At 71.2% G+C, this 115,343-nt stretch carries 101 protein-coding genes, 1 rRNA gene, 1 pseudogene and 1 riboswitch (1 of these 104 running past the window's edge); of the genes and pseudogenes, 84 read left to right on the top strand and 19 right to left on the bottom strand.

Annotated elements, in window-relative coordinates; all coding sequences use genetic code 11:
• The 6 genes from pdxS to ruvB all read left to right on the top strand — a co-directional run.
• On the top strand, nt 1-165 hold the 3' end of the coding sequence (pdxS, locus tag G515_RS0101165) for a pyridoxal 5'-phosphate synthase lyase subunit PdxS (protein ID WP_281168273.1). It extends 822 nt beyond the left edge of the window; 165 of the gene's 987 nt are visible here — the last part of the coding sequence; its start codon lies off the left edge, out of view; its stop codon occupies nt 163-165.
• Nucleotides 162-755 carry a pyridoxal 5'-phosphate synthase glutaminase subunit PdxT gene (gene pdxT, locus G515_RS0101160; protein ID WP_157570950.1) on the top strand — a complete coding sequence of 198 codons (594 nt, stop codon included), beginning with the start codon at nt 162-164 and terminating at the stop codon, nt 753-755. Before pdxS ends, pdxT begins: the two co-directional genes overlap by 4 nt.
• 59 nt (nt 756-814) lie before the next feature.
• Complete coding sequence (locus G515_RS0101155) at nt 815-1,588, top strand: YebC/PmpR family DNA-binding transcriptional regulator (protein WP_028658656.1); 774 nt, start codon at nt 815-817, stop codon at nt 1,586-1,588.
• A gap of 221 nt (nt 1,589-1,809) precedes the next feature.
• Nucleotides 1,810-2,436 (top strand): crossover junction endodeoxyribonuclease RuvC, encoded by a 627-nt coding sequence (gene ruvC, locus G515_RS0101150; protein WP_028658655.1) that lies wholly within the window; start codon nt 1,810-1,812, stop codon nt 2,434-2,436.
• Nucleotides 2,433-3,032: a Holliday junction branch migration protein RuvA gene (gene ruvA, locus G515_RS0101145; protein ID WP_028658654.1), complete on the top strand. Its 600-nt coding sequence runs from the start codon at nt 2,433-2,435 to the stop codon at nt 3,030-3,032. The genes ruvC and ruvA overlap by 4 nt, the downstream gene beginning before the upstream one ends.
• Nucleotides 3,033-3,124: 92 nt before the next feature.
• Complete coding sequence (gene ruvB, locus G515_RS0101140) at nt 3,125-4,162, top strand: Holliday junction branch migration DNA helicase RuvB (RefSeq protein ID WP_169570427.1); 1,038 nt, start codon at nt 3,125-3,127, stop codon at nt 4,160-4,162.
• A 184-nt stretch (nt 4,163-4,346) separates the two neighbouring features.
• On the opposite strand, the gene G515_RS22910 is transcribed toward ruvB, so the two are convergent.
• Nucleotides 4,347-5,555, bottom strand: coding sequence for an MFS transporter (locus G515_RS22910; RefSeq protein ID WP_051217713.1), 1,209 nt, complete (start codon nt 5,553-5,555; stop codon nt 4,347-4,349).
• 208 nt (nt 5,556-5,763) lie between these two features.
• On the opposite strand from G515_RS22910, the gene yajC reads away from it, so the two are divergent.
• From yajC to G515_RS23995, 6 genes and pseudogenes are all read left to right on the top strand, one after another.
• A complete protein-coding gene (gene yajC / locus G515_RS23435) occupies nt 5,764-6,198 on the top strand; it encodes a preprotein translocase subunit YajC (protein ID WP_169570401.1) in 435 nt (144 codons plus the stop codon).
• A gap of 4 nt (nt 6,199-6,202) precedes the next feature.
• The gene (gene secD, locus G515_RS0101125) at nt 6,203-7,999 is read left to right on the top strand and encodes a protein translocase subunit SecD (protein WP_028658652.1); all 1,797 of its coding nucleotides are present in this window, start codon (nt 6,203-6,205) and stop codon (nt 7,997-7,999) included.
• On the top strand, nt 7,999-9,231 hold the full coding sequence (gene secF, locus G515_RS0101120) for a protein translocase subunit SecF (RefSeq protein WP_028658651.1): 1,233 nt from the start codon (nt 7,999-8,001) through the stop codon (nt 9,229-9,231). Before secD ends, secF begins: the two co-directional genes overlap by 1 nt.
• Nucleotides 9,231-9,776, top strand: a complete 546-nt coding sequence (locus G515_RS0101115; protein ID WP_028658650.1) for an adenine phosphoribosyltransferase — start codon at nt 9,231-9,233, stop codon at nt 9,774-9,776. Before secF ends, G515_RS0101115 begins: the two co-directional genes overlap by 1 nt.
• A gap of 78 nt (nt 9,777-9,854) precedes the next feature.
• Complete coding sequence (locus G515_RS0101110) at nt 9,855-12,170, top strand: RelA/SpoT family protein (RefSeq protein WP_084652905.1); 2,316 nt, start codon at nt 9,855-9,857, stop codon at nt 12,168-12,170.
• 170 nt (nt 12,171-12,340) lie between these two features.
• A pseudogene (locus G515_RS23995) lies at nt 12,341-12,469 on the top strand (hypothetical protein); the annotation flags it as partial.
• 352 nt (nt 12,470-12,821) lie between these two features.
• On the opposite strand, the gene G515_RS0101100 reads toward G515_RS23995, so the two are convergent.
• Entirely contained in the window at nt 12,822-14,063 is a 1,242-nt protein-coding gene (locus G515_RS0101100; protein WP_028658648.1) for a DUF349 domain-containing protein, read from the bottom strand.
• Between the two features lie 145 nt (nt 14,064-14,208).
• On the opposite strand from G515_RS0101100, the gene G515_RS0101095 reads away from it, so the two are divergent.
• The 39 genes from G515_RS0101095 (at nt 14,209) to G515_RS18850 (ending at nt 58,990) form a co-directional block, all read left to right on the top strand.
• Nucleotides 14,209-14,946: an MBL fold metallo-hydrolase gene (locus tag G515_RS0101095; RefSeq protein WP_028658647.1), complete on the top strand. Its 738-nt coding sequence runs from the start codon at nt 14,209-14,211 to the stop codon at nt 14,944-14,946.
• Nucleotides 14,947-16,377, top strand: coding sequence for a histidine--tRNA ligase (hisS, locus tag G515_RS18895; protein ID WP_084652903.1), 1,431 nt, complete (start codon nt 14,947-14,949; stop codon nt 16,375-16,377).
• The gene (gene aspS, locus G515_RS0101085; RefSeq protein ID WP_028658646.1) at nt 16,374-18,152 is read left to right on the top strand and encodes an aspartate--tRNA ligase; all 1,779 of its coding nucleotides are present in this window, start codon (nt 16,374-16,376) and stop codon (nt 18,150-18,152) included. Before hisS ends, aspS begins: the two co-directional genes overlap by 4 nt.
• 314 nt (nt 18,153-18,466) lie before the next feature.
• A complete protein-coding gene (locus G515_RS0101080; RefSeq protein WP_028658645.1) occupies nt 18,467-19,474 on the top strand; it encodes an ABC transporter permease in 1,008 nt (335 codons plus the stop codon).
• 107 nt (nt 19,475-19,581) lie between these two features.
• Nucleotides 19,582-21,330, top strand: a complete 1,749-nt coding sequence (locus G515_RS0101075) for an ABC transporter substrate-binding protein (protein ID WP_028658644.1) — start codon at nt 19,582-19,584, stop codon at nt 21,328-21,330.
• Nucleotides 21,331-21,515: 185 nt separating this feature from the next.
• A complete protein-coding gene (locus G515_RS0101070) occupies nt 21,516-22,535 on the top strand; it encodes an ABC transporter permease (RefSeq protein ID WP_028658643.1) in 1,020 nt (339 codons plus the stop codon).
• 12 nt (nt 22,536-22,547) lie between these two features.
• Nucleotides 22,548-23,654 (top strand): ABC transporter ATP-binding protein, encoded by a 1,107-nt coding sequence (locus tag G515_RS18890; protein ID WP_051217711.1) that lies wholly within the window; start codon nt 22,548-22,550, stop codon nt 23,652-23,654.
• 77 nt (nt 23,655-23,731) lie between these two features.
• On the top strand, nt 23,732-24,841 hold the full coding sequence (locus G515_RS0101060; RefSeq protein WP_211220932.1) for an ABC transporter ATP-binding protein: 1,110 nt from the start codon (nt 23,732-23,734) through the stop codon (nt 24,839-24,841).
• Between the two features lie 135 nt (nt 24,842-24,976).
• Nucleotides 24,977-26,419: a replication-associated recombination protein A gene (locus tag G515_RS0101055; protein ID WP_084653049.1), complete on the top strand. Its 1,443-nt coding sequence runs from the start codon at nt 24,977-24,979 to the stop codon at nt 26,417-26,419.
• Nucleotides 26,420-26,530: 111 nt separating this feature from the next.
• A complete protein-coding gene (locus G515_RS0101050) occupies nt 26,531-27,178 on the top strand; it encodes a hypothetical protein (RefSeq protein ID WP_028658640.1) in 648 nt (215 codons plus the stop codon).
• A complete protein-coding gene (locus tag G515_RS23570) occupies nt 27,175-27,510 on the top strand; it encodes a DUF6167 family protein (RefSeq protein ID WP_051217710.1) in 336 nt (111 codons plus the stop codon). The genes G515_RS0101050 and G515_RS23570 overlap by 4 nt, the downstream gene beginning before the upstream one ends.
• Nucleotides 27,510-30,197 (top strand): alanine--tRNA ligase, encoded by a 2,688-nt coding sequence (gene alaS / locus G515_RS0101040; protein ID WP_028658639.1) that lies wholly within the window; start codon nt 27,510-27,512, stop codon nt 30,195-30,197. The genes G515_RS23570 and alaS overlap by 1 nt, the downstream gene beginning before the upstream one ends.
• A 67-nt stretch (nt 30,198-30,264) precedes the next feature.
• The gene (ruvX, locus tag G515_RS0101035) at nt 30,265-30,729 is read left to right on the top strand and encodes a Holliday junction resolvase RuvX (RefSeq protein ID WP_028658638.1); all 465 of its coding nucleotides are present in this window, start codon (nt 30,265-30,267) and stop codon (nt 30,727-30,729) included.
• Nucleotides 30,730-30,733: 4 nt separating this feature from the next.
• Nucleotides 30,734-31,969 (top strand): endolytic transglycosylase MltG, encoded by a 1,236-nt coding sequence (mltG, locus tag G515_RS18880; protein WP_051217709.1) that lies wholly within the window; start codon nt 30,734-30,736, stop codon nt 31,967-31,969.
• Nucleotides 31,963-32,778, top strand: coding sequence for a shikimate dehydrogenase (locus tag G515_RS0101025; RefSeq protein ID WP_245565125.1), 816 nt, complete (start codon nt 31,963-31,965; stop codon nt 32,776-32,778). The genes mltG and G515_RS0101025 overlap by 7 nt, the downstream gene beginning before the upstream one ends.
• A gap of 340 nt (nt 32,779-33,118) precedes the next feature.
• Entirely contained in the window at nt 33,119-33,664 is a 546-nt protein-coding gene (locus tag G515_RS18875) for a prepilin peptidase (RefSeq protein ID WP_051217708.1), read from the top strand.
• A 69-nt stretch (nt 33,665-33,733) separates the two neighbouring features.
• Nucleotides 33,734-34,912: a chorismate synthase gene (gene aroC / locus G515_RS0101015; protein WP_028658636.1), complete on the top strand. Its 1,179-nt coding sequence runs from the start codon at nt 33,734-33,736 to the stop codon at nt 34,910-34,912.
• Nucleotides 34,909-35,439, top strand: coding sequence for a shikimate kinase (locus G515_RS0101010; protein WP_036553728.1), 531 nt, complete (start codon nt 34,909-34,911; stop codon nt 35,437-35,439). Before aroC ends, G515_RS0101010 begins: the two co-directional genes overlap by 4 nt.
• Nucleotides 35,426-36,544, top strand: coding sequence for a 3-dehydroquinate synthase (aroB, locus tag G515_RS0101005; RefSeq protein WP_028658634.1), 1,119 nt, complete (start codon nt 35,426-35,428; stop codon nt 36,542-36,544). The genes G515_RS0101010 and aroB overlap by 14 nt, the downstream gene beginning before the upstream one ends.
• The gene (locus G515_RS0101000) at nt 36,541-36,981 is read left to right on the top strand and encodes a type II 3-dehydroquinate dehydratase (RefSeq protein WP_028658633.1); all 441 of its coding nucleotides are present in this window, start codon (nt 36,541-36,543) and stop codon (nt 36,979-36,981) included. The genes aroB and G515_RS0101000 overlap by 4 nt, the downstream gene beginning before the upstream one ends.
• Nucleotides 36,982-37,171: 190 nt before the next feature.
• Complete coding sequence (efp, locus tag G515_RS0100995) at nt 37,172-37,738, top strand: elongation factor P (protein WP_028658632.1); 567 nt, start codon at nt 37,172-37,174, stop codon at nt 37,736-37,738.
• Between the two features lie 9 nt (nt 37,739-37,747).
• Entirely contained in the window at nt 37,748-38,155 is a 408-nt protein-coding gene (gene nusB, locus G515_RS0100990; protein ID WP_028658631.1) for a transcription antitermination factor NusB, read from the top strand.
• A 162-nt stretch (nt 38,156-38,317) separates the two neighbouring features.
• Complete coding sequence (pyrR, locus tag G515_RS18870) at nt 38,318-38,938, top strand: bifunctional pyr operon transcriptional regulator/uracil phosphoribosyltransferase PyrR (protein ID WP_036553725.1); 621 nt, start codon at nt 38,318-38,320, stop codon at nt 38,936-38,938.
• Entirely contained in the window at nt 38,935-39,894 is a 960-nt protein-coding gene (locus tag G515_RS18865) for an aspartate carbamoyltransferase catalytic subunit (protein WP_036553722.1), read from the top strand. The genes pyrR and G515_RS18865 overlap by 4 nt, the downstream gene beginning before the upstream one ends.
• The gene (locus G515_RS0100975) at nt 39,894-41,183 is read left to right on the top strand and encodes a dihydroorotase (protein WP_028658630.1); all 1,290 of its coding nucleotides are present in this window, start codon (nt 39,894-39,896) and stop codon (nt 41,181-41,183) included. The genes G515_RS18865 and G515_RS0100975 overlap by 1 nt, the downstream gene beginning before the upstream one ends.
• 278 nt (nt 41,184-41,461) lie before the next feature.
• Nucleotides 41,462-43,153 (top strand): ABC-F family ATP-binding cassette domain-containing protein, encoded by a 1,692-nt coding sequence (locus G515_RS0100970; protein ID WP_051217850.1) that lies wholly within the window; start codon nt 41,462-41,464, stop codon nt 43,151-43,153.
• 65 nt (nt 43,154-43,218) lie between these two features.
• Entirely contained in the window at nt 43,219-44,421 is a 1,203-nt protein-coding gene (gene carA, locus G515_RS18860) for a glutamine-hydrolyzing carbamoyl-phosphate synthase small subunit (RefSeq protein ID WP_245565124.1), read from the top strand.
• Nucleotides 44,421-47,738 carry a carbamoyl-phosphate synthase large subunit gene (carB, locus tag G515_RS0100960; protein ID WP_028658628.1) on the top strand — a complete coding sequence of 1,106 codons (3,318 nt, stop codon included), beginning with the start codon at nt 44,421-44,423 and terminating at the stop codon, nt 47,736-47,738. The genes carA and carB overlap by 1 nt, the downstream gene beginning before the upstream one ends.
• Nucleotides 47,738-48,805, top strand: coding sequence for a quinone-dependent dihydroorotate dehydrogenase (locus G515_RS0100955; protein ID WP_028658627.1), 1,068 nt, complete (start codon nt 47,738-47,740; stop codon nt 48,803-48,805). Before carB ends, G515_RS0100955 begins: the two co-directional genes overlap by 1 nt.
• A complete protein-coding gene (gene pyrF / locus G515_RS0100950; protein WP_028658626.1) occupies nt 48,802-49,614 on the top strand; it encodes an orotidine-5'-phosphate decarboxylase in 813 nt (270 codons plus the stop codon). Before G515_RS0100955 ends, pyrF begins: the two co-directional genes overlap by 4 nt.
• Before the next feature lie 181 nt (nt 49,615-49,795).
• Nucleotides 49,796-50,113 (top strand): integration host factor, actinobacterial type, encoded by a 318-nt coding sequence (gene mihF / locus G515_RS0100945; RefSeq protein ID WP_028658625.1) that lies wholly within the window; start codon nt 49,796-49,798, stop codon nt 50,111-50,113.
• Nucleotides 50,110-50,706: a guanylate kinase gene (gene gmk, locus G515_RS18855; RefSeq protein WP_036553718.1), complete on the top strand. Its 597-nt coding sequence runs from the start codon at nt 50,110-50,112 to the stop codon at nt 50,704-50,706. Before mihF ends, gmk begins: the two co-directional genes overlap by 4 nt.
• A gap of 11 nt (nt 50,707-50,717) precedes the next feature.
• Nucleotides 50,718-51,044: a DNA-directed RNA polymerase subunit omega gene (gene rpoZ, locus G515_RS0100935; protein ID WP_028658624.1), complete on the top strand. Its 327-nt coding sequence runs from the start codon at nt 50,718-50,720 to the stop codon at nt 51,042-51,044.
• 22 nt (nt 51,045-51,066) lie between these two features.
• Complete coding sequence (gene coaBC, locus G515_RS0100930) at nt 51,067-52,362, top strand: bifunctional phosphopantothenoylcysteine decarboxylase/phosphopantothenate--cysteine ligase CoaBC (protein WP_245565120.1); 1,296 nt, start codon at nt 51,067-51,069, stop codon at nt 52,360-52,362.
• 157 nt (nt 52,363-52,519) lie between these two features.
• Nucleotides 52,520-53,722 (top strand): methionine adenosyltransferase, encoded by a 1,203-nt coding sequence (metK, locus tag G515_RS0100925; protein WP_028658622.1) that lies wholly within the window; start codon nt 52,520-52,522, stop codon nt 53,720-53,722.
• A gap of 125 nt (nt 53,723-53,847) precedes the next feature.
• Entirely contained in the window at nt 53,848-55,914 is a 2,067-nt protein-coding gene (locus G515_RS0100920) for a primosomal protein N' (RefSeq protein WP_028658621.1), read from the top strand.
• A 117-nt stretch (nt 55,915-56,031) separates the two neighbouring features.
• On the top strand, nt 56,032-56,577 hold the full coding sequence (gene def / locus G515_RS0100915) for a peptide deformylase (protein ID WP_028658620.1): 546 nt from the start codon (nt 56,032-56,034) through the stop codon (nt 56,575-56,577).
• Between the two features lie 6 nt (nt 56,578-56,583).
• Nucleotides 56,584-57,513 (top strand): methionyl-tRNA formyltransferase, encoded by a 930-nt coding sequence (gene fmt, locus G515_RS0100910; protein ID WP_028658619.1) that lies wholly within the window; start codon nt 56,584-56,586, stop codon nt 57,511-57,513.
• Nucleotides 57,514-57,568: 55 nt separating this feature from the next.
• Nucleotides 57,569-58,990 carry an RsmB/NOP family class I SAM-dependent RNA methyltransferase gene (locus G515_RS18850; RefSeq protein WP_051217705.1) on the top strand — a complete coding sequence of 474 codons (1,422 nt, stop codon included), beginning with the start codon at nt 57,569-57,571 and terminating at the stop codon, nt 58,988-58,990.
• A gap of 12 nt (nt 58,991-59,002) precedes the next feature.
• Here G515_RS18850 and G515_RS18845 read toward each other — a convergent pair whose 3' ends face one another.
• Nucleotides 59,003-59,632: a calcium-binding protein gene (locus G515_RS18845; RefSeq protein WP_051217704.1), complete on the bottom strand. Its 630-nt coding sequence runs from the start codon at nt 59,630-59,632 to the stop codon at nt 59,003-59,005.
• A 100-nt stretch (nt 59,633-59,732) separates the two neighbouring features.
• The gene (locus G515_RS0100895; protein WP_028658618.1) at nt 59,733-62,483 is read right to left on the bottom strand and encodes an AfsR/SARP family transcriptional regulator; all 2,751 of its coding nucleotides are present in this window, start codon (nt 62,481-62,483) and stop codon (nt 59,733-59,735) included.
• Between the two features lie 171 nt (nt 62,484-62,654).
• On the opposite strand from G515_RS0100895, the gene G515_RS0100890 reads away from it, so the two are divergent.
• From G515_RS0100890 to ligD, 3 genes are read left to right on the top strand one after another with little or no spacing between them, the layout of a single operon-like run.
• Nucleotides 62,655-63,074 (top strand): YciI family protein, encoded by a 420-nt coding sequence (locus G515_RS0100890; protein ID WP_028658617.1) that lies wholly within the window; start codon nt 62,655-62,657, stop codon nt 63,072-63,074.
• A complete protein-coding gene (locus tag G515_RS18840; RefSeq protein ID WP_084652895.1) occupies nt 63,071-64,363 on the top strand; it encodes an RNA polymerase sigma factor in 1,293 nt (430 codons plus the stop codon). Before G515_RS0100890 ends, G515_RS18840 begins: the two co-directional genes overlap by 4 nt.
• Before the next feature lie 58 nt (nt 64,364-64,421).
• Nucleotides 64,422-65,381 carry a non-homologous end-joining DNA ligase gene (gene ligD, locus G515_RS0100880; protein WP_028658616.1) on the top strand — a complete coding sequence of 320 codons (960 nt, stop codon included), beginning with the start codon at nt 64,422-64,424 and terminating at the stop codon, nt 65,379-65,381.
• An 87-nt stretch (nt 65,382-65,468) separates the two neighbouring features.
• On the opposite strand, the gene G515_RS22395 is transcribed toward ligD, so the two are convergent.
• Nucleotides 65,469-67,712 carry an acyltransferase family protein gene (locus G515_RS22395; protein WP_084652893.1) on the bottom strand — a complete coding sequence of 748 codons (2,244 nt, stop codon included), beginning with the start codon at nt 67,710-67,712 and terminating at the stop codon, nt 65,469-65,471.
• A gap of 238 nt (nt 67,713-67,950) precedes the next feature.
• On the opposite strand from G515_RS22395, the gene G515_RS23210 reads away from it, so the two are divergent.
• Together G515_RS23210 and G515_RS0100865 are read left to right on the top strand one after the other, a co-directional pair.
• Complete coding sequence (locus tag G515_RS23210; RefSeq protein WP_157570948.1) at nt 67,951-68,106, top strand: hypothetical protein; 156 nt, start codon at nt 67,951-67,953, stop codon at nt 68,104-68,106.
• A 92-nt stretch (nt 68,107-68,198) separates the two neighbouring features.
• Nucleotides 68,199-71,168, top strand: a complete 2,970-nt coding sequence (locus G515_RS0100865; protein ID WP_084652891.1) for a helix-turn-helix transcriptional regulator — start codon at nt 68,199-68,201, stop codon at nt 71,166-71,168.
• A 19-nt stretch (nt 71,169-71,187) separates the two neighbouring features.
• Here the strand turns inward: G515_RS0100865 and G515_RS0100860 are convergent, their stop codons facing one another.
• Entirely contained in the window at nt 71,188-71,733 is a 546-nt protein-coding gene (locus G515_RS0100860; protein ID WP_211220914.1) for a GNAT family N-acetyltransferase, read from the bottom strand.
• Between the two features lie 201 nt (nt 71,734-71,934).
• Here G515_RS0100860 and rpe point away from each other — a divergent pair, with 201 nt between their 5' ends.
• The 8 genes from rpe (at nt 71,935) to G515_RS0100820 (ending at nt 78,180) form a co-directional block, all read left to right on the top strand.
• A complete protein-coding gene (gene rpe / locus G515_RS0100855) occupies nt 71,935-72,603 on the top strand; it encodes a ribulose-phosphate 3-epimerase (protein ID WP_211220930.1) in 669 nt (222 codons plus the stop codon).
• 67 nt (nt 72,604-72,670) lie between these two features.
• Nucleotides 72,671-72,801: riboswitch (FMN riboswitch) on the top strand.
• 126 nt (nt 72,802-72,927) lie between these two features.
• Complete coding sequence (gene ribD / locus G515_RS0100850; protein ID WP_028658611.1) at nt 72,928-73,989, top strand: bifunctional diaminohydroxyphosphoribosylaminopyrimidine deaminase/5-amino-6-(5-phosphoribosylamino)uracil reductase RibD; 1,062 nt, start codon at nt 72,928-72,930, stop codon at nt 73,987-73,989.
• 3 nt (nt 73,990-73,992) lie between these two features.
• The gene (locus tag G515_RS18830; RefSeq protein WP_051217702.1) at nt 73,993-74,667 is read left to right on the top strand and encodes a riboflavin synthase; all 675 of its coding nucleotides are present in this window, start codon (nt 73,993-73,995) and stop codon (nt 74,665-74,667) included.
• Entirely contained in the window at nt 74,664-75,956 is a 1,293-nt protein-coding gene (locus G515_RS0100840; protein ID WP_028658610.1) for a bifunctional 3,4-dihydroxy-2-butanone-4-phosphate synthase/GTP cyclohydrolase II, read from the top strand. The genes G515_RS18830 and G515_RS0100840 overlap by 4 nt, the downstream gene beginning before the upstream one ends.
• A 28-nt stretch (nt 75,957-75,984) precedes the next feature.
• The gene (ribH, locus tag G515_RS0100835; RefSeq protein ID WP_028658609.1) at nt 75,985-76,467 is read left to right on the top strand and encodes a 6,7-dimethyl-8-ribityllumazine synthase; all 483 of its coding nucleotides are present in this window, start codon (nt 75,985-75,987) and stop codon (nt 76,465-76,467) included.
• Between the two features lie 103 nt (nt 76,468-76,570).
• Nucleotides 76,571-76,834, top strand: coding sequence for a phosphoribosyl-ATP diphosphatase (locus G515_RS0100830; protein ID WP_028658608.1), 264 nt, complete (start codon nt 76,571-76,573; stop codon nt 76,832-76,834).
• Between the two features lie 7 nt (nt 76,835-76,841).
• The gene (hisG, locus tag G515_RS0100825) at nt 76,842-77,696 is read left to right on the top strand and encodes an ATP phosphoribosyltransferase (protein WP_281168272.1); all 855 of its coding nucleotides are present in this window, start codon (nt 76,842-76,844) and stop codon (nt 77,694-77,696) included.
• Nucleotides 77,680-78,180: a PH domain-containing protein gene (locus G515_RS0100820; protein ID WP_036553711.1), complete on the top strand. Its 501-nt coding sequence runs from the start codon at nt 77,680-77,682 to the stop codon at nt 78,178-78,180. Before hisG ends, G515_RS0100820 begins: the two co-directional genes overlap by 17 nt.
• An 8-nt stretch (nt 78,181-78,188) precedes the next feature.
• Here the strand turns inward: G515_RS0100820 and G515_RS0100815 are convergent, their stop codons facing one another.
• Genes G515_RS0100815 through G515_RS0100800 form a run of 4 tightly spaced genes read right to left on the bottom strand, consistent with a single transcriptional unit; the run spans nt 78,189 to nt 81,260 of the window.
• Nucleotides 78,189-79,655 (bottom strand): DUF6297 family protein, encoded by a 1,467-nt coding sequence (locus G515_RS0100815; RefSeq protein ID WP_028658605.1) that lies wholly within the window; start codon nt 79,653-79,655, stop codon nt 78,189-78,191.
• A complete protein-coding gene (locus tag G515_RS0100810; RefSeq protein WP_028658604.1) occupies nt 79,652-80,290 on the bottom strand; it encodes an ABC transporter ATP-binding protein in 639 nt (212 codons plus the stop codon). Before G515_RS0100810 ends, G515_RS0100815 begins: the two co-directional genes overlap by 4 nt.
• Entirely contained in the window at nt 80,278-80,811 is a 534-nt protein-coding gene (locus tag G515_RS0100805; RefSeq protein WP_245565111.1) for a nucleoside/nucleotide kinase family protein, read from the bottom strand. Before G515_RS0100805 ends, G515_RS0100810 begins: the two co-directional genes overlap by 13 nt.
• Nucleotides 80,808-81,260, bottom strand: a complete 453-nt coding sequence (locus G515_RS0100800) for a hypothetical protein (RefSeq protein WP_028658602.1) — start codon at nt 81,258-81,260, stop codon at nt 80,808-80,810. The genes G515_RS0100805 and G515_RS0100800 overlap by 4 nt, the downstream gene beginning before the upstream one ends.
• 146 nt (nt 81,261-81,406) lie before the next feature.
• Here G515_RS0100800 and G515_RS0100795 point away from each other — a divergent pair, with 146 nt between their 5' ends.
• From G515_RS0100795 to G515_RS0100775, 5 genes are all read left to right on the top strand, one after another.
• Entirely contained in the window at nt 81,407-81,931 is a 525-nt protein-coding gene (locus G515_RS0100795; protein WP_028658601.1) for an SseB family protein, read from the top strand.
• A gap of 287 nt (nt 81,932-82,218) precedes the next feature.
• The gene (gene infC, locus G515_RS18825) at nt 82,219-82,956 is read left to right on the top strand and encodes a translation initiation factor IF-3 (protein WP_342662833.1); all 738 of its coding nucleotides are present in this window, start codon (nt 82,219-82,221) and stop codon (nt 82,954-82,956) included.
• A gap of 81 nt (nt 82,957-83,037) precedes the next feature.
• Nucleotides 83,038-83,232, top strand: a complete 195-nt coding sequence (rpmI, locus tag G515_RS0100785; protein ID WP_028658600.1) for a 50S ribosomal protein L35 — start codon at nt 83,038-83,040, stop codon at nt 83,230-83,232.
• Between the two features lie 73 nt (nt 83,233-83,305).
• Nucleotides 83,306-83,692 (top strand): 50S ribosomal protein L20, encoded by a 387-nt coding sequence (rplT, locus tag G515_RS0100780; RefSeq protein WP_028658599.1) that lies wholly within the window; start codon nt 83,306-83,308, stop codon nt 83,690-83,692.
• Nucleotides 83,693-83,714: 22 nt separating this feature from the next.
• Complete coding sequence (locus G515_RS0100775) at nt 83,715-84,533, top strand: TrmH family RNA methyltransferase (RefSeq protein WP_036553705.1); 819 nt, start codon at nt 83,715-83,717, stop codon at nt 84,531-84,533.
• Nucleotides 84,534-84,790: 257 nt separating this feature from the next.
• On the opposite strand, the gene G515_RS0100770 is transcribed toward G515_RS0100775, so the two are convergent.
• From G515_RS0100770 to G515_RS0100750, 5 genes are read right to left on the bottom strand one after another with little or no spacing between them, the layout of a single operon-like run.
• Nucleotides 84,791-85,981 carry a nitrate/nitrite transporter gene (locus tag G515_RS0100770; protein ID WP_028658597.1) on the bottom strand — a complete coding sequence of 397 codons (1,191 nt, stop codon included), beginning with the start codon at nt 85,979-85,981 and terminating at the stop codon, nt 84,791-84,793.
• Entirely contained in the window at nt 85,978-86,730 is a 753-nt protein-coding gene (narI, locus tag G515_RS0100765; protein ID WP_028658596.1) for a respiratory nitrate reductase subunit gamma, read from the bottom strand. The genes G515_RS0100770 and narI overlap by 4 nt, the downstream gene beginning before the upstream one ends.
• Nucleotides 86,730-87,404, bottom strand: coding sequence for a nitrate reductase molybdenum cofactor assembly chaperone (narJ, locus tag G515_RS18820; protein ID WP_051217701.1), 675 nt, complete (start codon nt 87,402-87,404; stop codon nt 86,730-86,732). The genes narI and narJ overlap by 1 nt, the downstream gene beginning before the upstream one ends.
• Nucleotides 87,401-89,101: a nitrate reductase subunit beta gene (gene narH, locus G515_RS0100755; RefSeq protein WP_028658595.1), complete on the bottom strand. Its 1,701-nt coding sequence runs from the start codon at nt 89,099-89,101 to the stop codon at nt 87,401-87,403. The genes narJ and narH overlap by 4 nt, the downstream gene beginning before the upstream one ends.
• Nucleotides 89,102-89,103: 2 nt before the next feature.
• Entirely contained in the window at nt 89,104-92,829 is a 3,726-nt protein-coding gene (locus tag G515_RS0100750; protein ID WP_028658594.1) for a nitrate reductase subunit alpha, read from the bottom strand.
• A 381-nt stretch (nt 92,830-93,210) separates the two neighbouring features.
• Between G515_RS0100750 and pheS the strand changes: the two genes are divergently transcribed.
• The 3 genes from pheS to G515_RS0100735 are packed head-to-tail and all read left to right on the top strand — an operon-like array spanning nt 93,211 to nt 99,837.
• Nucleotides 93,211-94,323 (top strand): phenylalanine--tRNA ligase subunit alpha, encoded by a 1,113-nt coding sequence (pheS, locus tag G515_RS0100745; protein WP_028658593.1) that lies wholly within the window; start codon nt 93,211-93,213, stop codon nt 94,321-94,323.
• Between the two features lie 49 nt (nt 94,324-94,372).
• A complete protein-coding gene (gene pheT / locus G515_RS0100740) occupies nt 94,373-96,850 on the top strand; it encodes a phenylalanine--tRNA ligase subunit beta (RefSeq protein ID WP_028658592.1) in 2,478 nt (825 codons plus the stop codon).
• Between the two features lie 5 nt (nt 96,851-96,855).
• The gene (locus G515_RS0100735; protein WP_036553702.1) at nt 96,856-99,837 is read left to right on the top strand and encodes an ATP-binding protein; all 2,982 of its coding nucleotides are present in this window, start codon (nt 96,856-96,858) and stop codon (nt 99,835-99,837) included.
• A gap of 2 nt (nt 99,838-99,839) precedes the next feature.
• Here the strand turns inward: G515_RS0100735 and G515_RS0100730 are convergent, their stop codons facing one another.
• Together G515_RS0100730 and G515_RS18815 are read right to left on the bottom strand one after the other, a co-directional pair.
• Nucleotides 99,840-100,670, bottom strand: coding sequence for an ABC transporter permease (locus G515_RS0100730; RefSeq protein WP_028658590.1), 831 nt, complete (start codon nt 100,668-100,670; stop codon nt 99,840-99,842).
• Nucleotides 100,670-101,701 carry an ATP-binding cassette domain-containing protein gene (locus G515_RS18815; RefSeq protein ID WP_051217700.1) on the bottom strand — a complete coding sequence of 344 codons (1,032 nt, stop codon included), beginning with the start codon at nt 101,699-101,701 and terminating at the stop codon, nt 100,670-100,672. Before G515_RS18815 ends, G515_RS0100730 begins: the two co-directional genes overlap by 1 nt.
• 150 nt (nt 101,702-101,851) lie before the next feature.
• On the opposite strand from G515_RS18815, the gene G515_RS18810 reads away from it, so the two are divergent.
• Nucleotides 101,852-102,868 carry an ATP-binding cassette domain-containing protein gene (locus G515_RS18810; protein WP_084653041.1) on the top strand — a complete coding sequence of 339 codons (1,017 nt, stop codon included), beginning with the start codon at nt 101,852-101,854 and terminating at the stop codon, nt 102,866-102,868.
• Nucleotides 102,865-103,701, top strand: coding sequence for an ABC transporter permease (locus tag G515_RS0100715; RefSeq protein ID WP_028658589.1), 837 nt, complete (start codon nt 102,865-102,867; stop codon nt 103,699-103,701). Before G515_RS18810 ends, G515_RS0100715 begins: the two co-directional genes overlap by 4 nt.
• 12 nt (nt 103,702-103,713) lie before the next feature.
• Here G515_RS0100715 and G515_RS0100710 read toward each other — a convergent pair whose 3' ends face one another.
• Together G515_RS0100710 and G515_RS18805 are read right to left on the bottom strand one after the other, a co-directional pair.
• The gene (locus tag G515_RS0100710) at nt 103,714-104,268 is read right to left on the bottom strand and encodes an LOG family protein (protein ID WP_084652882.1); all 555 of its coding nucleotides are present in this window, start codon (nt 104,266-104,268) and stop codon (nt 103,714-103,716) included.
• Between the two features lie 114 nt (nt 104,269-104,382).
• The gene (locus G515_RS18805) at nt 104,383-105,195 is read right to left on the bottom strand and encodes a maleylpyruvate isomerase family mycothiol-dependent enzyme (protein ID WP_036553699.1); all 813 of its coding nucleotides are present in this window, start codon (nt 105,193-105,195) and stop codon (nt 104,383-104,385) included.
• Nucleotides 105,196-105,288: 93 nt separating this feature from the next.
• Between G515_RS18805 and argC the strand changes: the two genes are divergently transcribed.
• From argC to G515_RS0100655, 10 genes are all read left to right on the top strand, one after another.
• Entirely contained in the window at nt 105,289-106,326 is a 1,038-nt protein-coding gene (argC, locus tag G515_RS0100700) for an N-acetyl-gamma-glutamyl-phosphate reductase (RefSeq protein ID WP_157570947.1), read from the top strand.
• 34 nt (nt 106,327-106,360) lie between these two features.
• Complete coding sequence (gene argJ, locus G515_RS0100695; RefSeq protein WP_028658586.1) at nt 106,361-107,512, top strand: bifunctional glutamate N-acetyltransferase/amino-acid acetyltransferase ArgJ; 1,152 nt, start codon at nt 106,361-106,363, stop codon at nt 107,510-107,512.
• Nucleotides 107,509-108,462, top strand: a complete 954-nt coding sequence (argB, locus tag G515_RS0100690; RefSeq protein ID WP_084652881.1) for an acetylglutamate kinase — start codon at nt 107,509-107,511, stop codon at nt 108,460-108,462. The genes argJ and argB overlap by 4 nt, the downstream gene beginning before the upstream one ends.
• Nucleotides 108,459-109,712 (top strand): acetylornithine transaminase, encoded by a 1,254-nt coding sequence (locus tag G515_RS18800; protein WP_051217699.1) that lies wholly within the window; start codon nt 108,459-108,461, stop codon nt 109,710-109,712. Before argB ends, G515_RS18800 begins: the two co-directional genes overlap by 4 nt.
• Nucleotides 109,709-110,689: an ornithine carbamoyltransferase gene (gene argF, locus G515_RS0100680; protein WP_028658584.1), complete on the top strand. Its 981-nt coding sequence runs from the start codon at nt 109,709-109,711 to the stop codon at nt 110,687-110,689. Before G515_RS18800 ends, argF begins: the two co-directional genes overlap by 4 nt.
• Nucleotides 110,686-111,213 (top strand): arginine repressor, encoded by a 528-nt coding sequence (locus tag G515_RS18795; protein ID WP_036553685.1) that lies wholly within the window; start codon nt 110,686-110,688, stop codon nt 111,211-111,213. The genes argF and G515_RS18795 overlap by 4 nt, the downstream gene beginning before the upstream one ends.
• Nucleotides 111,214-111,287: 74 nt before the next feature.
• Complete coding sequence (argG, locus tag G515_RS0100670; RefSeq protein WP_028658583.1) at nt 111,288-112,718, top strand: argininosuccinate synthase; 1,431 nt, start codon at nt 111,288-111,290, stop codon at nt 112,716-112,718.
• Nucleotides 112,718-114,178, top strand: coding sequence for an argininosuccinate lyase (gene argH / locus G515_RS0100665; RefSeq protein ID WP_051217698.1), 1,461 nt, complete (start codon nt 112,718-112,720; stop codon nt 114,176-114,178). The genes argG and argH overlap by 1 nt, the downstream gene beginning before the upstream one ends.
• 55 nt (nt 114,179-114,233) lie before the next feature.
• Nucleotides 114,234-114,851 carry a DNA-3-methyladenine glycosylase gene (locus G515_RS0100660; RefSeq protein ID WP_051217848.1) on the top strand — a complete coding sequence of 206 codons (618 nt, stop codon included), beginning with the start codon at nt 114,234-114,236 and terminating at the stop codon, nt 114,849-114,851.
• A 406-nt stretch (nt 114,852-115,257) separates the two neighbouring features.
• A 16S ribosomal RNA gene (locus tag G515_RS0100655) occupies nt 115,258-115,343 on the top strand; the annotation flags it as partial.

The raw sequence follows: 115,343 nt of genomic DNA, 5'->3' as shown, positions 1-115,343 counted from the left end.
TCCGGCAACCCCGCCGAGCGCGCCGCGGCCATCGTGAAGGCGACCACCTTCTTCGACGACCCCGACACCATCGCCCAGGTCTCCCGCGGCCTCGGCGAGGCGATGGTCGGGATCAACGTCGAGGAGATCCCCCAGCCGCACCGCCTCGCCGAGCGCGGCTGGTGACCGCCCGGCCGACCCGGATCGGTGTGCTCGCGCTCCAGGGCGACGTACGCGAGCACCTGGCGGCGCTCTCCCGTTGGGGCGTGCAGACCACGCCGGTACGCCGTCCCGCCGAGCTGGCCCAGGTCGAGGGCCTGGTGATCCCGGGTGGCGAGTCCACGACGATGGCCAAGCTGCTGCGTGCCTTCGACCTGATCGAGCCGCTCCGCGAGCGGATCGCGGCCGGGCTGCCGGTCTTCGGGACCTGTGCCGGCATGATCCTGCTCGCCGACCGCATCCTCGACGGCACCGCGGACCAGGAGACCGTCGGCGGGCTCGACATCACGGTGCGGCGCAACGCGTTCGGGCGCCAGGTCGACTCCTTCGAGGGTGAGATCGAGGTCGAGGGACTCGAACGCGCCCTGCACGGCATGTTCATCCGGGCCCCCTGGGTGGAGCAGACCGGGCCGGAGGTCGAGGTGCTCGCCCGCGCGCACGGCCACCCCGTCGCCGTACGCCAGGGCGGGTTGTTGGCGACCTCGTTCCACCCCGAGGTGGGCGAGGACGGCCGCCTCCACGGGCACTTCGTCGAGCTGGTCCGGGCACGCACCTGAGCACCCGGCTCGGCCCGGCGGTAGGATTCTGCGCTGTCGAGCGAGTAGAAGAGGGACTGATGTCTGGCCACTCCAAATGGGCGACCACCAAGCACAAGAAGGCAGCGATCGATGCCAAGCGCGGCAAGCTGTTCGCCAAGCTGATCAAGAACATCGAGATCGCGGCCAAGATGGGCGGGCCCGACCCGGCCGGCAACCCCACGCTCTACGACGCCATCCAGAAGGCCAAGAAGCAGTCGGTCCCCAACAAGAACATCGACTCCGCGGTCAAGCGCGGTGGCGGTCTCGACGGCGGCGGCGTCGACTACGAGACGATCATGTACGAGGTCTACGGGCCGCAGGGCGTCGCGGTCCTGGTCGAGTGCCTGACCGACAACAAGAACCGCGCGGCCATGGAGGTCCGCACCGCGGTCACCCGCAACGGCGGCACGATGGCCGACCCGGGGTCGGTCTCGCGGCTGTTCAACCGCAAGGGCGTCGTCGTCGTGACCAAGTCCCAGGAGGGCAAGGACGTCTCCGAGGACGACGTCTTGGAGGCCACCCTCGACGCGGGTGCCGAGGAGGTCAACGAACTCGGCGAGACCTGGCAAGTCATCTCCGAGGCGGGCGACCTGGTCGCGGTCCGCAGCGCGCTGCAGGAGGCCGGTCTGGACTACGACTCGGCCGACGTGGAGTTCGTCGCGACCATGGACATCCCGGTCGGCGACGCCACCGCGGCGGGCAAGGTGCTCAAGCTGATCGACCTGCTGGACGACCTCGACGACGTCCAGAACGTCTTCTCCAACGTCGAGATCCCCGACGAGGTCATGGCTGCCCTCGAGGACGAGGACTGACCACCGCTTCGCCCACGCCACGTCCACGCCCCGCCACCGGCACGCTCCTGGAGTACGCCGACGGCGGGGCGTCGTCGTGTGGGGAGTCGTCGTGGGGCAGTGAGGCCGCAGCGATCCGGTAGGGCGTGTCCTGGCCGACCGGAGCGACGCGTATGGTTACCGTGGGCTAGAACAGACGTTCGACCGAGGATCCGCCTGACCGGGTCCCGAAAGGGGAGCCGATGCGCGTGCTGGGGATCGACCCCGGACTCACCCGGTGCGGTCTCGGTGTCGTCGACGGTTCGCTCGGCAGGTCGTTGAGCCTGGTCGATGTCAGCGTCGTGCGGACCTCCTCACACCTCGGAGTGCCGGAGCGGCTGGTGACCATCGAGCAGGGCGTGGACGCCTGGCTGGAGGAGTATCGACCCGACGTGGTCGCGGTGGAGCGGATCTTCGCCCGGTCCGACGTCAGCACCATCATGGGCACCGCCCAGGCCGCCGGCGTGGCCATGGTCTGCGCCGCCCGTCGGGGCCTACCCGTCGCCCTGCACACCCCCAGCGAGGTCAAGGCGGCTGTGTCCGGCAGCGGCCGCGCACAGAAGGCGCAGGTGGGTGCCATGGTCACCCGCATCCTGCGACTCGAGACCCCGCCCAAGCCGGCCGACGCCGCCGACGCGCTCGCCCTGGCGATCACCCATATCTGGCGCGGCGGCGCCCAGGCCCGACTGGAGTCGGCGCTCGCCCGCACCGCCGCGTCCGGAGGCCGCCCGCAGGGCTCCGCCGCCCGCACGGCGCCCGCCGCCCGCACGGCGCCCGCCGGCGCCCGGCGTACCGACCCAATCTCCGAGAGGAAGACACGACTCCGATGATCGCCTTCGTCAAAGGCCCGGTGGCCGAGGTGACCCTGTCCAGTGCCGTCGTCCAGGTCGGCGGGATCGGCCTGGAGCTGCTCTGCTCGCCCGGCACCCTGTCCACCCTGCGGATCGGTGCGGAGGCCACCCTGCCCACCAGCCTGGTGGTGCGCGAGGACTCCCTCACCCTGTTCGGCTTCGCGGACGAGGATGAGAAGACCCTCTTCGAACTCGTCCAGACCGCCTCCGGGGTGGGCCCGAAACTGGCCCAGGCGATGATCGCCGTCCTCCCGCCGGAGACACTGCGCACCGCGATCGCGACCGAGGACGTCAAGACCCTGACCCGGGTGCCCGGTATCGGCCAGAAGGGCGCCCAGCGGATCATCCTCGAGCTCAAGGACCGCGTCGGCGGACCGATCGGGGGCGGTGCCACCCCCGGCCCGGCCGTGGCGCCGTGGCAGGCCCAGGTCAGTGAGGCCCTGGTCGGTCTGGGCTACAGCAGCAAGGACGCCGACAAGGCGGTCGACGTGGTCGCCGCCGAGGCGAGTGACGACGGCACCGCGGAGGTCGGTCGGTTGCTCAAGGCCGCCCTCCGGGTGCTGGCGAAGGTGTGAGTCCGGTGCCCTTCCACGAGGACGAACTCACCGACCGCGGCTACCTGGCAGACGATTCCGAGGACGCCTTCGGCGCCGCCGAGGAGGAGCACCTGCGTCGGCTGACCGCGGCCGAGGCCGAGGGTGACGAGCGCGCCCTCGAGGCAGCGCTGCGCCCCCGCTCGCTCGACGAGGTGGTGGGGCAGGAGCGGGTCCGCGAGCAACTCGGGCTGGTGCTCGAGGCCGCCCGGCTGCGCGACCGCGCGCCCGATCACGTGCTGCTCTCCGGGCCTCCGGGCCTTGGCAAGACCACCTTGGCGATGATCATCGCGCACGAGATGTCCGCGGCCCTGCGCATCACCAGCGGACCGGCCATCACCCACGCCGGTGACCTGGCCTCGATCCTGTCCGGTCTCAACGAGGGCGATGTGCTGTTCGTCGACGAGATCCACCGGATGTCGCGCCCCGCCGAGGAGATGCTCTACCTCGCGATGGAGGACTTCCGGGTCGACGTGGTGATCGGCAAGGGACCGGGAGCCACCGCGATTCCGCTCGAGATCCCCCCGTTCACCCTGGTCGGGGCCACCACCAGGGCCGGTCTGCTGCCGGGTCCGTTGCGGGACCGGTTCGGGTTCACCGGGCACCTGGAGTTCTACGACCCGGCGGAGCTGGATCTGATCGTCCACCGCTCCGCCGGACTGCTCGACGTCGGGCTCACCGACCAGGGGGCGGCAGAGATCGCCGCACGGTCGCGGGGCACCCCGCGGATCGCCAATCGGCTGTTGCGCCGGGTGCGCGACTTCGCCGAGGTCCGCGCCGACGGGGTGGTCACCATCGAGGTCGCCCAGCGGGCGCTCGAGCTCTTCGAGGTCGATCCGCTCGGCCTGGACCGTCTCGACCGCGGCGTCCTGGACGCCCTCTGCCGCCGCTTCGGTGGCGGGCCGGTCGGCATCTCCACCCTCGCGGTCGCGGTGGGGGAGGAGCGGGAGACCGTGGAGGAGGTGGCCGAGCCGTTCCTGGTGCGCAACGGCTTCCTGGTGCGTACGCCGCGTGGCCGGATGGCCACCCCGGCCGCCTGGGAGCACCTCGGCCTGAGCGCCCCCGCGCCGACGTACACCGCCGATGCTCAGGGCGGGCTCTTCGACGAGTGAGCCTCGTCGTCCGTCCGGCGACCTCGGCCTGACCCCAACCGATCCTGCGCCTGCTGCGCCGCCATCCGGGCGCGCCGGCCGCGTTGATGCTCCTCGATGGGCCCCTGACCGGTCTTCGGCCCTCCGCCTTGCCGGCACACTCGTCCGGTGACGCTCGCGACGGCGACGATCGGGGGCCAGGCTCTCAGCGGCGGTGGTGGGCCGCCGCCTGATCCTCGACGTGGCTCCGCTCGCCGCCCGGGACGCGACGTGGCAACAGCGCCAGGGTCACCGCGGAGATCACGGCGCCCGCGAGCATCACCGTCACCCCGCTGATCCCGCGCTCGGTGAGCAGGACGAACACCGACGGCATCGCGAAACCCAGATAGGACAGGGCGTAGAAGACGGCATTGACCCTGGTCAGGTCCGCCGGCGCGCTGATCGCCTCGAGCCGGCTGAGCCCGCCGACCAGCAGCAGCCCGTAGGCGGCGCCCAGGATCGCGGCGAGCGGGAAGAGCAGCGGTACGAGCTGGCTCCAGAAGGTCAGCGCGCCGAGCAACATCCCGGCCGTCGCGGCGAGCATGCCCCATCGCAGGGTGCGCCCCGGACGGCGTCGCTCGACCCGCTTGGCCAGTGGTTGCAGACCCACACCGGTGATCATGGTGAGCGCCATGATCACCGAGCCGGCCGCCACCGGCAGCGTGTGCACCGGCACCACTCCGGGGGCGATCGCGAACGAGGTCGCCGCCGTACCGAACACCCACGGGGCGGTCGGCGCCACGCTCCGCACGAAGGTGCTGGTGCGCAAGGTGCGCAGGGTGCTCCGCCACGAGTCCGGGCTGGGGGTGCCGTGCCCGACGGGACCCACCGGCGCCGACCACACCAGGGGGACGGCGACCGCGGACAGGGCCAGGTGCAGCAGGTACGGCGACACCGCGGGCACCGGGGCCCACTGCCCGACCAGGCCGGCGAGGGCGGGCCCGCCACCGAAGCCGACGGAGAGTGCGACGGTCGCCCGGCGGGGACCCGCGCCGGGCGTGGCACGGGAGAGTTCCATCAGCCACGCGGTGCCGGGGGCGAGAATCACGCCGGTCGCGGCGCCGGCGACCACGCGCCCCACGGGGATGAGGGACTCGGCCTCCGCGCCGAACATGAGGAGCAGCGTGCCCGCGACGGCCGCCAGCACCCCGACGCGCAGGTAGGTGCGGTGGCTGACCCGGTCGCCCACCGCGGCGACCACGAAGAGGGCGAGCACCAGTCCGGCGGCGTAGACGCCCACCGCGAAGGAGACGAACGACTCCGAGTGCCCCTGCTCCCGGTAGACCGCCAGCAGGGCCGCGAACTGGTTCGCACCCCACCCGACCGCGGTCATGGCGATCGCCACCCGCAGCCACGGAGCCAGGATCCTCCCCATCGTCCTACCTCTCCGAGATGTCTGGGCCCGGCACCGCCGGGGCTCGCTATGCCTCGACATGTGCCCCCCTGTGCCTATCACGGTGGATCGGGGCTCGGGACCGGACGGTGGGGTGAGATCATCGCCGGTGGGGTGCCCCTGGTTAGACTTGCGCGTCGGCCGATCCGACACGGATCGGCGTATGCCCCTCGTCCCTGGAGATTCCTTCGTGCCTGCAGGCCAGTTGCTCATCCTCGTCGCCTTCTTCGCCATCTTCTGGTTCCTCCTGATCCGGCCCCAGCGGAACCGGCAGAAGCAGCTCCAGCAGCTCCAGTCGCAGCTGTCCGCGGGCGACTCCGTCATGCTCACCTCCGGCATCTTCGGCACGGTCACCGGCACGACCGACCAGCACGTGGTGGTCGAGGTCGCCGAGGGCGTGGAGCTCAGGGTGCTCCGTGCCGCGGTGGGCCAGGTCGTGCCCGAGGAGACCGACGCCGAGGAGTCCCACGACGAACTGGAGGAGGCCGACGCGTCGGCCGACTCCAGCGAGACCCGCGAACTCGCCGAGGGTGGGATCGCGGCGGACGATTCGACCACGGACAGCGCCAGTGTCTCCGACGACCAGGCTTCCGGAGGGACCACGTCCCGCCCTGAGGAGAAGTAGACCGATGGCACGCAAGTCCAATCCGGGGCGCACCTTGACGGTGTTCTTCCTCGGGGTGGCGATCCTGTTCGGCCTGGTCGCGCTCGCCGGCGTCTGGAAGCCGACGCTCGGCCTCGACCTGCAGGGCGGCACCCGGATCACGCTGGTCGCCGAGGGCGACCCCACCGCGGAGAACCTCGAGGAGTCCCGCCGCGTCATCGACCAGCGGGTCAACGGCTCCGGCGTCGCCGAGGCCGAGGTAGTCCGCCAGGGCAACCGCTACATCGTCGTGGAGATCCCGGGCGAGAGCCGCCGGGAGCTGGTCGAGGTCGTGATGCGACAGGCCCAGCTCCGGTTCCGGTTGGTGGCCTGCTCCAGCGACACCGGCGGCTGCGGTAGCGGCACCACCTCCTCCGATCTCGGCTCGCAGCAGGGCGACACCGGCACCACCGCGCCGACCGCGCCCTCAACGGCACCCACCACCGCCCCGAACCAGGGCGACCAGGGCGGCCAGCAGCAGCCCAACCAGCAGACCGAGAAGCAGACCCAGAAGCAGCAGTCGGGCGCCAACCGGGCCGCTCCGGGCTTCGCTCGGAGCGGGACCAGCGACGAGGCAGCGGCCAGCCCGTCGGCCGGTGCGTCGCCGTCCGGCGACGCGACCGCGACGACCAGCCCCGAGGGCAGCGCGACCAGTGCTCCCGAGGAGTCGGAGCTGACTCCCAAGCAGAGCTTCGACCGGGCCGTCAGCTTCATGAACGGTCCCGACCAGGCCTCGATCACGGCCTATGACAACTTCACCTGCCCCGCGGACGGCTCGGCGGCCCAGGTCAAGGACGACGCGAGCAAGCCGCTGGTGACCTGTGACCAGGACGGCGTCAAGTTCCTCCTCTCGCCGGCCATCATCGAGGGCACCTCGGTCACCGACGTCGACTACGGCATCCCGCAGAACGACGTCCAGTACGCCGTGACGCTCGACTTCGACGGCGAGGCCCGGTCCATGTTCGCGGACGCCACCGGCCAGATCGCCGGCACCGGCCAGCGGTTCGCCATCGTGCTGGACGGGCAGGTCATCTCCGCGCCGACGGCTGACCAGCGGATCACCAGCGGAGCGCAGATCACCGGTGACTTCACCGAGGAGAGCGCTCAGGATCTCGCCAACAGCCTCAAGTTCGGTGCGCTGCCGATCTCCTTCGACCGGGAGGCCACCTCGGTCGAGAGCATCGGCCCCTCGCTCGCCGGCAACCAGCTCACCGCGGGCATGTGGGCGGGTGCGATCGGCCTGGCCCTCGTGCTGATCTACTGCCTGCTCTACTACCGCGCTCTCGGTGTCGTGGTCCTGGGCTCCTTCGCGGTGGCCGCGGCGCTGACCTATGCGATGGTCCTGCTGCTCAGCGAGACCGCCGGGTTCACCCTGACCCTCCCGGGGATCGCGGGCTTCATCATCGCGGTCGGTGTCACCGCCGACTCGTTCATCATCTTCTTCGAACGCATCCGGGACGAGATGCGCGATGGCAAGTCGATGCGGGTCGCGGTCGAGACCGGCTGGGTCCGAGCCCGCAAGACCCGAGTGGCTGCCAACGTCGTGCAGTTGCTCTCCGCGCTGATCCTCTACATCTTCGCCTCCGGCGCGGTGAAGGGCTTCGGGTTCGCCCTGGGGCTCACCACCCTGATCGACCTGGCGGTGCTGTTCTGGTTCACCAAGCCGCTGGTCTCCACCCTGGCGCGGTACCGATTCTTCAACGGCGGCGGGAAGCTCTCCGGCCTCAGCGTCGAGACCCTGGGTGTCGACGCCGAGCCGGCCCCCGTAGGAGGTAAGGCCTGATGGGCAAGCTCTCGCAGACCGGCCACGACCTCTACACGGGTCGTCGTTCGATCGACTTCGTCGGTCACCGGGCCCTCTGGTACACCATCTCCGGCCTCCTGGTGGTCGCCTGCCTGCTGGTGATCTTCATCAAGGGCCTCAACTTCGGCATCGAGTTCACCGGCGGTACGCAGTACCGGCTCAGCGACCTCACCAGTTCCCAGGCCACCCAGGAGACGGCCGACGAACTGCGCGACGCGGTGGGGGAGAGCGGGATCCCCGGCACGGAGAACCCCAACGTCACCACCACCGGCGACGACGGCCTGATCATCCAGGTCGAGGACCTCACCCTCGCCCAGAGCGCCCAGCTCACCAATGTGGTGACCGACATCGTCCCGGTCGAGCCGGATCAGGTCTCGCAGGACGAGATCGGTGCCAGCTGGGGTCGGGAGGTCGCCGAGCGCGCCCTCATCGGTGTGGCTGTCTTCCTGGTCCTGGTGGCCCTGTTCATCGGGATCTACTTCCGCGAGTGGAAGATGTCGGTAGCCGCTCTGGTGGCGCTGTTCCACGACGTCGTGATCACCATCGGCGTCTACTCGCTCTCCGGCTTCTCGGTCACGCCGGCCGCGGTCACCGGTGTGCTGGCGATCCTCGGCTTCTCGCTCTACGACACCGTCGTGGTCTTCGACAAGATCCGAGAGAACACCGCCGAGATGCGCAAGACCAAGCTCAGCTACGCGCAGTCCGCGAACCTGGCGGTCAACCAGACCCTGGTCCGATCGATCAACACCTCGATCGTGGCGCTGATCCCGCTGGCCGCGATCCTCTACGTCAGCGCGATCATGCTCGGGGCGAGCTCGCTCAAGGACCTCGCCCTGGCACAGTTCGTCGGCATGGCGGCCGGCATCTTCTCCTCGGTGCTGATCGCGCCGAGACTGCTCGTGCACCTGAAGTCCAACGAGACCGAGGTCGTCCAGGCCGAGCGCCGGGCCAAGGCGGCGGCCCGCCGGGCCGTCGACCCGTACGCCGACGTACCCGCAGCGCATGCCGACGACACGCCCGCCACGGCGCGGGCCGACCGCGACGAGGACCTGGCCGTCGAGGTCGAGTACGAGGAGGAACGCTCTCCCCGTACGCCGCCCGCCGCCGGACGGGGGAGGATCGCGCCGCCCGCACACGGCCCGGTCGAGGAGAGCGGAGCGGCCGGTCGGCCGCAGCCGTCGCGCAAGCCGCGTTCGAAGCGGGGCAAGTGATGACCGAGCAGGAGCTCGCCGACCTGCTGGACAGGCTGGTCCTCGACGTCGCGGACTTCCCGAGCCCGGGGGTGCTGTTCAAGGACATCACCCCCGTGCTGGATGACCCGACCGCCTTCGGCGCCGTCGTGCAGGCACTCGCCAACGCCGGCCGCGACGTCGACGGGGCCACCGCCGTCGACGCGGTGCTCGGCATGGAGTCGCGCGGGTTCATCCTGGCGGCGCCGGTGGCCCTCGCCCTGGGTGCGGGGTTCGTACCGGTCCGCAAGGCGGGCAAGCTGCCCCGCTCAACCCACGCGGTGAGCTTCGACCTCGAGTATGGCCAGGCCACCCTGGAGATCCACCGGGACGCCCTCGCCCCGGGAGCCCGGGTGCTTCTGGTCGACGACGTCCTCGCCACGGGCGGCACCGCGGCGGCCACGGCCGAACTGGTCGAGCGCAGCGGCGCCACCGTCGCCGGGATGGCGGTGCTGCTCGAGTTGGCCGGCCTGAAGGGTCGTTCGGCTATCGGGTCGATGCCGTTCACCACCCTGCTCACCTGCTGAGCACACCCGGGTAGCGGAGCCGTCTCGCTCCGGTGCAGCGGTCGACACGGCGTACACGCGGAAACGTAGACTGGCGCAATGGCGGACGAGCGCAGCGTGGCAGCCCCTCGAGAACGCGCGTCCGGCGCCAAACAGGACGCTCCCTCGGGGCGGAGCATGCGCGCCCGGCTGGCCCGGATGGGTGGGCGGGGTCAGGGCGCCAACCCCGTCCTCGAGCCGCTCTTCCGCGCTGTCCGGGCCAACCACCCCAAGGGTGACCTCGCACTGCTCGAGCGCGCCTACACCACCGCCGAGCGGCTGCACGGCACCCAGATGCGCAAGAGCGGCGACCCCTACATCACCCACCCGCTCGCGGTCACGGTGATCCTCGCCGAGCTCGGCATGACCGAGCCGACCCTGGTCGCAGCCCTGCTCCACGACACCGTCGAGGACACGCCGTACACCCTCGACGAGCTGCGCCGCGACTTCGGCGAGGAGGTGGCGCACCTCGTCGACGGCGTCACCAAGCTCGACAAGGTGCAGTACGGCGACTCCGCGCAGTCCGAGACGATCCGCAAGATGATCGTCGCGATGTCGCGCGACATCCGGGTGCTCGTGATCAAGCTGGCCGACCGGCTGCACAACATGCGCACCCTGCGTTACGTGCCGCTGAAGAGCCAGGAGCGCAGCGCTCGCGAGACCCTCGACATCTACGGCCCGCTGGCCCACCGGCTGGGCATGAACACGATCAAGTGGGAGCTGGAGGACCTCGCCTTCGCGACCCTGCACCCCAAGATCTACGACGAGATCGTGCGGTTGGTCGCCGAGCGGGCGCCGTCCCGGGACAAGTTCCTCGCCCAGGTGATCAGCCAGGTCGAGAACGATCTGTCCGAGGCCAAGATCAAGGCGACCGTCACCGGCCGCCCCAAGCACTACTACTCGATCTACCAGAAGATGATCGTCGGCGGGAAGGACTTCTCCGACATCTACGACCTGGTGGGCATCCGCATCCTCGTCGATGAGGACCGCGACTGTTACTCCGTGCTCGGCGTCCTGCACTCCCGGTGGAACCCCGTCCTGGGCCGGTTCAAGGACTACGTGGCGATGCCGAAGTTCAACATGTACCAGTCGCTGCACACCACCGTGATCGGGCCGCAGGGCAAGCCGGTGGAGATGCAGATCCGCACCTTCTCGATGCACCGTCGCGCGGAGTACGGCGTCGCCGCCCACTGGAAGTACAAGGAGGACGGCCGCAACGGCCTCGACACCGACCAGCGGGCCGGCTTCGAGGGCGCCGGCGACATGAACTGGGTCCGCCAGTTGATGGACTGGCAGAGCGAGGTCGACGACCCCGGCGAGTTCCTGGAGTCGCTGCGCTTCGAGATGAGGCGGGCCGAGGTCTACGTGTTCACCCCGCGCGGTGACGTGATCGCGCTGCCGTCCGGGGCGACGCCGGTCGACTTCGCCTACGCCGTACACACCGAGGTCGGCCACCGCACCATCGGCGCACGGGTCAACGGTCGCCTCGTACCGCTGGAGTCCACCCTCGACAACGGCGATGTCGTCGAGGTGTTCACCTCCAAGTCCCAGACGGCCGGGCCCTCCCAGGACTGGCTCAACTTCGTCAAGTCCAACCGCGCCCGCTCCAAGATCCGGCACTGGTTCACCAAGGAGCGTCGCGAGGAGGCGATCGAGAAGGGCCAGGAGCAGATCGCCAAGCTGATGCGCAAGGAGGGGCTCCCGCTCAAGCGGTTGATGTCCCACCAGTCGCTGACCCTGGCGGCCAAGCACTTCAACATCGCGGACGTGTCCGCCCTGTACGCCGCGGTCGGGGAGGGCAATCTCTCCGCCCAGGCGGTCGTCCACCGCGTCATCGAGGAGCATGGCGGCAAGGAGGGTGCCCAGGAGGATCTCGCCGAGGCAGTCACCATCACCGGCCGGCGGCGGGCCACCAAGGTCGTCGGCGGGGACTCCGCGGTCATCGTCAAGGGCGTCGACGACGTCTGGGTGAAGCTGGCCAAGTGCTGCACCCCGGTGCCCGGCGACCAGATCATCGGTTTCGTGACCAAGGGTGGCGGCGTCTCGGTGCACCGCTCCGACTGCACCAACGTCGGCGACCTCCAGCGTCAGCCCGAGCGGCTGGTGGAGGTCGAGTGGGGCTCCGCCGGTGAGGCGACCTTCCTGGTCAACATCCAGGTGGAGGCCCTCGACCGCTCCCGGCTGCTCTCCGACATCACCATGGCGCTGGCCGACACTCACGTCAACATCCTCAGCGCCCAGCTCTCCACCACCCGCGACCGCGTCGCCAAGAGCCGCTTCACCTTCGAGATGGCCGACGCCAAGCACCTCGACAACGTGCTCAAGTCCGTCCGCTCTGTGCCCGGCGTCTTCGACGCCTACCGCGTCACCCAGTAGGTGCGGCGCCGCCGGACGTTTCCCCGGTGAACCGGGGAAAGGTGCGCTACCCGGCCGACTTTTCGGCCAGGTAGCGACACTTTCGGCCGGGTAGGTACGTCGTCGGGTGGAGTTATGCACAGCCCGGGTCGCGCCCGTCTGAAACGCTGCAGGCCGGGAATCAGAACGCCATGGCCATTTCCGACGACTCACCGTGCCTCGTCCCGATCGTCCTCCGCAGGGAACTGCTCGCTGAAGGACATTCGCCGGGCAGACTGGCCCGCGCTCTGCGATCCGGTGAACTCGCGCGTCCCCGCCACGGCGCATACGTGGACGGCGCAGTCTGGCGGTCACTCGCTCGTGAGGAGAGGTTCGCCGTCACCTCTCGGGCGGCGTATCGGCAGGCGCGGACGCCGGTGGTGCTGTCCCACGCGTCGGCGCTGTCTTCGCATCACCTGGGCGGATCTTGCGAATCCCCGGGAGCTCGAACGGCGGATCCGGAACCTGATCGCCTCGGTGGCTGCCGGGCGGGCCAAGCGAGCACACCGGTAGACCAGCAGTCTCTCCTGTCACGTGACCCAGGCAAAAGTGGCGCTACCTGGCCGATTTTTCGGCTGGGTAGCGCCACTTTCCCCGGTGAACCGGTGAAACGTTCAGCCGAGACGACCCCGATCAGGAGAAGTCGGCAGAGGCGCGACGGGCCATCTCGAGGAACTGCTGGCGGGAGGCGAGGTTGTCCTCCAGGGAGGCGATCCGCTTGGGGTCACCGGCCGCGCGGGCCTTGGCCAGGTCGGCCTCGACCTCGGCGATGGCGGCCTCGAGCTTGCTCACCATGTCGTCGGCACGGGCCGACTTCTCCGGGTCGGTGCGGCGCCACTGCTCGTCCTCGAGCGACTTGATCGCCTGCTCGACCTTGCGCATCCGCCCCTCGAGTTCGCGCATCCGGTCGCGGGGGACCTTGCCGGCCTCGTCCCAGCGGTCGGCAAGGTCGCGGAAGGAGGCCTTGATCGCGGTCAGGTCGGCGTCCTCGGCCTCGAGCTGGGGGAGGAGGGCCTCGGCCTCGACCAGGATCCCCTCCTTCACCTCGGCGTTGGCGGCGTACTCGGCGTCGATCTCGGCATTGGCGGCGTCACGAGCGCCGAAGAAGACGTCCTGGGCGCCGCGGAACCGCTTCCAGAGCTTGTCGTCGACCTCCTTGGGGGCCGGCCCGGCGGCCTTCCACTGGCGCATCAGGTCGCGGTACGCCGCAGCGGTGGCGCCCCAGTCGGTGGAGTCGGCCATCCCCTCGGCCTCGACGACCAGGCGCTCCTTGACCGCGCGGGCGCTGTCACGCTTCTCGTTGAGTTCGGCGAAGTGCGCCTTGCGACGGCGGGTGTAGGCGGTGCGGGCGGTGGAGAAGCGTCGCCACAGGGCGTCGTCCGCGCTGCGGTCGATGCGGGGGAGCGACTTCCACTTGTCGAGGAGTTCGCGCAACCGGTTGGCACCGTGTCGCCAGTCGTTGCCGGTGGCCAGACGCTCGGCCTCGGCGACGACCTTCTCCTTCTCCTCGCGTGCCTCCGCGTTGCGGGCCGCGCGTTCGGCCTTGCGGGCTTCGCGCTGGGTGGCGATGAGCGGGGTGAGGGCGTCGAGGCGGGCGGTGAGGGCGGCCAGGTCACCGACCGCGTTGGCATCGACGACCTGCTCGCGCACGGTCTTGACCGAAGTGGCGGCCTCCTCCGGGGTCAGCTTGGCGGCGTGCACCCGCTTCTCCAGCAGTTCGACCTCGAAGGCGAGGGCGTCGTAGCGTTCGGTGAAGAAGTGCAGTGCTTCCTCGGGAGTGCCCTCTGGGTACTGACCGACGGATCGCTCGCCGTCCGCAGTCTTCACGTAGACGGTGCCGTCCTCATCGACCCGGCCCCACTGCTCGCTCGTCACTGGTGTGGTCCTGTCCTCATCGGTGGTGGTCACGCTGCCCCGCGTCATCATTCGCGCGCAGGCGCCTATCGTAGTCAGAGGATCCGGCGAGCGGGCCAGAGGAACCGATGAGACGGATGGGCAGCACCCTCGATAGGCTTCACCGGTGTTGATCGCAGGTTTCCCCGCAGGCCCGTGGGGCACCAACTGCTACGTGGCCGCGACCGGCCCGGGCAGCGAGTGCGTCGTCATCGATCCGGGCAAGGACTCCGCCGACGGGGTGGCCGAGGTGATCCGCGAGCATCGGCTCAAGCCGGTCGCCGTGCTGGTCACCCACGGGCACATCGATCACATGTGGTCGGTGGCCCCGGTCGCGGGCACCTACGACGCGACCGCGTGGATCCACCCACGCGACCGGCATCTGCTGAGCGATCCGATGGCCGGCATGTCGGCCGAGTCGAGCCGGATGCTGCTCGGTGGTGACTACACCTGGGCGGAGCCGGACGACGTCCAGGAGCTCTCCGATGCCCAGCGGCTCGAGATCGCCGGGCTGAGCTTCGTCGTCGATCACACCCCGGGACACACCGAGGGGTCGGTGACCTTCCGTACGCCGTACCCCGACGTACCGGACGTGTCGGAGGTGATGTTCTCCGGAGACTTCCTCTTCGCGGGTTCCATCGGCCGCACCGACCTCCCGGGCGGCGACCATCCGACGATGCTGCGGAGCCTGGCCACCAAGCTGCTGCCGCTGCCCGACGACATCGTGGTCCTCCCCGGCCACGGTGAGCAGACGTCCGTGGGCGCCGAGCGCGCCACCAACCCCTTCCTGCTGTCCCTCGCCGAGGATCTCGCCGCCCTGCCCGACGGCGCGCCGCGGCAACAGCCGAACACCCGAGGTCTGTGAATGAGCAAGCCCACCCGCCTCAGCGGGTTCCCCGAGTTCCTGCCGGCCGAGCGCGTCGTCGAGCAGCAGGTGCTGGCCAGCTTGGCCCGCACGTTCGAACTGCATGGTTTCGCCGGCATCGAGACCCGGGCGGTCGAGCCGCTGGACCAGCTGCTCCGCAAGGGTGAGACCTCCAAGGAGGTCTACCTGCTGCGCCGACTCCAGGAGGAGGACGCCGGCAAGGACAAGGGCATCGGCCTGCACTTCGACCTGACCGTCCCGTTCGCGCGTTACGTCCTGGAGAACGCCGGCAAGCTCGACTTCCCCTTCCGCCGCTACCAGATCCAGAAGGTCTGGCGCGGCGAACGGCCCCAGGAGGGACGCTTCCGGGAGTTCACCCAGGCCGACATCGACATCGTCGGGCGCGACACGCTGCCCTTCCACCACGACGTCGAGGTCACCCGCGTAATGCTCGACGCCCTGTCCCGGCTGGCCGGGCCGGAGCTGCTGGGTCTGCCGGGGATCCGCCTGCAGGTCAACAACCGCAAGCTCATCCAGGGCTTCTACACCGGTCTCGGAGCCCCGGACATCGACGAGGTCATGCGGCTGATCGACAAGCTCGACAAGCTGCCCGAGGCGGAGGTACGCCGCCTGCTGGTCGCCGAGGCCGGCCTGACCGAGGCACAGGCCGACTCCTGTCTGGCGCTGGCCTCGATCAGCACGCCGGACGACTCGTTCGTGGCGAAGGTGCGCGACCTCGGGGTCGAGCACGAGCTGCTCGACGAGGGCCTGGAGGAACTGGCCGCCCTGATCCGCGGGTGCGCCGATCTCACCACCGACCGCACCCGGGTCGAGGCTGACCTCAAGATCGCGCGTGGGCTCGACTACTACACCGGCACGGTCTTCGAGACCCGGCTGGACGGCTACGAGTCGCTCGGCTCGATCTGCTCGGGCGGCCGGTACGACGCGCTCGCCACCGACGGCCGCACGACGTACCCGGGCGTCGGCATCTCTCTGGGGGTGAGCCGGCTGCTGGTGCCGCTGATCGGCAAGGGCGTGCTCACCGCCGACCGGTCGGTGCCCAGTGTCGTCCTGGTGGCCCTCAACGACGAGGAGTCCCGCCCCGAGGCCGAGGCCGTCGCCACGGCCCTGCGCGGCCGCGAGATCCCCTGCGAGGTCGCGCCCAGCCCGGCGAAGTTCGGCAAGCAGATCCGTTACGCCGAGCGACGCGGCATCCCGTACGTCTGGTTCGTGCGCGATGCGGCCCACGAGGTCAAGGACATCCGTTCCGGCGACCAGGCCGCCGCCGATCCGGCCCTGTGGAGCCCCCCGGTCGAGGATCTCCGGCCGCGCATCTCCCATGCCTCGGCCGCCGGGGCCGGCGCCACCTCCGATGACCACAGCCACAGCAACAGCAACAGCCACACCACCTCCAAGGAGCAGCACCCGTGATCCGCACCCATGACGCCGGCGCCCTGCGCGCCGAGCACGTCGGCCAGTCCGTCACCCTCGCCGGGTGGGTGGACCGCCGGCGCGATCACGGCGGGGTCGCCTTCATCGACCTCCGTGAGGCCAGCGGCGTTGTCCAGGTGGTCATCCGCGACGAGGCGATCGCGCACTCGCTGCGCAACGAGTTCTGCATCAAGGTGACCGGCGAGGTGATCGCGCGGACGCCGGAGAACGTCAACCCCAACCTCGCCACCGGCGAGGTCGAGGTGACCGTCACCGAGCTCGAGGTGCTCAACGCTGCTGCACCGCTGCCATTCCCTGTCGACGAGCACGTCGAGGTGGGGGAGGAGGCCCGTCTCAGGCACCGCTACCTCGACCTGCGCCGGCCGGGGCCGGCGGCCGCGATCCGCCTGCGCAGCAAGGTGAACAAGGCCGCCCGCGACGTCTTGGACCGCCATGACTTCGTCGAGATCGAGACCCCGACCCTGACCCGTTCCACGCCCGAGGGCGCCCGCGACTTCGTCGTACCCGCCCGTCTCCACCCGGGCAGCTGGTACGCCCTGCCGCAGAGCCCGCAGCTGTTCAAGCAGCTGCTGATGGTCGGCGGCATGGAGCGCTACTACCAGATCGCCCGCTGCTACCGCGATGAGGACTTCCGGGCCGACCGGCAGCCGGAGTTCACCCAGCTCGACATCGAGATGAGCTTCGTCGACCAGGAGGACGTCATCGCCCTCATGGAGGACGTGCTGGCCCAGATGTGGCAGCTGATCGGTGTCGAGATCCCGCGTCCGATCCCGCGGATGACCTACGCCGACGCGATGCGCCTCTACGGATCCGACAAGCCCGACCTCCGGATGGGTCTGGAGTTGGTCGAGTGCACCGAGTATTTCAAGGACACCCCCTTCCGGGTCTTCCAGGCGCCGTACGTCGGTGCCGTGGTCATGCCGGGTGGAGCTAGCCAGCCCCGCCGGCAGCTCGACGCCTGGCAGGAGTGGGCCAAGCAGCGCGGCGCCCGCGGGCTGGCCTATGTGCTGGTCCAGGAGGGCGGCTCCCTCACCGGCCCGGTCGCGAAGAACATCACCGAGGAGGAGAAGGCCGGCCTGGCCGCACACGTCGGTGCGGCTCCCGGCGACTGCATCTTCTTCGGCGCGGGCAACCCGAAGTCCAGCCGCGCCCTGCTCGGTGCCGCCCGCCTGGAGATCGGCCAGCGCAACGGCCTCATCGACGAGGACGCGTTCGCCTTCACCTGGGTGGTCGACGCCCCGATGTTCGAGCCCGCCGACGAGGCGGTCGCCTCCGGTGACGTCGCCGTCGGCGCCGGTGCCTGGACCGCGGTCCACCACGCCTTCACCGGCCCCAAGCCGGAGTTCGAGGACACCTTCGACACCGACCCCGGCAGCGCCCTGGCCTACGCCTACGACATCGTGTGCAACGGCACCGAGTTGGGCGGCGGCTCGATCCGTATCCACCGTGAGGACATCCAGAAGCGGGTCTTCGAGGTGATGGGGATCAGTCGGGATCAGGCCGAGGAGAAGTTCGGCTTCCTGCTCGAGGCGTTCAAGTACGGCGCGCCGCCGCACGGCGGCATCGCGGTCGGCATGGACCGCATCGTCGCGATGCTGGCTCGCACCGAGTCGATCCGGGATGTGATCGCCTTCCCGAAGTCCGGTGGCGGCTTCGACCCGCTCACCGCGGCCCCCGCACCGATCACCGCGCAGCAGCGCAAGGAGGCCGGTGTCGACGCGGTCCCCGAGGTGAAGGAGCCTGCCGAGGCCTGACACGCCTGACCTGCCGCCTCAGCCGCCCGCCGGCCCGTCGAGTCATCTCGAGCGGCCCGGCGGGCGTTGCTGTGTCGGCAGGCTCGTTGCCGCGTTCGTCCGGTGTTGTCGTTCTGTCATCCTCGGCCGCTGGATACCGGGGAGGTCTCGGTTCGGCCACGATCGTCCACGTGATGAGACCAGATCGTTATTCCGGTGTGACCGCTGTCGGGTTCTCCGTCACTTAAAGTCATCACGGCGTTGAACTCGACGCTCGACCGGCGACGCCCACGAGGCATCACCGAGCCCGTCGAACTGTAGGAACACGAGGTGACATGTCCAGCACGCTGAGCGCCCTGGAAGGGGAGCAGCTGCCTGAGCCGGCCGAGCCGGACGAGGGCGCGGCCCAGAAGGTGGCCGGCAAGTCGCCGATGCGACTGGCCGCCGAGCGGTTCCGCAAGGACAAGCTCTCGATGGTCTCGATGGTGATCGTCGTGATCTATCTGCTCATGGCCATCCTGGCGCCGTTCATGGTCAAGTTCGGGGTGATCGACCCCTACACGCTCAACCAGGACCTGCTGGACGCCAACACCCTGCCCAAGGGCGACTTCGGCGGCATCAGCGCCGACCACCCGCTGGGGATCGTGCCCGGCACGGGCTGGGACCTCATGTCGCGGCTGTGGTACGGCATCACCTTCTCGCTGGCGATCTCGCTGTTGGCCACCATCGTCGCGATGACCCTCGGTGTGGTGCTCGGCATCGTCGCGGGCTTCAGCCGCGGCTGGGTCGACATGCTGATCGGCCGCGCGATCGACCTCACCCTGAGCTTCCCTCAGACCCTGATGCTGCTGGCGCTCTCCTCGCTCGCGGTCGCGTTCCTGACCGATTACCTGCACGTGCCCGAGGGCAACATCGCCCAGGGACTCTACGTCGTCCTCGTGCTCGGGCTCTTCGGCTGGCCCAGCATCGCCCGCATCATCCGCGGGCAGGTCCTCTCCATCCGGGAGCGCGAGTTCGTCGACGCGGCGCAACTGCTGGGGGCCAGCAAGCTCCGGATCTACTTCAAGGAGCTGCTCCCCAACCTGTGGGCGCCGGTGCTGGTCACCTTCACGCTGACCATGCCGGCCTACATCTCCGCCGAGGCCGCCCTGTCCTACCTCGGGGTGAGCATCAAGCCGCCGACACCCACGCTCGGCAACATCCTGCGCGACTCGCTGCTCTACGCGGAGTCCGACTTCGTCTACTTCTTCGCCCCCGCGTTCCTGATCTGCATCATCGTCGTCTCGTTCAACCTCCTCGGGGACGGTCTGAGAGACGCGCTCGACCCCAAGAGTTCGCGCTGACGCGCGGCGTTTCTCGGGCGCCTCGCACACAACCCAACAACCTCGACGGCACGGCGTCGTCGACAGTGCCGCCGGATCCCGGCGCGTCACACACCCAAGGAGAAGCAATGGCCAACTACCGGAAGCGCGCACTGGCGATCAGTGCCGCGGCCGCGCTCACGGTTGCCCTCGCCGCGTGTGGCGGCGGGAGCGATTCCGACGACTCGTCGGGGTCGACCGAGGCGACCGAGGGCGGCACCCTCAACTACCTGATCGACGCCCCGATCGAGCACCTCGACCCGCAGCGCGTCTACGTCGGGCGTGACATCAGCAACCTGAGCCGGACCGTCTACCGCACGCTGGTGACCTTCCCGATCTCGGATGACCCGGACGTGTCCAACACGCCGGTCGCCGACCTGGCCACCGACACCGGCACCGCCAACGAGGACTCCACCGAGTGGTCCTTCACGGTCAAGGACGGCGTCACCTGGCAGGACGGCTCCGAGATCACCTGTGAGGACTTCAAGTACGGCGCCTCCCGGGTGTTCGCGCAGGACGTCATCACCGGCGGCCCGAACTACCTGATCGCCTACCTCGACGTCCCCACCGACCCGAAGACCGGTGCGTCGGTCTACAAGGGCCCCTACAGCGGGGAGGGCCAGGAGTTCTTCGACAAGGCCGTCACCTGCGACGGGCAGACCATCACCTACCACTTCAGCAAGCCGTGGCCGGACTTCCCGCTGGCCATCTCCGCGCTGCACATGATGGACCCGTTCAAGGAGTCGATGGACAAGGGCGACAAGTCCAACTTCCAGATCTTCGCCAGCGGCCCCTACATGCTCGACGGCGAGTGGAACAAGGCGTCCGGTGGCAAGCTGGTCCGCAACCCGGAGTACGACCCCGCCACCGACGACCCGGAGAACATCCGCCGCGCGCTGCCCGACGAGATCGTCTTCAAGCTGGGCAACACCGCCGAGGTCGCCTACGACCAGCTGATCGCCGACTCGGGTGACGCGCAGAACGCCGTCACCGAGCGCCGAGTGCCCCCGGCCTACTACAGCCAGGTCTTCGACAGCGGCAACCCGAGCGTCGAGGACCGCGTGGTCACCGTCGAGTCGCCCTACGTCGACTACCTGGTGCCGAACTTCAAGTCCCCGACGATGCAGAACCCCGACGTCCGCAAGGCCCTGGCCGCGGCGACCAACCAGGACGCCTACATCCAGGCCGGCGGTGGCGAGCACGCCTACATCCCCGCCGACACCATCGTGAACCCCGCGGTGACCGGCTCGCAGCCGAACCCGGCCTTCGAGGGCTCGAGCTCGGGTGACGTCGAGGCGGCCAAGGAGCTGCTCCAGAAGTCGGGTGTCCAGACCCCCGTCGAGATCACCTACGCGTACCAGCAGACCGACACGGCGGACAAGCAGGCCGCAGCGCTGAAGGCGACCTGGGACGAGGCCGGTTTCAAGACCACCCTCAACCCGCTCGGTGACACCTACTACGACATCATCCAGAAGCCGAACACCGACATGGACGTCTACTGGGCCGGCTGGGGTGCTGACTGGCCCTCCGCCATCACCGTGACCCCGCCGCTGTTCTCGAAGGTCAACCTCTCCGCGAGCAGCAACGGCAACAACTACGGCGCCTACAGCAGCGACGCGTTCGAGGAGCAGGTGCACGCTGCCCAGACCGCGACCGAGATCGACGAGCAGACCACGGCGCTGCAGGAGGGCGACAAGATCCTGGGCGAGGACACCGCCTACATCCCGTTGGAGATCTCGATCTTCAACTTCATGTACGGATCCAAGGTCACCGAATTCACCACCACCACGGCGTCCAACGGCTTCCCCGACCTGGGTGCCATCGGCGTCTCCAACTGAACCATCCGATCTGATCGGTGAGGCCTCCGGCCACACCGGCTGATCACCCGACCGGGCGGGCGCACCGCGTCCGCCCGGTCCTGGGTGGGCACCGGCCGAACGCCGTACGACCCACCACACCCGCCCACGGACCGGGAACCCACCCCGCCCCGGTCACCGTTTGATCCCACCGAAGGTGGTTGCACATGCTTGGCTACGTCATCCGCCGATGCTTCATCGGCCTCGTGATGGTGATCGTCATGAGCCTGGTGACGTTCCTGCTCTTCTTCGCCTCGCCGGTCGACCCGGCCCGCTACGCCTGCGGCAAGAGCTGTGACGAGAACACCCGCGAGATGGCCCGCAAGAGCCTCGGGTACGACCAGCCCGTGATGGTCCAGTGGGGCCAGTTCATGAAGGGCCTGGTGGTGGGCCGGGAGTACCCCGTCGACCCCGAGCTCCGCGCCACCATGAACGAGGACCAGATCACCGAGTGCGCAGCGCCCTGCCTGGGCTACTCGGTCTACAACAACAAGACCGTCAACGAGTCGATCAGCGAGGCGTTCCCCGTCTCCGCATCGCTTGCGGTGGCGGCGATCATCATGTGGCTGCTCGGCGGCATCTTGCTCGGAGTGCTCGCCGCGGTCACCAGAGGTTCGCCGCTCGACCGCGGCATCGTCGCCCTGGCGCTGGTCGCCTACGCGTTCCCGTCCTTCTTCATCGGCACCTTCCTGATCCGTTACGTCTCGCTCAAATGGGGGCTGTTCCCCTTCCCCGAATACACCCCGATCGCCGAGGGCGGGGTCGGGGAGTGGGCACTCAACCTCTTCCTGCCCGGGCTCACGCTGGCGCTGCTGTTCATGGCCGGGTACATCCGGATGACGCGCGCCTTCGTCCTGGAGTCGATGAGCGAGGACTACGTACGCACCGCCCGGGCCAAGGGACTGGCCGGCCGCAGAGTGCTGTTCAAGCACTCGCTGCGGGCCTCGCTCACCCCGCTGGTGACCATGGCCGGCCTGGACTTCGCGGCCGTGCTCGGCGGCGCGGTCATCACCGAGACCGTGTTCAACTACAACGGCCTCGGGAAACTCGCGGTGACGGCCAACGCCACCTTCGACCTGCCGGTGCTGATCGGCCTGGTGCTGCTGCTCGGCTCGATCGTCATCATCGCCAACATCATCGTCGACATCCTGTACGCCTTCATCGATCCCCGCGTCCGGGTCGGCTGAGAGAGAGTCCCTGTGTCCAGCTTCTTGTCGGTACGCGACCTCCGCGTCCACTTCCCGACCCAGGATGGCATCGTCAAGGCGACCGACGGCCTCTCCTTCGACCTCGAGCGCGGCCAGACCCTCGGGATCGTCGGCGAGTCCGGTTCGGGCAAGTCCGTGTCCACGTCCACCATCCTCGGACTGCACCGCAAGACCCGGGCGATGGTCAGCGGCGAGATCCTGCTCGAGGACGAGGATCTGCTCAAGATCAGCGACGAGGAGATGCGGCGCAAGCGTGGCCGCGACGTCGCGATGATCTTCCAGGATCCGCTCTCCGCGATGCACCCGTACTACTCGGTCGGCAACCAGATCGTCGAGGCCTACCGGGTCCACAACGATGTCAGCAAGAAGGCCGCCCGCACCCGCGCGATCGAGATGCTCGACCGGGTCGGCATCCCGCAGCCGGACCGCCGCGTCGACGACTACCCGCACCAGTTCTCCGGCGGCATGCGGCAGCGCGCGATGATCGCGATGGGCCTGGTCAACAACCCCAGCCTGCTGATCGCCGACGAACCGACCACGGCGCTCGATGTGACCGTGCAGGCGCAGATCCTGGATCTCCTCCAGGACCTGCAGAAGGAGTTCAACTCCGCGATCATGATCATCACCCACGACCTCGGCGTGGTCGCGGAGATGGCCGACGACGTCCTGGTCATGTACGCCGGCAAGGCAGTCGAGTACGGCCCCTGCCGGGAGATCCTCACCCACCCCGAGATGCCCTACACCTGGGGCCTGCTCTCCAGCGTGCCCGAGGTCACCGGTGATGTGGACGCCAAGCTGGTGCCGATCCCGGGCAGCCCGCCCAGCCTGCTGAGCCCACCGAAGGGGTGTGCGTTCAACCCGCGCTGCGCGCACCGGGACAAGGTGCCCGGCGACCGCTGCCGTACCGAGCTTCCCGAGCTGGTGCCGGGCAGCCGCGGCCCCCACCACCTCAAGCGGTGCCACCTGGCCGACCCCGATCAGATCTACGCGACCGAGATCCTGCCCGAGATCGCGCCGGACCTGGCGGCCCTGGAACAGAACGCGCAGACCCAGACCCCTGCCGAGCAGGGCACCGACACGGGGGTGGAGGACAAGTGAGCACCAAGCTGGCCAACGAGCCGACCGCTGCATCGGCGGCCGAGGACAGGCCGATCCTCGACGTCACCAACCTGAAGATGTACTTCCCGGTGAAGTCCTCCGGGTTGTTCCGGCGCACCGTCGGTCACGTCCAGGCGGTCGACGGGGTCTCCTTCCGGGTCCAGCCGGGCCAGTCCCTCGGCCTGGTCGGCGAGTCGGGGTGCGGGAAGTCCACCACCGGCCGGCTGATCACCCGGCTGCACGAGCCGACCGGCGGGACCATCGACTTCGAGGGCAAGGACATCGCCAAGGTCTCGGCCGGCAAGCTCAAGCCGCTGCGCCGCGACATCCAGATGATCTTCCAGGATCCCTACACCTCGCTGAACCCCAGGCACACCGTCGGCTCGATCATCGGGGCACCCCTGGCGATCCACGGGATCGTGCCGAAGTCCAAGATCCTCCCGCGGGTGCAGGAGCTGCTCGAGATCGTCGGCCTCAATCCGGAGCACTACAACCGCTACCCGCACGAGTTCTCCGGCGGTCAGCGGCAGCGCATCGGCATCGCCCGGGCGCTGACCCTCCAGCCCAAGCTGCTGGTCGCCGACGAGCCGGTCTCCGCGCTGGACGTCTCCATCCAGGCCCAGGTGATCAACCTGCTCCAGGAACTCCAGGACGAGTTCGGCATCGCGTTCCTCTTCATCGCCCACGACCTCGCGGTGGTGCGGCACTTCTGTCCCGAGATCGCGGTGATGTACCTCGGCAAGATCGTGGAGATCGCCGACCGGGACACCCTCTACTCGCGCCCGCACCACCCCTACACCCAGGCGCTGCTCTCCGCCGTACCCGACGTGAAGCAGGCCCAGGTGGGCGGCAGACGGGAGCGGATCCGGTTGCAGGGGGACGTGCCCTCGCCGATCAACCCGCCGTCCGGCTGCCGCTTCCGCACCCGGTGCCCGCTGGCCCAGGAGATCTGTGCCCGGGTCGAGCCGCCGCTGCTCCAGATCGGTCCCAAGCACAAGGTCGCCTGCCACTTCCCCGGCGAGCTCGGCCAGCACCCGAGCAAGCCGGTCACCCCGGGTCTGCTCGGCGTGGACTCGACCGGTCTCCCCGACCCGGCCGCGGGTCCCGCCGCCGAGCTCTCGGTCGGATCCGGATACTCCGACACCTGGTTCGACCTGGCCAACAACACCATGGGCGGCAAGGCCTGATCGCTCCGAGAGCGACGTAGGCGGGTGGCCGGCATCGCCGTGCCACCCGCCTCGTCGTCCCGTGGGGGTGCGCACGCGGGCGGCGGCGTGCGGGTCTCGTAGGCTGCACGGGTGAGTGCCGAGGGCCTGTTCGAGATGAGTACGCCGGGGGAGGGACCGGGCAGGTCCGGGTCGACCGGTTCGCTGGCGGACGCCGGGCACGCCGCGGCGCCGCTCGCGGTCCGGATGCGGCCGCGCACCCTGGACGAACTCTTCGGGCAGGACCAACTCAAGGCGCCCGGGTCCCCGCTGCACCAGTTGATCGAGGGGGACCGGTCGCTGTCCCTGCTGCTGTGGGGGCCGCCGGGCACCGGCAAGACCACCATCGCCTCGATCGTGAGCCGGCAGACCGAGCGGCGCTTCGTCGAGGCCTCGGCGGTGTCGGCAGGTGTGAAGGAGGTCCGGGCTGCGATCGACGAGGCCAGGTCTCGGCTGGTGCGGACCGGCTCGGAGACGGTGCTGTTCGTCGACGAGGTCCACCGGTTCAGCAAGGCCCAACAGGACGCGCTGCTTCCCGGGGTGGAGAACCGCTGGGTCACCCTGGTGGCCGCCACGACCGAGAACCCGTTCTTCTCGGTGATCAGTCCGTTGCTCTCGCGCAGCCTTTTGCTGCGGCTGGAGTCGCTGACCGACGCCGACGTGCGCGCGGTCCTGGAGCGCGCGCTGGCCGACGAGCGCGGGCTGGCCGCGGCCTACGACCTCGAGGAGGAGGCGCTCGAACACCTCGTCCGGTTGGCCGGTGGCGACGCCCGACGGGCGCTCACCTATCTCGAGGCCGCCGCGGGCGCCGCCGAGACGGTGGAGCGGACCGAGGAGGCCGACCCGACTGAGGAGACCGAGGAATCCGAGGAATCCGAGGAGGGTGAGCGGGCCCGCGGTGAGCCGCGCGAGGTGATCACGCTGGCGGCGGCCGAGCGGGCGGTCGATCGGGCGGCCGTGCGTTACGACCGGCAGGGCGACCAGCACTACGACGTGGTCAGCGCCTTCATCAAGTCGGTGCGCGGGTCGGACGCCGACGCCGCCCTGCACTACCTGGCCCGGATGATCGAGGCCGGCGAAGACCCCCGCTTCATCGCTCGGCGGCTGATGATCCTCGCCAGCGAGGACATCGGGCTGGCCGACCCGTCCGCGCTGCAGACCGCGGTCGCGGCCGCACAGACGGTCCAGCTCATCGGGATGCCGGAGGCCCAGCTCACCCTCGCCCACGCCACGGTTGCGCTGGCCGTTGCCCCCAAGTCGAATGCGATCACCACCGCGATCTCCGATGCCCTCGGCGACGTCCGTGCGGGCAGGATCGGGCAGGTCCCGCCGCACCTGCGCGACGCCCACTACTCGGGCGCGAAGAAGCTGGGCCACGGGTCGAGCTACAAGTACGCCCATGACGAGCCGTTCGGCATCGCCGAGCAGCAGTACCTCCCCGACGAGCTCTCGGACGCGGCGTACTACCGGCCCACCAGCCACGGCGCGGAGGCCGGCGTGCAGGAGCGCTGGGAGCGTGTGCGCCGGATCATCCGCGGAGAGGCCCCTCGCCGCGGCTGAAGGCCCGATCGCTCGGTCACCGACAGCCCGGCCGAGCAGTTCGCGGAGGGCGCGTCCGGGGACCCGGGTGCCTGGCGTCGGCCGGGTGGCCAGGCGATAGGCTCGTCCGTCATGAGCGACCCCATCACCTCCCCACTGATCATCGTGGTGGCGCTCGCGGTCGCACTGGTGCTCGGGGTGCTGCTCGGAGCCCTCCCGGCGAGGCGCGCCCGGCGCCGGGACCGCGCTCGCACGGCCCAGCTCGAGGCTCGGCTCGACGACCTGCACCGGCAGCTCGCGGAGCCCCGGGAGGCCCCACCTGCTGCGGCAGACCGGTCCGCGGGCAGGACGACGAGCGGTGACGGGTCCGGGGGCCGGTCACAGCAGCGGTCGCAGCAGCGGTCACATGGCCAGGAGCAGATCAGCGTGATCACCCGGCTCGGTGAGGAGCCGGTCCCTGCCGAGCGGGCCGCAACGGCCCCGGCCCGGCTGAGCGGGCCCGCCTTCGCCGACGTGCTCATGCGCGAGACGCTGGTGCGCTCGGCCTCGGCGGCGCACGGCGTACGCCGGGCGCTGCGGCCCGAGTCGCTGGACCGGGTCCGGCTGGAGATGAGGCGCGAACTGCGCCGCCGCCGCAAGGCACGCAAGGTGGAGGTCAAGGAGGCGCTGCGGGAGTATCGCGCGCGCCACCGCCGCGACGTGGCGCCCGATCAGGAGCCGCCGCCCGCCCGCACCGTCGGCGAGACCCCGGCGCCGTCCACGGCCGGGAGCACGCCATGAGCCGGGCGCTGTGGTTCGCGGCGGGCGCCGGGGCCGGCATCTATGCGATGATCCGCGGGCGACGCGCGGCCGAGTCGGTGAGCCCGAACGGGCTCCGGGACCGGCTGCAGGCGCTCGGGGTGGGCGCCCGGATGCTGCGCGAGGAGATCGCCGTCGGCTCCGCCGAGAAGGAGCACGAGTTGCGCGAGCGGCTCGCGCTGCGACCAGACCCTCGCGTGGACCGGCAGCTCGCCGCCCGCGCGCACCCCGATCACGACACATCCCCGATCACCCCCCTCGCCGGCGACACCAGGTCGACCGGTCACCAGCTGGAACAGGAAGGCACCGACTGATGGACACCGCGGAGATCCGGCGCCGGTTCATCGCCCACTTCGAGCAGAACACCTCGGTGGGCGCACACACCGCCGTACCGTCGGCCTCCCTGCTCCTGGACGACCCCAACCTGCTGTTCGTCAACGCCGGCATGGTGCCGTTCAAGCCCTACCTGCTCGGCCAGGCCACCCCGCCGTTCCCCCGGGCGACCAGCGTGCAGAAGTGCATCCGCACCCCCGACATCGAGGAGGTCGGCAAGACCACTCGACACGGCACCTTCTTCGAGATGTGCGGCAACTTCTCCTTCGGCGACTACTTCAAGCAGGGCGCCATCGAGCTGGCCTGGGAGCTGGTCACCAAGTCCCAGGCCGACGGCGGCTTCGGCCTGGACGAGTCGGTCCTCTACCCCAGCGTGCTGATCGGGGACGAGGAGGCGGTCGCACTGTGGAAGAGGATCACCGGCCTGCCCGACGACCGGATCGTGCGTCTGCCTCCCAAGGAGAACTACTGGTCGATGGGGGTGCCCGGGCCCGGTGGACCCTGCTCGGAGATCCTCATCGACCGCGGTCCCGAGTACGGCGCCGAGCGTGACTGGGACGCCGGTGACCGCTACCTGGAGTTCTGGAACCTGGTGTTCATGCAGGACGAGCTCTCCGCGGTCCGGAGCAAGAGCGACTTCGACATCGCCGGGCAGTTGCCCAGCAAGAACATCGACACCGGCATGGGCCTGGAGCGGGTCGCCTACCTGCTCCAGGGCAAGAACAACATGTACGAGACCGACGTGATGTTCCCGGTGATCGAGCACACCGAGGCCCTCACCGGCAAGAAGTACGGCGCCGACCACGGGGACGACGTCCGCTTCCGGGTGGTGGCCGACCACGTCCGCTCCTCGATGATGCTGATCAGCGACGGTGTCACGCCGGGCAACGAGGGCCGCGGCTACGTGCTGCGCCGGCTGCTGCGCCGCGCGGTGCGCAACGTCCGGCTGCTCGGCTACGAGGACCCCGCACTGCCCGAGCTGTTCCCCGTCTCGCGGGACCGGATGGGTGCGACCTACACCGAACTGCACTCCGACTGGGAGCGGATCTCCCGGGTCGCGCTGGCGGAGGAGGAGGCCTTCCGCAAGACCCTCCAGTCCGGCACCCAGATCTTCGACCTCGCCGCGGGCGACCTCAAGCGGTCCGGGGAGAACCGCCTCTCCGGCGACCAGGCCTTCAAGCTGCACGACACCTACGGCTTCCCGATCGACCTCACCCTGGAGATGGCCGCCGAGGCCGGGCTGAGCGTCGACGAACCCGGCTTCCGGTCGCTGATGGCCGAGCAGCGTGAGCGGGCCAAGGCCGACGCCCGCGCCAAGAAGGGGCAGCACGCCGACCTCTCGGTCTATCGGGGGATCCTCGACACGCACGGTCCCACCGACTGGCTCGCCTACGAGACCCTCGAGACCGAGTCCAGCCCGGTGGCACTGCTGCGCGAGGGTCGGTCGGTCGACTCCCTGGGGTACGACGAGATCGGCGAGCTGATCCTCGACCGTACGCCGTTCTACGCCGAGTCGGGCGGTCAGTCGCCCGACGCCGGGATCATCGAGTTCGAAGGCGGGCGGCTGGAGGTCCTCGACGTCCAACGGCCGGTGAAGGGACTGGTGGTGCACCAGGTCCGGGTCGTCGACGGCGAGTTCACCCCCGCGGCCGCGCACGGACATCAGCTGCACGCCCAGGTCGACCCGGAGTGGCGGATCGGTGCCCGGCAGGCGCACTCGGGCACCCACGTCGTCCACGCGGCGCTGCGCGAGGTGCTCGGCCCCACCGCGCTCCAGTCCGGTTCGTTCAACCGGCCCGGCTACCTGCGGCTCGACTTCGGTTGGACCACCGCGCTCACGCCGGGACAGCTGCGCGAACTGGAGGAGATCTCCAACCGCGCGCTGCGCGAGGACCTCCCGGTCTCCTGGCAGTACATGACGCTCCCGCAGGCCAAGGACTGGGGCGCGATCGCCCTCTTCGGCGAGACCTACGACCAGTCCAAGGTGCGCGTGGTCGAGATCGGCGGCCCGTGGAGCCGTGAGCTGTGCGGCGGCACCCACGTCGAACACGCCAGCCAGATCGGCACCGTGGTCGTGACCGGCGAGTCGTCGGTGGGCTCCGGCAGCCGACGGATCGAGGCGTTCACCGGCGTCGAGGGCTTCGCCTACCTCGCCCGCGAACGCGATGTCGTGGACCAGCTCACCGGTCTGCTCAAGACCCAGCCCGATGACCTGGTCGGCCGGGTGAGCGACCTGGTCGAGAGGCTCCGAGCGGCCGAGAAGGAGGTCGAGCGAGCCCGCACCGCGCAGCTGCTGGCCGCCGCCGGGCGGATCGCCGAGCAGGCCGTCGATGTCGAGGGCGTGGCCGTGGTGGCCCACCGCGCGAGCGGTGCCGCGGGCGGCGACGTCCGCACCCTCGCCACCGACGTCCGCGGCCGCTTCCAGGGCGACCGACCCGCGGTCGTCGTGGTCATCGGCGACGGCGGCGGCAAGGTGTCCCTGGTCACTGCGACCAACGAGGCCGCCCGTGCACGAGGGCTCTCGGCCAACGCCCTGCTGCGCGAACTGGGTCCGGTGCTGGGCGGCAAGGGCGGCGGCAAGGACGACATGGCCCAGGGCGGCGGCTCCGAGGTCGGCCGGATCGACGAGGCTCTCGGGCTGGTGCCCGGCCTGGTCGGTCGCGGCTGACCGCCCCGACCCGCGTCCCACCCGCCAGCGACCCGAGCAGCGACCCGAGCAGCGACAGGAGACCATCGTGCGATCCGGCGTACGTCTCGGCATCGATCCCGGTGATGCCAGGATCGGGGTGGCCAGATCCGACCCCACCGGTTTCCTGGCCACGCCCGTGGAGACGGTGAAGCGGGGACGTGGCGACCTCGCCCGGATCCATCAGATCCTGGGCGAGATCGCCGAGGAGAGCCTGGTCACGGAGGTCGTCGTCGGCCTGCCCCGGTCGCTCAAGGGCGGGGAGAACCCTGCCACGGTCAAGGTCCGGGAGTTCGCCGCCAAGCTCGCCCGCCGGGTCGCCCCGCTGCCGGTGCGACTCGTCGATGAACGCCTGACCACCGTCTCCGCTGAGGCTATGCTGCGCGAGCAAGGACGGAAGGGCGCGCAGCGCCGTGCGGTCGTCGACCAGGCCGCGGCGGTGTTCATCCTGCAGCACGCACTGGACACGGAACGCGCTTCGGGGGATGCGCCTGGAGAGATCGTCGAGGTCTGAGAGTTTGAGCGAGCAGCATCCCGAGTCCACGCCCGGTCCCACCCCCGCGGAGGCCGATGTGGATCACCCCCTCACCGGTGCGCTGGTCAACGGCGGCAACGCACCCGGTCGTCGGCGCGCGGCGCGCAAGCGCCGCCACCTGCCGGGCTGTCTGGCGATCCTGGTCGCGCTCGCCGTCCTGGCCGGCGGCGCCTGGTGGGCCGCAGACAAGGGTGTCGACGCCCTCTCCGGCCTGCTCGGTGACAGCGCCGACGACTACCCCGGCCCGGGCACTGGACAGGTCACCATCGAGGTCGAGCCGGGCGACACCGCCGCGGAGATCGGCCGCACGCTGGCCGACGAGGACGTCGTGGCCTCCGTGGACGCCTTCATCTCCGTCGCGAACGCCAACCCGGAATCGGCCAACATCCAGGTCGGCCTCTACGAGATGCGACACCAGATGGCGGCCGCCGACGCGCTCGACGTACTGACCGATCCGTCCAACCGGATCAGCAACGCCCTCACCATTCCCGAGGGCCTCCGGGTCGACGACGTGGTGTCGCGGTTGGCCAAGGGCACCGACTACACCGAGAAGCAGTTCCGAAAGGCGCTGAAGAACCCGGACATCGGGCTGCCCCGCTACGCGGGCGGTGATCCGGAGGGCTATCTCTTCCCGGCGACCTACGACATCGGGCCCAGGGAGAAGCCGGTGGACATCGTCACCGGGATGGTGGACCGCTGGTGGCAGGCGTCCCAGGAGCACGAGCTCGAGAGTCGGGCCGGACAGGTCTCCGAGGGCTACACGCCGCAGGAGATCATGACCGTCGCCAGCCTGGTGCAGTCGGAGGGGAAGACCCCGGCCGACATGGCCAAGATCGCCCGGGTCATCTACAACCGGATCGAGAACCCCAGCGTCGAGGGCACCGGCGGGCGACTGCAGATCGACGCCACGGTGGACTATGCGCTGGACCGCCCGCTCACCGTCGGCCTCACCCAGGAGGAGCGGGAGACCACCGACTCGCCGTACAACACCTTCCTCTACGCCGGCCTCCCGCCCGGGCCGATCAACTCGCCCGGCGACGCCGCCATCGAGGCCGCGCTCAACCCGACCCAGGGCGACTGGTACTACTACGTGACGGTCGACCTGGCCAGCGGCGAGACCAAGTTCGCCGAGAACGGCGAGGAGTTCGACGACTACGTCGCCGAACTGCGCGACTGGCAGGCCGAGAACTGCACGGGTGACGAGGGGGACGTGTGCTGACCCGCTGCGCCGTGCTGGGCGACCCGATCGCACATTCGCTCTCCCCGGCCCTGCACCGGGCCGGCTACGCCGAGAACCGGCTGGCCTGGGAGTACGACGCTCACCGGGTCGGGGCGGGGGAGTTGACCGGGTTCCTGGCCGCGCACGCCGAGGAGTTCCGGGGGCTCTCGGTCACCATGCCGCTCAAGCGGGAGGCGCTCCAGCTGGCCGACCGGGTGTCGCCGGCCGCCCGGCTCGCCGGCGGGGCCAACACCCTGGTCCGCGAGGACGGGGGCTGGTTCGCGGACAACACCGACCTGCCCGGCGCGGTGGACGCCGTCCGTGAGCGGTACTCCGGTCGTGTCGATCGCGTGAGCGTGATCGGCGCGGGGGCGACGGCCGCCTCCACCGCCCTGGCGATGGTCGAGCTCGGCGCCCGGCGGATCACCGTGCTCGCCCGTGACGCCGAACGGGCGGGGGAGACGGTCGCGACCATCGCGGCCCATCCCGCGGCCCCGCGGGTGGGCCTCGAGCAGCTGGCCTGGGCGGGGGAGACGGATCTGCTGATCTCCACCGTCCCGGCCGCCGCCCAGACCGAGGATCTGGTCGCCCGCTGGACCGGCGTCCCGGCGCTCTTCGAGGTGGTCTACGACCCGTGGCCCACCCCGCTGGTGGCCGCGCTGTCCACGACCGACGACACCGTGATCGTCTCCGGCCTCGACCTGCTCATCCATCAGGCGGTGCGCCAGTTCGAACTCTTCACCGGCACCACCGCCCCGCTCGAGGCGATGCGGGCCGCCGGTCGGCGAGCGTTGTCGGCCCGCGTCTAGCGCCGTGCCGCTCTGGCTGCTCGTGGTGGGCTGCGCCGTCCTCGCGGCGGCGCTCGGAGCCACCGCGCCGGCGGTGATCGGCCGGCTGCCCGAGCCGACTCCAGAGCCGAGCTCAGAACCGACTCCAGAGCCGAGCGCAGGGTCGAGCACCGAGCCGGGCGGGACCGGGGCCGCCGTGGACCCCGTGGACGCAGGGTCGGCCACCTACGCAGGGGGCGCCGGGAGCGCCTCGGGTGAGGGGGGAAACGGGAGTATCGCGGGCACGACGAGAGATGAGGGTCCCGGGCCCCGGGACAGCTACCAGACCCTCGCCGGGCTGCCGTGGCTGAGACCGGTCGTGATGGGCGGATCGGCCGTGCTGGCCGGGGTCCTCGCCTGGCGGCTGGGACGCGATGGCGAGCAGCTCGCGCTGCTGTGGTGGACCCCGCTCGTCCCGCTCGGCCTCGTCCTCGGGATCGTGGACGCGCGCCGGCACCTGTTGCCCAGGCGGCTGATCATCCCGGCCACCCTCGCCCTGGTGCTCACCGGCAGCGTCGCCGCCCTGCTCACCGGCCGGACCGAGGACCTGGTGCGTGCGTTGTTGGGGCTGGCGGCGGCGTTCGCACTCTTCTTCCTGCTCTGGTTCGCCTGGCCCTCCGGACTGGGGTACGGCGATGTCCGGCTCTCGGCGTCGCTGGGCTTCCTGCTCGGCTGGTTCGGGTGGGCAGAGCTGGTGATCGGCCTCTACACCGGCTTCGTGCTGATGGCGGTGGTCGGGTTGGCCGGCGCGTTGACCGTGCGCGGGCGCGGCTCGCTGCGCCGCCACCATGCGTTCGGGCCGCACCTGTTGGCGGGGGCGTGGCTGGCTCTGTTCCTGACGCCCTGGCTCGCCACGCTCATCGGCTGAGTCGGCGGTTCGTCTCGCGGAACCGACCGGCGTACGGCCCGACGAAGGCCGGATGGGAGGATGGTCGACATGCTGCGTTGGCTCACTGCGGGCGAGTCCCATGGTCCCTCCCTGGTCGCGATCCTCGAGGGCCTTCCGGCCCACGTCCGGATCACCACGGCCGACATCGACGAGGCGCTCGCTCGCCGCAGGCTGGGCTACGGCCGCGGCGCGCGGATGAAGTTCGAGCAGGACCAGGTGACCGTCGTTGGCGGCGTTCGCCACGGTGAGACCCAGGGCGGCCCGGTGGCGATCCAGGTCGCCAACACCGAGTGGCCGAAGTGGGAGACCGTGATGGCCGCCGACCCGGTCGACGCGGACGTGCTCGCCGGACAGGCCCGCAATGCCCCGCTCACCCGCCCTCGCCCGGGGCACGCCGACCTGGCCGGCATGCAGAAGTATGACTTCGAGGACGCCCGCCCGATCCTTGAGCGCGCCTCGGCGCGGGAGACCGCGGCCCGCGTCGCCCTCGGCGCGGTGGCGGTGAAGTTCCTCGAGCAGACCGTCGGCGCCCGGGTGGTGTCGCACGTCATCGAGCTCGGCGGCGTGCGCACGACGGGTAAGGAGCTCCCGACCGGTGACGATGTCGCGCGCCTCGACGAGGACCCGGTGCGGTGCCTGGACCCCGAGTCCTCCCAGCGGATGGTGGACCGGATCGACCAGGCGCACAAGGACGGGGACACCCTCGGTGGCGTGGTCGAGGTCGTCGTCCACGGCCTGCCGGTGGGGCTGGGCAGCCACGTGCACTGGGACCGCCGGCTCGACGCCCGGCTCGCCGGCGCGTTGATGGGCATCCAGGCGATCAAGGGTGTCGAGGTGGGCGACGGGTTCGAACTCGCGGCCACGCCGGGCAGCCAGGCGCACGACGAGATCGTGACCACCCCCGACGGCCTGCGGCGGGCGAGCGGACGCTCCGGCGGCACCGAGGGCGGCATGTCCACCGGGGAGGTGCTGCGCGTGCGCGCCGGGATGAAGCCGATCGCGACCGTCCCGCGGGCGCTGCGCACCGTCGACGTCGCGACCGGCGAGGAGACCGCGGCGCACCACCAGCGCTCCGACGTGTGTGCGGTCCCGGCGGCCGGCATCGTCGCAGAAGCGATGGTCGCGCTCGTGCTCGCCGAGGCGGTCGTGGAGAAGTTCGGTGGTGACTCGGTCGCCGAGACCAGGCGCAACGCCGAGAGCTACCTCGCGAACCTGCGATACCAGTGAGCAGCCCCACCGGAGCCCGACCGCGGGCCGTGCTGATCGGTCCGATGGGGGCGGGCAAGACGACCGTCGGACGGATCCTGGCCCAGCGCTGGGGCGTCACCCTGCGCGACACCGACCTAGACATCGAGGCAGCCGCCGGCAAGACGGTCCAGGACATCTTCGTCGAGGAGGGCGAGGCCGCCTTCCGGGAGCGGGAGCGGGACGCCGTCGCGGTGGCGCTCGCGGAGCACGAGGGGGTGCTGTCCCTCGGCGGCGGAGCCGTGCTCGACCCCAGCACGCAGGAACGACTGGTCGGACACGACGTCGTCATGCTGCGCGTCGGCCTGTCCGACGCGGTCAAGCGGGTCGGCCTGGAATCGGGCCGACCGCTGCTGCTGGGCAACGTGCGCGGCCGGATCAAGCAACTGCTCGACGAGCGCGCCCCCATCTACGAGGCCACCGCCACCGTGATCGTCGACACCGACGGTCTCGGACCGGGCGAGGTGGCCGATGCGATCGAGAAGGAGCTTCCCCGTGACGACCACTGAGCCCACCCGACTGCACGTCGGCGGTGCCTCGCCCTACGACGTCCTGATCGGCCGCGACCTCGCCGCGGAACTGCCCGGCCTGCTCGGCGAGGGCGTCCAGCGGGTCGCCCTCCTCTACGCCGGGGAACTGGCCGAGCAGGCGGAGTCCTTGCTCGAGCAGCTGGTGCCGCACTACGACGTGCTCGGGCTGGGACTCCCCGAGGGGGAGGCGGCCAAGACCGCCGAGGTGGCGCACGGCTGCTGGGAGGCTCTGGGGGAGAAGGGGTTCACCCGCTCCGACGCGGTGGTCACCTTCGGCGGTGGGGCCACCACCGACCTCGGCGGTTTCGTCGCGGCGACCTGGCTGCGCGGCGTACGGGTCGTGCACGTGCCGACCACGCTGCTCGCCATGGTCGATGCCGCGGTCGGAGGCAAGACCGGCGTCAACACCGGTGCCGGCAAGAACCTGGTGGGCGCCTTCCACGAACCCGCCGGGGTGCTGTGCGACCTGGCGCGGCTCGACACCCTGCCGCGCGAGGAGCTGGTCGCGGGGCTGGGTGAGGTGGTCAAGTGCGGCTTCATCGCCGACCCGGAGATCCTGCGGCTGATCGAGGAGACCGACCCCGCGACCCTCACCGGCGACTCGCCGGTGCTGGCCGAACTGGTCCGGCGGGCGGTCGCGGTCAAGATCGACGTCGTGGTCGACGACCTGCGCGAGACCGGCGGCCTCGGCGGGCACCCCGGCCGGGAGGCGCTCAACTACGGCCACACCCTCGCCCATGCCATCGAGCGCGACTCCGGGTACGCCGTCCGGCACGGCGAGGCGGTCGCCCTGGGCTGTGTCTACGTCGCCGAGCTGGCCCGGCTCACCGGCCGGATCGACGACGACCTGGCCGATCGGCACCGCGCGGTGCTCGGCCGGGTCGGCCTGCCGACGTCGTTCGAGGGGCCGGAGTTCGGGGCTCTCCTGGAGATCATGAGGGTCGACAAGAAGGCCCGTGGTGACCAGCTACGCTTCGTCGTGCTCGACGGACTGGCCCGGCCCACGATCCTGGCAGGTCCCCCCGAGGAGACGTTGCGGGCGGCGTTCGACGCCCTCGCTCCCCACGAGACGGAGAAGCGATGAGCGCACGCAAGGTCCTGGTCCTCAACGGCCCCAACCTCGGTCGTCTGGGTCGCCGGCAGCCGGAGATCTACGGCACCGTCACCTACGCCCAATTGGCGGCGCTCTGCGTGGAGTGGGGGAAGCCGCTCGACCTCGAGGTCGAGGTGCGCCAGACCAACCACGAGGGCACGATGATCGACTGGCTCAACGGCGCGGCCGACGAGGCCACCCCCGTGGTGCTCAATGCCGGGGCCTGGACCCATTACTCCTACGCCCTCTACGACGCCTGCGCCCAACTGGAGGCGCCCCTGGTGGAGATCCACATCAGCGCCCCGTCCAAGCGACCCGAGGAGTTCCGGCACACCTCGGTGGTGACCCCGCACGCCGTGCGGGTCATCGAGGGTGAGGGGCTGGAGGGCTACCGGATGGCCCTGGAGACCATCGCCGACGCCGGCTGAGCCGGCCGACGGCTGGCGCCGAAGACCGGCGCCGACGACTGGCGACTAGGTGACGGCGTACCGGCGCCACTAGACTTGGCCGCCGTTCCCCTGGGTGCTCGCCGCGCGCTGCCCGCGCGACGGCGATCGAGCCCGGTCCCCGACCGGGGCCTTGACAACACGACAAACCAAGAAGGCGGATATCGCGCGGATGGCTACCACCAACGACCTCAAGAACGGCTTGGTTCTCAACATCGACGGCCAGCTCTGGCAGGTGGTCGAGTTCCAGCACGTGAAGCCCGGCAAGGGGCCTGCCTTCGTCCGCACCAAGCTGAAGAACGTCGAGACCAACAAGAACGTCGACAAGACCTTCAACGCCGGCACCAAGGTCGAGACCGCCACGGTCGACCGCCGGACGATGCAGTACCTCTACAACGACGGCACCAACTACGTCTTCATGGACGTCCAGACCTACGAGCAGACCGAGGTCGCCCCGGAGATCGTGGGCAGCGCCGCCGACTTCATGCTGGAGAACACCGACGCGATCGTGGCCACCCACGAGGGCCGGGTGCTCTTCATCGAACTGCCGCCGTCCATCGAGGTCGAGGTGACCTTCACCGAGCCGGGCGTCGCTGGTGACTCCGCCACCGGCCGGACCAAGCCGGCGACCGTCGAGACCGGTGCCGAGATCCAGGTGCCGCTCTTCATCGAGCAGGGCGAGAAGATCAAGGTCGACACCCGCGACGGCGGCTCCTACCTCAGCCGCGTCAAGGGCTGACCACCTCCGATGGCTGCACGCTCCAAGGCTCGTAAGCGGGCCCTCGACCTCCTCTTCGCCTCCGAACTCCGCTCGGAGTCGCCGGTCGAGGCGCTCGACCGCGCCATCGCCGAGGGCGAGGCCCCCAACAACCCCTACACCGCCACCCTGGTGCGTGGTGTGAGCGAGCACCGGGAGCGGATCGACGAACTGCTCACCCGCTACGCCAAGGACTGGTCGCTCAACCGGATGCCGGCGGTCGACCGCAACGTCCTGCGCCTCGGCGTGTGGGAGATGCTGTACGCCGACGACGTCCCCGACGGGGTCGCCGTCTCCGAGGCCATGCAGCTGGTGCGCGAACTCTCCACCGACGAGTCGCCCCAGTTCGTCAACGGCATCCTCGGCGCGATCCAGCGCGACAAGTCCACGCTCGCCTGATCCATCCGCGTCCCGGGTCGCCTGGGCCCGGTCCGGCCACGACTCTGCGCCCGCCTCTCGAACTCCCGGTTCGAGTAGGCGGGCGCGACGTCGCTACAGTGGCCCCGTTCGACATCCTTTAACGAGCCGTCCCGTGAGGCGGAGAAGGAGGTCCCTGTCTCCATGAGTCCTGATCCCAACCCTGCGGGCGCCGAGCCGGCGCCCGCCCTCGGTACCGACGTCCTTCCCGGGCGGGTCGTGCTCGACGCCGACGACATCGCTCGCGCCCTCACCCGGATCTCCCACGAGATCCTGGAGCGCAACAAGGGGGCGGCGGACCTGCTCGTGCTGGGCCTGCACACCCGCGGTGTCCCGCTCGCCCGCCGGATCGCGAGCCGGATCGAAGCGGTCGAGGGCCAGCCGGTCGAGCTCGGCACGCTCGACGTGACGATGTACCGCGACGACCTGCGCAACCACCCCACCCGCAGCCCGCACCGGACCGAACTGCCCGCGTCCGGACTCGATGGCAAGACCGTGGTGCTGGTCGACGACGTGCTCTACAGCGGTCGCACCATCCGGGCCGCCCTCGACGCGCTCTCCGACCTCGGCCGCCCCTCGGTGGTGCGGCTGGCCGTGCTGGTCGACCGGGGCCACCGCGACCTGCCGATCCGGGCCGACCACGTGGGCAAGAACCTGCCCACCGCCCGGGCCGAGCGGGTCGGCGTACGCCTGGAGGAGACCGACGGCGTCGACGAGGTACGCATCCGCGACGCCGCCCCCGCGCACCAGGAGGGCCCGCGATGAAGAAGCACCTGATCGGGATCGAGGACCTGACCGCCGGCGACATCGGCACCCTCTTCGAGACCGCCGCCCAGATGCACGACGTGCAGCGGCGCGAGGTGAAGAAGCTGCCGGCCCTGCGCGGCCGCACCGTCATCAACCTGTTCTTCGAGGACTCCACCCGCACCCGCTCCAGCTTCGAGATCGCCGGCAAGTGGCTCTCCGCCGACGTCATCAACATCTCCGCCAAGGGGTCGAGCACCAGCAAGGGCGAGAGCCTGCGGGACACCGTCCTCACCGTCACCGCGATGGGCGTGGACGGACTCGTGGTGCGCCACTCCGCCAGCGGTGCCGCCGAGCAGATCACCCAGTGGGTGGACTGCCCGGTGATCAACGCCGGCGACGGGATGCACGAGCACCCCACCCAGGCGCTGCTCGACGCCTACACCCTGCAGCGCCACCTCGGGTCGCTGGAGGGCAAGCACGTCGCGATCGTCGGCGACCTCACCCACAGCCGGGTCTTCCGCAGCAACCTGCTGAGCCTGGCCAAGCTGGGTGCCCGGGTCACCGCGGTCGCACCGCCCACGCTGATGCCCGCGGGAGTGGGGCAGTGGGCCGCTGAGGCCGGGTTCGCGACGTCGTACGACCTCGACGAGGTGCTGCCCGAGGTCGACGCCGTGATGATGCTGCGCGTCCAGCGGGAGCGGATGAGCGGGGGCTACTTCCCCAGCCCGCGCGAGTACACCATCGGCTACGGGCTGACCCGCCCCCGCCTCGACCTGCTGCGTGCCGACGTGCCGATCCTGCACCCGGGTCCGATGAACCGCGGGCTGGAGATCGCCCCCGAGGCCGCCGACGCCGCCAGCAGCCTGGTGCTCGACCAGGTCTCGGCCGGTGTCGCGATCCGCATGTCCGTGCTCTACCACCTGCTCGCCGGCGAGCCCGAGCCGCTCAAGCCGGAAACGATCAAGGGAGTCTGATGAGCGAGTCCGTCCTGATCCGTGGGGCGTCCCTGCTCGGCGCCGAGCGTGCCGACGTGTACGTCGCCGACGGAGCGATCCGCGAGATCGGCTCGTTGAGTCGCTCGGCCGACCGCACCCTGGACGCCGACGGGCTGGTGTTGCTGCCCGGCCTGGTCGACCTGCACACCCACCTGCGTGAGCCCGGCCGGGAGGATGCCGAGACGGTCCTCACCGGCTCGCGCGCCGCGGCCGCTGGTGGCTTCACCGCGGTCCTGGCGATGGCCAACACCAACCCGGTCACCGACACCGCCGAGGCCGCCGAGCGCATCCTCGACCTCGGCCGGGACGCCGGGCTGGTCGACGTCCAGCCGGTCGGCGCGGTGACCAAGGGCCTGGCCGGCGAGGAGCTCGCCGAGCTGGGCCTGATGGCGCGCAGCCGGGCCCGGGTGCGGGTCTTCTCCGACGACGGCAAGTGTGTGCACGACCCCCGGGTGATGCGGCGGGCGCTGGAATACATCCGCGCCTTCGGCGGCGTCATCAGCCAGCACAGCCAGGACCCCGACCTGGCCGGCCCCTCCGCCTGCTGCCACGAGGGGGAGCTCTCCGGACGGCTCGGCCTGCCGGGCTGGCCCGGGATCGCCGAGGAGGTCATCGTCGCCCGCGACGTGATGCTCGCCCGCCACACCGGCAGCCGGGTGCACGTGGCGCACGTGTCCACCGCCGGTTCGGTGGAGGTGCTGCGCTGGGCCAAGGCCCAGGGCATCGCTGTCACCGCCGAGGTCACCCCCCACCACCTGCTGCTCCCCACCGACCTGCTCGCCGGCTACGACCCGACCTACAAGGTCAACCCGCCGCTGCGTCCGGTCGAGGACATCGAAGCACTCCGCGACGCCCTCGCCGACGGCACCATCGACGCCGTCGCCACCGACCACGCCCCCCACGCCCGGCAGGACAAGGAGCACGCCTTCGTCGACGCCGCCTTCGGCATGCTCGGCCTGGAGACCGCGCTCTCGGTGATCTCCACCGTGATGGTCGACTCCGGCCGCCTGGACTGGGCCGGTGTGGCCCGGGTGATGAGCCAGACCCCCGCCCGGATCGCCGGCCTCGAGGGACACGGCCGCCCGCTGGAGGTCGGCGAACCCGCCAACCTCACCCTGGTCGACCCCTCCGCCGAGGTCGTCGTCGACCGCGACGCCAGCGTCTCCCTGTCCCGCAACAACCCCTGGCACGGCCGGAGCCTGCTCGGCACCGTCCATGCCACCCTGCTGCGGGGCGTACCCACCGTGCTCGGTGCTGCGCTGGTCTGAGGGGCGGACGTTTCCCCGGTGAACCGGGGAAAGGTGCGCTACCTGGCCGAAAAATCGGCCAGGTAGCGCACCTTCTGCCTGGGTGATGTGACCCCTGGGCACAGTGGTACGTCGCACGACGTCCCGGACCGATCGAGTAAAGGGATTGATGGCCGGGCGTGAACTCGGGATAGGCTGCACTCCGTGTGGATGACCGCCTGATCTGACCCGCGTCCGCGGCTGTGCTCGACCAGAGCCTGTGCCCGGTGGGTCTCGAGACTCTCGCAGATCGGCTCGCCATGTCATCCAACTCTTCGCAGACCCCCGTCCACGAGTACGCCGGCGCCGCGGGTCCTGTCACCGTGCGGGACCTCTCGGTGTTCTACCGCGACCGACCGGTCCTGCGCGGCGTCGACCTGAGCGTCCCACCGGGACGGCGGGTCGCGCTGGTGGGGGAGAACGGCAGCGGGAAGTCGACCCTGCTCCGCGCGATCGCCGGCACCCTGCCGGAGCGGGCCGAGGTGCGCGGGGAGCTCTCCGCTCCCGACGACCTGGTCCTGCTCACCCAGGAGCCGCCGTTCCGCGACGACGCCACCGTCGCAGCGGTGCTGGCCGGCACCCTGCGACCGCTGCGCGAGGCGGTGGCCGCGGTCGAACGGCTGGCGACCCGGCTCGACCGGCCCGGCGCCGCGGACCAGTACGCCGCGGCCCTGGAGTGGGCGCTGGCCCACGACGCGTGGGACGCGGACCGCCGGGCCGAGCAGGCGGCGCAGCGCCTGGGGCTGACCGGGGTGCTCGAGGACGCCGAGCGGCGAGTGGGCTCCCTCTCCGGCGGCCAGCGCACCCGACTCGCGTTGGCCACGATCATGACCCGCCGCCCGGCGGCGCTGCTGCTGGACGAGCCCACCAACCATCTCGACGACGAGGCGGTGGCGCTGCTCGGGGAGTTCCTCCGCGGCCTCCCGGGCGTGGTGCTGTTCGCCAGCCACGACCGCGCCTTCCTGGACGAGGTCGCGACCGAGCTGATCGACCTGGAGCCGGGGGAGTTCGGCACCGACGGGTCCGGCGGGCGTCGCTTCGGCGGCGGCTGGACGGCGTACGTCGATGCCCGGACGGAGGCCCGGCGTCGCTGGGAGGAGACCTACCTGACCCAGCAGGAGGAACTGTCGCGCCTCCGCGCCGCGACCCGGCTGGGCAACGGCAGCGTCGCGCACGGACGTGGGCCCAGCGACAACGACAAGTTCATCCACCACTTCAAGGGGCAGAACGTCGAGCGGACCCTCGCCCGCCGCAAGCGGGACGCCGAGCGCCGGCTCGAGGAGGCGGAGGCCGCCCAGGTGCGCAAGCCTCCTCCGCCGCTGCGCTTCCGCGGCGACCTGACCGGTGCCGCCGGCGCCGGGCGGGTCGTGCAGGTGCGCGACCTGGTCGTGCCCGGCCGGCTCACCCTGGACCGGCTGGACGCGGAGGCCGGCGAGCGCGTCCTGGTCACCGGGGCCAACGGCGCGGGGAAGTCCACCCTGCTCGGCGTCCTCAGTGCCCGGATCGCGCCCGCATCCGGCACGGTCGAGGTCGGTGCCCGACGCGTCGCCGAACTCACCCAGGACCCGGTCTTCGAGGACCTGGGCCGCTCCCCGGAGCGGCTCTACCGGGAGGCCGCGGGGGAGGGCGCCGTCGGGTTGCCTGAGCTCGGACTGCTCCACCCGCGCGATCTCACCCGCCCGACGGGGGCGCTCTCGGTGGGACAGCGCCGGAGGCTGGCGCTGGCCATCGCGATCGCGCACTCTCCCGACCTGCTCCTGCTCGACGAGCCGACCAACCACCTCTCCCTCGCGCTCGCCGGCGAACTGGAGGAGGCGGTCCAGGCCTCGCCCGGCGCTGTCCTGGTGGCCTCGCACGACCGCTGGCTCCGCCGTCGTTGGAGCGGCCGTGAGGTCGCTCTCACAGGGGGCGACGGGGGTGCCGCGGACGGGCGCCCGGGTGCGGTCGGCTGATAGTGTCGGGGCCGTTCGAGACATCCTTTAACCACCGTCCTGTGAGGCGGAGAAGGAGGTACGGCGTGCCGCTGCATGCCCTCAAAGCCCGGCCTTCGGCCCCTGTTCCCGCGCTGCTCGTCCTGGAGGACGGCCGCACCTTCCGCGGGGAGTCCTTCGGTGCGAAGGGCGAGACCTTCGGCGAGGCCGTCTTCTCGACCGGCATGTCCGGTTACCAGGAGACCCTGACCGACCCCTCCTACCACCGCCAGGTGGTGGTGATGACCGCCCCGCACGTCGGCAACACCGGGATGAACGACGAGGACCCCGAATCCCGTCAGATCTGGGTCGCCGGCTACGTCGTACGGGACCCCTCCCGGGTCTCCTCCAACTGGCGCGCCCAGCGCACCCTCGACGACGAACTCGCCGAGCAGGGTGTCGTGGGCATCTCCGGGATCGACACCCGTGCGCTCACGCGCCACCTGCGCGAACGCGGTGCGATGCGCGTGGGGATCTCGACGCTGGAGACCGACCCCGAGAAGCTGCTCGCGAAGGTCACCGCCAGCGCCGAGATGAGCGGCGCCAACCTCTCCGAGGCCGTCTCCACGCCGCAGAGCTACGTCGTGCCGGCCATCGGCACGAAGCGGTTCACCGTCGCCGCCCTCGACCTGGGTATCAAGGAGATGACCCCGCAGCGGATGGCCGAGCGTGGCATCGAGGTGCACGTCCTGCCCGCCACCGCGAGCATCGAGGACGTCCTCGCGGTCGCACCCGACGGCTTGTTCTTCTCCAACGGCCCCGGCGACCCCGCCGCGACGGTCGGCCAGGTGGAGTTGCTCCGCGAGGCGCTGGAGCGTGGCCTGCCCTACTTCGGGATCTGCTTCGGCAACCAGCTCTTCGGTCGCGCCCTCGGGTTCGGCACCTTCAAGCTCAAGTACGGCCACCGCGGCATCAACCAGCCGGTGATGGACCGCACCACCCGCAAGGTCGAGGTCACCGCCCACAACCACGGGTTCGCGGTCGACGCACCGCTGGACCGCGACACCGAGACGCCGTACGGCCTGGTCAGCGTGAGCCACGTCTGCCTCAACGACGACGTCGTCGAGGGGCTCGAGCTGCGTGACCCCGAGGGTCGGCTGAAGAGCTTCTCGGTGCAGTACCACCCGGAGGCCGCCGCCGGTCCGCACGACGCGGCGTACCTCTTCGACCGTTTCAGCGAACTGATGGCGAGCAGCCAGGCCGGCACTCCGGCCGCGCCCGCGACAACGACCACGGAGGAGCAGGCCTGATGGCGAAGCGCACGGACATCTCATCGGTCCTGGTGATCGGCTCCGGCCCGATCGTGATCGGTCAGGCCTGCGAGTTCGACTACTCCGGCACCCAGGCCTGCCGGGTGCTGCGTGAGGAGGGCCTGCGGGTCGTCCTGGTCAACTCCAACCCGGCCACGATCATGACCGACCCGGAGTTCGCCGACGCCACCTACGTCGAGCCGATCACCCCCGAGTACGTCGAGAAGGTCATCGCCAAGGAGCGTCCCGACGCCCTGCTCGCGACCCTCGGTGGCCAGACCGCGCTCAACTGCGCGGTGGCGCTGCACGAGTCGGGCGTCCTGGAGAAGTACGGCGTCGAGCTGATCGGCGCCTCGATCGAGGCGATCGACCGCGGGGAGAACCGCGAGCAGTTCAAGAAGATCGTGGCCGAACTGGGCGGCGAGTCCGCCCGCTCGGCGATCTGCCACTCGATCGAGGACCTGCTGGTCGGGGCCGAGCAGCTCGGCTACCCGCTGGTCGTGCGTCCCTCGTTCACGATGGGCGGATCCGGATCGGGCTTCGCCTGGAACGAGGAGGAGTTGCGCCGCATCGGTGGAGCCGGCCTCGCCGCCAGCCCGACCACCGAGGTGCTCCTGGAGGAGTCCATCCTCGGCTGGAAGGAGTACGAGCTGGAGGTGATGCGTGACAGCGCCGACAACACCGTCATCGTCTGCTCGATCGAGAACTTCGACCCGATGGGCGTGCACACCGGTGACTCGATCACCGTCGCACCGGCGATGACCCTCACCGACCGCGAGTACCAGAAGATGCGTGACCTCGCGATCGACATCATCCGTGCGGTCGGCGTCGACACCGGCGGCTGCAACATCCAGTACGCCGTCAACCCGGTCGACGGTCGCCTGATCGTGATCGAGATGAACCCGCGGGTCTCCCGCTCCAGCGCGCTGGCCTCCAAGGCGACCGGGTTCCCGATCGCCAAGATCGCGGCCAAGGTGGCCATCGGCTACACCCTCGACGAGATCCAGAACGACATCACCCAGGAGACCCCGGCCTCCTTCGAGCCGACCCTGGACTACGTCGTGGTCAAGGTGCCCCGGTTCGCCTTCGAGAAGTTCCCCGGCGCCGACCCGGTGCTGACCACCCACATGAAGTCGGTCGGCGAGGCGATGGCGATCGGCCGCAACTTCACCGAGGCGCTGCAGAAGGCGCTGCGCTCCCTCGAGCGGCCCTCGGCCGTCTTCGACTGGCGCCAGGAGTACGTCGAGCTGGACAAGGCCGCGCTGCTCGAGCAGATCGCCGTGCCCCACGACGGTCGGCTGAAGCTGGTCATGGACGCCATCCGCGCCGGCGCCACCCCGGAGGAGATCTACGAGTCCACCCGGATCGACCCCTGGTTCGTCGACCAGCTGTTCCTCATCAACGAGTTGGCCGGCCGGATCATCGAGGCCGACGAGCTCACCCCCGAGCTGCTCGCCCTGGCCAAGCGGCACGGGTTCTCCGACGTCCAGGTCGGCGCGATGCGCGGGATGAGCGCCGACGTGGTCCGCGGCGTGCGTCACGCGCTCGGGATCCGCCCGGTCTACAAGACCGTGGACACCTGTGCGGCCGAGTTCGCGGCCCGGACGCCGTACCACTACTCCTCCTACGACGAGGAGACCGAGGTCATGCCGCGGGAGCGGCCGGCGGTGATCATCCTGGGCTCCGGACCCAACCGGATCGGTCAGGGCATCGAGTTCGACTACTCCTGTGTGCACGCCTCGCTGGCTCTCTCCGAGGCCGGCTACGAGACCGTGATGGTCAACTGCAACCCGGAGACGGTCTCCACCGACTACGACACCTCCGACCGGCTCTACTTCGAGCCGCTCACCCTCGAGGACGTCCTCGAGATCGTGCACGCCGAGCAGCAGGCCGGCCCCGTGGTCGGCGTCATCTGCCAGCTGGGCGGTCAGACCCCGTTGGGTCTGGCCCAGGGCCTGAAGGACAACGGCGTGCCGATCGTCGGCACCACCCCGGAGGCGATCAACCTCGCCGAGGAGCGCGGCGCCTTCGGCCGGGTGCTCGCGGAGGCCGGGCTGGTCGCGCCCAAGCACGGCATGGCGACCACCTTCACCGAGGCACGGGCGATCGCGGAGGAGGTCGGCTACCCGGTGCTGGTCCGGCCGTCCTACGTCCTCGGCGGGCGCGGCATGCAGATCGTCTACGACGACGACGCCCTGCGCGCCTACATCGCGGCGGCCACCGAGATCTCCCCGGACCGTCCGGTGCTGGTGGACAAGTTCGTCGACGATGCAGTCGAGATCGACGTCGACGCCCTCTTCGACGGTGAGGACCTCTTCCTCGGCGGCGTGATGGAGCACATCGAGGAGGCCGGGGTCCACTCGGGTGACTCGTCCTGCGCGCTGCCGCCGATCACCCTCGGCGCCGCCGAGATCGAGCGGATCCGCGAGGCCACCCGCGGGATCGCCGCCGGTGTCGGCGTACGCGGACTGCTCAACATCCAGTTCGCGCTGGGCAGCGACGTGCTCTACGTGCTCGAGGCCAACCCGCGCGCCAGCCGGACGGTGCCGTTCGTCTCCAAGGCGACCTCCACCCCGCTGGCCAAGGCGGCCGCGCGGCTGATGCTCGGCGAGTCCATCGCCGACCTCCGGGCCGCGGGGGCCTTGCCCGCCGAGGGCGACGGGGGCACGCTGCCGCCCGACCAGCCGATCGCGGTCAAGGAGGCGGTGATGCCGTTCAACCGGTTCCGCTCTCCCGACGGGTCGCAGGTCGACACGGTGCTCGGGCCGGAGATGAAGTCGACCGGCGAGGTGATGGGCCTGGACGCCGACTTCGGCACCGCCTTCTCCAAGGCGCAGGCCGGGGCGTTCGGACCGCTGCCGACCGGCGGCCGGATCTTCGTGAGCGTCGCCAACCGCGACAAGCGGACCATGATCTGGCCGGTCAAGGTGCTCGCCGAGCTCGGCTTCGAGCTGGTGGCCACCCAGGGCACCGCGGAGGTGCTCCGGCGCAACGGCGTGGAGGCCTCGGTGGTGCGCAAGCACGCCGAGGGCGCCGGGCCGAACGGCGAGAAGACGATCGTGCAGATGATCCTCGACGGCGAGATCGACGTGGTGATCAACACCCCGAACGGTTCGGCGGACGGCAAGTCCGCCCGACTGGACGGCTACGAGATCCGCTCGGCCTCGGTGATGGCCAACATCCCGTGCCTGACCACCGTCCAGGGGCTCGGCGCCGCGGTGCAGGGCATCCAGGCGCTCCGACGCGGCGACATCGGCGTCGGCTCCCTCCAGGAGTGGTCCGCCCAGCTCGCCGCCGGGGCGGCGAGTCGGTCCTGATGCAGGCCTACCCGCTGCTCTTCGACCAGGTCTTCACCCGGATCGATCCGGAGAAGGCCCATGAGCTGGCCTTCCGTGGCATCCGCACCGCCCGCCCCGGGCTGGTGCGGATGCCACGGCCGGGGCGGCCGGTCGAGGCGATGGGACTGACCTTCCCCAACGTGCTCGGCCTGGCCGCCGGGTTCGACAAGAATGCGATCGGCATCGACGCACTCGGCGGGCTCGGCTTCGGCCACATCGAGATCGGTACGGTCACCGGGGAGGCACAGGCCGGCAACCCGCGGCCGCGGCTGTTCCGGCTGGTCAACGACCGCGCGGTGGTCAACCGGATGGGCTTCAACAACGACGGTGCGGTCGCCGTCGCCAACCGGCTGCGCCAGCGTCACCTGGCCGTCACCCGCGCCGAGCGGCACGGCTGGCACCCGGACCGGGGGCCGCGGACCGTGCTCGGTGTCAACATCGGCAAGACCAAGGTGGTCCCCGAGGACGACCAGGATGCCGTCGAGGCCGACTACGGCAAGAGCACCCGCCTGCTTGCCCCGTACGCCGACTACCTGACCGTCAACGTCAGCTCTCCCAACACTCCCGGTCTGCGCACCCTGCAGTCGGTCGAGAGGCTCGAGCCGCTGCTCCGGCACGTGCGCATCACCGCCGACCGCGCCACCGACCGGCGGGTGCCGCTGCTGGTCAAGATCGCACCCGACCTGGCCGACGAGGACGTGCTGGCGGTCGGGGATCTCGCCCTGGCCCTGGGACTGGACGGCGTGATCGCCAGCAACACGACGATCTCGCGGGAGGGCCTGCGCTCCCACCCCGACCTGGTGGCCGCACACGGTGCCGGTGGTCTGTCCGGGCGCCCGCTGGCCTCCCGGGCCGAGGAGGTCATCCGGCTGCTGCGGAGCCGGGTCGGCCCGTCCCTGACCCTGATCGGGGTCGGGGGGATCAGCACCGTCGAGGACGCCCGGCGTCGCCTGGACGCCGGCGCCGACCTGCTCCAGGGCTACACCGCCTTCATCTACGAAGGGCCCTGGTGGGCCCGCCGCCTCGTGAACGGAGTCCAGGGATGACCCCCTTCGGTGCCCGCCTGTACGCCGCCGTCGAGGACCGCGGCCCGCTGTGTGCCGGGATCGACCCCCATGCCGGGCTCCTGTCCGAGTGGGGGCTCGACGACACCCCGGAGGGGCTGGAGAAGTTCGCGCTCACCGCGGTCGAGGGGCTGGCGCCGTACGTCTCGGTGATCAAGCCGCAGTCCGCCTTCTACGAGCGTTTCGGCTCCCGCGGAGTGGCGGTGCTGGAGCGGGTCATCGCCGAGAGTCGCGCCGCCGGCGCGCTCGTCCTGCTCGACGTCAAGCGCGGCGACATCGGCTCGACCAGTCAGGCCTACGCCGACGCCTACCTCGACCCGAGCAGCCCGCTCGCCTCGGACGCGATCACGGTCAGCCCCTACCTGGGCTTCGGATCGCTGGACCCCTTCGTCGACAGCGCCCGCCGGCACGAGGCCGGCCTGTTCGTGCTGGGGCTCACCTCCAACAAGGAGGGCCCGGAGGTACAACGGGCCAGCACCGACACGGGGGAGAGCGTCGCCGACCGGATGTTCGCCCACCTCCGTCGGCTCAACCACGACGCGGTCCCGCTCGGGTCCTTCGGCGCGGTCATCGGGGCGACCATCGGCGAGGGTGAGGACTCCTTCGCGTTCAACGGCCCGATCCTGGCCCCGGGCTTCGGCGCCCAGGGCGGCACCGTCGCGGACATCCGCCGGATCTTCGGATCCGCCACCGTCCTGCCCAGCTCCAGCCGTGGGCTGCTAGCCGCCGGGCCCACGCCGTCCGCCCTGCGCGCGGCGGCGCGTCGTACCAACGACGAGCTGACCGCCTGACCCAGTTCAGCGCGGTCGGTGCCGATTCGAGGTCATCGCGACCGAGGACGGTGCGGGCATGTGTGTCCCGAACCACTGGCCCGATGAGGACGGCCTCCCTCGCCGTTGCCGCGTGCCGAGGGTGCGGTTAGATTGACGCGAACCCGTCCCGTCCGCCCGGAGAAGAACCGGAGAACCCCCCGTGGCCCTGCCCCCGCTCACCCCTGAACAACGTCAGGCGGCCCTCGACAAGGCCGCTGCCTCCCGACGGGAGCGGGCCGAGGTGAAGAACCGGCTGAAGAACTCCGGTGCCTCCATCGCCGAGGTGCTCGCCGAGGGCCAGACCAACGAGGTCATCGGCAAGATGAAGGTGCTCGACCTCCTCCAGGCGATGCCAGGGCTGGGCAAGGTCCGCGCCCACCAGTTGATGGAGAAGCTCGGCATCGCCGAGAGCCGTCGGGTCCGCGGCCTGGGCAGCAAGCAGCTGGCCGCGCTCACGGAGGAGTTCTCGGCCAGGTGAGCATCCCCCCGTCGCGGCTGCTGGTCCTTGCCGGGCCGACGGCCGTGGGCAAGGGCACGGTCTCCGCTGCCGTCCGTGAGACCCACCCCGAGGTGTGGATCTCGGTCTCCGCGACCACCCGCAAGCCGCGTCCCGGGGAGGTCCACGGGAGGCACTACTGGTTCGTCTCCGAGGACGAGTTCGACGCGATGGTGGCCGAGGGACGGCTGCTGGAGTGGGCGACCGTGCACAGCGCGGCCCGGTACGGCACGCCGCGAGGCCCGGTCGAGGAGGCCCTGGCCGCGGGTCGGCCGGCGATGCTGGAGATCGATCTCCAGGGTGCCCGCCAGGTTCGGGAGACGATGCCGGAGGCCCTGTTCGTGTTCCTTGCGCCACCCTCCTGGGAGGAGCTGGTCCGCCGACTGGTCGGCCGCGGCACCGAGTCCGAGGCCGAGCGCGCCCGGCGACTCGAGACGGCGCGCGTCGAGATGGCCGCCGAGGACGAGTTCGACGTCACCATCGTCAACCGCGAAGTTCACCAGGCAGCCGATGAGTTGGTAGCCTTGATGACGCTCGGTGCCCGACCGGGACCGAGCACACCCCGACTTGAGTGAGGCTATTGCGCGTGGCTGCCCCCGAGATCGACGCCCAGGGCGTGACCAACCCCTCGATCGATGACCTGCTGACCAAGACCGACAGCAAGTACCGTCTCGTGCTCTACGGCGCCCAGCGTGCTCGCCAGATCAACGCCTACTACTCCCAGCTCGGCGACGGGCTGCTCGAGTACGTCGGCCCGCTCCTGGACACCCACGCCCAGGAGAAGCCCCTCTCGATCGCGCTCCGCGAGATCAACGAGGACCTGCTGACCTGCGAGGACGTCGACCCGGCCGAGCTGGCTGCCGAGGAGGCCGCGAAGGCGGCCGCCGCAGACCCGTTCGCCGCTGCCGAGTGACGCGACGCGAGCGAGCGTCGTGGTGAGCGACACCCGACCCGACGAGGCCGCTTCCCCCATCCCGGGGGAGCGGCCGCGTGTCGTTCTCGGTGTGACCGGCGGCATCGCGGCGTACAAGGCCGCAGAGCTGCTCCGACGGTTCACCGAGTCCGGCCACGACGTCACCGTCGTACCGACCGCGGCAGCGCTCCAGTTCGTGGGAGCACCCACCTGGTCCGCGCTCTCGGGCAAGCCGGTGGCCACCGATGTGTGGACCGACGTGCACCAGGTGCCGCACGTGCGGATCGGCCAGGAGGCGGACCTGGTCGTGGTGGCCCCCGCCACCGCCGACCTGCTCGCCCAGGCGGCGCACGGTCTGGCGGGCGACCTGCTCACCAACACCCTGCTCACCGCGCGCTGCCCGGTGGTCTTCGCGCCGGCGATGCACACCGAGATGTGGGAGCACCCCGCCACCCGGGCCAACGTCGCCACTCTCCGGGCGCGCGGCAACCTGGTCGTCGAGCCGGCTGAGGGTCGGCTCACCGGGAAGGACACCGGCAAGGGTCGGCTGCCCGACCCGGCGGAGATCTACGAGTTCTGCTCCGAGGTGCTGGCCCGCTCCACGAGTGGTGCCTCGCTCGCCCAGGACCTGCTCGACCGGGACGTGGTCGTCAGTGCCGGTGGCACCCGCGAGTACCTCGACCCGGTGCGGTTCCTCGGCAATCGCTCCTCGGGGCTGCAGGGCTACGCCCTCGCCCGGGCGGCGGCGGCACGCGGAGCGCGGGTCACGCTGGTTGCGGCGAACGTCGCCCTGCCCGACCCGGCCGGCGTCAAGGTGATCCCGGTCGAGACCACCGCGGAGCTCCGCGCCCAGGTGCTCGCCGCGGCGCCGGGGGCTGACGCGATCGTGATGGCGGCCGCCCCCGCCGACTTCACCCCCAGCGAGGTCAGCGAGGCCAAGATCAAGAAGGCCGCCGACGGTTCGGTCCCGCCGCTCCGGTTGCGGCAGAACCCCGACATTCTGCGCGAGATCAGCGCCGAACGGGTGCGTCCCGGATCGGTGATCGTCGGCTTCGCCGCGGAGACGGGGGACCACACCGGCACCGTTCTCGAGCTCGGCCGGGCCAAGCTCGAGCGGAAGGGATGCGACCTGCTCGTCGTCAACGACGTGAGCGGCGGAGCGGTGTTCGGCAGCCCCGACAACGAAGCGGTGATCCTCACCGCGGACGGTGCCTCGGTGGAGGTGCCGAGCGGGAGCAAGGGGCGCCTGGCCCACCGGATCTGGGACGAGGTGGCCGCCCGGATGACGGTGTCCGCTTCTGCGGAGCCAACCATCTAGTGAGATAGCCGTGTCAGCAGTCGGACGGTCGACCGTCCGCAGTTAGGCTGGCCAATGTCCGGTGTCCCTCATCAGAGGAGCCCCGGGTCCGAACGAATCGTGTCCGCGTAACTCGCGGGCCCCGCACACCGATCAACCTTGAGAACGGGAGCACACCGTGGCCGGACGCCTCTTCACCTCCGAGTCGGTGACCGAGGGTCACCCGGACAAGATCGCCGACCAGATCAGCGACACTGTCCTGGACTACCTCCTCGAGCACGACAAGCACAGCCGGGTCGCGGTCGAGACCCTGCTCACCACCGGCCTGGTCGTCGTCGCCGGTGAGGTGAGCACCACGGCGTACGCCCCGGTGGCCCAGTTGGTCCGCGACAAGGTCCGCGAGATCGGCTACGACTCCTCGGAGAAGGGTTTCGACGGCAGCACCTGCGGCGTGCAGGTCGCGATCGGTGCCCAGTCGCCCGACATCGCCCAGGGCGTCGACGACGCCTTCGAGGAGCGGGTGGACCACTCCGGCGACGACCTCGACAAGCAGGGCGCCGGCGACCAGGGCCTGATGTTCGGCTACGCCTGCGACGACACCCCCGAGCTCTTCCCGCTGCCGATCAAGATCGCGCAGACGCTCTCCGAGCGCCTCTCCGAGGTGCGCAAGAACGGCACGCTTCCCTACCTGCGCCCCGACGGCAAGACCCAGGTCACCATCGAGTACGACGAGGCCAACCGGCCAGTGCGCATCGACGCCGTCGTCCTCTCCACCCAGCACGCCGACGAGATCGACCTGGAGAAGACCCTCCAGCCTGACATCCGCAAGCACGTCATCGACCCGGTGCTGGAGCAGTTCCAGAGCAGCGTGCCGGCCGACGACTACAAGCTCTACATCAACCCGACCGGTCGGTTCGTGATCGGCGGCCCGATGGGTGACGCCGGCCTGACCGGTCGCAAGATCATCGTCGACACCTACGGTGGGATGGCCCGTCACGGTGGTGGCGCCTTCTCCGGCAAGGACCCGTCGAAGGTCGACCGCTCCGCGGCCTACGCGATGCGTTGGGTGGCCAAGAACGTCGTGGCTGCCGGCCTGGCCCGGCGCTGCGAGGCCCAGGTCGCCTACGCGATCGGCAAGGCGCACCCGGTCGGGGTCTTCATCGAGACCTTCGGCACCGAGACCGTTTCGGTGGAGAAGATCCAGGCAGCGGTGCTCGAGGTCTTCGACCTGCGCCCCGCCGCGATCGTGCGCGACCTCGACCTGCTTCGGCCGATCTACGCGAAGACCGCGGCCTACGGCCACTTCGGTCGCGAGCTGCCCGAGTTCACGTGGGAGCGCACCGACCGCGCCGAGGCCCTGAAGAAGGCCGCCGGGGTCTGATCCCACAGCCTCGTCGCTGAGCGACGCAACCGATCGAGTCGGCGTACCTGGTACGCCGACTCGATCCGATTTCGGGGGACCCGCCCCCGACGGGAACCGTCGGGGGTCACTGGTAGAAACACCGCATGACGCCTGAGGAGGAGCCCGCCCTGGAGTTGCCCGGGCTCGCCCGCGACCGGGTGCGCGAAGGCCGCCGCAAGGCCGCCGCCACGCGGGCGCGCAGGGCCGCCGAGCAGGCCATCGCGGAGGTCGACCCGGTGGCGCGGGTGCTGGTGGACGTGTCCCTCCCGCATCTGGACCGGCTCTTCGACTACTCCGTCCCCGCCGCGATGGCCGAGCAGGCGGTGCCCGGGGCCCGGGTGAAGGTGCGCTTCGCCGGCAAGGATGTCGACGGGTTCCTCATCGACCGCGTGGCGATCAGCGAGCACGCCGGCCGGCTGCAGCCGTTGCGGCGGGTGGTCAGCGCGGAGCGGGTGCTCACCGCGCAGGTGGCGGCGCTGGCCGCCGAGGTCGCTGCCAGGTACGCCGGGTCGCGGCCGGATGTCATCCGGTTGGCGGTGCCGCCGCGGCACGCCGCCACGGAGAAGCAGCCCTCGGTCCCCGCCCCCGAGGTGCCGGCCGACGCCGAGCCAGCCAGGGCGCAGGCCAAGGCGGCCAGGGCGGCCTGGGCCGGGCACGAGCCGGCCGAGGCGTTCCTCGCCCACGTCGGCAGGGGCGGGTCCCCGCGCGGCGTCTGGCAGGCCGCCGCCGGCACCGATTGGCCGCTGCTGATCGCGCACGCGGTCGGCACCGCGCGGGCCGCCGGCCGGGGGGCGCTGGTGTGCGTGCCCGACGGTCGGGACGTCGCGCGGGTGGATGCAGCGCTCACCGCCGTGCTGGGGGAGGACCAGCATGTGACGCTGCGCGCCGATTCGGGCCCCGCGGCCCGCTACCGCGACTTCCTCAGCCTGGCGCGGGGTGCGCGCCGGGTGGTGGTCGGTCCGCGGGCGGCGGCGTTCGCCCCGGTGCGCGATCTGGGCCTGATCGTGGTGTGGGACGACGGCGACGACCTGCTCGCCGAGCCGCGCGCGCCGTACCCCCATGCCCGCGACACGCTGGTGATGCGCGCCGAGCTGGAGGGGAGCGCGATGCTCCTGGGCGGTTTCGCCCGCTCGGTCGAGGCCGACCAGCTGGTGGGTTCGGGCTGGGCGCACGAGCTCCGACCGACCCGCGAGGTGGCCCGCTCCGGGGTGCGGGTGGGGGTGGCCGGCGCCAGCGACCACGACCTCGAGCGTGACCCCCTCACCCGTGTCTCCCGGGTCCCGGGCGAGGTGCACCGGCTGATCCGCGACGCGCTGAGCGACGGCCCGGTGCTGGTCCAGACCCCGCGGCGGGGGTATGCCGCCGCTCTGTCCTGCGACCGCTGCCGGGAGCCGGCCCGGTGCGCGGCCTGCCGCGGTCCGCTCCGACTCACCGGGCCGAGCACGCCCCCTGCCTGCGGCTGGTGCGGAGCCACCGCCGATCCGTGGAGCTGCCCCGAGTGCGGCGGGCGCGGGCTGCGCGCGCCCGTGGTCGGAGAGAGCCGCACCGCCGAGGAGCTGGGCCGGGCCTTCCCGGGGGTCCGGGTGTCGAGCTCGGCCGGCGAGCGGGTGCTCGCCACGGTGCCCGGAGGTCCGGGCATCGTGGTCGCCACGCCGGGTGCCGAACCGGTGGCCGAGGGTGGGTACGCCGCGGTCGTGATGCTCGACTGCTGGCTGCTGCTCTCCCGACCCGACCTCCGCACCGCGGAGGAGGCGGTGCGCCGCTGGAGCAACGCGGTCGGGCTGGTGCGCTCGGGCGGCCAGGCGATCGCGGTCGGGGATCCGGCCGAGCCGGCACTGCAGGCGCTGGTGCGCTGGGATCAGCCCGGGTTCGCCCGGCGCGAGGCGGCCGAGCGCCGGGAGGCGCACCTGCCGCCCGCCTCGCGGCTGGCGACCCTGACCGGTGAGCCGGGGGCACTGGATGACGCGCTCACCCTGCTCGCCGTTCCCGATCACGCCGAGGTGCTGGGCCCGGTCCCGACCGGGCGGTCACCGGAGGAGGCGCGCGCCGTCGTCCGTGTGCCCCACGCCGACGGTGCGGCGCTCTCGGCCGCGCTGCTGGAGCTCCAGCGTCTCCGATCCGCGCGCAAGCTCGACCCGATCCGGGTCCAGGTCGATCCTCCGTCGCTCTGAGCACCCCGAGCGGTGGGAAGGCGCGGGCCGACCCGCGGGCCGGGCGGCGGTTCCCGGCACACCCGGGCGGGGGAGCGCCCTTCTATGCTGGGATCCCAGCCAGACCTAAGGAGTTCCGTGGCCCTCCAGCCCATCCGCCTCTTCGGCGACCCGATCCTGCGCAAACCGGCCATCGAGGTGGTGGACTTCGACAAGGAGTTGCGCACCCTGGTCAAGGACCTCACCGACACCATGCTGGATGCCCCCGGTGCCGGTCTGGCGGCGCCGCAGATCGGGGTCGGGCTGCGCGTGTTCACCTGGTACGTCGACGGTGAGGTCGGTCATCTGGTCAACCCCGACCTGACCCTGTCCGAGGAGATCCAGGACGGCGATGAGGGCTGCCTCTCCCTGCCCGATCTCGTCTTCGACTGCCGGCGGGCACGCTCGGTGGCGGCGCGTGGGTTCGACCTGCACGGAGAACCGGTGGTGATCGAGGGCAGCGACCTGCTCGCGCGGGCGATCCAGCACGAGACCGACCACCTGGACGGCGTCCTGTTCATCGACCGACTCGACCCCGCCGCGCGCAAGGCGGCGATGAAGCAGATCCGGGAATCGGAGTGGTTCGGCCTGGAGAAGCCGACGGTCAAGCTCAGCCCGCACCGCACCCACGGGTTCGGGATCTGACCCGCCGTGCGCATCGTCTTCGCCGGCACCCCCGAGGTGGCCGTCCCTTCGCTGAACGCCTTGGCCGACAGCGCTCATGAGCTGGTCGGGGTGGTCACCCGCCCCGACGCGCCTGCCGGCCGCGGCCGCAGGCTCGTGGCCAGCCCGGTCGCTCAGCGGGCGGCGGAGCTCGGCGTACCCGTGCTCAAGCCGGAGCACCCGCGGGACCCCGACTTCCAGCGCCGGCTCACCGAGCTGGAGCCGGAGTGCTGCCCCGTGGTCGCCTACGGCGCCCTGCTGCCCCAGTCCGCGCTCGACATCCCGACCCATGGCTGGGTCAACCTGCACTTCTCCCTGCTGCCCGCCTACCGCGGCGCGGCGCCGGTCCAGCACGCGATCTGGGCGGGGGAGGAGTTCACCGGAGCCACGACCTTCCGGATCGTGCGCGAACTCGATGCGGGTCCGGTGTTCGGTGTGATGACCGAGCGGGTGCGCCCCGACGACACCGCCGGAGTCCTGCTGGACCGGCTGGCCGAGGGCGGGGCGGCGCTCCTGGTCCAGACCCTCGACGCGCTCGCCGACGGCACCGTCAGCGCCCGCGAGCAGCCCGCCGATGGCCTGACCTACGCCGGCAAGATCACCGTCGAGGACGCCCGGATCGACTGGACCGAGCGCGCTGTCGCGGTCGATCGCCGGATCCGCGCGTGCTCGCCGGCCCCGGGTGCCTGGACCACCTTCGAGGGGGAGCGGTTCAAGGTCGGACCGGTCACCATGGAGCCCGAGCCGTCGACGCTGGCCCCCGGGGAGCTGCGGGTGCTGAAGAATGCCGTCCTGGTCGGCACCGGCACCGAGGCGGTGCGGCTCGGCAGGGTCAAGGCGTTCGGCAAGAAGGAGATGCCGGCGCCCGACTGGGCACGGGGAGTGCGGGTGAGCCCGGATGCCGTCCTCGGGGCGTGACGCCGGCCGCGGTCGCCCTCCGCGCAGACGCCCGGGCGGCCGGGCCACGACGCCGGTGGATCCTGCGCGGTCGGCCGCCTTCGAGGTGCTCAAGGCGGTCCGGGTGGAGGAGGCCTACGCCAACCTGGTCCTGCCGCACGTGCTGGCCGCGCACGGCCTGACCGGGCGCGATGCCGCCTTCGCCACCGAACTGGTCTCCGGCACCCTGCGCCAGCAGGGCACCTACGACGCGGTCCTCTCCGCCTGCCTGGACCGGCCGATCGCGAAGGTCGAGGCGAAGGTGCGCGACCTGCTCCGGCTCGGCTGTCATCAGCTGCTCTCCATGAGGGTGCCCGACCATGCCGCGATCAGCGCGACCGTCGACCTGGTCAAGGTGAAGGCCAACGCCGGCGCCGGGTCGTTCGCCAATGCCGTCCTGCGCAAGGTCGCCGGCCGCACCCTGCCGGAGTGGATCGAGGAGGTGGCCCCGCCGGGCCGCGACCGGCACGGCCGCGCCGCGATCGCCCACAGCCACCCCCGCTGGGTCGTCGACGAACTGGCGGCCGCCCTGGCCGGCTCCGGGTCCGCGGCCGAGCTCGAGGAGCTGCTGGCCGCCGACAACGCCGCCCCCAAGGTGGTCCTGGTGGCTCGCCCGGGCCGGGCGAGCGTCGAGGAACTGCCCGGCGAGTCGACGGCGTACTCACCGTTCGGGGTGGTGCTGGCCGCCGGCCAGCCGGGCGAGGTGCCGGCGGTGGCCGAGGGCCGCGCCGGCGTCCAGGACGAGGGCTCCCAACTGGTGGCCCTGGCGCTGGCGCAGGCGCCGCTCGAGGGCCGCGACGAGCGCTGGCTGGACCTGTGCGCCGGCCCCGGCGGCAAGTCCGCCCTGCTCGCCGCCCTGGCCGCACGGACGGGTGCCTCGCTCACGGCCAACGAGGCCCAGCCGCACCGCGCCCGGCTCGTACGCCGCAACCTCACAGACACCCTCGCACCCGGCGGGCCGCTGGTGCCGGGCGCCACCGCGGTGGTGGCCGCCGATGGCAGGAGGCCGCCGTTCCCGGAGGGCGCCTTCGACCGGGTGCTGGTCGACGCACCCTGTAGCGGGCTCGGTGCGCTCCGGCGTCGTCCCGAGGCACGCTGGCGGCGCCGGCCGAGCGACCTGGAGGAGCTCGTCCCGCTCCAGCGGGAGCTGCTCACCTCCGCGCTCGCCCTCGTCCGGCCCGGAGGGCTGGTCCTCTATGCGACCTGTTCGCCGGTGCTGGCGGAGACCGCGGGCGTGGTGCGGGAGGTGCTCACCCAGCAGGCGGCGGACGCAGAACTGGTGCCGTGGGAGCACGACGCCCTCGGCGTCCCGCGCAGTGACGGGCCGATGCCCGGCACCATCCAACTATGGCCCCACCGGCACGGCACCGACGCGATGTTCCTCGCCCTGCTGCGTCGTCGTGAGCAGTCTGCCGATGGCATCGCCCCGGGGGCCCTTCCGGCTGCCCCGGGGCGATGAGTGGCGGGCTCCTCAGCACCTGATGGCGACCTCCACCGAGGAGCACGAGTCGTTGCCGGCCTGACCGTCGCCGCGGTCGAACTGGGCGCCGCCGTACAGGTCGTCGGGCCCGGCCCCGCCCCAGAACCGGTCCTGGCCGGTGTTGCCGAACAGATCGTCGGCACCCGCGCCGCCCCGGAACCGGTCCCTTCCGTGGTCGCCGTAGAGGTCGTCGTCCCCGGCCTCGCCCCACAGCTGGTCATCTCCCTTCTCGCCCCGGAGGATGTCGGGGTCGGCACCGCCCCAGACCCGGTCCGCACCGTTGCCTGCGTAGACGCGGTCGGCACCGTCCTGGCCGTAGGCCCGGTCCGCGCCCTCCTGCGCGTAGACGAAGTCGACGCAGTCGCCGCCGCGGACCACGTCCGCACCGGCGCCGGCGTAGATGACGTCGTGACCGCCACGTCCGAAGACGATGTCGTTGCCACCGCCGGCGTGGATGACGTCGTTCCCCGGCGTACCGACGAGGAGGTTCGGGCCTGCGTCGCCCTGGACGAACTGACCGGGGCTCGAACAGCTCGCCACTGCCTGGGCGGCACCGGCCGGTGCGGTCGCGGCGAGGAACCCGGCGCCCACGGCGCCGGCGAGGATGATGCGGATCTTCATGAGGTGCTCCTTGAGGAGGACGCTGCGCGCCCGTTGGATGCTGTCGGGAGCAGCACACCGCGGGGGCCTCAACGCGGCATCACACTCGGATCACAGAGCCTCACGGTGCGGTCCGGGAGAGCGGGAGCGGCGGGGGCGGGGGGACGCCGAGTTCGGTGTTGGCACGTGTCCAGCGGTCGTGGGCACGCTGCACCTCGCCGTGCCGGCCGGCCCGGGCCAGCGCCGAGACCAGCAGTCGGTGGGCCGGTTCGTCGTACGGGTCGACGCTCAGCAGGCGGACGAGCAGCGTGATCGCCTCATCGACCTCGCCTGCCCGACCGGCGAGCCCGGCCGCCGTACGCAGGCACTGGACCTGCACGTTGCGGACGTGGTCGCGGGCCTGCTGCGCCCACGCCTCGAACGGCTCGTCCTCGAACGCCTCGCCGTTGTGCTCGCGCAGCAGGTCACCCAGCAGCGCGCGCAGGCCGGGGTCGTCCAGGTCGGTGCGGGCGCAGACGTCCTCGGCGTCGGTGAGGAAGTCGTGGAGGTCGACCGTGATGTGCTCGGTCGAGGCCCGGACCCCCGTCGCGTCGGCGATCAGGAACCGGTCCGTCGGCCAGCGGCGATCGGGATCCAGCGCCGTGCGCAGTGTCGAGAGCAGGACGGAGAGCCGGTGACCGGTCCTCGCGGGTTCGTCATCGGGCCAGAGCAGATCGCAGAGTTCCTCGCGGGTGAGGAGGCGCCCCTGGCGGGCCAGCAGGATCTTCATCAGGGTGCGGGCCTGCCGGGAACGCCACGCGGTGCCCGACACCGAGCGGCCGTCGACCTGCACCTGGAAGGGTCCGAGGACCCGGACGACGGCATGGCCCTCGGTCAGGACGCCGCCAGGGTGGACCCGCCCCGCACTGCGGCCGGCCCGACGCAGTCGGCGCTGGGCAGCTCGGCCGGCGGCGCGGTGCAGCCGGTCGGCCTGGGGGAGCCGGGCGGCCTCCACCCGCACCCGGTCGGCGAGGTGGGTCGAGCCGGCGGCGTCGTACACCGCGATCGCCTGCTCGAGGGCGTGCATCGCTTCGCGGGGGTCGAGGCTCGCGGCGGCCTGCAGTTCCAGCGCCTCCCCGAGCGTACGACGCAGCTGTCGGGACCGGAGCACCTCGAGAGCGGCCGTCGCCCGGGACAGTGCGTCGGGCTCCTGGGCGGCGACGGCCACCCAACCGCGGGCGATCAGTGCGGCGGGGAGGTAGTCCGGTTCGGCGCAGTCGATCGCCAGGTCGGCCAGTCGGCGGGCCTGTTCGAGCTCGTCCGCCGGGTCCCGGTCCGGTGCACCGGCGAGGGACCGCTCGGCCGTCGTCGCCCCGGTGGCGCGGATCGTGGCGAGTCGAGCCAGTGTCGGGCCGAGGATCTCGAGATCGGCGCCGTCCTGCGCCAGGTCATGGGCCTCGCCGAACCCGGCTGCGGCGTCGGCCAGCCGGCCGCACTGGTAATCGACCTCGGCGAGCCCGTGCAGGGGGCCGGCGGTGCGGGCCACGCCGTGCCGCCGGGCGAGGTCGAGGCAGCGGAGGAAGGACGTGCGGGCCTCGGGCATCCGGCCGAGCCCGAGCAGGGCCTCGCCCCGGTTGTGCAGGGCGACCGAGTAGCAGCCCACCGGACCGGTGCGGTGGACCAGAGCGAGGGCCTGGTCGGCCCGACGCAGCGCCACGGCGTACTCAGCACCTATCAGGTGTGCGTCGCTGAGGTTGACCAGTGCGCGTTGGGTCAGCACCACGTCGTCGGCGAGTTCGGCGTGGGTGAGGGACTCGGAGAGCAGGTTGAGGCGCCGAGCGGCACTGGACAGGAGCCCGTGGGACAGCATCGCCATCGCGGCCGCGGAGTCGTCGATCCCTGGCGTCTCGCGCACCGTCTCGACCGCCTGTTCGGCGGCGGTCAACGCCGTGGTGCGATCGCCGAGCGCTCGCGAGGCCACCGCGAGTCCGGCGAGCCGCATGGCCCGGTCCGGCGGTGACTCCCCGGCCCGCGGAGGGTATGCACACAGTCGGACGGCCGCGTGGTACTCGCCGCGCCCGTACTTCACCTGCCCCCACCGCCAGGCCAGATCGGCCGGCACCGGCCGCCCGGCGCGCTCGGCCGTGGCGACCAGGGCAGCGAGCGCACGATCGGCGAGTAGCGGCTTGCCCGCCACCAGGGCCGCCTGCGCCCAGTGCGCGAGTGTTCGAGCCGAGCCGCCCTCCGGCGGGGACGGCAGCGCGATGAGGACGTCGCGGCACCAGCCGGTGCGGGTGATCCGGTCTCCGTGCTGCTCCACGAGGGCCAGGCAGGCGGCTCGGTCCTCGGCGAGCCGGGCCGCGCGCAGCGCTGCGCCGTAGTGCCCTGCGGTCGAGTACCACGCGGAGCAGACGCCGAGCCACGCGCTCCGGCACGACCCGCGGGCCGACAGCACGGCGGCGACCAACGGCACCAGCCGGGCGGTGCCCTCGGGATCCGGGCCCAGCAGACGGCGTTCCACCAGATCGTCGTAGGCGTCGATCAGCCCCGGGTCGAGATCCTCCACCAGCGAGCGGGGCAGGGGGGCCAGGCCGGCCAGCAGGCCGAGCAGTCGCGTCGAGGACCGGTCGAGGTCGCCGGCCAGGCTGTCGCGCACGGCTTCCTCGACCGGGCCACCGGGGCGCGCCAGCCGGTCCAGCGGCACCTCGGGGAGGGTCCACGGATCCGGCCCCTCGGACAGCACGGCCTCGACCAGCGCCTCCCACCCACCGGTGAGGGCGTGGACGCACTCGGAGATGCGGTCCAGGCTGCCGGTGTCGGCCGGGGCGAGGCTCGCCCGCACCCGAGCGGTCACCCGCCCGAGGTCGAGGAAGCAACCCTGCGCACCACCCACGACTGTTCAAGATCCGGCTTCACGCGAGGTGATACCGACCGGACCGGAGGCGGCGAACCCGGTCGAGCAGGAACCACCGGAAAGATCCGCCCCCCGTTGTCGATCCGCGGCGCACTCATCCGACCTAGTGTTGAACGGGCCCACCAAGGGTTCTCGGACAAGGAGCTGACGATGCCGAAGTTCATGCTGATCATGCGCGCGACCGATGAGGGCAGGGCCGAGTACGAGTCGATCGACTTCGAGGAGGTGATCGCCGCGATGGGGAAGTACAACGAGCAACTGTTGGACGCCGGTGTGATGGTCGGGGGAGAGGGACTCGCCGACGACGTCCACGCGGTCGTCGACTTCTCCGGGGAGACCCCGGTGGTCACCGACGGGCCGTACGGCGAGACCAAGGAGCTGTTCAACGGGTTCTGGATGCTGGAGGTGGCCTCCAAGGAGGAGGCGATCGAGTGGGCCACCCGGGCACCCCTGTCCGGACCCGGCACCAAGCTGGAGATCCGCCGCGTCACCGGTCCCGAGGACTTTCCCCAGGACAACGAGTGGATCCAGAAGGAGAACGCCTGGCGCGAGGAGAACGCGGGCCGATGACCGATCGGCCAGGCGCCGTGGCGGCCGGGGAGCGCTCCCCGGCCGCCGTACGTCGTACGGTCGAGGCGGTCTGGCGGATCGAGTCCGCTCGGATCGTGGGTGCGTTGGCGCGCTACACCGGTGACTTCGCGCTCGCCGAGGACGTCGCCCAGGAGGCATTGGCCGAGGCGCTGGAGGTGTGGCCGCGTGACGGCGTACCCAACCAGCCGACCGGCTGGTTGCTGACCGTCGGGCGACGTCGCGCGATCGATTCCTTCCGGCGCCGCGCCACCCGTGCGGACAAGTACGCCGAGGTGGCCCGCGGGCAGGAGCGTGCCCGCCTCGAGGACGAGGCCGGACTGCCGTGGGATCCTGACACCATCGAGGACGACCGGCTGGCGCTGATCTTCGTCTCGTGTCACCCGGTGGTCTCCAAGGAGGCCCGGGTGGCGCTGACCCTGCGAGTGGTCGCGGGACTGAGCAGCGAGCAGATCGCGAGTGCGTTCCTGGTCCCGGTGCCGACGGTGCAGGCCCGGATCACGCGGGCCAAGAAGACGCTGGCGGCCGCCCGGGTGCCGTTCGAGGTGCCGCCGGTGGCCGAGCGGGCCGAGCGGCTCGGCTCGGTGCTCAGCGTGCTCTATCTGATCTTCGCCGAGGGTTCCAGCGCCAGCGGGGGACAGGACTGGATGCGCACCGACCTGGCCAGGGAGGCGATCCGCCTGGCCAGGATCCTGGCCAGGCTGATGCCGGCGGAGCCGGAGGTCCACGGGCTGCTGGCGCTGTGCGAACTCACCGCGGCGCGCTTCCCCGCCCGCACCGGTGCGGACGGGGAGCCGGTGCTGCTCGCCGACCAGGATCGAGGGCGCTGGGACCGCTCGGCGATCCGTCGTGGTGAGGAGGCGTTGGCCCGCGCGGTCTCCGTCGGCCGCGGCCTCGGTCCCTATGGCCTGCAGGCGGCGATCGCGGAGTGCCACGACCTGGCCCGCAGTGTGGAGGCCACCGACTGGGAGCGGATCGTGGTGTTGTACGAGGCGCTGGGGCGAGTGGCACCGTCGCCGGTGGTGGAGCTGAACCGGGCGGTCGCCGTCTCGATGGCGTACGGCCCGGAGGCGGGGCTGCGTCTGGTGGACGACCTGGTCGCCGGGGAGGTATTGGGCGGCAGCTATCTACTGCCCAGCGTGCGCGGCGAGCTGCTGTCCCGGGTGGGACGGACCGCGGAGGCGAGGACGGAGCTCGAGCTCGCGGCCCGGCTGTGCGGCAACGCCCGCGAGCGGTCGGTCCTGGTGGCCAAGGCCACCGCGTTGGGCTGAACCTCGATCCGCGCTGCGTCGGCGTCCCGAGGGCGGTGGATCTCGCTAGGGTCGCGGCATGGGTTCCTCCGCACCGGCCGTCGAGATCGACGTGGACGACAGGGTCATCCGGGTGAGCAACCCCGACCGGGTGTACTTCCCCGAGATCGGCGCGACCAAGCTGGACGTCGTCCAGTACTACCTCGCGGTCGGCCCCGGCATCCTCAACGCGCTGTGGGAACGACCCTGCATGCTGCACCGCTTCCCCAAGGGCCTGGCCGGGCCGAAGGTGCATCAGAAGCGTCTCCCGAAGGGAGCCCCCGGCTGGGTGGAGACGGTCGAGCTGCACTTCCCGCGCTGGAACCGCACCGCGGACGAGCTCTGCGTCACCGAACTGGGGGCGGTGGTGTGGGCGGTGCAGATGTCCACCGTGGAGTTCCACCCCTGGAACAGCCGCCGCGGTCACACCGAGCAGCCCGACGAGTGGCGCATCGATCTCGACCCGGGGCCGGCCTGCGACTACGACGACGTCCGCCGGGTGGCCGGGGTCGTGCGAGAGGTGCTCGACGAACTGGGGGCGGTCGGTTTCCCGAAGACCAGTGGCAGCAAGGGGCTGCATGTCTATGTGCGGATCCCGCACGACCACGGCTTCACCGACGTACGCCGGGCGGCGCTGGCGTTCGCGCGGGAGGTGGAGCGGCGAGCCCCCGAACTGGTGACCACCACCTGGTGGCGCAAGGACCGAGACCCGGCGAAGGTCTTCGTGGATTACAACCAGAACGCTCGAGATCACACCATCGCCGCCGCTTACTCGATCCGCGGGCTTCCGGACGGGCGGGTCTCGACGCCGGTCGGGTGGGATGAGATCGACGAGGTCGACCCGCGGGACTTCACCCTGCGGACCGTGCCGGAGCGGTTCGCGCGGATCGGCGACCTGCACGCCGACATCGACGCCCACCCCTTCGACCCGACCGTGCTGCTGGAGTGGGCCGAGCGCGACGAGCGGGCCGGGGCCGAGCCGCCAGCCGACCCGGACTGACCAGCACTCACCGGCGCTGACCGGGGCCGTTCGCAGCCGACCGGGCCGAGGCGACCCGGAGTCAGGTCGAGAACGCGAGCGCCGGGGTCACCACACGCCGAGCCGGTCACCCAGAGGCCTGGCGAGGGACTCCGAGTAGACGTCGGTCATGTGGTTGGTGTCGAGCCTGACCACCATCGACCCGACCACGTCCGGGCAATCGCCCTCCCAGCAGAACCACGGCGACATGTCCAGCGCCTCCGCCCCGGCAGACCTGGCCGCGTCCACCTGGGTCTGGGCGGCGTCGGCGTGCGACTGGGGCTCCTGGGAGAGACAGGGACCCAGGGTGGGGTTGCTGCTCAGGCACGTGCCGGGGTCGCCCTCGACGGTCGGGATGTCGCGCAGCCAGACCGTGCGGCCGGCCGACCCCTTCACCGAGGTGACGAACTCGGCGTACCCGTCGGAGGCGATGTCCTGGACGGCGTCGAAGTCGCGCACCCAGGTGCCGTCTCCGTCCTGGACCCGGCCGGCGACCGGGGCGGAGGAGATCAGCAGCAGGTCGGGCTTCAGCGTGCGGATCTGCTGGACCGCCCACTCCCGCAGGGCGCTGCAGTCCTTGTCCGACTCGTTGGTGCGCAGCACGTCGTCGCTGAACAGCCCGGCGATGCAGCCGGGCATCGCGAACGCGTAGACCCGATACCCGGAGTGTCGTCCGATCTCCTCGACCGCCGGGATCCAATGCTGCGCGTGGGAGTTGCCGAACAGGACGATCGTCTTCTCCGCGGTCGGATCCCCGAGCGGGCAGAGCTTCCGGCTGCCGGCGACGTAATCGCATTCGCCGAGGTCGGCGGTGCTACCGGAGAGGTCCTCCAGCGCTGGGTCGAGGTCGGAGGGGATCGGGGCGTCCTCGCGGGCCGCCTGCACCGAGGCGTGCAGCAGCGGGAGACTCTGATCGGGTGGTTCGGTGGGGGTCGGGGAGGCGGCCGGACCCGTCGTGGTGCCGGCCGGCCCGGGGGAGGCGGACGCCGAGGGGGCGGCGCTGGGGGACACCTCGATCGCGGGGTGGTAGCCGCCGTCCCGAGCGGCCGACGTGGCGTAGCTGTTGGCACCGAACCCGGCCGCCACCACGAGCAGCAGCGATGCGGGGTAGGCCGAGAGCGCGACCCAGGAGCGCTTGAACATCCGCGGCCTGCGGAACGGCTGCTCGACGAAGTGGTAGGAGAGCCCGGAGAGCACCAGGGAGAGCAGGAGGAGCAGCCCGCGCTCGCCCCAGGTCAGCTCTCGTCCGGCCTTGATCTGGGGGAGGACGAGCACCGGGAAGTGCCACAGGTACAGCGAGTAGGACCAGTCGCCGAGGATCCGCATCGGCCGCACCGAGAGCACGCGCTTGACGATGGTGGGCCCCTCCCACAGGGTGCCCGCCACCAGGATGAACACGCTGCCGAGCACGGGCACCAGGGCCGGCGTACCGGGGAAGGGCGTGGCGTCGTTGAACTGGAGCACCGCGCAGATGATCAGGAACGCACCGGCGAAGGACAGCACCTGGGCACGCCACCGGGCCACCGTGTCCTGGGCCTGCCCCTCGCGGATGACCAGGGCGGCCAGTGCTCCGAGCCCCAGCTCCCAGGCCCGGGTGAACGGCGAGAAGTAGGCACGCTCGGGGTCGATCCCGGTGAGGTGGATCGAGTAGAGCAGGCTGGCCGCGCTGATCGCGGCCACGCTGATGATCAGCCACCGCCTCGGGTGCGCGGCGACCCGGGGGAGTCGATAACGCAGCAGCCGGCAGGCGGTGAGGCACACCATCACCACCAGCGGCCAGACGAGGTAGAACTGCTCCTCCACCGAGAGCGACCAGTAGTGCTGGAGGGGGGAGGGCGGCAGGTCCGAGGCGAAGTAATCGGTGCCCAGCGCCGCGAAGTGGATGTTGGCCAGGAAGAACGCCGACCACAGCGCGTCCTGGACGATGGCCTCGGTGCGCAGGAAGCCGAGCTCCAGGGCCGAGTAGGCACAGGTCGCGATCAGAACGAGGGTCGCCGCCGGCAGGATCCGTTTCGCTCTGCGGGCGTAGAAGTCGACCAGCGACACCCGCCCGGTGCGCTCGATGCCGCGGACGATCTGCTGGGTGATCAGGAAGCCCGAGATGGCGAAGAAGACGTCGACCCCGACGAACCCGCCGGTGACGCTGCTGACGCCGACGTGCACGAACACCACGGCGAGTACGGCGAGTGCGCGCAGCCCCTGGATGTCGCCGCGCTGGGACGAGCGAGCCGAAGGGCGCCCCGAGGGCACGGCCTTCTCTGGGGCGCGGGAGCCGGAGGGACCGGCGGCCGTGTCGGCGGATGGGACTGTCACAACGCCGCGAAACTATCAAGCGCGGGGGGTCGCTCGGCGGACCCGGGTCCGCGTGCCTGCGGGGACCTCGATGTGAGCGTTGCCATGTCGTGATCACCCGGCGATGAGGTGCCTCAGCCGGCCCCGGTCGTGCCCGAGGTGCGCGAGATCAGGCATTCCTCCGATGTGTGGGCCTACCTCAGCCGACGACGGTTGAGTCATCGCCCGGAGCCGCCGGGTCACGACGAGGGGCCACACCATGTCCGACTACCTGAACTACGACGCCCACGCCGAGCACAGCTACCGCGCTGCGCGGATCCGGGAAGCGATCGTCGGTCGCCGGGAACGCGATCGGATCCGACGCCGCCGGCCGCGCCGAGGCGGCGTGCTGGACCCCACCAGCTGGGCGCGGTGAGCCGGTCGGACGGCCGGCCCGGGTGCAGGATCGGGGCGGACGGTCACGGTGACCCGCGCGAGGGCCCGAGCAGAGTGTCGTAGGCACCCGCGATGATGGAGCTCATGACCTCCTTCGGCCGCAGCTCCGGCGCCACCCATCTGGTCGGGCGCCGCGCCGAGCTGGACGACCTGGCCCACCAGATCGGTGCGCCGGAGCGGCGCCACGTCCTCCTCGGGGGCGAGGCGGGCGTCGGGAAGACGCGCCTGCTCGCCGAGCTCGACCAACGACTGCGCGCGGAGGGCTGGCAGGTCCTGATCGGCCACTGCCTCGACTTCGGTGACAGTGCCCTGCCATACCTGCCGGTGTCCGAGCTGCTCGGGCGGCTGTTGGCCGAGGAGTCACCGGTGGTCGAGGAGGCGCTGGCCGCGCACCCGGGGCTCCAACGGGCCCGGCCCGGCCGGCGCGGCCTCGACCGCGACCGGAGCGAGAGCGAGTCCGCCGACAAGGGTGCGCTCTTCGAGGGGGTGCGCCACCTCCTGGAGGCACTCGCGGAGCACGGGCCGGTGTTGTGGGTGGTCGAGGACGCGCACTGGGCGGACCACTCGACCCGCGAGCTGCTCACCTACCTGTTCACCCGACCCTTCGAGGCCCGGGTCTCCATCGTGGTCTCCTATCGGATCGACGACCTGCACCGGCGGCACCCGCTGCGCCGGCAGGCGGCCGAGTGGGGACGACTGCCGTCGGTCCAGCGACGCCACCTCGAGCCCTTGCCGGACCCCGAGGTCCGGCTGCTCATCGCGGCCTTGGATCCGGAGGTCGACGAGGCGGCCCAGGAGCGGATCGTGCGGCGCGCCGAGGGCAACGCCTTCTTCGTGGAGGAGTTGGTCGGTGCCGCGGCCGGTCCGGACCGGTGGGTGCCCGACGAGCTCGCCGATCTGCTCCTGCTGCGCCTCGACCGGCTCGACGAGCGGGCCAGGGAGGTGGTCCGGACCGCGGCGGTGGCCGGGCGTCAGGTCAGCCACGAGCTCCTGGCCGCGGTCACCGCACTCGACGACGGACTCGACCCGGCCCTGAGGGCCGCGATCGAGGCCCACATCCTGGAGCCGAGCGAGCGCGGCTACCTGTTCCGGCACGCCCTGCTGGCCGAGGCGGTCTACGACGACCTGCTGCCGGGCGAGACCGTCCGGCTGCACGGCCGGTACGCTGCCGCGCTGCTCGCGGTGCCCGAGCGCGGGACGGCCGCCGAGCTGGCCCGGCACGCGCGGGCGGCCCACGATCTCCCGACCGCGCTCACCGCCAGCATCCAGGCCGGCGACGAGGCCAGCGCCGTCGGCGGCCCCGAGGAGGCCGCCCAGCACTACCAGACCGCGCTCTCCCTGGCCGCCGAGCCCGCGGTCGCCGCGCGGGTCGCCGTCGATCTGCCCACGCTCACCGTCAAGGCGTCCGAGGCGCTGACCCAGGCCGGCTACGCCGATCGGGCCGCCGCGGTGGTGGGTGCCCAGCTCGAGCGTGCCGACCTCGCTCCCGCCGCCCGGGCCCGGATGCTGGCTGCCCGCGCGGTGCCGCTGCTGACCACGGAGTCCCAGGACGAGGCGCTGCCGCTGAGCGAGGAAGCGGTCTCGGTGCTGCCCCTCGACGCGCCGGTCGCGGTCCGCGCCCGCGTGCTCGCCGCCCGCGCGGAGGTGCTGGCGACCTTCGGTCGCTCGGAGGAGGCTGAGGCGGTGGGTCTGGAGGCGCTCGACCTCGCCGAGGGCCACGACCTGCCGCTGATCGCCTCGGAGACGGTCACCACCTTGTCCCGACTCAGGCGTGACGGGCCGCAAGAGCCCCTTCGGGCGGCGGTCGGCGAGGCGATCGCCCGCGCCGAGGAGAGCGGCGCCCTCCACGCCGAGCTGCGCGGCCGATTCTCCATGGCGCGCTCCTACCAGGACGCGGCCGAGTTCGACGAGGCCGCGCTCTGGTTCCGCAGCGCGATGGAGCGTTCGGTGGTGATGGGCGTGCCGTGGGCGCCGTACGCCGTCGACAGTCGATGGCAGCTCACCTGGATCCGCGTGCTCGAGGGGGACTGGGAGGACGCCCTGGCGCTGGCCCGGGGCCACGACCGCGCCGGTGACCCGCCGCCGCTGCTGCGCGGGGTGCTCGAGTCCGTCGCGCTGCTGGTCGACCAGGGCCGGGGGCTGGACGTCACTGCCGGGCTGGCCGAGCTCCGCCCGCACTGGCGCCAGGAGGGCGCCATCGTGATCCAGGCCGCGGCGCTGGAGATGGTCGAGGCCGCACGTGGCCACGGCGGACTCGCCGACGCGCCTCCCGCGGCCCGTGCCACCGCGGTCACAGCCCGCTACGACGAGGCGGTGGCCCTGCTCAGCCAGATGTGGCGGCCGTGGTTCCACGCGAGGGTGCGACTCGCCGCCGTCGCCACCGGACTGCTGGCCGACCTGCTGCCCGCGCTCTCCGCAGCCGAGCGGGCCGGGGTCGTGGAGCGCGCGGAACGGCTGGGCAAGGACGGTGCCATGGTGCTGGAGCAGTACTCCGACCTCTCCGAGCGCTGGGGGCCCGAGGGGCGGGCCTGGGAGCGGCGCCTGGTCGCCGAGCAGCTGCGACTGCGCTGGCTCGCCGGCGCGGAGGCTCCCTCGGCGGAGGCGTTGCAGGGGGCCTGGTCGACCTGCGAGGAGGCCTTCGTCGAGCTGGGGCACGTGCCGGAGACCGCGACCGTGCGCGCCGTGTACGCCGGGATCCTCCGGTCGGTCGGCGAACCGGCAGCCGCTCGCCGACTCGCCGACCAGGCCCACGCGATCGCCGAACAGCTCGGAGCGCGGCCGCTGCTGGACCGGCTGGCCGCCGAGGGACGGGTCGGCTCCGGCACGGGCATGCCGGCTCCCGACGCGCTGACCGCTCGTGAGGTCGAGGTGCTCGCCCTGGTCGCCGAGGGACGCACCAACGGCGAGATCGGGGCGCGCCTCTACATCAGCACCAAGACCGTCTCGGTCCATGTCTCCCGGATCCTCGCCAAGCTCGGCGCTGCGGGCCGCACCGAAGCGGCCGCCCTCGCGCGCCGCCGCGGGTTGCTCGACCAGGGGTGATGCCGGGGCCGGGGTCGGGTCAGGTGAGCGGGCGGACCATCTCGCGGAGGAGACCGCCGGGCGGATCGAGCAGGGCGGGTGAGGTGGCACCCGTGAAGGTGAAGCCGTGCCGGCGGTAGTAGCGGATCGCCGGCTCGCTGCCCTCGTGCACCCACAATCGCACGCTCTGCCCGTGCGAGCGGGCCCAGCCCAGGATCGCCGCGAGGAGCGCGTCGGCGACGCCGTACCCACGGCCGCGGAAGTGTGGGGTGACGTAGACGCCGACCAGCAGCGGTTCCGGCCCGTGGACGTCACCGAGCTGCCCACCCATCATGCCGACCCAGCGGCCGGTGCCCGACTCGATCACGGCGTACGACGCCAGCTCGGGGTCGTCACCACGGCGGGCCCGCATCCGCCAGGCGTCCTCCGGGAACTCCAGGGTGGCCGCCAGCGAGGCGGTCCAGGAGACCGGGTGCTCGCGCGCGTTCTCCAGCCGGAACTCGCGCAGCTGCGGCCAGTCGCTCTCGGTCGTACGCCGCAGCACGAGTCCCGGGGCCAGGCGCGGGGGCGCGAGTGGGTCGATCACGCGGGCGAGGATCGCAGACCGGGCACACGGCCGGCACCGCCGCCCAGAGTGCGGGCGCGGCCGGCCAGCAGCCCCGCTGGACGCTCCGGGGTCGGGGGACGCCCGATGGACCAGCGCGACACCGCCCGCCGCACGCCTCGGAAGGCGCGGACCGGTCAGGGTCCTCCCAACCCTCCCACTAGGCTGGCGCGCGTGGGTGCCATCCAGATCACGCCGTCCATCCTCAACGCCGACTTCGCCGACCTCGGCGCGGAGGTGGCTCGGATCGGCAGTGCGGACTGGGTGCACGTGGATGTCATGGACAACCACTTCGTGCCCAACCTCACCTTCGGGCCCACCATGGTCGAGGCACTCGCGCGGGCCAGTGAGATCCCGCTGGACGCCCACCTGATGATCGAGGATCCCGACCGGCACGCTCCGGCGTACGTCGAGGCCGGGTGCGGCAGCGTGACCTTCCACGTGGAGGCGGCCAAGGCACCGGTCCGACTCGCCCGGGAGATCCGGGCCCAGGGCGGCCGCGCCAGCATGGCGCTCAAGCCGGCCACGCCGATCGAGCCCTACGAGGACCTGCTCCCCGAACTCGACATGGTGCTGATCATGACGGTGGAGCCCGGGTTCGGCGGGCAGAAGTTCCTCGATCTGTGCCTGCCCAAGATCCGCCGCGCCCGCGCGCTGATGGACAAGCACGGCGTCCAGACCTGGCTCCAGGTCGACGGCGGCGTATCCGTGGAGACCATCGAGCGGTGTGCCGAGGCCGGTGCCGACGTGTTCGTGGCCGGGTCGGCGGTCTACTCGGCCGAGGACCCCGACGCGATGGTGGCCAGCCTGCGCGAGCTGGCGCAGGGAGCGCGCCGCAGCGCCCAGGTGTGAGGCACGCCACCTCGCGGGCATGATGGTGTGGGAGGTGTGGCACACTGGGGCCCGACGAGTGAACAACTCGCGTGCTCTGGGGTCGGTGTAATTCCGAACCGGCGGTGATAGTCCGCGACCCGGTCACAACCAGTGACCGGCTGACCAGGTGAAATTCCTGGACCGACGGTGAAAGTCCGGATGGGAAGACGCACGCAAGGTGTCTCTCGATCGCCGATCCGCCTTCCACCGGCCCTGTCTGCACCGAGCCGGTGGTCCCGGAGAAGCGTCGACGGCCGCCCCAAGTCACCCCGGAGTCCGCGACGGACCGGAGGGTGAGGGGCGATGGCAGGCGGAGCATCGGCTGCGGAGGCGACGGCGATGTCGCGCGCTCTCGAACTCGCCGCCACGGACGGCGTACCGCGGGGGCCCAACCCGCGGGTCGGCTGCGTGCTGCTCGACCCCGAGGGGGCCGTGGTCGCCGAGGGGTACCACCGCGGCGCGGGCACCCCACACGCGGAGGTCGACGCGCTCACCCGGGCCGGTTCCCGGGCGGGGGGCGGCACCGCCGTGGTCACCCTCGAGCCGTGCAACCACACCGGCCGCACCGGTCCGTGTGCCGAGGCGCTGATCTCCGCGGGGGTACACCGGGTGGTCTTCGCCCAGTCGGATCCCACCGAGGCCGCGGCCGGCGGCGCCGAGACCCTCCGGGCGGCCGGCATCGAGGTCGTCGGGGGAGTGCTCGCCGACCGGGCCCAGCAGCTGAACGCGGTGTGGACCTTCGCGCACCGGGAGGGGCGCCCCTTCGTCACCTGGAAGTTCGCGAGCACCATCGACGGTCGGAGTGCGGCCGCGGACGGCACCAGTCGCTGGGTGAGCAGCCGCGCCGCCCGGCTCGACACCCACCGCCTCCGGGCGCAGTGCGACACGATGCTGGTGGGCGCCAACACCGTCGCGGTGGACGATCCCGCACTGACCGTCCGGGACGAGCACGACGTGCCTGTGGGCCGACAGCCGCTGCGTGCGGTGATGGGCCTGCGCGACCTGCCGGCGACGGCCCGGATCTTCGACACCGGGGTGCCCGGCGGCGCCGTACACCTGCGCACCCGCGACCCGCGCGAGGCCCTGGCGGTCCTGCGCGGACGGGAGCGGCAGCACGTCTTCCTCGAGGGCGGTCCGACCCTGGCCGCCGCGTTCCTGACCGCGGGCCTGGTCGACGAGATCGTCGTCTATGTCGCCCCGTTCCTGCTCGGCTCCGGTCGCTCGGCCGTGGCCGACCTCGGCATCACGACCATCTCGGAGGCATTCCGTCCCGAGGTCACCGACGTGACCGTGCTCGCGCCCACCGGGCCCGGCGAGCAGCCCAACGTGCGCTTCACCCTGACCCCTTCTCGAGAGGACCACTGAGAGATGTTCACCGGAATCGTCGAGGAGCTCGGCACCGTCGCCGGCATCGAGGATCAGGGCGACGCCCTGCGACTCACCTTCGCCGCGGAGGCCGTGCTGGAAGGCGTCGCCCGGGGCGACTCGATCGCCGTCAACGGCTGCTGTCTCACCGTCACGGAGTACGACCAGCGGGAGTGGAGCGCCGACCTCATGCAGGAGACCCTGCGCAAGACCAGCCTGGCCGGCGTCCGGGTCGGCGACCGGGTCAACCTGGAACGCGCCACCGCCGTCGGCGACCGGTTGGGCGGCCACATCGTGCAGGGCCACGTCGACGGCGTGGGGGAGATCCTCGCCCGCACGCCCAGCACGCACTGGGAGATCGTCGAGGTCTCGGTGCCCGAGCACCTGAGCCGCTACCTGGTCGACAAGGGGTCGATCGCCATCGACGGTGCCAGCCTGACGGTGGTGGAGGCGAGAGCCGCCGCCGTCACGGTCAGCCTCATCCCGGAGACGCTCGGCCGTACGACCCTCGGCCTGAAGCAGGTCGGCGACCGAGTCAACCTCGAGGTCGACATCCTCGCCAAGCACGTGGAGCGGCTCCTTCTCGCCGGGGTCGTGCCTGGCCCGGCGCCGGACTCCCCGGCCCAGGCCGGCTCCAGTTCCAGCACCAGCCCGACGACCCAGGAGGCAGCCCGATGAGTGAGCGTAGGCAGGAACAGCACGGCGGTGTCCCGCTCGACCCGGTCGAGCAGGCGATCGCCGACATCGCGGCGGGCAAGGCCGTCGTGGTCGTCGACGACGAGGGCCGGGAGAACGAGGGCGACATCATCTTCGCCGCGGAGATGGCGACCCCCGAGCTGATGGCCTTCACCATCCGGCACAGCAGCGGCGTGATCTGCGTGCCGCTGCCGGGTGAGGAGCTGGACCGCCTCGAACTGCCCCTGATGACCACTCAGAACGAGGACAAGATGCGTACGGCGTACGCCGTCTCGGTCGACGCCCGCGAGGGCGTCAGCACCGGCATCTCGGCCGCCGACCGGGCTCGCACGGCGCGGCTGCTGGCCGACCCCGGCACCGAGCCGGTCGACCTCACCCGGCCCGGGCACGTCTTCCCGCTGCGCTACCGGGACGGCGGGGTCCTGGTACGCCGCGGTCACACCGAGGCGGCGGTCGACCTGGCGAAGCTGGCCGGCCTCGCGCCGGCCGGCGTCCTGGTCGAGGTGGTCAACGACGACGGCACCATGAAGCGGGCGCCGCAGCTGCGCGAGTTCGCCGACGAACACGGGCTGAGCATGATCTCCATCGACGACCTGGTGACGTATAGGCGGCGTCACGAGGTCCTGGTCGAGCGGCGGGCGGTGACGCAGTTGCCGACCCGGCAGGGCCGGTTCACGGCGTACGGCTACAGCGTGCCGATCGACGCCTCCGAACACGTGGCACTCGTGCACGGGGACCTCGAGGCCGCCCTGGCCGCCGAGGAGCCGGTGCTCACCCGCGTGCACTCCGAATGCCTCACCGGCGACGTGTTCGGGAGCCAGCGCTGCGACTGCGGCCCCCAGCTCGAGGAGGCGCTGGACCGGATCGTGGAGCACGGGTGCGGCATCGTGGTCTATCTGCGCGGGCACGAGGGGCGCGGCATCGGGCTGGTCGCCAAGCTGCAGGCCTACCAGCTCCAGGACGGCGGCCGCGACACGGTCGACGCGAATCTGGACCTCGGCCTGCCGGCCGACGCCCGCCACTACGGCGCCGCCACCCAGATCCTCCGCGACCTCGGCGTCGAGCGGGTCCGGCTGATGACCAACAATCCCGGCAAGGTCGATGACCTGCGCGACTACGGGATCGACGTCGCCGAGCGGATCCCGCTCACCCCCCACCCCAACGACCACAACGTCTCGTACCTGCTCACCAAGCGGGACCGGATGGGGCACGTGCTGCCCGATCTGCCCACCCGCCTGCCGACCGACCCGACCATCGCCGACGCGCGATGACCCCCACCACGACCACAGGAGCACTTCGATGAGCGGCCACGGCGCCCCCACCACCCGACTGCCCGATGCCGGCGACCTCCGCGTCGCGATCGTCGCCGCCGCCTGGCACGAGGAGGTGATGGACGGCCTGATCGCCGGCGCCCGGCGCGCTCTGCGCGAGGCGCGGATCACCGAGGAGACCCTCGTCCGGGTGCCGGGCACCTTCGAGCTGCCCGTCGTGGCCGGGGCCCTCGCGGCCCGGGGGTACGACGCGGTGGTGGCGCTCGGCGTCGTGATCCGCGGCGGTACGCCGCACTTCGAGTACGTCTGCAGCGCCGCCACCGACGGACTCACCCGGGTCGCGCTGGACCATTCGGTCCCGGTCGGTTTCGGCGTACTCACCTGCGACGACGACGCCCAGGCGCTGGACCGGGCGGGCCTGGAGGGATCGAAGGAGGACAAGGGTCACGAGGCGACCGCGGCGGCGATCCAGACCGCACTCACCCTGCGCGGCCTCCCCACCCCCGGCTGAGCCCGAGCGGAGCGGTTCCGGCCCGGAGCCGGTCCGGAGCTGGCCGGAAGCCGACGGGGAGGGCGATCGTGCCCGGCGTGGGACGACGCCCTAGGCTGAGGGCGTGAAGACGTTCGACGAGCTCTGGGCCGAACTCAGCGAGAAGGCCCGGACCCGCCCCGAGGGATCCGGCACCGTGGCAGAACTCGACGCCGGGGTCCATACCATCGGGAAGAAGCTGGTCGAGGAGGCCGCCGAGTCCTGGATGGCCGCCGAGCACGAGGGCAAGGAGGCCGCCGCCCTCGAGCTCTCCCAGCTGCTCTACCACGCTCAGGTGATGATGCTCGCCACCGGGCTCACCCTCGACGACGTCTACGCCAACCTGTGAGGTCCCAGTGAGATCCCCTCTGCTCCGCATCGCGCTCCCCAACAAGGGCGCGCTGTCCCTGGCCGCTGCCGAGATGTTCCGTGAGGCGGGCTACCGCCAGCGCGAGGACTCCAAGCGGCTCACCCTCGTCGACGAGGAGAACGGGGTGGAGTTCTTCTACCTCCGGCCTCGTGACATCGCCCTGTACGTCGGCCACGGCACCCTCGACGTCGGCCTCACCGGCCGCGACCTGCTCCAGGACTCCGGGGCCAAGGCCGAGGAGGCGCTGGCGCTCGGCTTCGGCCGCAGCCGCTTCCGGTTCGCCGGTCCCGCCGGTGCCTTCGCCAAGGTCGAGGAGCTCCAGGGCCGGCGGATCGCGACGTCCTACACCGGGATCGTGGAGTCGTTCCTCGACCAGCGTGGGATCGAGGCCACCGTGACCCGGCTGGACGGGGCCGTGGAGAGCAGCATCCAGCTCGGCGTCGCGGACGCGATCGCCGACGTGGTCGAGACCGGGTCCACGCTGCGCCAGGCCGGCCTGGAGGTCTTCGGCGAGACCATCCTCGAGTCCGAGGCCGTGGTGATCACCCGACAGGGCGAGGCTCCCGACGGGCTGGCGACGCTGCACCGCCGGCTGGAGAGCGTCCTGGTCGCCCGGTCCTACGTGATGATGGACTACGACATCCGGGCCGAGCACGTGGCCGAGGCCGCCCAGCTCACCCCCGGCCTGGAGGGCCCCACGATCAGCCCGCTCCACCGCGAGGGCTGGGTCGCCGTCCGAGCGATGGTGCCCCGCGAGGGCGCCCAGCGGCTGATGGACGAGCTCTACGAGGTGGGTGCCCGCGGCATCCTCCTCACCGACATCCATGCCTGCCGCATCTGACGCCGACTCCGGGGCGGGCCCGGCTGCTCCCGAGCGACCCCAGCTGCCACACACCTGGCGGCCGCTCGGCCCGCTGGTGCTCTCGATCGGCTTCGTGGTCTCGCTGGCCGTGGTGTCGGGAGCGGCCTGGATGGGCTTCGACGCGGAGACCCAGGCGAAGTTCACGGTCTTCCAGATCAGCACCCTGTTCTTCCTGTTCCTGCTGGTCTGCGTCGGGTTCCACGCCCTCGGCCGGTCTCGGGTCACGGCGACGGCGGAGAAGCTGATCATCGTCAACGGCTGGCGGCGCCGCGAGTACGCCTGGCCGCAGGTCCTCGGCGTCTCCATGCCCCGAGGTGCACCGTGGGCGGTCTTCGACCTGGCCGACGGTGAGTCCGTGGTCGGCGTCGGGATCCAGGGTTCCGACGGCGCGCGCGCCCGGCGGGCCGTGCGTCAGCTCCGCCTGCTCATCCACGAACTCGGCGAGGACGACGCCGAGCGCTGAAGGCCGGGTCACTCGCGCCGAACGAGCACGCCGAGCACCACCCCGGAGAGTGCCAGCGAGACTGCGGCCCCGGTCAGGTCGGGGGAGAGCAACAGCGGGATGCTCACCAGTCCGACGATGTCCAGGCCGCGGACCGCGCTGCCGTACAGGTTCGTCGGCACAGCGCCCATCGGGGTGGAGGCGAGCGGCCGGTTGTAGTCCGGGGGCGAGGCCAGGTGCCAGCGTGCGAGGGCGGCACACGACCCGATCCCGACGGCGGCTCCGCAGGCGAGTCTGGTCATCGGATCGGCGCCGGGCAGCGCCGGTGCGCAGGCGAGCCCGAAGCAGAGCAGCACGGCGCCGGGCACCACGAGCGCGGCGAGCCGCAGCCGGGCCGGGTGGGCGCCGAGCAGCCGGCCCACCGAAGGTGAGCGGCCCAGCACCCGCATCCCCGCACCGAGAGGCAGCGCGACCAGCCAGCCGAGGAGCAGGGCCAGGGGGACGACGAAGACCCCGGCCCCGCTGACCGCTGCGGCGTACGGCGCCGTGAGCGCGGCGAGCAGGGCCAGTGCCCTGCCCGGATGGCGACGCAGTCGGATCAGGTCCGCGCCCGCCGGTGCCCAACCACCGGGCAGGCCGCCTCGCCGCGGTCGCACGGACCCGCGCTCCTCAGCACTGCGGGCCAGGACGACGTCGAAGGCCAGCGCCGGGTCCAGCCCGGCCATCGCGCCGGCGAGGCCTCGGGTGAGGCTGTGTCCACGCACCAGGTCGCGACGGCGGATCAGGGTCAGCCGACGCCAGGCCCGCACCGTGGTGACGGTCGCGGCCGCGACCGCGGCGGCGGCGACCGACCAGGTCAGCGGCCCGTCCGGCGGTGTGACCCCGGCGAAGAGACCCAGTGCGACCGCGGCCAGGACGGCCGCGGTGAGCAGCGATGCCACCACGGGGGCCCGCCGCCACGGCGAGCGTGGCTCGACCTGGGCGAGCAACGCACCGGAGTGGAGGAGGACGGCGAGGGCACCAGCAACCACCGCGGCGGCCGCGACCGGCCAGCCGGTCACGGCGGCTCCGACCGCGACGAGCACACCGGCTACGCCGGAGACGGTCACCAGCCCGGCGACCAACTGCGGCAGGAGCCAGGCCCGGCGGTCGACCGGCGCTGCCAGCACCAAGGCTGCCGTCGCCCGGGATGCGACCAGCGGGCCCACCAGCCGGGCGAGCGCGGTGAGGATGGCCAGCGCAGCCAGTAGCAACAGGATCGGTGTGGCGGTGCGCGCGGTCAGACATGCCTCGGTCCGGCAGGCGCTGATCCTGGCTCCGGCACGGACCAGCCCGGTTGCAAGCATCGAGCCGTAGACCAGCACCGACAGCAGGATCGTGTAGGCGTCGGCGATCACCGAACCCCAGGCCAGCTCCGAGTGGCCCCGTCGCCACCAGCGGATCTGCGCGCGGAGTTCGCGACTCACCCGGACCGGCGCAGTGGTGTCGAGGCTCACCGGCCGCCGTCCAGCCGCACGACCCGATCGGCCACCTGGTCGACGAGATCGGGGTGATGGCTGGCGAAGAGCACCGCGACACCGTCCTCCTTCTCCCGGAGGAGGCGGTCGGTCAGCCATCCGAGTCCGGCGCCGTCGAGGCGCTGCTCGGGCTCGTCGAGGAGCAGCAGTCGGCGCGGGCGCACCCACAGCAGCCCCAGGGCGAGTCGTTGGCGCTGGCCCGAGGAGAGGGTGCCGGGGAGTTGCGGCGCCTGGTCGAGCAGGCCGACGTCGGCGAGGACGTCATCGACCACGCGCTCGGGGTCCGGCACGCGGTGGGCATGTGCGACCAGGTCGAGGTGCTCGACCACGGCGAGGTCGGGGAAGAAGTCCAGGTCGTCCAGGAGCGCGGCCACCTGCTGCCGGACCTCCGGTCGCCGCTCGTCATAGACCTCGCCGTCGAGCAGCAGTTCGCCGGCACTGGGCGCGTCGGTGCCGGCGATGCACCGCAGGACGGTCGACTTGCCGGAGCCGTTCGGCCCCACCAGTGCTACGGCCTCGCCGGCGGCGATCGACAGATCGAAACCTTCGAGCACGGCATGGTCCCCGAACCGGCGGGTCAGTCCGGCGACCTGGAGCAGGGTCACCGCTCGCACACCAGGTCGGCACGCGCCTGGGTGCGCTCGCGCGCGAACAGGACCTCCTCGGCCGCGGCCCACTCGCTCCAGTGGGGAGAGAACACGTCGCCGTCGCGGTCGATGGCCCGCTGCCGGCGTACCCGCTCGGGCAACTCCAGCCAGACCACCAGGGTGTACCAGGCGTCGTACGCCGCGGCGTAGCTCCCCACCCCCTCGAGGACGAGCAGCGGCGTCGGCCGGACCTCGACGGACTCGCGGTAGCGGCGGGCGTGCCAGTCGTAGCGGCGATAGCTGCCGGTCTTGCCCTCGGCCAGGGAGCCCAGCAGGTCACCGAGTTGGTCCTGCACGGTGAGCAGCCCGCCCCAGCCGTCGTAGAGGTCGTCGAGGTGGATCACGGTGCACGAGGTCAGCCGCTCGAGCCGGTCGGCAAGGGTGGTCTTGCCCGACCCGGCCCGACCGTCGAGGCACAGGAGCCGGCCCTCACCCAGCGTCGGGGGGCGTCGTCGGACCTCGTCGAGCAGCCGGTCCGGCCGGCTCAACTGATGCCGTGCCGCTTGAGGATCGCCTCGATGTCGTCGAGGTCGTCGACCATCGGCTCACCCCTCTGACCGGCTCCGACCTGGCCCGCCGGGGCCGAGCCCGCGCCGGCCGCGGGGGTGCCCTTCGCCTTCCCGCCCGGCTTCGCCTTGCCGGCGCGGGGCGGGATCCGCATCGAGAGCAGGAAGACCAGCACCGCGAGCACGGTGAAGCCCAGACCCACCCAGACCAGCGGGTTCCACACGAACCGGGTGGCCCAGTCGATCACCGCGTCGGTGATCTCGCCGAACATCTGGAGGGTCTTGGTGAAGTACGCCGCCGGCACCAGCAGGGTGATCGCCAACCACCTGGTGCCCGCCCGGGCGCCCCGCCGCTTGTAGGCGGCCCAGGTCGCGATCGCGCCGAGCACGAGCAGGGACCCGGCCAGGGCTGTCCAGGAGGCGTCGTCCATGCGTCCAGCATCGCACGGGGCCGGTGACCCGCCCATCGGTGACATCCCTGACATCCGCGGGGTATGACCCCGGGCAGCACCCGGTCTCAGCCGGGGCACGGGCCGCCCGATGTGCGCCGGCGACCGGGTGCGGGGAGAATGGCGCGGTGACCCGACCCGACGCGAAGCGACTGCTCGGCCCCGGATTCCCCGGGGACGCGGGTGAGCGCGATCCGCGGCTGGGCGAGGCGCTCGCGGCGCACGGTCGCGGCGAGGCGTCGTACGCCGCCGTGCTGGCCGCCTTCGCCGGCACCCGGGTGATGGTGCCGGTGGTCGCCATCCTCGGTGAGGTCGAGACCGACGCGCAGGGCCTGGCCCACGACAAGAGCAGCGACATGGCCGCCGTACTGATCACGTCCAACAGCGGACGCCGCGGTCTGCTGGCGTTCACCGACACCGCGGCGATGCAGGCCTGGGACCCGGAGGCGCGGCCGGTTCCCGTCACCGTCGAGCACGCGGCGCTCGCGGCCATCCAGGAGGGAGCCGCCGCCCTGGTCGTGGATCTCGCCGGGCCGGTCCGGTTCGTCGTCGAAGGTGCGGATCTGGAGGCGCTCGCCCGCGGGTGGCGACTGGTCTTCGTCGACGGAGCACCGGCCTGGGTGGCCGACCCCGCCGACGCCGAGCGGGACTGAACCCGGACCGGGACGCGGAGCGCTCGCCCGGATTGGGCGGCAGGGGAAGAATCGGATAGTCTCTGGTGTTGACCGATCGGACCACCTCGCCCGGCAGGGTGTGGCGGCTCGATCCACAAGCGGAGACCATGCATCATCCGATCTCCCACCCGCATCGATCGCAACAGATCGTCGGGTCCGGTCCGAAGAGATTCAGCTCGGTGCGTGCGCGCACGTGGGTGATCTGGGTCGTGACTGGCTTCCGCTGACATTTCATGGCGGAAGCCTTTTCGTTTTCCTGGGGCAATGTGCACGTGTCCCAGTCGCGAGCGGGCCCGCGAGCACCAACAACTGGAGGACACATCAGCACCGAGCTTCGTATCAACGACCGGATCCGGGTTACCGAGGTCCGCCTCGTTGGTCCCAATGGCGAGACCGTCGGCATCGTGCCGACCGCCGACGCCCTGCGACTCGCGCAGGAGGCGGATCTCGACCTGGTCGAGGTCGCCCCCATGGCGCGCCCCCCGGTCTGCAAGCTCATGGACTACGGGAAGTTCAAGTACGAGAACGCCCAGAAGGCTCGTGAGGCGCGCCGGAACCAGACGAACGTGATCATCAAGGAGATGAAGCTTCGTCCCAAGATCGACCAGCACGACTACGAGACCAAGAAGGGTCACGTCGTGCGGTTCCTCAACGCCGGCGACAAGGTGAAGATCACGATCATGTTCCGTGGTCGTGAGCAGCACCGCCCCGAGCTGGGCTTCCGCCTCCTGCAGAAGCTGGCCGAGGACGTCCAGGAGCTCGGCTTCGTCGAGTCCCAGCCCAAGCAGGACGGGCGCAACATGACGATGGTCCTGGGCCCGCACAAGAAGAAGGCCGAGGCCAAGGCCGAGGTGAAGGCGGCCAAGGAGACCAAGGCCGCCGCCCGAGCCGAGCTGGAGGCCGAGGAGCGCGCCTTCCGCGAGGCCTCGGTGGCCAACAAGCCGGCCGCACAGAAGAAGACTCGTGGCCGCTCCGAGAACCTCGACCCCGAGATCGAGGCCTGAGCACTCCCGGGCCACGGGGGACTCCCTGACTCATCGCCGGCGTGCAGCCATGTCCGGTCGACGACAAGAAAGAGAACATCGATGCCGAAGAACAAGACGCACTCCGGTGCCAAGAAGCGCTTCCGCGTGACCGGTTCGGGCAAGATCCGCCGGCAGAAGGCGGGCCTGCGTCACAACCTGGAGAAGAAGCCCTCCAAGATGACGCGCCGCATGTCCGGTACGACCGAGGTCGCCAAGGCCGACGTCAAGCGCGCCAAGAAGATGCTCGGCCGCTGACCCCACGAGGCGTCCGCCTCTGTTCGCCCGGGATCAGCCCGGCACCACTTGTGTTTCACTGAAGGAGTAAGAGATGGCACGCGTCAAGCGCGCAGTCAACGCGGCGAAGAAGCGCCGGACCACCCTCGACCGGGCCAGCGGTTACCGCGGCCAGCGCTCGCGCCTCTACCGCAAGGCGAAGGAGCAGGTCACCCACTCGCTGGTCTACAGCTACAACGACCGGCGCAAGAACAAGGGCAACTTCCGCCGCCTGTGGATCCAGCGCATCAACGCCGCCGCGCGTGCGCAGGGCCTGACCTACAACCGCTTCATCCAGGGCCTCAACCTGGCCGGCATCGAGGTCGACCGCAAGATCCTCGCCGAGCTCGCGGTCAACGACGTCGCCACCTTCAACGCCCTCGTCGAGCAGGCCAAGGCCGCTCTCCCCGAGGACGTCAACGCGCCCAAGGCCTCGGCCTGAGTCACCCCGCAGGTCGAACCCTGTGACTCCCACGCCTCTGACCGCGGGCAACGCCCGGGTCAAGGAGGCACGGAAGCTCAGCCGCCGCTCGGTACGCACCGAGCGGCGGCTCTTCCTGGCTGACGGACCCAAAGCGGTCGAAGGTGCCCTCGGCGTGCCCGGCTGCGTGGTCGAGATCTTCTCGACCCCCGCCGCGAGCGAGCGGTACGCCGCCCTGCTGGCCGGTCAGCCGATCACCCTGGTCGAGGACAAGGCCATTGCCGGGCTGTCCGACTCGGTCTCACCGGCCGGGGTCGTCGCCTTGTGCCGGCACCTCGACGTACCGCCGCGCGAGGTGCTCGGCGCAGCGGCCTCCGACGCCGCCGCGAGTGCGCGTCTCGCTCCGCGGCTCACGGCCATCTGCGCCGACGTCCGCGACCCCGGCAACGCCGGCACCGTGATCCGCTGTGCGGATGCGGCCGGTGCCGACGGCGTCGTCCTGGCCGGCGACTCGGTGGACGCCTACAACCCCAAGACCGTGCGCGCCTCGGTTGGCTCGCTGTTCCATCTGCCGATCGCCGTCGAGCGTGACGCCGCTACCGCCGTCCGTACCGCGCAGGCCGCCGGACTGACCGTGCTGGCCGCCGACATGGACGGGCAGAGCGACCTGTTCTCCTCCGACGAGCTGCTGGCCCGTCCGACCGCGTGGCTGTTCGGCAACGAGGCCTGGGGACTCCCCGCCGACCTCGCCGCCCTCGCCGACCACGTGGTCTCCATCCCCATCTTCGGCAGGGCCGAGAGCCTCAACCTCTCCACCGCCGCCGCCCTCTGCCTCTATGCCTCTGCTCGCGCCCAGCGCTGAGCACTGAGCGCTGAGCACTGCTGCCGGTGCGAGGCGAGCCGGGACCAGCCCACCTGCGGGGTCGGGGCCCAGCCAAGGACGGCCGGTGGACGGTCGCGTCCCGCGCCGGCCGGCCCATCCAAACCACTCGGACCACCCGGACCACCCGGACCACCGGGAGCCCGCGACCCAGGACCCACGCGAGCGGGCCCGGGATGGTCGACAACACCGCGCCCCCCGCCCGAGCGAACGGGCAGGGGGCGCGTAGACGGGACCGGTCAGGCGGCAGCCGTGCGCTCCTCAGGCTTCTTCTTGATGCCGAACAGGGTGTAGACCAGCGCCAGGGCCGCGACCACACACAGCAGGAGCAGACCGACGGTGTAGCTGTGGTCCGCCTCGTTGTAGGTGGCGCCCATGACCAGCGGCGGGAAGTAACCGCCGAGCCCGCCGGCGGCGCCGACGATTCCGGTGACACTGCCGACCTGGGCCGGGGGAGCGAGCCGGGCGACCCAGGCGAAGACACCACCGGTGCCCAGACCCAGGAATCCGGCCATCAGGACCCAGCTGATGCCGGCGGGAATCTCGGCGGGAGGCTGGAAGACCTCCACGACCGCCATCACCGCCGCGCCCGCGAAGGCGACGGATGCGACCGTGCGCGGGCCGATCTTGTCGGCCAGGGTGCCACCGATCGGGCGACAGATGACCGCGGCGATGGCGAAGCCGGCGGTACGGCTGCCCGCCCCGGCGAGGTCGAAGTCGTAGACGTCCTTGAGGTAGGTCGGGAGGTAGGTGGAGAAGGCCACGAAGCCGCCGAAGGCGACCGCGTAGAGCGCCGACATCTGCCAGGTGACCGCGAGCTTGGAGGCGGCCGCCAGCTTGGGCATGACCTTCTCCCGGTTGGGGGACCACTGCGGCGAGTCCTTCATCTGGGCCCACACCAGTGCCGCGGTCAGGACCAGCGCGATCGCGATGATCAGGTGGGTGGCGAAGTAGCCGAACCACTCCACGAAGCGGGGGGTGAAGAAGGAGGAGAGCGCCGTACCGCCCATGCCGGCACCGAAGACTCCGGTCGCGAAGCCGCGGCGGGAGGGCTCGTACCAGGCGTTGACGAACGGAATGCCAACCGCGAAGGTCGTGCCGCCGATACCGAGGAAGAAGCCGAAGACCAACAGCAGCGCGTAGGAGTCCATGTTGCCCGCCACCGCCACGAGTACGACGACCGGAGCGGTGATCAGCAGGAGGATGGTCATCATCACCCGGCCGCCGAACCGGTCGGTCAGCGCGCCGGCGGGGATACGGCCCACCGAGCCCACCAGGACGGGGGTGGCGATGAGGATCGACTTCTCGGTGCTGTCCAGGTCGATCGCCTCGGCGTAACGCACGGCGAGTGGGGCGATCATGTTCCACGCCCAGAAGCTGATGGCGAAGGCCCAGGTGGCCAACGCCAGGTTCTTGGTCTGTCCGTTCATCGGACGCTGCCTCTCTCTCGATCCTGAGTGCCGGTCGGCTGCCAGCCGGGGCGCTGCGCGCGGGACCCGTGGGTCAGGTCGCGGCTGCGGTAGACGATGTAGGGGCGGAACAGGTAGTGCAGGGGCGCGGTGAACGCGTGGACCAGTCGGGTGAAGGGCCAGACCGCGAAGAGCAGCATGCCGACGAGGATGTGGATGTGGAAGGGCAGGGTGGCCGCCGCCATCGCCTCGACGTCGGGCTGGAGCATGAAGATCGAGCGGAACCAGGGTGAGACGGTTTCGCGGTAGTTGTGCGCGTCGTGACCCTGGGCGAAGCTCACCAGGGTGGTCCACAGCCCGAGGATCAGGGCGCCGGTGAGGACGACGTACATGACCTTGTCGTTGTTGGTCGTGGCCATGAAGACCGGGCCGGTCTTGCGGCGGCGGTAGATCAAGATGATCAGCCCGGTCAGTGTGCAGATGCCGGCCAGTGCGCCCCAGAACAGGGCGTTGCCGTGATACATCGTCTCGGTGATCCCGAGCGCCTCGGTCCACGACTCGGGGATGACCAGCCCGACCACGTGCCCCACGACCACGACGAGGATGCCGAAGTGGAACATGGGGGAGCCGATGCGGAGCAGGCGGGACTCGTAGAGCTGGGAGGAACGGGTGGTCCAGCCGAACTTGTCGTAGCGGTAGCGCCAGATGGTGCCGAGCACCAGGGTGGCGATCACGAGATAGGGGAGGACTCCCCACAGCACGATGTCCATCAGTGCCCACTCTCCTGAAACTCAGCCTCGGGACGCGCGGTCGGATAGCCCAGGAACTCGATCCCCACCGACTCGGTGGGCGGGCCGGTGCGGGCCAGGGCCATCGCCTCGGCCTTGGTGTCGGGCGCGCGGCCGGGAAGGGTCGCGCAGACGGCGGAGAGGACGTCGGTGTACGACGCCCCCTGCTCGGCCAGGGAGAGCCGGATCAGCTCGAGGCCGGCGCGGTAGTGCTCCAGGAGTCGGAGCCCGCCCTCGGGATCGGCGACGGCGGCGTACTCGAGGACAAGGGGGAGATGGTCGGGGAGTTCGCCCCTCGTGTCGACGAGGAACCCGCTGTCGCGGTAGTGCTGCTTGAACTCGGCCAACGTGCTGCCGCGCCGGCGGGTGTCGCCGTCGGTCCAGTAGGAGAGGTAGAGGGTGTGCTGCCGGGAGAGGTCGAACAGGTCGATGTACTCGCGCACCAGCGCCCCGGAGGGGACCTCCTCGACGTGGTCGAGGAAGGCCCGCAGGTGCTTGATCGGCTCGGAGTCCGGCTGCTCGGCCACAGCCTGCCGGAGCGCCGGCATCCGCTCGAGCACCTCGTCGTCGGGGTAACTCAGGCACCAGGAGGACACCTGGTGGACCACCCGCCAGTCCGGGCCGCGCCCCCGCCCGCGGGCGGAACGGCGTCTCATTGCTGTTCGTCCGTGACGGTGGTGGAGCCGGCCGGGTCGGCCGTCGCCGACCCGGGCTCCGGGAAGAGCCCGGACGGACGACCGTTGCCGTCCCAGTTGAGCAGGTTGACCCGACCGCGCAGGGACTCCTCGGAGGCGGCATGGTCGGCGGTCTGCCGGTCGCGCAGCGCCTGGAAGGTCTCCACCGCCACCGGGACCGGCCGGCCGCTGGCTTCGCCGAGCGGCCCGTACATACCGGGGCCCTCGTCGTAGTCGAGGGAGCAGCCGATCTCCTCGAGCTGGTGGGCGTCCTCGACGTGGGCCTTCGGGATGACGTAGCGCTCGTCGTACTTGGCCACGCCCATCAGCCGGTACATCTCATAGACGCTCTCCTCGGTCATGCCGACGGCCTCGGGGATGCTCGCGTCGGGCTCCTGGCCCAGGGTGATCGCCCGCATGTAGGAGCGCATCGCGGCCAGCTTCATCAGCACTCCCTCGACGACGTCGACGTCGCCGGCGGTGAACAGCTCGGCCAGGTATTCCAGCGGGATCCGCAGGGCGTCGATGGCGCCGAACAGGGTGCCGGGGTCCTCGGCGTCGTGACCCTGTTCCTTGAGCAGGTCGGTCACCGGCGAGAGCGGCGGGACGTACCAGACCATCGGCATGGTGCGGTACTCCGGATGCAACGGGAGCGCGACACGGTACTTCTTGGCAAGCGCGTAGACGGGGGAGCGACGGGCGGCGTCCAGCCAGTCCTCGGGGATACCCTGCTCGCGCGCGGCGGCCAGGACCTCGGGGTCGGTCGGGTCGAGGATCAGGTCGAGTTGGGCCTCGTAGAGATCCTTCTCGTCCGGCGTGCTGGCAGCCGCGGTGACGGCGTCGGCGTCGTAGAGGAAGAGGCCGAGGTAGCGCAGCCGGCCCACGCAGGTCTCCGCACAGACCGTGGGGAGGCCGACCTCCACCCGCGGGTAGCACAGCGTGCACTTCTCGGCCTTGCCGCTCTTGTGGTTGAAGTAGATCTTCTTGTACGGACAGCCGGTGATGCACTGCCGCCAGCCCCGGCAACGGTCCTGGTCGACCAGGACGATGCCGTCCTCCTCACGCTTGTAGATGGCGCCGGAGGGGCAGGAGGCCATGCAGGACGGGTTGAGGCAGTGCTCGCAGATCCTCGGCAGGTAGAACATGAAGGTCTGCTCGAACTCGAACTTGATCCGATCCTCGGACTCCTTGCGGACCTTCTCCACCAACGGGTCCAGATGGCCCGCGCCGGGTGCGCCGCCGAGGTTGTCGTCCCAGTTGGCCGACCAGGTGACCTTGGTGTCCTCGCCGGTGATCAGCGACTTGGGCCTGGCCACCGGGAAGTCGTCGCCCAGCGGGGCGTTGATCAGGGTGGAGTAGTCGTAGGTCCACGGCTCGTAGTAGTCGCCGAGTTCGGGCTGCACGGGGGAGGAGAAGAGGGTGAACAGCTTCTTCAGGCGGCCGCCGGCCTTGAGGGAGAGTCGCCCCGACCTGTTGAGGGTCCATCCGCCGCGCCACTTCTCCTGGTCCTCGTAGCGCCGCGGATAACCCTGTCCGGGACGGGTCTCGACGTTGTTGAACCAGACGTACTCGGTGCCGGCCCGGTTGGTCCACGCCTGCTTGCACGTGACCGAGCAGGTGTGGCAGCCGATGCACTTGTCGAGGTTCATCACCATGCCCATCTGGGCCATGACGCGCACCATCAGTACTGCACCTCCTGGCTACGGCGGCGGATCGTCGCCACCATGTCGCGCTGATTACCCGTCGGCCCGAGGTAGTTGAAGGCGTAGGACAGCTGGGCGTATCCGCCGATCAGGTGAGTGGGCTTGACCAGCAGTCGGGTGACCGAGTTGTGGATGCCGCCACGCCGGCCGGTCGCCTCGGACTTGGGAACGTCGATGGTGCGCTCCTGCGCGTGGTACACGTACACCACCCCCGGCGGCATCTTGTGGGTGACGATCGCGCGGACCACCAGGACGCCGTTGGCGTTGGTGCACTCGACCCAGTCGTTGTCGGCGACGCCGATGCTCTCCGCGTCGGCGGTGCTCATCCACACGGTGGGGCCGCCCCGGGAGAGGGAGAGCATGAACAGGTTGTCCTGGTACTCGGAGTGGATCGACCACTTCGAGTGCGGGGTGAGGTAGCGCACCGTGACCGTGCTGCTGCCGTCCGCCCCCAGCCGCGGTTCGCCGAACAGGCGGTGCATGTCCAGCGGTGGGCGGTAGATGGGCATCGCCTCGCCCACGTCGGTCATCCAGTCGTGGTCGAGGTAGAAGTGCATCCGACCGGTGAGGGTGTGGAAGGGCTTGAGCCGCTCGATGTTGACGGTGAACGGTGCGTAGCGGCGTCCGCCGGTCTCCGAGCCGGACCACTCCGGGGAGGTGATCACCGGCACCGGCGCCGCCTGGGTGTCGCGGAAGGTGATCCGCTTCTCCTCCGACCCCTCGGAGAGGTCGGCCAACTTCTTGCCGACCCGCTTCTCGAGGTCCCTGAAACCCTGGGTGGCCAGTTCGCCGTTGGTGGTGCCGGAGAAGGCGAGGATCGCCTCGGCCATCTTGGCGTCGGTGTCGATCGCCGGCCGACCGTCGGCGGCGCCGCCCAGCATGACGCCGTTCTTGGCGCCCAGCCGGGCCGTCTCGTGCTCGAGCTTGAAGGTGACGTTCTTGACCGTGAAGCCCAGCCGGTCGGCGAGCGGTCCGACGGCGCCGAGCTTGTCGGCGATCGCGGTGTAGTCGCGCTCCACCACGCTGTAGATCGGCGCGTTGACCCCGGGCACCAGTGGTACGCCGGGCTGGCGCCAGTCGGGCGCGTGACCACCGGGCTGGGCGCTCTCACCGGGGGTGTCGTGCTGGAGGGGTACCGCCACCAGGTCCCTGACCACCCCGAGATGGTCGGCGGAGAGCTCGGAGAGTCTCCGGGCCAACGCATGGAAGAGGTCGAAGTCGGTCTTGGCCTCCCACGGCGGGTCGATTGCCGGGGAGAACGCGTGCACGTAGGGGTGCATGTCGGTGGAGGAGAGGTCGTGCTTCTCGTACCAGGTGGCGGCGGGGAAGACGATGTCGGAGAGCAGGGTGGTCGAGGTCATCCGGAAATCGGCGGAGACGAGTAGATCGAGCTTGCCTTCGGGCGCCTCGTCCCGCCACGCCACCGACTCCGGCCTGGGAATCTCGGGGTTCTCGGTGCCGAGGACGTTGTGGTGGGTGCCGAGCAGATGGCGCAGGAAGTGCTCGTTGCCCTTGGCCGAGGAGCCGAACAGGTTGGAACGCCACAGCACCAGCGTGCGCGGCCAGGACTCGGGGGCGTCGATGTCCTCGATCGCCATCTTCAGCCGGCCCGAGGTCAGTTCCTCGGCGATGTAGGAGGGTGCGTCCGCCGCCTCGCCCGCCGCCACTGCCGCCTCCGCCTGGGTGGCGACCTCGATCGGATTGCGGTCGAACTGCGGGTAGAACGGCATCCACCCCATCCGCGCCGAGGCGGCGATGGTGTCGGCGGTGTGGCCGCGAAGGTGGCCCTTGGCAAGCGGCGAGGCGAGCGCGTCGGCGCTGTAGCCGTCGGTGCGCCACTGATCGGTGTGCATGTACCAGAACGGCGTGCCCGGCTGGGTGCGCGGCGGCCGACTCCAGTCCAGCGCGTTGGCCAGCGAGATCCAGCCCGTGATCGGGCGGCACTTCTCCTGCCCCACGTAGTGGGCCCAGCCGCCGCCGTTGCGTCCCATGCAGCCGGTCAGGGTGAGCAGCGCGAGGATGGCGCGGTAGATCGCGTCGCCGTGGAACCACTGGCAGATGCCCGCGCCCATGATGATCATCGACCGGCCGCCGGACTCCTCGGCATTGCGCGCGAACTCGCGAGCGACCCGGATGCAGGCCTCGGCGGGCACGCTGGTGATCTCGGCCTGCCAGGCCGGTGTGTACGGCGTGGCGGCGTCCTCGTAGGACTCCGGCCACTCACCGGGCAGACCCGGCCGGCCGACGCCGTACTGGGCGAGCATCAGGTCGAGGACCGTCGTGACCAGGTGCCCCCCGACGCGGCGGGCGGGGACGCCGCGCCGCAGGATCGAGCCGGTGCCGTCGGGCTCGGTGAAGGCCGGCAGCAGCACCTCGACGGCCTCGTGCCCGGCGCTCTGCGCGAGGGTCAGCCGCGGGGTCACGCCCTCGAGATCGAGGTTCCATTTGCCCATGCCGCTCTCGGCGTAGCGGAAGCCCATCGAGCCGTTCGGCACCACCGGACGGTCCTGGTCGTCGAGCAGGACCGTCTTCCAGCTGTCCTCCGGGGGAACGTCGGTGCCGCCGGCGAGGTCGGCCGCGGTGAGGAACTTGCCGGCCTGGTAGGAGCCGGGGCGCTCGGGGTCCTCTTCGAGGCGGATCAGGTGCGGGAGGTCGGTGTAGGTGCTGACGTACTCGGAGAAGAACGGCGTCTGCTTCTCGACGAAGTACTCCTTGAGGATCACGTGGCCCATCGCCATCGCCAACGCGGCGTCGGTGCCCGCCTGCGCTGGGAGCCACTCGTCGGCGAACTTGGTGTTGTCGGCGTAATCCGGGCTGACCGTGACGACCTTCGTGCCGCGGTAGCGGACCTCGGCCATCCAGTGCGCGTCGGGCGTGCGGGTGACAGGGACGTTCGAGCCCCACATCATCAGGTAGGTGGCGTCCCACCAGTCACCCGACTCGGGGACGTCGGTCTGGTCGCCGAACACCTGGGGGCTGGCGACCGGGAGGTCGGCGTACCAGTCGTAGAAGGAGGTCATCACCCCGCCGATGAGCTGGACGAACCTGGTGCCGACGCAGTGCGAGACCTGGGACATCGCCGGGATCGGTGAGAAGCCGGTGCACCGGTCCGGGCCGTAGGCCTTGATGGTGTGCACGTGCGCCGCGGCCGCGATCTCGACCGCCTCGGCCCAGCTGATCCGGACGAGCCCGCCCTTGCCCCGCGCCTGCTGATAGCGACGCCGGCGCTCGGGGTCGGACTGGATGTCGGCCCAGGCCAGCACCGGGTCGCCCAACCGCTGCTTGGCCTCGCGGTACATCTCCAACAGCACGCCCCGGGCGTAGGGGTAGCGCACCCGGGTGGGGGAGTAGGTGTACCAGGAGAAGGCCGCCCCCCGCGGGCAGCCGCGGGGCTCGTACTCGGGCCGGTCCGGCCCGACGGAGGGGTAGTCGGTGGCCTGGGTCTCCCAGGTGATGATGCCGTCCTTGACGTAGACGTTCCACGAGCAGGAACCGGTGCAGTTGACGCCGTGGGTGGAGCGGACCACCTTGTCGTGGCTCCACCGGTCGCGGTAGAAGACGTCACCCGTCCGGCCGCCCTGGCGGAAGACCGCCCGACCGTCGTCGGTCTCCTCCCACCTGGTGAAGAAGCGCCCCGTGCGAAGCAGGGCGTCCGAGGCAGCGCCGTCGAGACCGGCCTTCCCCGATTCCGTAGCTCGGGCCATCGGTTTCCCCTTCTCAAAGCGTCCGGTTCAACTTCTGCCTTTCCACCATGGCGAAGCGCGGACCGGGCCGCAACCATCCCGGTCCCGGTTGATTCCAGCGTGTTGGCGCTCTCGCGTGCGCGGATCGCTGGATGGCAACGCCGCCCGGCCGCGAATACCCGCCAGTTCGGCTGTCCCGGGTGGGTTCACCGCGCGCTCCCTCGGGGCACCTCGGAGGATGGAGGTCAACCGGTTCGCGCCGGTGGCGGGGAGGTTCCTAGACTGAGCGGGTACGCCGCCGGCGTACCGATGCGTGTGCGGCCGCCCCCGGGGCTGGGCCGGCCGGCGTCGTGGGTTGGTCGTGTCCGCGACCGGCATCCTCGGAAGGCAGTGGAAGGCAGCATGTCGGGTCCCAACAACGAGTACGACCCCGTGGAGGTCGCGCCGCTCCAGCCGGAGGAGATCGAGAGCGCCACCCAGGCGGCGCTCACCGCGATCGCCGCCGCCACCGATCTCGAGCAGCTGAAGCAGGCCCGGCTCGACCACGCCGGCGACCGCTCCGCGCTGGCCCTGGCCAACCGCGAGATCGGGGCCCTGCCTCCGCAGGCGCGCAAGGAGGCCGGTCAGCGGGTCGGGCGAGCGCGGGGCGAGGTCAACAAGGCGCTCGCTGCCCGGCAGAGCGTGCTCGAGGCCGAGCACGAGGCCCGGATGCTGATCGAGGAGACCGTCGACCTCACCCTGCCGACCGACCGGCTGCCGGTCGGCGCCCGACACCCGCTGACGACCGGTTCGGAGTTGATCGCCGACATCTTCGTCGCGATGGGCTGGGAGGTCGCCGAGGGGCCGGTGATCGAGGCCGAGTGGCTCAACTTCGACGCGCTCAACCTCGGTCCGGACCATCCGGCTCGCACCATGCAGGACACCTTCTGGACCGACCCGTCGGACAACCACGTCGTCCTGCGCACCCACACCAGCCCGGTACAGGCCCGCACCATGCTCACCCGGGAGGCACCGATCTACGTCGTGTGCCCGGGCCGGGTCTTCCGCACCGACGAGTACGACGCGACCCACAGCCCGATGTTCCACCAGGTCGAGGGCCTGGCCATCGACGAGGGCATCTCGATGGCCCACCTCAAGGGCACCCTGGACACCTTCGCCGCCCAGATGTTCGGCGCCGGGATCACCACCCGGTTCCGCCCGTCGTACTTCCCCTTCACCGAGCCGAGCGCGGAGGTCGACCTGACCTGCTTCGTGTGCCGCGGCACCGGCCTGAAGGACAACGGCGCCGATCCGTGCCGCACCTGCAAGGGCGAGGGCTGGATCGAGTGGGGCGGGTGCGGGATCGTCAACCCGCGGGTGCTGCGCGCCTGCGGTGTCGACCCGGAGCGCTACTCCGGGTTCGCCTTCGGCATGGGCATCGACCGCACCCTGATGTTCCGGCACGGCCTGGAAGACCTGCGCACCCTCTTCGAGGGCGACATCCGCTTCACCACTGCATTCGGGAGTGACCTGTGACCACCCACTCGACATCCTCGCTTCCCTCCGGTGCGATCGGGGCCGGCGCATGAAGGCCCCCGTCTCCTGGATCAAGGAGTACGTCGACCTGCCCGCCGAGGTCACCACCGAGGCGCTCACCGACCGCCTCACCGCGCTCGGCCTCAAGCTGGAGGCGATCGAGTCCGCGGGGGCCGGGATCGAGGGGCCGCTGGTGATCGGCCGGGTGCTCACCATGGATCCCGAGCCGCAGAAGAACGGCAAGACGATCAACTGGTGCACCGTCGACGTCGGGGACGCGAACGGCACCGGTGAACCGCAGGGCATCGTGTGCGGGGCACACAACTTCGCCCCCGGAGACCTGGTCGTCGTCGTCCTGCCGGGGGGTGTGCTGCCCGGCGGCTTCGCCATCTCGGCGCGCAAGACCTACGGCCACCTCAGCGCCGGGATGATCTGCTCGGCCCGGGAGCTCGGGCTGGGCGAGGATCACGACGGCATCATCGTGCTGCCCGCGGACGCCGGCGAGCCCGGCACGCCCGCCTTCGACCTGCTCGGCCTCGGTGAGGAGGTGATCGAGTTCGAGATCAACCCCGACCGGGCCTACGCGCTCTCGCTGCGCGGCATCGCCCGCGAGGCCGCCCTCGGGTTCGACCTCTCCTACCACGACCCCGCCCAGCGGGACGTGCCGCTGCCGAACGACGCCGGTCACCCGGTCCGCCTCGAGGACGCCGAGGGGTGCCCCGTCTTCGTAGCGCGCACCGTCCGCGGGGTGGACCCCACCGCGCCGACGCCGGAGTGGATGAGCCGGCGGCTGCAGCAGGCCGGCGTGCGCTCGATCTCGCTGGCCGTCGACGTGACCAACTACGTGATGCTCGAGCTCGGCCAGCCGATCCACGCCTACGACCGCGCCCGGTTGCAGGGCCCGATCGTCGTACGCCGCGCTCGGGCCGGGGAGAAGCTCACCACTCTGGACGACGTGGTGCGCGTGCTCGATCCCGAGGACCTCCTGATCACCGACGAGTCCGGGCCGATCGGCCTGGCCGGCGTGATGGGCGGTGCGACCACCGAGGTCTCGGAATCCACCACCGACATCGTCGTGGAGGCCGCTCACTTCCAGCCCACCTCGATCTTCCGGACGCAGCGGCGGCACAAGCTGCCCAGCGAGGCGTCCAAGCGGTTCGAGCGCGGCGTCGACCCGCTGCTGCCGCCGATCGCCGCCGATCGGGTGGTCGAGTTGCTCGTCGAACTGGGCGGCGGCACGGCCGAGGACGGCGTCACCGTGGCCGGCGAGTTCCCCCGCCCGTGGCAGGTCAGCATGCCGGTGGACCTTCCGGCCGAGCTCTCCGGGATCGAGATCGACCAGGAGACCACGGTGCGTTCGCTCACCGCGATCGGCGCGCAGGTGAGCGTGGCCGACGGGATGGTCACCGCGATCGTGCCGACCTACCGCCCCGACCTCAGCGACCCCCACGACCTGGTCGAGGAGGTCGTGCGGATCGTCGGGTACGACCGGGTGCCCTCGGTGCTGCCGCGGCGGGCCACCGGCCACGGTCTCACCCGCAGCCAGCGACTGCGGCGCCGAGTGGGACGCACCCTGGCCGGCGCCGGATGTGTGGAGGTCGTCAGCTTCCCGTTCGTCGGAGCCGGTGACTTCGACGCCCTCGGCCTGCCCGATGACGACCGGTTGCGGAGCACGGTTCGCCTGGCGAACCCGCTGAGCAGCGAGCAGCCGGCGTACACCACGACCCTGCTGCCCGGCCTGCTCCAGGCCGCCGCCCGCAACGTCGGCCGGGGGGCGGTCGGGGTCTCGCTGTTCGAGACCGGCACCGTCGCGTTCCCCAGCGGTGAGGCCGCACCGATCTACGGCGTCGACCGGCGCCCCACCGAGGCCGAGCTGCGCAAGCTGCTGGACGCGCTGCCGCACCAACCGCTCCACCTCGCGGTGGTGCTCGCGGGTGAGCGCGAGCGGGCCGGCTGGTGGGGCGAGGGCCGCCAGGCGGGCTGGGCCGAGGCGATCGACCTCGTCCGCCGGCTCGGCGCCGAGCTGGGTGTCCAGGTCGAGACCGCCAACTCCGCCCGGATGCCCTGGCACCCGGGGCGCTGCGCGGTGGTGAGTGTCGCGGGCGTCGAGCTCGGACACGCCGGCGAGCTCCACCCGCGGGTGTGCCAGGCCTACGGCCTGCCGCCTCGCGCGGCGGCGTTCGAACTCGACCTGGACCTGCTGCTCGAGCAGACCCCCGCCGTGACCGAGGGACCGGTCTTCTCGACCCTCCCGGTGGCCAAGGAGGACGTTGCCCTGTTGGTGGACGCCGAGGTCACCGTCGCCGCGGTCGAGGCCGCCCTCCGCGAGGGCGCCGGCGACCTGCTCGAGTCGGTGCGGCTCTTCGACGTCTACACCGGTCAGCAGGTCGGCGAGGGCAAGAAGTCGCTCGCCTTCGCGCTGCGGTTCCGTGCCGCCGACCGCACCCTCACCGAGGCCGATACCGGCGCGGCCCGTGACGCCGCGGTGGCGAGGGCCGCCGAGCTCACGGGGGCTGTGCAACGCTGAACCCCGTGCCCCGGCTCCAGTTGCTCGACGACGTCGTCTGGGACGGGCAGACCATTCCCGGCGAGCGGACCCGCGTGTTGCTCCAGACATTGGCACACGCGGGCCGCCGCGGCCTCTCCGATGGTGCGCTCGTCGAGGAGCTGTGGCCCGAGGAACGCCCTGCCCACCCCGCGAAGGCGTTGCAGGTGGTGGTTTCCAGGGCGCGCCGGGCCACCGACCCCGGAGCGATCGAACGGACCGCCACCGGCTACCGGCTGGCCCTGGACGACGTCGATGTCGATGTGTGGAGCGTGCGGCCCGAGGCGTTGCGTCTCGCCTCCGAGGGCAGGTACGCCGAGGCGCTGCCGCTGCTGGAGCGGATCGAGTCACCGGACACCGACGAGGCGGTCATCGCCGCCCTGGTGCGAGCGATCGCGGCGGTGCGCGGAGTGCCCGCGGCGTTGGAACGCTATGCCGACCACCGCACCCGGCTGGCCGGCTCGTTGGGGATCGACCCGTCCCCGGACCTCCAGTCGTTGCACCGGAGCCTGCTCGCCCGGGACCGGCCGGTGCGGACCGGGCTGCGCTACGACCCGACCCCGCTGCTGGGCCGCGCCGACGACCTGCGTGGGGTGAGCGCCCTGCTCACCGGTGCGCGCGTGGTCACGATCCTCGGGCCGGGCGGGCTGGGCAAGACCCGCCTGGCGCAACTGCTGGGTCGCACGGCCGAGCAGCCGGTGGTGCACGTGGTGGAGTTGGTCGGTGTCACCGCGCCCGAGGACGTCGTGGGGGAGGTGGGCTCGGCACTCGGTGTCCGTGACACCTGGGCGGGCCGCAAGGTCCTCACCCCGCAGCAGCGGGCCGACGTACGGTCCAGGATCGCGCAGCAGCTCGACACCGCGCCGACCCTGCTGATCATCGACAACTGCGAGCATCTGGTCGAGGCCGTGGCCGACCTGGTGGCCTTCCTGGTCGCCTCGGTGCCGGACCTGCGGGTGCTCACCACCAGCCGGGCCCCGCTGGGCATCGCCGCCGAGGCCGTCTACGCCCTGCCGCAGCTCGACCCGACCGATGGCCGGGCCCTGTTCGAGGAGCGTGCCCGGGCCGCTCGGCCGGGTGTGCTCCTCCCCGAGCAGTCGGTCGCCTCGATCGTGGACCGGCTGGACGGCCTGCCGTTGGCGATCGAGTTGGCCGCGGTCAAGGTGCGGGCGATGTCGGTCGAAGACGTCGCGCGCCGGCTCGACGACCGGTTCGCACTGCTGGCCGGGGGCGACCGGAGCGCACCGGACCGGCATCGGACCCTGCTGGCCGTGATCGAGTGGTCGTGGAACCTGCTCGGCGACCAGGACCAGGACGCGCTGCGGCGGCTCTCGGTGTTCCCGGACGGATTCACCCTGGACGCCGCAGAGTCGGTGCTGGGAGCGGGGGCGGTGATCACCGTCGCCGGCCTGGTCGGTCAGTCCCTCCTGACCGTGCAGGACCGCAGCGGTGGGGTCCGTTACCGGATGCTCGAGACGATTCGCGAGTTCGGCGTGCGGAAGCTGCGCGATGCCGGCCTCGAGACCGAGGCCCGGGCCGCGGTGCGGAGCTGGGCGGTGGAGTACGCCGACCGGCAGGCCGTGCGACTGTTCCATCCCGAGCAGGTCGCCGCCGTCGAGGCCGTTCGCACCGAGGAGGGCAATCTGGCCGACGTGCTCCGAGATTCGCTGGCCGACGGTGACGCGGCATCGGTCGTCGTCCTCGCCAGCGCCCTCGGGGGCTACTGGTCGATCATGGGTGACCACCCGCGACTGGTCGGCATCACCGAGGCACTGGCCGACGTACTGGCGCCGTGGGAGGCTCCGGAGCACCTGCGGGATCGGAGCCGGGTGGTGCTCGCGATGATCCTGTTCGCCTCCTCCTTCACCGGCGGGCGTGCCCAGGAACCGGCGCGCAGTGCGCTGCGCCGGATCGGGACCGACGGCGCCCGGTCCACGGTGCGCGCCCTGGTCACGCTGACGCTCTCCTTCGACCCGCGCGGCGATTCACCCGATGCACCCGATGCACCCGATGCACCGGCCGCGCTTCTCCACGACGCTGACCCCGTGGTCCGGGCGATGGGCCACCTGTGGGTCAACCACACCCTGGAGAACGCCGGTGACCCGCGGGGAGCCGTCGACGCCGGCGAGCAGGCGTTGGCTCTGGTGGACGACGCGCACGGCCCCTGGATGCGGGCGATGGTGCACACCCAACTGGCCGCCCTCTACGCACAGACCGGCGACGTATCGCAGGCAGCGCGGCACGCTGGGAGCGCGGTCCCGATCCTGGAGCGTCTCGGTGACCACGACGACCTGGTGGAGCTCCACTCGCTCCTGGCCCTGTCGGCCGCGAGCGAGGGCAGAGTGGAGGAGGCCTCGCGACTTCTGGACCGGATGGAGGGTCTCGACCGCAGCGGGCGGTTCGGGGCCGTCGGTTCGCTGCTCAGCGCTCGCGCCCAGCTGGCGATGGCGGTGGGCCGCTTCGAGGAGGGGCTGGTCCTGGCGCGCCGCAGCGTCGAGGAGGTTCGCGCCGTCCGCTTCCCGGGTGGGGCCCGGATGGGCCAGGAGCGGATCATGCTGCCCTGGGTGATCTTCGCCGAGGCGAGCGCGGTGGCGGCGTATGCGCGCTACGGCGAGGACAGCTCGGGCGAGGATCTCTACGCCGAGCTGTGCGCGAAGGCGACGCTCGTCCTCGTCGAGGGCCGCCGGTTCATCGACTTCCCGGTGACCGGGCTCCTGCTGTTCGCGCTGGGGCTGTGGGGACTGCTGCGTGGAGGACTGGACTCATCCGACGCGATCCGGCTGCTCGCGCTGGCCGATCGGTTCTCCTACCACCGGTACAGTCCGCCGATGCAGTGGGAGCCGGCCGTCCGCGACGCCGACCGGATCGCGCCCGGGCTGCTCGCGTCGTACGACGTCGAGTACGGCACCCGGCGCGGGCCCGAGCTGTTGCCCGAGGCCCGCGCCGTGGTGCGTCGTCTGTTCGGCTGAACTCACATCTTGCGCGAGTAGGACCGCAGCGAGAGCGGGGCGAAGATCGCCACCACCAGGGCGCACATGCCCAGCGCGATCCAGACCTCGCTGGTGACCTGGCCGGTGTTCATCAGATCGCTCACGGCCGAGACCACGTGGGAGACCGGGTTGAAGTCGACGAAGGACTGCAGCCATCCCGGGAGGGTGTCGGCGGGTACGAACGCGTTGGACAGGAAGGTCAGCGGGAACATCACCATCATCGAGATGCCCTGCACCGCCTGGGCCGAACGGGCGATGGTCCCGAGCCAGGTGAAGATCCAGGCCATCGACCAGCCGGCGATGACGGTGAGAAGCCAGCCGCCGATCACGCCGGTGAGGCCGCCGTCGGGCCGGTAGCCCATCGCCAGACCGGTGAGGATGGTCAGGGTGGCGGCGGTCGCGTAGCGGACCAGGTCGGCGACCATCGGACCGGCCAGTGGGGCGATCCGGGCGATCGGCATCGCCTTGAACCTGTCGAAGACGCCCTTGTCCATGTCCTCGCGCAACTGGGTTCCGGTGGCGATGCAGGCGGTCAGGGCGGTCTGGGCGAGGATCCCGGGGATGACGATCGGGAGATAGTCGGACACCGAACCGGAGATCGCCCCGCCGAAGATGTAGGCGAACATCGCGGTGAACAGCAGCGGTTGGAAGACGACGTCGAAGAACTGCTCCGGGTTGCGGCGCATCTTCTTCAGCGCACGCCACGCCATCGCCAGGGTCTGGGTGATCGCGTCGCCCACCGTCGGCCGCGGGGCGAGGGTCCGGCCGAGTTCACGCTCGGTGAGCTCATGGGTGAGTGTGCTGGTGGTCATCAGTGGACCTCCTCGGGCTGCGGGGTGGTGGCCTCGGACTCGTCGGCTGCCTCGGGCTCGCCGGGGTGGCCGGTCAGGGTGAGGAAGACCTCGTCGAGGGTGGGCTGACGGACGGCGGCGGAGGTGATGCCCAGGTCGGCCTGGCGCAGTGCGATCAGGACGTCGGCCGCCTGGTTGGCGTCGGCCAGGGCCACGTTGAGTCCGCCGGATTCGGGCGTGAGGACGGGCACCTCGCCCAGCAGCCGGGCCGTCAGCGCGGCCGCCCGAGCGGTCTGCTCGGCGTCCTCGAGACGCAGGTGCAGGGTGGAGCTGCCGACCGAGTTCTTCAGCTGCTCAGGGGTGCCCTCGGCCACCTTGAGACCGTGGTCGATGACCGCGATCCGGTCGGCCAACTGGTCCGCCTCGTCGAGGTACTGCGTGGTGAGCAGGATCGTCGATCCGGCTGCCACGAGCTCGCGGATGGTGTCCCACATCTGGCCCCGGGTGCGAGGGTCCAGACCGGTGGTCGGCTCGTCGAGGAAGATCAGTGGCGGCTGGGTGATCAGGCTGGCGGCGAGGTCGAGTCGCCGCCGCATGCCTCCGGAGAACTGGGAGATCGGCTTGTCGCCGGCCTCCTCCAGTCCGAACCGGCCGAGCAGGTCCTCGGCGGTGGCGCGGGCGCGCTTGCGGGAGAGTCCTTGCAGGCGTCCGAACAGCCACAGGTTCTCCCGGCCGGTGAGGTTCTCATCGACCGAGGCGTACTGGCCGGTGACACCGACCAGTTGCCGGATCCTGTGCGGCTCACGGGCGACGTCGACGCCGAGGATCTCGGCCCTCCCGCCGTCGATCGGCAGGAGGGTCGCGAGCATCTTCAGGGTGGTCGTCTTGCCGGCTCCGTTGGGGCCCAGGACCCCGAAGACCTCGCCGCGGCGTACCTCGAGATCGATGCCCGAGACGGCGCGGAAGTCGCCGAACGTCTTGACCAGCCCCTGTGCGACCACGGCCGGGGCGGTACGCCGCTCGGCCGGGTGGATGGGTGCAGAAGAGTTCATGCCAGCACTGTGCGGGGCCCCGGTTTCATCTCGGCTTCAGCACGCTTTCAGTACGGCGTCCCTCGCTTTCGGCTGATCTCGCCCCCGCTCTTGAGGAGATTGCGGACACAACCTGTCCGTGTGCTGGGTCACACTGGTCGGGTGGACACGATGATCCGGGCCGAAGGGCTCGTCAAGAGGTATCGAGGGGTGACCGCACTGGCGGGCCTCGACCTGGAGGTCGAGGCCGGCACGGTGATGGCGCTGTTGGGACCCAACGGCGCCGGCAAGACCACGGCGGTGCGGGCGATCACGACCCTGCTCGTCCCCGACGAGGGCCGAGCGTGGGTCTCGGGGGTCGACGTGCTCGCCGATCCGATGGGTGCCCGGGCCCGGCTCGGGCTCTCCGGCCAGTACGCCGCGGTCGACGAGCAGCTGAGCGGCTACGAGAATCTCGTGATGGTCGGGCGCCTCTACCATCTCGGCCGGCGTCGGTCCCAGGCCCGGGCCCGCGAACTGCTGGACCGGTTCGACCTCGCCGATGCGGCGGACCGCCCGACCAAGACCTACTCCGGGGGCATGCGCCGCCGTCTCGATCTTGCGGCCGCGTTGGTGGCCGAGCCGCCGGTGCTCGTGCTCGACGAGCCCACCACCGGCCTCGACGTGCGCAGCCGCGCCCAGATGTGGGAGGTCATCCGGGACCTGGTCGGGAGCGGGTCGACGCTGCTGTTGACCACCCAGTACCTCGAGGAGGCCGATCGCCTCGCCGACGAGATCCTGGTGATCGATCAGGGTCGCGAGATCGCGCGCGGCACGGCCGACGAGCTCAAGTCGCGCACCGGTGGCGAGCGCATCGAGGTCGTGCTGGCCGAGCCCCACCGGCTGGAGGACGCCAGGCGCGAGCTGGCACGGGTGGCTCTGGACCAGGTGGAGGTCGGCGAGAGCGGGCGCGACCTCAGCGCCGCCGTGGCGACCGGCGCCGCAGAGTTGCGTGACCTGCTGGCCGCCTACGACGAGAAGGGCATCAAGGTGCTCGACATCGGGCTGCGCCGCCCGACGCTCGACGACGTCTTCCTCACCCTGACGGGTCACCGCACCGAGTCCCGTCCAGGTGACTCCGGACCGTCCGGACCGGACGCCGTACCACTCGACCCTGCCGTTCACGACGAGATGGAGGCCCGCCGATGACCGCCTACGTGCCGGTGACCCCGCACGGGTTCGCCCGCCTGACCAGTGCCCTGAGCGACGGCTGGGTGGTGGCTCAGCGCAACCTGATCAAGATCCGCCGGGTGCCCGAGGTGCTGGTGTGGGTGCTGATCAGCCCGATCATGTTCGTGCTTCTCTTCGCCTATGTCTTCGGCGGAGCGATCAACCCCGGCGGCGCGGTCGACTACAAGGAGTGGCTGATCTGCGGGATCTTCGCCCAGACGGTGGTGTTCGGGTCGACCTTCACCGGCGCCGGACTGGCCGAGGACATGCAGAAGGGCATCATCGACCGGTTCCGGTCCCTGCCGATGGCCCGGTCGGCGGTGCTAGTCGGCCGCACCGCCTCCGATGTCGTCTACAACGTGCTCTCGCTGCTCATCATGGGGCTGACCGGCCTGCTGGTGGGCTGGCGGATCCGGGAGGGTGCGCTGGACGCGCTGGTCGGGGTCGTGCTGCTGCTGGTCTTCGCCTACGCGCTGAGCTGGGTGATGGGGTACGTCGCCCTGCTGGTGCCGAGCGTCGAGGTGATCAACAACGCCAGCTTCATCGTGATCATGCCGCTCACCTTCGTCTCGAACGCGTTCGTGCCGACCGAGTCCTTCGACGGCGTCCTACGCACCATCGTGGAGTGGAACCCCGTCTCCGCGCTCACCCAGGCGGCCCGGGAGTGCTTCGGCAACACCGGTGGACTCCCTGCGCCCGATGCGTGGCCGATGCAGCACCCGATCGCCTACACCCTGGGCTGGGTGGTGCTGATCCTGGTGGTGTTCGTGCCGCTGTCGGTGCGTCAGTACCGCCGTAGCTCGCTCAAGTGAGCCGCAGCCGGCTCAGCGCAGTGCCTGGTCCAGCCCGTCGAGCACGGGGTCGAGTTCCTGAGCGACGACCAGGGCCCGGACGGTGTCGGCGTCCATGAAGCCGGCCTCGACGAGGCGGTCGAGAGTGGCGAGCAGCGGTTGCCAGAAGCCGCCGAGGTCGAGCAGCCCGAGCGGTTTGTCGTGCAGACCGAGGGTGTGCCAGGTCCAGACCTCGAAGAGCTCCTCGAGGGTGCCGAGTCCTCCGGGCAGTGCCAGGAATGCCTGCGCCCGCTCGGCCATCATGGCCTTCCGTTCGTGCATGGTGCCCACCACATGCATCTCCAGGCGCTCCCCGTGGGTGCGGCCCCACTCGCGCTCGATCATGAACCGCGGGATCACCCCGTAGACCCGGCCCCCCGCGTCGAGCACCCCGCGGGAGAGATGGCCCATCAACCCGGCGGCACCGCCGCCGTAGACGAGTTCGATCTCCCGCTCGGCCAGGGATCGGCCGAGAGCATAGGTGGCCTTGACCAGGTCGGGGTCGGCACCGTCTCGGGAGCCCAGGAAGACCGCCAGTCGCGTCAGCACCAGATCAGCGTAGAGGGATCGCAGGGACGGCGAGGCCCCGTTCGCGGACCGGCGGGGTTCGAATCTCGCGGGGCGACGGGTGGGTGACCTTCGGGCAACGTGGAGGGGCGCCGATCAGTCGATCGGCCCGGCGACGCAGCGCCGGAAGTCCTCCAGTACGCCGGCGTCGCCGGTCGCCAGCAGCGCTTGGTCCCCACCCCGGTGCCACAGCCACAGGTCGAGGTCGGCGGCCGGCCCCGCGATCACGGCGTCGGGCTCCTGCGCCTGATCCCCGGGTGCGACGACGTGCGCGTCCGGCTCGTTCCGGTACACCTTCCCGTCCTCGGGGTCCTCTCCCGAGAACAGGCCGAGTTGGACATGGACCGACGAGGCCGCGTCCGACGGGTCGACGCGGAGATGCCGGGGGAGCGGGACCCAGGTCGCCCACGACGGCTGTCCGCCGTACATCACGTCCAGCACCTCATCGACCCCGTCGGCGGCCAGTTCGGCGTCGAGTGGTGTCGGGCAGTCGGCGGTCAGTTCGGCGTCGACCCGGTGGATCAGCGCCTCGTGCGCCTGTCTGCGATGCACCCAGCCGACGGTGTGATGGGTCGGCTCATCCGACCAGGACCAGGCCGGATCGTCGGGGTCGGCCTCCTCCAGGGCGCGGTGGAGGCGTTCGGTCGCGTCGAGGGCGAAGGCCCGCACCTCGGCGTACGTCCCGGGGCGGTCCGGGGCGGTGTAGTCGTCCGGGGCGGTCGGGCGGTGGGTGACCACCCAGTGCCAGAAGTTGTGCACCCCCCCGAGGTGCCAGACGAGGTCGGCGGCGGTCCAGTCCGGGCAGGTCGGCACGGGGAGGGCCGGGTCCGTGTCGGCGAGGACCCGGTGGAATCTCGCGGACTCGGCGGCGAGGTGTTGCCTGAACCGCTCCGGGGTGAGGGAGGACATGCCGTCCATCCTCACACCGTCCGCCACTTCAACGCCTCAGATTTCGGGTGACGTGACCCCCGTGCACATATTCATGCTAATGACTGTATAGTCATGCATATGACGAAGACGCGGGTCGCAGTCGCCGGAGCGAGTGGCTATGCCGGAGGTGAGATCCTACGCCTCCTGCTCGGACACCCGGAGATCGAGATCGGTGCCCTGACCGGGGCATCCAACGCCGGCCAGCGACTGGGCGGGCTGCAGCCCCACCTGCTGCCGCTCGCCGAGCGCGTCCTGGAGCCGACCGAGCTCGACGTGCTGGCGGGTCACGACGTCGTCTTCCTCGGTCTTCCGCACGGCCAGTCCGGGCCGATCGCCGCGCAGCTGCCGGAGGAGACCGTGGTGATCGACTGCGGGGCCGACTTCCGGCTCGCCGACGCCGCGGAGTGGGAGGCCTACTACGGCGGCACCCACGCCGGCACCTGGCCCTATGGTCTGCCCGAGCTGCCGGGCCAGCGCGAGTTGCTGCGCGGCGCGAAGCGGATCGCGGTGCCGGGCTGTTACCCGACGATCTCGACGCTCACCCTGGCTCCGGCCGTCGCCGCCGGGGTCGTGCAGCCGGACGTCGTGGTCGTGGCCGCCAGCGGCACCAGCGGCGCGGGCAAGGCCGCCAAGCCGCACCTGCTCGGGAGCGAGGTCATGGGCAGCGCCAGCGCGTACGGCGTCGGAGGCACGCACCGCCACACGCCCGAGATCACCCAGAACCTCTCCACGCTCGTGGACGGCGAGGTGCGGGTCAGCTTCACCCCGCTGCTGGTGCCGATGTCGCGAGGGATCCTCGCCACCTGCTCGGCCACCCTCGCCGAGGGGGTTTCCCCCGATCAGGTCCGCGCCGCGTACGAGAAGGCCTACGCCGAGGAGCCCTTCGTCCACCTGCTGCCCGAGGGCCAGTGGCCGCAGACCCAGTCGGTACTCGGCTCCAACGCCGTCCAGCTGCAGGTCACCGTGGACGAGCGGGCCGGCCGGATGGTCGCGGTCGGCGCCATCGACAACCTCGCCAAGGGCACCGCCGGTGCGGCCGTGCAGTGCATGAACCTCGCCCTGGGTCTGGAGGAGACCACCGGTCTCAGCACGGTCGGCGTCGCCCCGTGACCGCCATCCCCACCGTCCCGAACGGAGATCACGCATGAGCACCACCCACCCCCAGGGCTTCCTGGCCGCCGGCGTCCCCGCCGGGCTCAAGTCCACCGGTGCCAAGGACGTCGCCCTGGTCGTCAACCAGGGTCCCTCGTACGACGCGGCGGTCGTGTTCACGGCCAACCGCTGCCAGGCCAACCCGGTGATCTGGAGCCGCGAGGTGGCCAAGGACGGTGTCGTGCGCGCCGTCGTCCTCAACTCCGGCGGGGCCAACTGCTACACCGGACCCGAGGGCTTCCAGACCACCCACGCCACCGCCGAACTCGTCGCCAGCAGGCTCGGGGTCGGGGCCGGGGACGTCGTGGTCTGCTCCACCGGCCTGATCGGTCTGCACAACGACCGTGACCAGCTCCTCGCCGGCGTCGAGGCAGCCGCGACGGCGCTCTCCCCGGACGGCGGCCAGGACGCCGCCGAGGCGATCATGACCACCGATTCGGTGTCCAAGACGGTCCTCGTCGAAGGCGACGGCTGGTCGATCGGCGCGATGGCCAAGGGCGCCGGCATGCTCGCGCCGGCGCTGGCCACGATGCTGGTCGTGATCACCACCGATGCGGCCGTGCCGAGCGACGTGCTCGACCGCGCACTGCGGGCCGCGTGCCAGGTCTCCTTCGACCGGCTCGACTCCGACGGATGCATGTCGACCAATGACACCGTGGCGCTGATGGCCAGCGGCGCGAGCGGGATCGCACCGGAGGAGGCCGAGTTCACGGCCAGGCTCACCGAGGCGTGCAGCGATCTGGCGATGCAGCTGCTGCACGACGCCGAGGGCGCCGATCACAGCATCGCGATCACCACCGTCAACGCCGCCACCGAGGACGACGCCGTCGAGGTGGGGCGCAGCGTCGCCCGCAGCAACCTGTTCAAGGCGGCGATCTTCGGCAAGGATCCCAACTGGGGCCGGATCCTGGCCAGCGTGGGCACCACCCAGGCGGCCTTCGACCCGGCCGACCTCGATGTCGCGCTCAACGACGTCTGGGTCTGTCGGCACTCGACGCCGGCCGAGGACCCCGCCGCGATCAGCCTGGAGGAACGGGACGTCACCGTGACCATCGATCTGAAGGCGGGCGCGGCCAGCGCGACGGTCTGGACCAACGACCTCACCCACGCCTACGTCCACGAGAACAGCGCGTACAGCTCATGAGCGAATCGAACTTCGAGATCGACACCATCTCGCACAACCCCGGCAAGCCGGACCCCGCGAAGGCCCGCACCCTGGCGGGTGCCCTGCCGTGGCTGAAGGAATACCACGGCAAGGTCGTGGTGGTGAAGTACGGCGGCAACGCCATGACCGACGACACCCTCAAGCGCGCCTTCGCCGAGGACATCGCGTTCCTGCGCTTCGCCGGCTTCAAGCCGGTCGTGGTGCACGGGGGCGGACCGCAGATCTCCGCGATGCTGGCTCGGCTCGGCATCGAGTCCGAGTTCCGTGGCGGCCTGCGGGTCACCACCCCCGAGGCCATGGACGTCGTCCGGATGGTGCTGGTGGGCCAGGTGCAGCGCGAACTGGTCGGCCTGATCAACGAGCACGGGCCGCTCGCGGTGGGGCTCTCCGGCGAGGACGCCGGCCTGTTCACCGCCGAGCCGGCGACCACGACGGTCGACGGTGAGGAGGTCGAGCTCGGTCAGGTCGGCGAGGTCGTCGACGTACGCCCGGAGGCGGTCAACGACCTGATCGAGGCCGGCCGGATCCCGGTGGTCTCCAGCATCGCCCCCGATGTCGAGGGCACGGTCTACAACGTCAATGCCGACCTGGCCGCGGCCGCGCTGGCGGTGGCGCTCGGGGCCGAGAAGCTGCTGGTGCTCACCGACGTCGAAGGGCTCTACCTGGACTGGCCCGACCCCGAGGAGGTCATCGGCGAGGTCAGCCCCGAGGCCCTCGAGGCGATCCTGCCCGACCTGGCCAGCGGGATGATCCCGAAGATGGGCGCCTGCCTGCAGGCGGTCCGTGGCGGCGTCCCGCGAGCCACCGTCGTCGACGGCAGGGAGGCCCACGCCGTCCTGCTCGAACTCTTCACCAAGGAGGGTGTCGGCACCCAGGTCCTGCCCGGGGTCGAGACCAAGACACGCAAGGCCAGGGAGATCCAGGGATGACCCAGCACAGCGAGCACCCGGCGACCTCGCCGGACCATGCGGGCCGGTACGCCGGCGCGCTGATGAACACCTTCGGCCCGCCCAAGCTCGTGCTCACCCGCGGCGAGGGCGCGCGGGTGTGGGACGCCGAGGGCCGCGTCTACCTCGACCTGCTCGGCGGGATCGCGGTCAACGCTCTCGGGCACGGACACCCCGCCCTCGTCGAGGCGGTCAGCACCCAATTGCACACCCTCGGCCACGTGTCCAACTTCTTCACCACCGAGGCGCAGATCTCGCTGGCGGAGAAGTTGGGGGCGCTGTTCGGTGCCGAGCACCCCGGCCTTGACCGGGGCGTGAAGGTCTTCTTCACCAACTCCGGCACCGAGGCCAACGAGGCGGCCCTCAAGCTCACCCGGCGCACCGGGCGCACCCACCTGGTCGCGACCGAGGGCTGCTTCCACGGTCGCACCATGGGAGCGCTGGCGCTCACCTCCAAGGAGGCCTACCGCACGCCGTTCGAGCCGCTGCCCGGCGAGGTCACCTTCGTCCCCTACGGTGACGCCGAGGCCCTCGCCGCCGCGGTGACCGACCAGACCGCCGCGATCGTGCTCGAACCCATCCAGGGAGAGGCCGGGGTCGTCGTACCCCCGGCCGAGTATCTGGCGGCGGCCAGGTCCGTGGCCGACGAGCACGGTGCGCTGCTGTGGTTCGACGAGGTGCAGACCGGCATGGGACGCACCGGCGCCTGGTTCGCCCACAGCGCCAGCGGCGTGGTGCCCGACGTGGTCACCCTGGCCAAGGGCCTGGGCGGCGGCTTCCCGATCGGGGCCTGCCTGGGCATCGGCGCGGCCGGTGACCTGCTCCAGCCGGGCAATCACGGCACCACCTTCGGCGGCAACCCGGTCGCCTGTGCGGCCGCCCTGGCGGTGATCCGCACGATCGAGCAGGACGACCTGCTCGAGCACGTGACCGTGCTCGGCCACAAGTTGGCGGACGGTCTGGCCGCCGACCCGCGGGTCGCCCGCGTGGACGGGGAGGGCCTGCTGCTCGGCATCGTGCTCCACAGCCCGGCCGCTCCCGCGGTCGCGGACGCCGCCCTCGCCGCGGGCTTCATCATCAACCCCGCGGCCCCCGGCCGGGTCAGGCTCGCCCCACCGCTGATCCTCACCCAGGAGGAAGCGGCCGGCTTCGTGGAGGCATGGCCGGGGATCCTGGATGCCGCCGGTGTGGGCACCGGCCCCGCCGATGACCCCTCCGGAGGTGGAGCATGACGCCGCGGAGCCTGCTGCGCGATGACGATCTGAGCCCGGCCGAGCAGGCCGCGGTGCTGGATCTCGCCGCCGCCTTCAAGGCATCTCCGTACGCCCACAAGCCGCTGGCGGGGCCGCGTTCGGTGGCGGTCCTGTTCGACAAGCCGACGCTGCGCACCCAGACCTCCTTCTCCGCGGGCATCGCCGAGCTGGGTGGGCACCCCATGCAGGTCGACAGCCTGCTTGCGGGCGTCGGCGTCCGCGAGTCCGTCGCCGACGTCGCCCGGGTGCTCGGTGGACAGGCCAGCGCCGTCGTGTGGCGGACCTTCGAGCAGGCCAAGCTCGAGGAGATGGCCTCCTACTCCGGCGTGCCGGTGATCAACGCGCTCACCGACGACTTCCACCCGTGCCAGTTGCTCGCCGATCTGCTGACGGTGCGCGAGCACCGCGGCACCCTCGCCGGGCTGACTGCGGCCTTCGTGGGTGACGGCGCCAACAACATGGGCAACTCCTGGCTCCTGGCCGGTGCCACCGCGGGGATGCACGTCGTCATCGGAGCCCCGGAGGGATACGCCCCCAGCCAGGCGATGTTCGACGCGGCCGCGAAGATCGCCACCACCACCGGCGGATCGGTGCGGCTGGAACTCGACCCGGTCGCCGCGGTCACCGGCGCCGACGTCGTGATCACCGACACCTGGGTGTCGATGGGCATGGAGGACGAGGCGGCCGCGCGCGCGGAGGTGTTCGCGCCGTACTGCCTCGACGAGCAGTTGCTCGCGTACGCCGACCCTGCGGCGATCGTGCTGCACTGCCTGCCGGCCTACCGGGGCAAGGAGATCAGCGCCGGCGTCCTGGACGGTCCTCGCAGCGTGGTGTGGGACGAGGCCGAGAACCGGCGGCACGCCCAGAAGGCCGTGCTCGCCTTCCTAGCCGTCCATGCCGGCCTGACCCCCGCCACCGAGTTGCCGGTCTCCGTCCTGCCGGGGGAGACCCGATGACCGAGTCCACCCTCCGGCCCGCGACCAAGAGCGCCCGGCACCAGCTGATCGTCGACCTGGTCGGCACCCATGAGGTCCACTCCCAGGCGGAGCTGGCCGAGCTGTTGGTGCGGCACGATGTCCAGGTGACGCAGGCGACGCTCTCCCGCGACCTCGTCGAGCTCGACGCGGTGCGGGTCCGCAGCAGCGATGGCGGACTGGTCTACGCGCTTCCGGCGGAGGGTGGCGACCGGCGGGCCGCGGCACCGCGGGAGACCACGGCCGCTCGCCACCGGCTCGCCCGGCTCTGCCAGGAGCTCCTGGTGAGCGCCGATGCGAGTGCGAACCTCGTGGTCCTCCGCACCCCGCCCGGGGCCGCGCAGTTCCTCGCCTCCGCCTTCGACAAGACCGAGTTCGCCGACATCCTGGGCACCATCGCCGGCGACGACACCGTCCTGGTCATCGGTCGCGACCCCCAGGCCGGACCCGAGCTCGCCGAGCGGTTCCTGTCCTTCGCCGACCCCGGCACCCCACCACCCGATTGAGCGTGCGGACCGAGCGCTCCGGCGTACCTCGGTCCTCCGCACAGTCATCATCAGTTGAAGAGAAAGAGTTCACCTTGAGCAAGGTCCTCACCTCCCTACCCCGGGGAGAGCGCGTCGGTATCGCCTTCTCCGGAGGCCTCGACACCTCCGTGGCGGTCGCCTGGATGCGTGACCGGGGCGCCGTGCCCTGCACCTACACCGCCGACATCGGCCAGTACGACGAGCCGGACATCTCCGGCGTCCCCGGCCGGGCCCGTGAGTACGGCGCCGAGATCGCGCGCGCCGTCGACTGCCGCCGTCCGCTGGTGGAGGAGGGCCTGGCCGCGATCGCCTGTGGTGCCTTCCACATCCGCAGCGGCGGGCGCACCTACTTCAACACCACGCCCCTGGGTCGTGCGGTCACCGGCACCATGCTGGTGCGCGCCATGCAGGAGGACGACGTCAACATCTGGGGTGACGGGTCCACCTTCAAGGGCAACGACATCGAGCGGTTCTACCGCTACGGCCTGATGGCCAACCCCGAGCTGCGCATCTACAAGCCGTGGCTGGACGCCGACTTCGTGACCGAGCTGGGCGGGCGGCACGAGATGAGCGAGTGGCTCACCGAGCACGGGCTGCCCTACCGCGACTCGGCGGAGAAGGCCTACTCGACCGACGCCAACATCTGGGGCGCCACCCACGAGGCGAAGACCCTCGAGCACCTCGATGTTTCGCTGGAGGTGGTCGAGCCGATCATGGGCGTGAAGTTCTGGGATCCCGCGGTCGAGATCCCGACCGAGGACGTCACGATCGGTTTCGAGGCCGGCCGCCCGGTCTCGATCAACGGCGTGCGTTACGACGACCCTGTCGCCCTCGTGATGGAGGCGAACGCCGTCGGCGGCCGGCACGGCCTGGGCATGTCGGACCAGATCGAGAACCGCATCATCGAGGCGAAGTCGCGCGGCATCTACGAGGCCCCGGGAATGGCGCTGCTCTGGATCGCCTATGAGCGGCTCATCAACGCCGTGCACAACGAGGACACCATCGCCAACTACCACCTCGAGGGCCGCAAGCTCGGCCGTCTGCTCTATGAGGGCCGCTGGCTCGACCCGCAGGCCCTGATGCTGCGCGAGGCCATCCAGCGCTGGATCGCCTCGCTGGTGACGGGCGAGGTCACCCTCCGGCTGCGGCGCGGTGAGGACTACACCGTGCTGGCCACCGAGGGCCGCCACTTCTCCTACCACCCCGAGAAGCTCTCCATGGAGCGCGTGGAGAACGCCGCCTTCGGCCCCACCGACCGCATCGGCCAGCTGACCATGCGCAACCTCGACATCGCCGACTCGCGCGACAAGCTCGAGCTGTACGCCGCTCAGCCGCTGGACCAGGGCCAGGTTCTCGTGGAGCACGGCACCCTCTTCGGCGAGCTGCCCTCCGGCGGCGCCGACCGGATCACCGCCAACCCGGGTGTGACCGGCGACGAAGAGGTCCTCGTGGATGAGGCCGCGATGGAGTTCGGGGCCGACTGATGGGGGAGAACGGCAACACCCCCGCCCCCAGCACCGGGGCGACGGTGTCGACCACCGGCGAGGGGAAGCTCTGGGGCGGCCGCTTCGAGGGCGGCCCGTCCCCGGAGCTGGAGGCGCTCTCGCGATCCACGCACTTCGACTGGCGACTCGCGCTCTACGACCTGGCCGGTTCGCACGCGCATGCCAAGGCGCTCGGCTCGGCCGGCCTGATCACGTCCGAGGAGGAGATCGAGCTCCACCGCGGGCTGGATGTCCTCGCCGAGCGGTACGTCGCACGGCAGTTGCACCCGGCCCCCTCCGACGAGGACGTCCACGGCGCCCTTGAGCGGCTGCTGATCGAGGAGGTCGGTCCCGACGTCGGCGGCAAGCTCCGGGCGGGGCGCTCCCGCAACGACCAGGTCGCCACCCTGTTCCGCTCCTACCTGCTCGACCACGAGCGCAAGGTCAGCGGTCTGGTGCTCGATCTGGTCGAGGCGCTCGCCGCCCAGGCCGAGGCCCACCTGGCGGTGATCATGCCGGGCCGCACTCATCTGCAGCACGCACAGCCGGTGCTGCTCGCCCACCACCTGCTGGCGCACGCGTGGGCCCTGCTGCGCGACGTCGACCGGCTGGGCGACTGGCGCGACCGGGTTGTCTCGGACTCGCCGTACGGCGGCGGCGCGCTGGCGGGGCAGAGCCTCGGCCTCGATCCGGAGCTGGTGGCCCACGAGCTCGGCTTCACCGCCTCGACGGCGAACTCCATCGACGGCACCGCCTCACGCGACTTCGTGGCGGAGTGGGCCTTCGTGGCCGCCCAGATCGGCATCGACGTGAGCCGGATCGCCGAGGAGGTGATCCTGTGGGGCACCAAGGAGTTCGGTTTCGTGACGCTCCACGACTCCTGGTCCACCGGGTCCTCGATCATGCCGCAGAAGAAGAACCCCGACATCCCGGAGTTGGCGCGGGGCAAGGCGGGCCGTCTGATCGGCAACCTCACCGGTCTGCTGGCCACCCTGAAGGCCCTTCCGCTGGCCTACAACCGCGATCTCCAGGAGGACAAGGAACCGGTCTTCGATTCGGCCGACACCCTCGAGGTCCTGCTGCCGGCCTTCACGGGCATGGTCGCGACCCTGACCTTCCACGGCGACCGGATGGCCGAGCTGGCACCGCAGGGCTTCTCCCTGGCCACCGACATCGCCGAGTGGCTGGTTCGTCAGAACGTGCCGTTCAGGGTCGCCCACGAGGTGGCCGGCGCGTGTGTACGCCGCTGTGAGGAGCTCGGGCTCGAACTCGACCAGCTCAATGACGAGCAGTACGCCGAGATCCACCCCGCGCTCACGCCGCAGGTGCGCTCGGTCCTCACCGTCGAGGGCTCCGTCGCCTCGCGCGACGGACGTGGTGGCACCGCCCCGGTCCGGGTGAGGGAGCAGCTCGACGAGCTGCGGGCCAGGGCGCACGAGTTCCGAGGTGCACTGGGATGAGTGCACGGCGGCGCCCTGGATGGCGCTCACCTGGACGCCATCGCGGGATGACCGCGTGACGGACAGACCTGCATCGCTCGAGGAGGCGCTGGCGGGACCCCCGGAGGAGGTCGCGCCGCGCCTCCTCGGTGCGTTGGTGAGCCACGGCGATGTCGCCGTCCGGATCACCGAGGTCGAGGCCTACGACGGGGCGGGTGACCCCGGCTCGCACGCCTACCGCGGGCGCACCGTCCGCAACGCCACCATGTTCGGGCCGGCCGGGCACCTGTACGTCTACCTCTCCTACGGGATGCACCTGTGCGGCAACGTGGTGTGCGGGGAAGAGGGGATCGCAGCCGGCTGCCTGCTTCGCGCCGGCGAGGTGGTGAGGGGGATCGACCGCCTCAGCGCCGAACGCCCGGGTACGCCGCTGCGACAGCTCGCCACCGGTCCGGGCCGGCTCGGACGCACTCTGGGGCTGCGCCGGGAGCACGACGGGGTCGACCTCGCCGAGGGGCCGATCCGGCTCGAACTCGGCCCGGAGGTGCCCCAGGTGAGCAGCGGTCCCCGGGTTGGACTGCGCGGGGCGCCGGAGCGTCCGTGGAGGTTCTGGGTGAGCGGGGACCCGACCGTTTCGACGTACCGTCCGGCGAAGGGGCTGCCCCGATTTGATGCTCTGCCGGGGCGTGTGTAGTGTTCTCTCTGTCGCCGCGAGCGAAACCCCCACACCAGGCCAGCCGGCCCAGGGAAGCGGGTAGAACTCAGGCGATCCGGTCATGACTGACTGGCACCGGCCCCGCCGAGTTGACCAGCCGAGTAAGACCGGGTAAGTTTCACCAGGTTGCCCCGAAGGTCTGCTTCACAAAGTGAAGGTGATCGCGGTGCGCGGTTGATCTTTGAGAACTCAACAGTGTGTCAAATAGTCGACGAATTAGTTTGTTATGCCCCGTCAACTATGGCTGACTTTGGTTGGTTGTGGTTGGTGGATTTCTTTGACAATGATTCTGGCTGATCAGACTTTGGTTTGATCTTTTTTGTCAGTGTCTCTTTGTCAGGCATCTCTTTTTCTCGCTGGCCTTTTGGTTGGTGGGTGTTGTTTTTCAACGGAGAGTTTGATCCTGGCTCAGGACGAACGCTGGCGGCGTGCTTAACACATGCAAGTCGAGCGGAAAGGCCCTTCGGGGTA

The organism is Nocardioides insulae DSM 17944 (genome assembly GCF_000422825.1).
GTDB classification, from domain to species: Bacteria; Actinomycetota; Actinomycetes; order Propionibacteriales; family Nocardioidaceae; genus Nocardioides; species Nocardioides insulae.
This window is presented reverse-complemented; position numbering and strand designations above follow the sequence as displayed.

Bases quoted from the DNA above. Each gene is read 5' to 3' on its own strand.
- G515_RS0101155 (WP_028658656.1), top strand. From the start codon at position 815: ATGTCTGGCCACTCCAAATGGGCGACCACCAAGCACAAGAAGGCAGCG.
- ruvC (WP_028658655.1), top strand. From the start codon at position 1,810: ATGCGCGTGCTGGGGATCGACCCCGGACTCACCCGGTGCGGTCTCGGT.
- ruvA (WP_028658654.1), top strand. From the start codon at position 2,433: ATGATCGCCTTCGTCAAAGGCCCGGTGGCCGAGGTGACCCTGTCCAGT.
- G515_RS22910 (WP_051217713.1), bottom strand. From the start codon at position 5,555: ATGGGGAGGATCCTGGCTCCGTGGCTGCGGGTGGCGATCGCCATGACC.
- secD (WP_028658652.1), top strand. From the start codon at position 6,203: ATGGCACGCAAGTCCAATCCGGGGCGCACCTTGACGGTGTTCTTCCTC.
- secF (WP_028658651.1), top strand. From the start codon at position 7,999: ATGGGCAAGCTCTCGCAGACCGGCCACGACCTCTACACGGGTCGTCGT.
- G515_RS0101115 (WP_028658650.1), top strand. From the start codon at position 9,231: ATGACCGAGCAGGAGCTCGCCGACCTGCTGGACAGGCTGGTCCTCGAC.
- G515_RS0101110 (WP_084652905.1), top strand. From the start codon at position 9,855: ATGGCGGACGAGCGCAGCGTGGCAGCCCCTCGAGAACGCGCGTCCGGC.
- hisS (WP_084652903.1), top strand. From the start codon at position 14,947: ATGAGCAAGCCCACCCGCCTCAGCGGGTTCCCCGAGTTCCTGCCGGCC.
- G515_RS0101080 (WP_028658645.1), top strand. From the start codon at position 18,467: ATGTCCAGCACGCTGAGCGCCCTGGAAGGGGAGCAGCTGCCTGAGCCG.
- G515_RS0101075 (WP_028658644.1), top strand. From the start codon at position 19,582: ATGGCCAACTACCGGAAGCGCGCACTGGCGATCAGTGCCGCGGCCGCG.
- G515_RS0101070 (WP_028658643.1), top strand. From the start codon at position 21,516: ATGCTTGGCTACGTCATCCGCCGATGCTTCATCGGCCTCGTGATGGTG.
- G515_RS0101060 (WP_211220932.1), top strand. From the start codon at position 23,732: ATGTACTTCCCGGTGAAGTCCTCCGGGTTGTTCCGGCGCACCGTCGGT.
- G515_RS0101055 (WP_084653049.1), top strand. From the start codon at position 24,977: ATGAGTACGCCGGGGGAGGGACCGGGCAGGTCCGGGTCGACCGGTTCG.
- G515_RS0101050 (WP_028658640.1), top strand. From the start codon at position 26,531: ATGAGCGACCCCATCACCTCCCCACTGATCATCGTGGTGGCGCTCGCG.
- G515_RS23570 (WP_051217710.1), top strand. From the start codon at position 27,175: ATGAGCCGGGCGCTGTGGTTCGCGGCGGGCGCCGGGGCCGGCATCTAT.
- alaS (WP_028658639.1), top strand. From the start codon at position 27,510: ATGGACACCGCGGAGATCCGGCGCCGGTTCATCGCCCACTTCGAGCAG.
- G515_RS18875 (WP_051217708.1), top strand. From the start codon at position 33,119: ATGGGCGGATCGGCCGTGCTGGCCGGGGTCCTCGCCTGGCGGCTGGGA.
- aroC (WP_028658636.1), top strand. From the start codon at position 33,734: ATGCTGCGTTGGCTCACTGCGGGCGAGTCCCATGGTCCCTCCCTGGTC.
- G515_RS0101000 (WP_028658633.1), top strand. From the start codon at position 36,541: ATGAGCGCACGCAAGGTCCTGGTCCTCAACGGCCCCAACCTCGGTCGT.
- efp (WP_028658632.1), top strand. From the start codon at position 37,172: ATGGCTACCACCAACGACCTCAAGAACGGCTTGGTTCTCAACATCGAC.
- nusB (WP_028658631.1), top strand. From the start codon at position 37,748: ATGGCTGCACGCTCCAAGGCTCGTAAGCGGGCCCTCGACCTCCTCTTC.
- pyrR (WP_036553725.1), top strand. From the start codon at position 38,318: ATGAGTCCTGATCCCAACCCTGCGGGCGCCGAGCCGGCGCCCGCCCTC.
- G515_RS18865 (WP_036553722.1), top strand. From the start codon at position 38,935: ATGAAGAAGCACCTGATCGGGATCGAGGACCTGACCGCCGGCGACATC.
- G515_RS0100975 (WP_028658630.1), top strand. From the start codon at position 39,894: ATGAGCGAGTCCGTCCTGATCCGTGGGGCGTCCCTGCTCGGCGCCGAG.
- G515_RS0100970 (WP_051217850.1), top strand. From the start codon at position 41,462: ATGTCATCCAACTCTTCGCAGACCCCCGTCCACGAGTACGCCGGCGCC.
- carB (WP_028658628.1), top strand. From the start codon at position 44,421: ATGGCGAAGCGCACGGACATCTCATCGGTCCTGGTGATCGGCTCCGGC.
- G515_RS0100955 (WP_028658627.1), top strand. From the start codon at position 47,738: ATGCAGGCCTACCCGCTGCTCTTCGACCAGGTCTTCACCCGGATCGAT.
- pyrF (WP_028658626.1), top strand. From the start codon at position 48,802: ATGACCCCCTTCGGTGCCCGCCTGTACGCCGCCGTCGAGGACCGCGGC.
- G515_RS0100920 (WP_028658621.1), top strand. From the start codon at position 53,848: ATGACGCCTGAGGAGGAGCCCGCCCTGGAGTTGCCCGGGCTCGCCCGC.
- G515_RS18845 (WP_051217704.1), bottom strand. From the start codon at position 59,632: ATGAAGATCCGCATCATCCTCGCCGGCGCCGTGGGCGCCGGGTTCCTC.
- G515_RS0100890 (WP_028658617.1), top strand. From the start codon at position 62,655: ATGCCGAAGTTCATGCTGATCATGCGCGCGACCGATGAGGGCAGGGCC.
- G515_RS18840 (WP_084652895.1), top strand. From the start codon at position 63,071: ATGACCGATCGGCCAGGCGCCGTGGCGGCCGGGGAGCGCTCCCCGGCC.
- ligD (WP_028658616.1), top strand. From the start codon at position 64,422: ATGGGTTCCTCCGCACCGGCCGTCGAGATCGACGTGGACGACAGGGTC.
- G515_RS23210 (WP_157570948.1), top strand. From the start codon at position 67,951: ATGTCCGACTACCTGAACTACGACGCCCACGCCGAGCACAGCTACCGC.
- G515_RS0100865 (WP_084652891.1), top strand. From the start codon at position 68,199: ATGATGGAGCTCATGACCTCCTTCGGCCGCAGCTCCGGCGCCACCCAT.
- ribD (WP_028658611.1), top strand. From the start codon at position 72,928: ATGGCAGGCGGAGCATCGGCTGCGGAGGCGACGGCGATGTCGCGCGCT.
- G515_RS18830 (WP_051217702.1), top strand. From the start codon at position 73,993: ATGTTCACCGGAATCGTCGAGGAGCTCGGCACCGTCGCCGGCATCGAG.
- G515_RS0100840 (WP_028658610.1), top strand. From the start codon at position 74,664: ATGAGTGAGCGTAGGCAGGAACAGCACGGCGGTGTCCCGCTCGACCCG.
- ribH (WP_028658609.1), top strand. From the start codon at position 75,985: ATGAGCGGCCACGGCGCCCCCACCACCCGACTGCCCGATGCCGGCGAC.
- G515_RS0100820 (WP_036553711.1), top strand. From the start codon at position 77,680: ATGCCTGCCGCATCTGACGCCGACTCCGGGGCGGGCCCGGCTGCTCCC.
- G515_RS0100800 (WP_028658602.1), bottom strand. From the start codon at position 81,260: ATGGACGACGCCTCCTGGACAGCCCTGGCCGGGTCCCTGCTCGTGCTC.
- rpmI (WP_028658600.1), top strand. From the start codon at position 83,038: ATGCCGAAGAACAAGACGCACTCCGGTGCCAAGAAGCGCTTCCGCGTG.
- rplT (WP_028658599.1), top strand. From the start codon at position 83,306: ATGGCACGCGTCAAGCGCGCAGTCAACGCGGCGAAGAAGCGCCGGACC.
- G515_RS0100770 (WP_028658597.1), bottom strand. From the start codon at position 85,981: ATGAACGGACAGACCAAGAACCTGGCGTTGGCCACCTGGGCCTTCGCC.
- narI (WP_028658596.1), bottom strand. From the start codon at position 86,730: ATGGACATCGTGCTGTGGGGAGTCCTCCCCTATCTCGTGATCGCCACC.
- narJ (WP_051217701.1), bottom strand. From the start codon at position 87,404: ATGAGACGCCGTTCCGCCCGCGGGCGGGGGCGCGGCCCGGACTGGCGG.
- G515_RS0100750 (WP_028658594.1), bottom strand. From the start codon at position 92,829: ATGGCCCGAGCTACGGAATCGGGGAAGGCCGGTCTCGACGGCGCTGCC.
- pheS (WP_028658593.1), top strand. From the start codon at position 93,211: ATGTCGGGTCCCAACAACGAGTACGACCCCGTGGAGGTCGCGCCGCTC.
- pheT (WP_028658592.1), top strand. From the start codon at position 94,373: ATGAAGGCCCCCGTCTCCTGGATCAAGGAGTACGTCGACCTGCCCGCC.
- G515_RS0100730 (WP_028658590.1), bottom strand. From the start codon at position 100,670: ATGACCACCAGCACACTCACCCATGAGCTCACCGAGCGTGAACTCGGC.
- G515_RS18815 (WP_051217700.1), bottom strand. From the start codon at position 101,701: ATGAACTCTTCTGCACCCATCCACCCGGCCGAGCGGCGTACCGCCCCG.
- G515_RS18810 (WP_084653041.1), top strand. From the start codon at position 101,852: ATGATCCGGGCCGAAGGGCTCGTCAAGAGGTATCGAGGGGTGACCGCA.
- G515_RS0100715 (WP_028658589.1), top strand. From the start codon at position 102,865: ATGACCGCCTACGTGCCGGTGACCCCGCACGGGTTCGCCCGCCTGACC.
- G515_RS18805 (WP_036553699.1), bottom strand. From the start codon at position 105,195: ATGTCCTCCCTCACCCCGGAGCGGTTCAGGCAACACCTCGCCGCCGAG.
- argC (WP_157570947.1), top strand. From the start codon at position 105,289: ATGCATATGACGAAGACGCGGGTCGCAGTCGCCGGAGCGAGTGGCTAT.
- argJ (WP_028658586.1), top strand. From the start codon at position 106,361: ATGAGCACCACCCACCCCCAGGGCTTCCTGGCCGCCGGCGTCCCCGCC.
- argB (WP_084652881.1), top strand. From the start codon at position 107,509: ATGAGCGAATCGAACTTCGAGATCGACACCATCTCGCACAACCCCGGC.
- G515_RS18800 (WP_051217699.1), top strand. From the start codon at position 108,459: ATGACCCAGCACAGCGAGCACCCGGCGACCTCGCCGGACCATGCGGGC.
- argF (WP_028658584.1), top strand. From the start codon at position 109,709: ATGACGCCGCGGAGCCTGCTGCGCGATGACGATCTGAGCCCGGCCGAG.
- G515_RS18795 (WP_036553685.1), top strand. From the start codon at position 110,686: ATGACCGAGTCCACCCTCCGGCCCGCGACCAAGAGCGCCCGGCACCAG.
- argH (WP_051217698.1), top strand. From the start codon at position 112,718: ATGGGGGAGAACGGCAACACCCCCGCCCCCAGCACCGGGGCGACGGTG.